The sequence below is a fragment of the Streptomyces fradiae genome (assembly GCF_041270065.1).
Taxonomy (GTDB): domain Bacteria; phylum Actinomycetota; class Actinomycetes; order Streptomycetales; family Streptomycetaceae; genus Streptomyces.
Genome location: NZ_CP065958.1, coordinates 4,328,426 through 4,439,726, shown reverse-complemented (window position 1 = coordinate 4,439,726; position 111,301 = coordinate 4,328,426). Strand labels below are relative to the sequence as shown.

Sequence of the window (111,301 nt, the reverse complement as noted above, 5' to 3'; positions counted from 1 at the left end):
GTCGATGAGCCGGTTCTCGATCAGGTCGAGGTCGGGGGCGATGTCCTCGCGCTCCGGGTGCCGCTCGAGGATCCAGCTCTTCACCGTCTGCAGGCCGTCGGCCATGATGCTTCTCCTTCTGATCACGTAATTAGCTGCTGGTTACGTAAGGGGTGGTGGCGGAGGGAGGGGTGGGGGCGATGATCGGCGCGGCGACCGCGACCGCGTAGTCCACGTCGTGGCTGATGGACACGGTGATCTCGGAGATGCCGGACTCCTGGGCCATCCCGGCCGCGGGTCCGCGCAGCTCCACCAGCGGCCAGCCGCCTTCGGAGCGGCGCACGACGATGTCCGTCCAGGGCAGGAACCTGCCCCTGACGCGTAACGTCTTGAAGGCCGCTTCCTTGGCCGCGATCCGGCCGCACAGGCTCAGGATGTCGAGCCCGCCGGCCGTGCGGCAGTCGTCGAGTTCGCCGGGGGTGAGCATCCGCTCGAAGAACTTCTCCCCGTACTGCGTGAGGAGTCTGCGGACACGGTTGACGGACACGATGTCCATGCCGAGGTTCGCCCAGCCCAGGCCGCCCGCCGGCGGGGCCACGGGACGGGCCGGCACGTCAGATCACCGGCCCGGCCGCGAGACTCGCATCGGTGCGCATGCGGGCGTCCGCGTCCGTACGCATGCGGGCGTTCGCTTCGAGGACCGCCTCGGTCGCCGCCGCCCAGCTGCCGTGCCGGCGGGTCAGCGCCGACAGCCAGCGTTCCAGGCCGAAGGCGACGCAGCTGGTGAAGGCGGGCCCGCCGGAGGACTCCAGGGTGATGTCGCAGCGGTCGCCGAAGAAGTTCCGGTGCGTGTTGACCGAGGCGATCGCCAGGTCCTCGTACAGGAACTCGTGCTTCACCGGCGTGAGCCGCTGCAGCAGTGCCTTGGAGCCGCCCTTGTCGAAGAACGGGTCGCAGGCGGCCTCCTTGCGCAGCGGCAGGTCGAGCGCCGCGGCGAACTCCTGAATCCGGGCGGTGAAGTCCGCGAGGTGCTGCTCGGCGTGCTCGCGCCCGCCGATGGCCACGATCTCCCGCATGCGGAAGCCGAGTTGGCGCCGCATCCCCTCGTAGTGGGTCTCCTTGCGGAAGCACCAGGAGCAGATCGTGACGAGGGTGTCGTCGGCGACCTGAGTGCCCTGGTGGGTCAGATAGACGGCGTAGCAGGACGCCGAGGGCAGTCCGAGCGCGGCCGGTTCGAGCGCGGCGGTCGGAAAGCAGCCGGTGTCGGTGTGGAAGGGCTCGGTCGCGCGGCGCTCCAGGTCGAGCGGGGCGGCGACGACGGCCTGGTGGGGGAAGTTGTCGTAGTAGTCGAGCCGGGCCAGGTCGGCGGCCGGCAGCAGCGGGGGCATGGTCATCGGGCGGGCGCCCGCGGCCACTCCCCAGCCCTCGAAGGTGTCGTCGAGGAGGCGCAGCAGCCGCGTCCCCTCGGGGCCGAGCACGGGAAGTCCCCGTGTCGCGCCCTTGGTCTCCCCGACGCATCGCTGCGTCCCGGGGGTCGTCACGGTCATGATCTCTTCACCTCTCGGGGCGGGTCCCGGTGTTCAGAGGACCGGCAGGGTGTCGTCGGAGAAGATCCCGATCTTCTGGAAGAAGGACAGCGGCTTGCGGATGGCCTTGCGCTCGTGGGCGCGGCGGCGTTCGTCGGCGATCAGCGAGTTGCGCAGGCCGAGCGGGTCGGCGATGCCGGCGTCGCGGTACACGTGGGGGTTGTAGAGGGAGTTGATGCTGTAGACGACGTACCGCTTGAGGTACGCCTCGACCTCGCGGACCCGGTCGGCGCTGACCGCCTGGCACATGCGGGTGTAGAGGAGGGAGACGAGCTCGCGGCCGAAGGCGATGTGGCGGGACTCGTCCTGGTGGTGGATGCGGTTGACCTCGCGGATGGTGTGGCAGAGCGAAGTGTCCTTGGCCATCCGGGAGTTGAAGTGGTCGACCAGCTCCTCGAAGAACAGGATGCGGGTGAAGACCAGGAAGTTCTCGATCTCGGGTTCCCAGGCGGAGTCGGCGCTCATGGCGGCGGAGCCGTAGATCTTGTTGCCGTAGCGCCGGCAGAACTCGGAGAAGAACCACATGTGTTCGTTCTCCTCGCCGATGAAGTGGTGGAAGAAGTCCGAGGGGACCTCGAATCCGGGCATGTGGATGCGGCCGACGACCTCGATGAGGAGTTCGCGGATGCCGTGCACATTGAGGCTGTAGAAGTTGACGGACTCCCACTTCGACAGGCGCTGAATGGTTTCCTCACCGAGCGTGTCGTAGTGCTCGGTGCCGTAGACGCTGAGCAGTTCCGGCGTCATCCACAGCGTGTTCTCCTCCAGCGTCTCGGGCCACTGGAAGGTCTGGTACGGGTTGTAGTAGTCCTCGACGGAACGCTCGCTGAGGCGGGCGAGGACTTCCATGAACCGGTCGGTGACGGGCAGGGCGGCGGTGGCCATCGTGCGATCCCTTCGAAGTGGGGTTACGGCCGGACTTCGTAGACCGCGTTGACCGGGGTCTCGGTGGCGCGGCGCCAGCGGGTGAAGCCGGCCTCCTCGGCGATGGCACGGAAGGCCTTCTCGCCGGAGTGGTTGCCGAGCGCGTGCGGGCCGCGCTGGGCGACCGCGACGGGCAGGCACATCACGGCGGACAGGGCCATGAACATGCGGGCGGCGGGGGTCTGGGTGTCGATGTCGGCGGGCGAGACGTTCGACTCGACGAGCATCCACGTCCCGTCGGCGTCCAGCGACTTGTGCACGTGCTGGGCGGCGGCGACCGGGTCGCCCATGTCGTGCAGGGCGTTGAAGAAGCAGACGAGGTCGTAGCCGGAGCCCGGGTAGTCGTCGGCGGAGGCGACGTCGAAGACGACCCGGTCGGACAGGCCGGCCTCCTCGGCGAGCTGCCGCGCGATGGAGATGGCCTCCTCGGAGTAGTCGAAGCCGTGGACGGTGGCGTTCGGGAAGGCCTTCGCGATGAGCAGGGTGGTGTGGCCGACGCCGCAGCCGACGTCGGCGACGGTGCCGCCGGCGCCGAGCTTGTCGGTGACCTCGTGCAGCGCGGGCAGCCAGTCCGGGACGAGCTTGTGCTCGTACGTCGGCTGGAAGAAGGAGCCCATGCCGGTGTCGAGCGCCGCGTCGTGCTCGGCCCAGCCGACGCCGTCGCCGGTCCTGTACGCCTCGACGAGCAGGTCCTCGGTGGCGTACAGCGCCTTCAGGGCGGTGAAGAAGCCGGCGGCGTACGTGACGGCGGTCGGGTCGGCGAGCACCTCGACGTGGTCGGCGGGCAGGGTGTACGTGAGCGAGCTCGGGTGCCGCTCCACGTACCCGGCGGAGAGCTGGGCGTGCAGCCACTCCTCGATGTAGCGCGGATTGGTGCCGGTGCGCTCGGCGAGCTGCTCGGCGGTGAGGGGGCCTTCGGTGGCCAGGGCCTTGTAGAGGCCGAGGCGCTCGCCGAGGGCGACGGTCAGTCCGCGTACGGCCGCGCCGGCGTCGGTGATGACCTTCTGGTGGAAGTCGTGGGCGCTCATGCGGCCGCCTCCTGCGTGCTGCTCGAAGGGAGGTCACAGGTGAAGAGGAAGGAACGGGGGACGCGCGGGACGGAGCGGGCCGGCACCGGGTAGGGCCAGCGGTCGAAGTCGGCGCCGGGCTCGCCCGGCTGCTTGACCTCGCGCACCGCCCAGCCGCAGGCGTCGAGCAGCGCCTCGGGCTCCTCGGTGCCGAAGAGCCACGGGTTGCCGTCCTCCGCCAGGGCGTTCATGAAGGAGCGGGCGAGCGGGTTCTCCAGGGCGGCCTTGGAGATGACGTCGCCGAGCAGCACGGAGCCGGGGGCGGCGTGCGCGGCGAGCAGCGAGATGAGGGTGCGGACGGCCTGCTCGGGCAGGAAGAACAGCAGTCCCTCGACGACCCAGAGGACGGGCTCCTCGCTCTTCCAGCCGGCCTCCTTCAGCGGTCCCGTCCAGTCCTGGGTGAGGTCGACCGGGACGGTGATCCGGGTACGGCCGGCCGGCGCGGGCTCCTCGGCCAGCATCTCGGCCTTGGCCTCGAGCAGCGCCGGGCGGTCGAGCTCGTAGACGGTGACGCCGTCGGGCCAGGGCAGCCGGAAGAAGCGGGTGTCCATGCCGGCGGCGAGGAAGACGACCTGCTTGATGCCGCGCTCCTCGACCGTCCTGACGATCTGGCGGTCCAGGTAGGTGGTGCGGATGGCGAGGAACGGCACGGTGCCGCCGCCGGCGTAGCGCTCGAGCAGTTCGAAGCCGATCTGGTCGGCGACGGTGCGCGCGTAGGGATCGGCGAACAGCCGGTCCTCGCGCTCGGTCTCCAGGGCGCGCGCGGCGGCGGTCCACTGGGCGGTGCGGGATACGGCCTCCACGGGAGGTCTCCCTTCACTGGTGGATTCAGGGGTGTTTCAGAGTGGTTCAGGGTGGTTCAGGGTCGTTTCGCAGGTGGGGGGTGTTCGGACGGCCGTGTTCGGGGCCGGCTCCGACGGAGGACGGTCCGTCGGCGCCTCAGGCGCTCATGGCCGCTGCGGGCGCGCTCTTCCTCGTACCGCCGCAGCACCCGGCGGGGTCCGCGGCCGCGGGCATCGACGACAGATGACCGGCCTCGGACCCGGCGGGACGGCGCCGGAAGATGCTGTGCAGGATCATGCTGAACACGGCCGTCCCGTCGGCGGCCACCAGCGTGCAGCGCGGCTTGACGGTGCCGCTGGTGGGGTTGAACGGCGACGGGGTCGCGCCGAGGATCTCGACGCGCGCCGTGAGGACGTCGCCGGGGCGTACGGGACGCAGATAGCGGACCTCGTCGATGCCGGGCGAGCCCATGCAGGCGCTGTAGGCGAGCAGCCCGTCGACGTAGCGGCGCATGAACATCGCCTGCGTGTGGAAGCCGCTGGCGATCAGCCCGCCGAACTGCGATTCCTCGGCGAGCTCGGGGTCCGTGTGGAAGGGCTGCGGGTCGAAGCGCTTGCCGAACTCCAGCACCTCCTCCGCCGTGACGGTGACGGTGCCCAGCTCGTGGACGTCGCCGGGCCGGAAGTCCTCGAAGTAGCGCATCTCGCGCCCTCCTTGACCTAGGAGTGGTCGTTTCCTGGCATCACCCAATCTACGAATCGCTCATTTATTTTGTCAACCCAAAAGAAGCTTCGATCCTCGGGGAATCACCCCCAGTCGAGGGCCTGTTGGATGTCCGCCCACAGGTCCTCGACGTCCTCGATGCCGACCGACATCCGCACGAGCCCCGGCGCGATCCCGGCGGCCGCCAGCGCCTCGGCGTCCAGCTCGCGGTGGGAGGTGGACGCGGGGTGGGTGACCAGCGATTCCACGCCGCCGAGGGAGAGCGCGAGCTTCGCGACCCGTACGCCCTCGATGAAGGCCCGGCCGGCCTCCCGCCCGCCCGCGAGCTCGAAGGACAGCAGACCGCCGCCCCCGCCCGCGAGGACCTTGCGGGCGGTGGCGTACGAGGGATGGCCGGCCAGCCACGGGTAGTGCACGGCCGTGACGTCGGGGCGGGCGGCGAGCCGTTCGGCGAGCGCGGCGGCGCCCGCGCAGTGCGCGCGCATCCGCAGCGGGAGGGTCGGTATCCCGCGCAGGGTCAGCCAGGCGGCGAACGGGTCCGCGCACGCGCCGAGTTCGACCGTGCGCGGCCAGACGGCGCGGCGCAGCGCGTCGTCGGCGAAGACGGCGGCGCCACCGAGGACGTCGGAGTGGCCGGAGAGGTACTTGGTGGTGGAGTGCACGACCACGTCCGCGCCCAGCTCCAGCGGCCGGCACAGGACGGGCGAGGCGAGGGAGTTGTCGACGACGCTCGTCACCCCGGTCCGGCGGGCGGCGGCGAGCAGCCCGGGCAGCTCGGGCACCTGCCCGGTGGGGTTGGCGATCGTCTCCAGGACGAGCAGCCGGGTCGCCGGGTGCTGCGCCGCCGCCTCGAATTCGGCGACGTCATCACCGGAGATGTACGTGACGTGGATGCCGTAGCGGGCGGCCAGGTCGGACAGGACGGCGTACGTCCCCCCGTACAGGCAGCGCTGCGCCACCACCCGGTCCCCGGGCTTGAGCAGCGCGAGCAGCACCCCGCTGATGGCGCCCATCCCGGACGCGAAGGCGATGGCCCCGGCGCCCCCTTCGAGCCCGGCGAGGGTCTGCTCCAGGGCCCGTACGGTCGGATTGCCGCGCCGGCTGTAGACGTACCGCCCGTCGGGTCCGGCCATGGCCTCGGCGAGCTCGTCGGCGGAGGAGAAGGCGAAGGCGGAGGACTGGACGAGGGGCACGGAGAGCGGCCAACTGCCCTCCTGGAACGCTTCGTTGAAGACGTGCACGGCACGGGTGTCGAGTTCCACGGGGAATCCTCTCCGGATACGGGAAAGGGGCCGCCCGACCTCCGGCGTGTACCGGACATCGGGGCGGCCCCTCGGGGCACGTGCTGCTTAGGCGGAGACCTTGTCGCCCTGCGGGGCGGCGGCCGGGGCGGCGGCGGCCTCGGCGGCGACCGCCTTGTCGGACTTCATCACCAGGAGGGTGATGATGCCGCCGACCGCGGCGATGATCGCGGCGCCGACGAAGGCGGCGGAGAAGCCCTCGGTGAGCTTGGGCAGGTTGCCGAGCTGGGCGGCGCCCTGGGACATGGCGACGGCGGTGAGCGCGGCGAGGCCGAGCGCGGAGCCGACGTTGTAGGTGGTGTTGACGATGCCGGAGGCGAGTCCGGCCTGCTCCTGCGGGGCGCCGGACATGGCGGTCATCATCGTGGGGATGTAGGCGAGGGACATGCCGAGCGCGGCGACGAGCGAGGCCGGCAGGACGTCGACCAGGAAGGTGCCGGTGGGCTCGACGGCGGCCAGCCAGACCAGGCCGGCGGCGAGGACGAGGAGGCCGATGCCGATGAGCGGCTTGGCGCCGAACTTGCCCATGAGGCGGGCGGTGATGGCCGTCATGAAGATCATGAGGAGCACGGTCATCGGGAGCAGCGCGGCGCCGGAGGCGAAGGCCCCGTAACCGAGGACCTGCTGGAGGTAGAGGTTGAGGAAGTACCACATCGGGATCCAGGCGGCACCGAGCAGCGTCATCGCCAGGTTGGCGGAGCCGAGGCGCGGGACCCGCCAGACGCTGAGCGGCATGAGCGGCTCGCGGATGGACTTCTGGATCACGAAGAAGAGGCCGATGAGGACGACGGCGCCGATGAGTTCGAGCACGGTGGCGGTGGCGCCCCAGCCGACCTCGGGGGCACGGACGACGGCGAAGACACCGAGGGCGAGACCGGCGGTGACGGCGACGGCGCCGATCACGTCGACGGAGCCGCGGCGGGACTCGACCTTCGGGAGGAGCTTGGTCGCGGCGAGGGTCGCGAGGCCGATCGGGACGTAGATGACGAAGCACAGCTGCCACCAGGCCCACTCGGTGAACACGCCGCCGAGGAAGACGCCGGCGGTGCCGCCGGCCGGGGCCGCGGCGCCGTAGAGGGCCATCGCCTTGCCGAGCTCACGCGGGTCGTGCATGAAGAGCATCATCAGCAGGGTCATGGCGGAGGGCGCGATGAGCGCGCCGCCGACACCCTGGACGGCGCGGCCGACGATCTCGACCCAGGCGGTCTGGGCGGCCGCCGCGACGATCGAGCCGGCGATCATGATCGCCCAGCCGGAGACGAAGATCTTGCGGGCGCCGACGAGGTCGGAGAGGCGGCCGCCGAGGAGCAGCAGTCCGCCGAAGACGATCACGTAGGCGTTGAAGACCCACTGCAGCTCGCCCTGGGAGAAGCCCAGTTCCTCCTGCATCTTCGGCAGCGCGACGCCGATGATCGAGGTGTCCATGATCACCATGAACTGCGCGGCGGCAAGCACGGCAAGTGCCCACCAGCGCCGGGGATTGACGGTTGCGGTTGACATTGCCCTGACCCTTCGCTTGCGATGACATACCCCTGGGCATACCCCTGGGGGGTACCTGCACGGAGGACCGTAGCATACCCATGGGGGGTATGTAAGAGCGAGATGAGGGCGGCGTCGGGGCGAGATGAGCGCGCGCCGGTACAAGACGGAGGCCCGGCGGGGAGGGGTGCCGCGGGGTGCGGGCGGCAGAATGCCCTCCATGACCGCCCCGATGAAGGCAGACCAGGCAGACCGGGAGCAGGAACTGCTCCACCGCTGGACCACGACGCTGCTCGCGGCGCGGGCCGGCCGCGGGGGCCCCGACCCCCTGCCGTACGGCCGCAACCTGCTCGACCGCTGGTCCGAGCCGCAGCGCCACTACCACACCGTCGACCACCTGCGGGCGGTCCTGCGGCGCATCGACGAACTGGCCGACCAGGGCGGCGAGGGCGGGGAGCTGGAACTCGTACGCCTCGGGGCCTGGTTCCACGACGCCGTCTACCGCCCCGACCGCAGCGAGAACGAGGAACGCTCGGCCACCCTCGCCGAACTCGCCCTCACCGAACTCGGCCTGACCCACCACGAGGTCGCCGAGGTCGCCCGCCTCGTCCGCCTCACGGTCACCCACGACCCGTCCCCCGGCGACCTGAACGGCGAGACCCTCTGCGACGCGGACCTCGCGATCCTGGCCGCCGACCCCGATACCTACCAGGGGTATACGGCCGCGGTCCGCGAGGAGTACGCCTTCGTCCCGGACGCCGCCTTCCGCGAAGGCCGCGCCACCATCCTCCGCCAACTCCTCGCCCTCCCCCGCCTCTTCCGAACCCCGTACGGCGCGGCGGCCTGGGAGGAGCGGGCCCGGGAGAACCTGGAGCGGGAGCTGGGGGAGCTGACGGGGGCGGCGGGCTGACGGGCGGACGGGGCGGGGTGCGGGGTGGTGCGGGTGGTGCGTATCTTCTCGCCGACCGCCCCTGTCGAGGGGTACACGTCAACGAGAGGGCAAAACCCCGTGCGCTTCAGAACGATCCGTGCAGCCGTCGCGACCGCCGGAGCACTCGTGCTCACCCTCGCGGGCGCGGCCCTCGGGACCGCGCCCGCGAACGCCGCCTCGACCGGCTTCGAGTACGAGGTGACCCGCAACGCCGGCGCGTACCTCGACGTGCCCGGCACCGAGATCGCCTTCGACGCCGCGGCCGGGGAGCGCTCGTACCTGTGGTCGCGCTACTTCGTCACCGAGCCGGTCGACGCGCTCTCCGCCGGCGACAACATCGGCAACACCTTCGCCATCCGCTGCCGCAACGCCGACGGCACCGCCCTGCCCACCGCCACCGAGGCCGGCTCCTACTGGGCCGCCAACCTGGTGCCCGCGATCGAGAACAAGCTGACCTCCGCCCTGCGCTGGGTGTTCGTCGCCCCCGCGGCCGGCAGCTACACCTGCCGCCTGTCGATCGTGTCGTACTCCTCGATCATCGTGAACGGCCGCACCGTCACCATGCGCGTCCCCGCCGGCGCCGAACTCGCCCGCCAGACCTACCCCGTCTACACCGACATCACCCGCTGGACCCTCCTCGCGGGCAGCGGCACAACGGTCGCCCGGGGCACCACCGCCACCACCCTCGGGTACACGGTCACCCCGACCGCCGGCAACCGCCTCTCCCTCTACCAGGACGCGGCCCTGTCGACCTGCGCCGCCGGCTCCTCGATCTGCTCCGGCGGCACGACCGCGTACGACGGCACCGTCGTCGAGACCTGGGTCGAGGCCCAGCCTCGCAACGCCGACGGCTCCCTGTGCGGCGGCCCGATCGCGGGCCCGGTCTCCCGCTGGGACATCACGAACGCCAAGCACCACCAGAGCGCGGCGAACACCCTCACCCTGACCACCGCCCAGCTCGGCGGCTGCACCCAGGTGCGTACGACGCTGAAGGTGCGCAACGTCGACGGCAACCCCGTCAAGATCCACGACGGTTACGCCTCCGGCACCATCGCCGCCACCCACGGCTCGGCGATCACCTACACCGTCTGACCCGGCGGTACTCGACCATCCCGTCTCGGAGTCCGAGCCGCGCGAAACCCGACTTCGTCAGGACGCGGCCGGACACCGGATTGTCGGGGTGGTGCTTGGCGCCGAGGGAGGTGAGGCCGGCGGTGGTGAAGGCAAAGGCGACCAGCTGCCGGACGGCCGCCGTGGCGTGGCCACGGCGCCAGGTGTCCTCGCGCAGGACGTAGCTGACCCGCCCATGCGCGTTCGGTCGGCGGCCTAGTTTCACCACGCCGATGAGATCTCCGCCATGGTCCACGCCGAGGATGTACTGGACCACGGGGTCCGCGGCGGCCCACTCCCGCACACGCGCGACATACTCCACGGCTTCCCCGGCCGTCATCTCTGATCGGCCGAGGAAGTTCACGGCGGCACCGCTGTAGATGCGATGGATGGCCGGAGCGTCGTCCGCCGTCAACGCCCGGAGCGCGATCACCGCGTGAGCCGGTCGACCACGGCGGCGGCCGTGGGCCGCTGCCCCGGAGCGGGCGCTAGGCACGCGCTGATCACGTCCTCGAACTGCGGAAACGGCCAAGGCCGGACATCCGACAGCGGGTACGTGCTGCCCTTGGCGATGGCCGCGAGCTTCTCCCTGCGCACGGCACCGTCCTCGTAGGCGACGGGGCGTCGCCCCGTCCAGCACCAGAACAGCGAAGCCCCGAGCCCCCAGACGTCGGCGGGCGGCTCGGCCTGTACGTGCGTGTCGGCAGCGGTGGTCAGGACGGCGTCCGCGATCTCGGGGGCGGTGGTGTGGGTGAGCGCACCGCGATACGGCAGACGCGGCCCGTCGCCCGGGCCGCAGGCAAGGGCGTAATCGATGAGTACGGCGCGGCCGCCGGGCGTGACCAGTGTGTTGGTGGGCTGGACATCCGCGTGCGCCCACCCGACGGCATGCATACGGGCCAGCCCGTCGGCCCACGTCCGGGCGACGCCGAGCAACCACGCACGCGTGTCACGGGTGTTGCCGTCCCACGCGCGGGCTCGGGCGAACGCCTCCCACACCGGCGCCCCCTCGACCCAGCGCGCCGCGAGCCAGCGACCGCCCGTCCAAGCTCCTGCGTCGACCCGGTAGCCAGGGTCCACCGCGCCCGCGTCGATGAGGCGTACAAGATGCACGCCCTCCTGCGCTGTCTCGGCAGCCTTGTCTCCCGCGCTGTCGCCCTCGGGATCGTTCGCCTTCAGGACCACGGCCCCGCGAGGCCCGTCGATCTTCCAGACCCGCGAGCCGCGCCGATCGCTCAGGAGCCGGACCGCGAGCGGTTCGCCGACCCTGCCTTTGAGCCGGTCGACGGCTTCGCCAGGGGGAGGAAGCCCTTCGCCCATCTGCGGATCTCCTGCCAATCGTCGGGAAGGTGCGCGCAGACGTCACGACCGTCGTCGTCGGCCACGGCGAGCGCCGAGGCCAGGCCGGGAGTCGCATGGAGAAATCGAGGGTCGCGCCGACGGATGGCGGCTCTCACCGGGAGGAACGAGACCGGAGCGGCCGGGGTGCGGCCGCCGGCCTGGGTGGTCTCCCGCTCCCCGGCGTAGAACTTGCCGAACATGATCCCGACCTGGGCGTACAGGTTCTTGAGAGCCCAGTGCGGCCACGCCAGCAGATCGCGGTGCCGGACGCCGGGCACCTCACCCAGGACGACGACGTTCTCGCACCGCAGGAAGCCATGGGGCCGGCGGACCAGGGGCCGCAACCACTCGGCGGCCCGCGCCCCGGCGTAGAACAGTTCGGCCTCCACCGCGAGCGCGTCCACACCGCCGACGGGGCGGTAGACGGTCCACGTGGTCAGCCCTCGCTCGACCGAGGGTCTGAGGTAGGGGCAGTGAGCGGTCATCCGCTCCACGTATCCGGCGATGTCCACGGACCGTGGCCTGGCGGTACGCGCCTCGACGAGCCGGAGTGCCCCAGCCGACGGCCGGGGCACTCCAGCCGCGCGCGTCAAGGTCACCGGGTCTCCGGTACGACATCGTCGCCGTCTCCGGTGGTCGGGCCGCAGTCCCACTCGGCCACGACCTCTCCGGTCTCCCGGTAGCGGGCGAGCGCGGCCTCGTCCAGGACGCCCTTCCCGTCGGTGAACCAGACCTCGGGCAGCGGCCCGTACGCCGCCTCGTACGCGGTCACCCAGCCGATGGGTCCGAAACCGCTCATGTCACGATGCCCGATGAGCCTCCCGGCGCACTCGCCGCTGAGGGCGTCGTACTCCGGAGTTCCGAGCATCCGGTGCCATTCCGCGTCCACAGCCCGGGAGAACATCTCGGCGGGGGCGTGGCCGTCGGCGAACCGCTGTCCGGCGATGGCGAGGAAGCGACCGAGCTCTCGGCGCTCGATGGTGAGGGGACTCATGGTGGTTCTCCTTGTCGACGGTGTTCTTGGGTGCGCTCACGAAACGAGCTGGATGTTGCCCGCGGCCGTGGTCCACTCCACGCCGGACGCGCCACGAATGTGTGCGACCCTGACGGTCCGGCCGCCGGTCTTCTCCTGGACGATCGCGGCCAGTTCACCTTCGCCCCGGCTGGCGATGTCCCGCACGGTCCTGTGCAGCCAGGGGTGACCGTCCTCATGGAAGAAGGACCCGACACCGACGCCGCTCACCGAGCGGACTCCGAGTAGGGCCTGTCGTCTTGCCGACAAGGGAGGGGCACGGTCATCGGCGTCTCCTCGGTGGAGTAGGCGCAGCGGGCCGCGGTGCGGCGGCGAGACGCGGGGCGGCCCGCTGCTTGGGGGGGGCCGCCCGGAGGGTCCTTCTGTCTCTGAGCGGCACTCAACACGCTAGAGAGACAGGGGATTTACCCTCAACGAAATTGCACCGACTTGCAGAGGCTCACCCGAGGGAGTCAATCGCTGCATTGATCCGCGCCTTCGCTTCGTCGCCGTAGACAGCCATCTTTGCCAGGTCGGCGAACGCACGGGCATAGTCGGCGATTTCGCGCGGCTGGGTCACATTGATCTCGGCTGTCAGGGTCTCCACGACGGCGCGTCGGTCGTCATACAGGTAAAAGGCTTCCATCGGCCAAAGGGTGCGGGAGGCCGTTGAAGGGATGACGCCAAGGGAGACAGAGGCAAGAGGCAACACGGCGAGGAGGTGTCGGAGCTGGCCGGCCATCGTCTCCACGTCCCCGATCCGAGAGCGAAGAACCCACTCCTCCATGACAACGGCGAAGCGGTGGCGTCCCTCGTACAGGAAGCGGCTGCGTGCGACGCGGGAAGCGACCGCCTCGACGACGTCATCGGGGGTGGCCCAGAACCGCGTGACAGCCTGAAGCACGGCTGTTGCGTAGGGCGCGGTCTGAAAGAAGCCCGGCATCACGTTGGATACGTAGACACGACAGAGGGCCGACTGCTCGTGCAGCGCGTAAAAGTCCTCCTGCACCTTGCGCAAGCCATTGCGCTGGAGTCTACGCCACTCAACGTACATGAAGTCGACCGCGCGGGCGCTGGCGACGAGGTCGGCGACTTGATCATCCGCCCCGCACGCGGCGCACCAGGCGCGGATGTCAGCGTCCGACGGCTGCGTCTTTGCGTTGATGATGCGGGAGGTCTTTGCGGCGTTCCATCCGCACCGAGCGGCCAGCTCATGCCCTCTGAGTCCCGCCTCCATCATCAGTTCCCGCAGGCGCGCGGCAACAGCCTCGCGTGCGGCCTGGGCGCTGGAAGACGGAGAGGAGGGCATGAGCAGTTGGCCGGATTTTGTCAGACGGTGTACTGCTCGTGTGGAATACCGCGCTCCCACACCGACTCGAAAGCGGACGCGCAGAGCTTCACCACGGCAGGGTCCTCGGTGAAGTCGGTGTGCATCCACCGGCTGTCTCCACCGAACACGTTGAACTGCACCAAGCGGTCATCGAACAGCCAGAAGTCGTTTCCGGGCAGTGCAATGTCCGACGCGCGCCGGCGCGGAAGCCAACGAACCTGTTCGCCTGCGCCGATAACCACCGTGGTACCTGCGTGCTCGAACCGGATGTAGTCCGTCACCGGTTCCGAGACGATCCGGGCCCGGCGCATCACCACCCCTCGGCCGACGGCCTCCGACACAAGGCCGACCCACAGCGCCCAGTAGGGAGAACCGGGGTCGGTGTTGGCGAAGCCTGCGCGCTTCCACTCCTCGAAGTCGTCCGCCTCTCCGGAGACGGCGTAGGAGTCCCGCATCTCAAGGTGAACCGCAGAGTGACGTGTCTCCTTCAGCAGTTCACCGAAGCTCTCGACGCTCTGCGTCATCACATGCCTCCCTGATAGCCCGCACCATCCTGGCTGGGATCCGGACCACTGTCTCGTGGTCCGGGATCGGACCGAAGGCAAGACATTCCGCCTCTGTCGCCTCGTCGATCTTCCAGCCCTGAAAGACCAGATCCGAGGTCTCCTCGTCCACGAACACCGTGGGAGAGCCGTTCACCCCGGACTTGTCGTCCTTCGCGATAAACCGTAGGGCCATGATTCCCTCCCGTACCAAGACTCTTGCGCGGTCTTGCGCGTCACGTTCCCGAATACCGATCGGAGCCGTCAAGACCGCACGGAGTGTCTGGCCGGGAAACGACGAAGCCACCCCTGGTCCATGGCGGGTTCGGAGCCGGACGGTCCGATCAGCCTGCGGACTCGCCGCCCTTCGGGCCGGTCGTGGACGGCAGAGGGTCGGAGACGAAGGTCCCCAGGCCGACCTCGCCCCGGGTCCAACCCTCTTCCCGTACGTGCCGCATGGCCTTCGCCGCCGTCGCGTTCACGACGCCGAACTCCTGGGCGATCTCCAGGGTGGACGGCACACGGCTTCCCGGCGGGTAGGTCCCGCTCTCGATGCGCCGGATAATCTCCGCCGCGATCTGTCGCCAGAGGGGTCGGGTGCGGTCAAGGTCCATGAAGTCAGCGTGGGTGACCGCAGGTTTCCGCGCATCCGTAGATAACCGTGGATAACTGCGGCTACAGTGTGGCCCGACACGCAAACGCCCCCGGGCGGCCGGCCAGGGCCGTTCCCAGGGGCTGACCGAAGAATGGAGCTTCGGCTGTGCGAAACCTTATCGCCGCGCTGCTCGCGCGGCTGCTGGGCCTGCTCGCGCCCGGTTCCGGGCCCCAGGGGCAGGCCGTTCGCCCCCGCTCCCCGTACGGTCTCGGGGAAACGCTCGACGGAGCGGACACCCCCCTCATCCGCCCCTACCTTGTCGCGCTCGAACGACAGGAAGAGCGCGCCCGCCGGCGATGGCGGCGTCTCAGCCTCTTTCTGGCGGCGGACTTCGGACTCGACCTGGACACCCGGGACATCCACGCCGCGGGGGTGGCATGGTGAGCGAGCCGACCCCTGACACGACGTCGCGGAAGCCGGTCCGCATGTGCGTGCGCTGTCACCACGTCACGGACGCACCCGTGATCGTCGCCGAGGTGCACCAGAACTCGGGGCCCGGGTGGAACGTGTACGCGTGCCGGGAATGCGCGCCGCACTTCCCGCCGCAGCCCGATGCCCTCGACCTCCTCCGGAACAGGCATCGCCCGCGGTCGGAAGAGGCGGGATGAGATCACCGCAGGACACGAAGTGTTCTGCGGGTCCGCGCCCCGGGCCGGGTCCGTCGACCCGGGGCGCGGCATCGTCACCGCATCGCGTCGAGAACGGCCCGCCTCGTGCGCCGCGAGCGCGATACCGTGAAGCAGATCTCACCGAGGAGGGCCCGATGACGACCTCGCCCATCAGCGACGCCGCATTGCCGATGCCGCCTCTCACCGAGGCCGCGCTCCGGGTGGCAGTGAACCGTATCGACCTCGCCGCCGCCGTCGAGTTCGAGCAGGAGTTCCGGCAGGCATGGCAGGAAGCCATCCAGACCGACAGCACGACGCCCATGCATCTCTTCATCCGCCGGTGGGGCATCTGGGTGGCGCTGCGCCGCACCCCGGAGAGAGCTGCCCGGCTGCATGAGCTGGAGACCATCTCCGGGACCGCGGAAGACAGGGCCGTGCGGCGGGCCGCGTCGGCGGAGATCGGGCGGATGATCGCCGAGGCGGAGCGCGAGGTCTCGGATTGAGCGACTGGACGTGGGAGTACGACCCGGACGCAGACCACGTCGTGGGAGACAAGGGCGACGGAGCCGGTCTCTCCCCGGAGGACAAGGCAGAGGCCGAGAAGATCGCTCGAGAGCTCGCGGATGCTGCTTCGGTCCGATACACGGGTCCGCCGATGTACGGCGAGCCTGCGGTATCCCGGCTCAAGAGCTTTGCGCGCGGACTCCTGATCGTCTGGTACCAGGAAGACCGGCGCGATGACGTCATCGTGATCGTCCGCGTGACAGCGCCTTGGTCCAAGTGAACTGACGGCTCGACAGCCCGGACCCACAGCAGTTGTCAGTAGGACTGCAGCTCGATCAGGCGGCCCTCCGGGTCGCGGAGGTGGGCGGTGCGGAGGGTCGGGCCCCATTCGGGGCGGGCGGCGGGGGTTGTCACCGGGGCTCCGCCGTGCTGCAGGCAGAGGGCGAAGCCCTGGTCCACGTCGTCGACGCGGAGGACGAGCATCGTGGTGTCCTGGGCGGGGTCGGCGGGGAGGGGCGCGGTGCCGAGGGTGGTGGACATCGCGGCGCGGTCGAAGAGGGAGAGGACGGACTGGTCGTCGCGGTCCCAGTTGGCGTACGGGCCGGCCGGGGCGCCCTTCGCGAGGCGGGCGCCCGTCAGGGGCGGGAGGACGGCGGCGTAGAAGCGGAAGCAGTCGGGGAAGCGGGTGACGAGCAGGCGGGGGTAGAGGGCGTCCATGCCGGCCTTCCTCATGGGGTCGCGGGACACGCGATGATTAGTGGGTACAGACCCACTATAGGGTTGGACCCTAGAATTCGGGCCATGGATTCCGCACAGCCCGCACCGTCCGCACGGTCCGCACCGTCCGCGCACGCGACGCCGCCGACACTGCTCGACCTGAGCACGTACCTCGTCTCCCGCGTCGGCAAGACCGCCCGCGGCCGCCTCGCCGCCCGGCTCGCCCGGCGCGAGCTGCGGCTGTGGGACATGGCGGTGCTCGCCGCGCTCGCCGACTTCGGGCCGCACGCGCAGCGGGAGCTGGTGGTACGGCTCGGGGTGGACGCCAGCGACATGACCAAGGTGATCGACCAGCTGGCCGCCGCCGGCTGGGTCGAGCGGGCCCGCGATCCGCGCGACCGGCGGCGCGTCTCGGTCTCCCTCACCCCCGAGGGCCGCACCGCCCTCGCCGAACTCGACGCCGAGGCCCGCGCCGTCCAGGACGAGGTGCTGGCCCCGCTCGACGCGGACGAGCGGCGCGCCCTCCACGCCCTGCTGCTGCGGGTGCACCAGGGCCTGTAGGCCCGGCCCCACCCGTACCGTCCCGTATCGCGAGACGATCACTCGCAGAGGAATGACAGGCACAAACCGCAGGTTGCCCATGTCATGCCGTCTTCCTCCGCCGACACCGCCGAAGCCGCCCCGCCCGTCTCCCCGCCCGCCACCACCCGCATGCCCCTGGCCGTCTACATCCTCGGCCTCTCCGTCTTCGCGCTCGGCACGAGCGAGTTCATGCTGTCCGGGCTGCTCCCGCCCATCGCGGAGGACATGAACGTCTCCATCCCGCGCGCGGGCCTGCTCATCTCGGCCTTCGCGATCGGCATGGTGGTGGGCGCGCCGCTGCTCGCCGTCGCCACCCTCCGGCTCCCCCGTAGGACCACCCTGGTCGCCCTGATCACCCTCTTCGGCCTCGGCCAGGTCGCCGGCGCGCTCGCGCCGAACTACGCGGTGCTCTTCGTCTCGCGCGTCGTGAGCGCGCTCGCCTGCGCCGGGTTCTGGGCGGTCGGCGCCGCCGTGGCCATCGCGATGGTGCCGATGGGCGCCCGCGCCCGCGCCATGGCCGTGATGATCGGCGGCCTGTCGATCGCCAACGTCCTCGGCGTCCCGGCCGGCGCCTTCCTCGGCGAGCACCTCGGCTGGCGCTCCGCCTTCTGGGCCGTCGCCGTCGCCTCCGCGATCGCCCTCGTCGGCGTCGTCACCCGCATCCCGCACATCCCGCTCCCCGAGACCAGGCCCCGGCTCAAGGGCGAGCTGGTCATCTACCGCGACCGGCAGGTGCTGCTCTCCGTCCTGATCACCGCCCTCGCCGCCGGCGGCGTCTTCTGCGCCTTCTCCTACCTGGCCCCGCTGCTCACCGACGTCTCCGGCCTCGACAAGGGCTGGGTCTCCGGCGTCCTCGCCCTCTTCGGCATCGGCGCCCTCCTCGGTACGTACATCGGCGGCCGGGTCGCCGACGCCCACCTCTTCGGCGTCCTCCTCAGCGGCATCACCGCCTCCACCGTCTTCCTGGTCGCCCTGGCCCTGTTCGCCTCCAGCCCGGTCGCGACGATCCTGCTGACCTTCCTCCTCGGCGTCTCCGCCTTCTACACGGCCCCCGCCCTCAACGCCCGCATGTTCAACGTCGCGGGCGCCGCCCCCACCCTCGCCGGCGCCACCACCACCGCCGCCTTCAACCTCGGCAACACCGGCGGCCCCTGGCTCGGCGGCACCGTCATCGACGCCGGCCTCGGCTTCGCCTCCCCGGCCTGGGCGGGCGCCGCGATGACCCTCCTCGGCCTGGCCGCGGTCACGCTCTCGCTGCGCCTGAGCCGTACACCGGCCGGCAGGGTCGTCGCCCGCAGCAGCTCCCCGGCCCCGGCCCCGGCCACCGCAGCGACCGAGAACGCCGTCGACTGCACCGTCTGAGGCAACTGAGGCGCCTGAGACCCACGCCTCCTACGCGGAGATCGCGTCCTGGACCAGACGGGTCATCAGGGGAGACGGCTCCACCGCCAACTCCCGGCGCAGCAGCCGCCGGTACTCCTGGTAGCGCTTCACCGCGCACGCCCGGTTGCCCTCGGCGAGGAGGATCTCGACCAGGATCCGCTGGGCCGTCTCCCTGATCGGATCGATCTGGCTCGCGGTCAACGCCGTCTGGAACGCGTCCAGATACTCGCCCTCGCGGCGCAGCCGCTCCGCGAGGGCCTCCAGGGCGTGCAGTCTCAGCTGGTCCCAGCGCTCGCGCTCCAGGACCAGCCACTCGTCCGGCCAGCGCGGCAGCAGCTCGTCCCGGAGCCGGGCGACCAGGTCCTCGTGCTCCGCGGGCGGGGCGCCGTCCGTCACCGACCGCTGGGCTGCCACCCGTACGCAGTGCAGGTCGACGGCCACGACCGGGGCGAGCCGCAGCCGCCGGTCCACGCACTCGACCGCCGTCACGGGCCCGGCGCGCCGGCCGTGGCACAGCGCGGTCCTGAGGTTCGCGGACGCCCTGCTCGGGACGCAGTCGGGCCAGAGCAGCTCGGCTGCCGCACCCCGGTACACACCGGCCGTGTGCACGGCAAGCAGCGCCAACAGGCGCTGTGCCCCTGAGGGGAGGGGGATGCGGCATCCGGCGTATGAGAGCTCGAAGGCGCCGAGCAGTTCGAGGTATACGCCGTTCGATGACACACCCCTCACTGTGCAACCGGCCGGTGGATCACGCATCCGCTCCCCGCCCGGACAGCGCCCCCGCGGCACCCCTGTTTTCAGGCTTTCCGGCGCCGGCCCGCCCGGGGCCCGCACCTTTTCCGCACGATTTCCCGCGCTTTCCCGGACCCGCCGGACCAACGCTCTGACCGGCTGCCAAACGCCGTGGAAATGCTCCCGGCCACGCCCCGGAAACGCTCCGCCCACGCGGCTTGGACATTCCGGGTGACGGGCCGGGAACGCGGCGCTCCGACGCTCGTACCGACATGCACCGGCACGGAACGCAGGTCGGGAGGTCGGAATGAAGCCTCGGGCGATCCTCGGCGAGGGCGCACTTCACGCACAGCCCGGTCAGCCGCTCGGCGACCCGCGGGTGTGCGTGGCGCTGCTCGACGGCCCCGTCGACCTCACCCACCCCTGCTTCGCGGGCGCGGATCTCACGCGCCTCACCACTGTGGTGCAGGAACCCGCCGGTCAGGGACCCATGTCCCGGCACGGCACACACGTGGCGAGCCTCCTCTTCGGCATGCCGGACAGTCCCCTGACCGGGCTCGTCCCGCGCTGCCGCGGCCTGCTCCTGCCGGTCTTCCGCGACGGCGGCAACGGCGCCCACGGCGGTGACGGCGGCCGGGTGCCCCAGCTGGACCTGGCCCGCGCCATCGAGCGGGCGGTCGAGGAGGGCGCGCACGTCATCAACCTCAGCGGCGGCGAACGGACCGCCGACGGCCAGGCCGACCCCCTGCTCGCCCGGGCCCTGCGGCTCTGCGAGGACCGCGGCGTCCTGGTCGTCTCGGCCGTCGGGAACGACGGCGCCGACACCCTCCAGGTGCCCGCCGCCCACCCCTCCGTCCTGGCCGTCGGCGCCGCCGCGGCCGACGGCCGGCCGCTCGACATCAGCAACTGGGGTGCCGCCTACCGCACCCACGGAATCCTCGCCCCCGGCCAGGACATCGAGGGCGCCGCACCCGGCGGCGGCCTCGCCTCCCTCACCGGGAGCAGTTTCGCCACCCCCCTCGTGGCCGGTACGGCGGCGCTGCTCGTCGCCGCCCAGCTGGCCGGCGGCGGCGCGGCGGACCCCAGGGCCGCGGGGCAGACCCTGCTCACGACGGCCACCGCCCCCGACTGCGCCGACCCGGACGCCCCGGACTGCCGCCGCAGGCTCGGCGGCAGCCTGGACGCCGTCCGGGCGCTCGCCCACGTCACCAGGACCAGGAAAGAGGAGACAGCCGTGACCACTCCCGCAGCCGCTTCCGCGCCCGTGCCGCAAGAGGCCACCGCACCGCAGCAGGCCGTCGCCCCCGCGGCCGCCCCGCCGCCGCCCGCACCCGCACCCGCACCCGCGCCCACGCCCGTGGCCGTGGCCGTACCGCAGGCCCCCGCACCCCAGACCCCGGCACCGGTGCCGGCCGGCGTCACCGCCGACGGCGGAGCACCCGCCCCGCCCCCGGTGGCCCAAGCCCCGGCACCGGCACCGGTCCAAGCCCAGGTCCAACCCCAGGTCCAGGCAGCCCCCGTACCGGCTCCGCCCCCGGCCCAGGCCCCGGAACCAGCGCCCGCGCCCACCGCGTACGCCCCCACGTACGCCCCCTCACACTCCGGCGTACGCCCCGCGTGCGGATGCGGCGGCAGCGACCCGGCCGCCTGCACCTGCGGGGGCGGAGACGTTGGTACGACAGGAGGACGCCGGCTGGTCTACGCGATCGGCACCATCGGCTTCGACTACCCGACCGAGGCCCGCCGTGACGGCTTCCGGCAGCAGATGCCGTACGTCACCACCACGGTCGGCGAAGAAGAGGTCGAGCAGGAGCCCGACCCGTACAACGTGACCCAGCTCCACGACTACCTCCTGGGCGCGCCCTGGGCCTGCGACAAGCTCACCTGGACCCTCGTCATGGACGGTGCCACGGTGTACGCCCTCGAGCCCGAGGCCCCCGTGGCCATGGACTGGGGTCAGCCACTGGTGCTCCCCGAGGAGGCCCAGGAGAAGCGCAAGTCGGTCGCGGAGCTCGCCGCCGCGAAGGACAAGGGTCTCGACGAGATCATCGCGATGCTGTCCAGTCCTCCGGTGTCGACCGTGTACCGCGTGTTCCGCGACGCCATCGTGGGCCAGGCCATCAACGTCGAGCGCCAGGAGGACAAGCGCGCCGACTACATCTCCCGCGTGTCCATCCCCGGTGTGCTCACCGACCGCACCACCCGCCTCTACTCCGGCCAGATCGTGCCCGTGGTGGAGGTGAAGAGCCGGGGCGTGTACACGTGGCACGAGTCCCTGCTCGTCGACGCCGTCATCCACCAGATCACGGAAGAGGCCAAGAAGGAGAACACCGAGGTCCGCAACATGGACGAGCTGCGGCTCACGATCCGCGCGTTCCTCGACAAGATCTACTACCAGTTCCGCAACCTGGGACAGACCTCCGCCGACCGCGCGCTCAACTTCATGGGCACCAACACCTATTCGTTCAGCAACCTGCTGGCGCAGGGCCTGCTGTCCGCGAGCAAGGTGCCCGGCTCCAGCAAGAACCTGTACGCGCTCGACACCATCACCGTCACGAAGAGCCCGTACTGCCGCATCGGTTCGGACTGCCAGGACGTGACGGCGACCTTCTACGACCCCGAGGACGAACGCAGGTCCCGGCTCTCGTACCAGTTCACCATCGACGTGAGCGACGACCTGCCGGTCAGCCTCGCCCCGTACCACACCTTCCTCGGCTCCTACTGACCCACAAGGTCACACCCGCGAGAGGAGAACCCCATGAACACCCGGCGCACTCCCCACCCCACCCACGCGGGAGCACCACCCCTCCAGGTCCGGCCCGTCCGCCGCGACGAGCACGAGGCCGGCACCGGCCCCCGTACCGGCGTCGGGGCCGCCAAGTCCCCCTGCGCCACCCTGACCGGCCCGGCCAGGCAGATGTGCTACGGCAGTTACGGCGTGGCCACCTGACCGAGCCGTAGAGAACAAGCTGTAGAGAAAGGACACCGTGATGTTCGACGAGACCCACACCACCCACGACGCCGGCAGCGGCACGCCCCGCCGGTCCCCCGCCGGACAGCTCCGGCTCCAGCTCCCCCAGCAGTCGGCACCTGTCCAGCGCGGCAAGCACCCCGAGGGCTGGGGCACCTCCGACGGCGCGGCAGCCAGCGGCCTGCTCGGCAAGCTGGGCGGCCTGCTCGACAACGTCCTGCCGTTCTGAGGACGCCCCAGGCGGGTGACCACGGGGGCGACCAGGGGGGCGACCAGGGGGGCGAGAGGAAAGGAGAGCACGATGTTCGAAGCAATCCACGACGAGGACGGCGGCGCCGGCACGCCCCGCCGGTCCGCTCCCGGACAGCTCCGTCTTCAGCTGCCCCAGCAGTCCGCACCCGTACGGCGAGGACGCCGGCCCGAAGGCCACGACGCCTCCGACGGCGCCGCGGCGAGCGGTCTGTTCAACGTTCTGGGCCAGACCATCGACGACCTGTTCCCGTTCTGAGTCCCGCATCATCGGCGGGGCCGGCGCCGGGGCACGTACCCGGTCCGGTCCCGCCCGATCCGAGGAAGCACCATGCGACTCGATCTGCCGAAACAGGCACCGTCGGTGGACCGGCGGGAGCACTACCTGCCGTTCCGCATCGTCGTCATAGCCCATCCCCCGGGCTTTCCTGAGTTCCTGGTGCACCAGCCGCCGCAGGGCCCCTTCGGGTATCTGCCCGCCGACCCCGCGCCTCTCGTGCACGGGTACGGGCGCGGCTGGACGTGCGCACCGACAGGAGGGTGCCGGTGGACCGGCGTCCTGTGAGTCCTCTGAACCCTGTGAGGGAAAGGGAAGGGGCCGGGCCGAGCATCCGGCGGCCCGGCCCCGCCGGATGGAACCAGAAGGAACCGTAAGGGATCGGAAGGAACGGAGCCGAGACCATGGCCAGCCTCCGAACGGCCGTCTCCTGGCCGAACGACAAGACGTATCTGTTCTACGACGACGACACCTACGCCCGCTACGACTCGGTGAGCGGCCTCCTCGTGGCCTCCGGGCAGCCGCTCTCCAAGTGGCCCGGGCTGCCCCGCTCGCCGGACGGCTTCGTGTGGTGGGGCGCGGACAAGGCGTACGCCTTCACCGGCGCCACGTACCTGCGCTACGACGAGCCCTCCGACCGGGTGGATCCGGACTACCTGCCGCCCCACACGCCCTTCACGCTCGCGGCCGGCTGGCCCGGGCTCCCCGACGGCTCGGACGGCGGCCCCGACTGGCGCACCGGCATCGACGCGGCCGTGAACTGGGGAAACGGCAAGCTGTACCTCTTCAAGGGTGCCCATTACGCGCGGTACGACATCACCGCCGACCGGGTCGACCCCGATTACCCGCGCCCGATCGCCGGCAACTGGACCGGGGTGTTCCCCTCGGGCGTCGACGCCGTGGCCTACCCGGGCGGGCGGTACGCGTACTTCTTCCGCGGCGGGCAGTACCAGCGCTTCGACGTGGACGCCGACGCGGTCGACGCGAGCGGCCCGCTCGACGCCTCCTTCCGGCTCGCGCCGACGCCCTCGGGCGGGGTGACCGCGGCCCGGCTGCTCACCAAGGAGCAGGCCAACGGGCTGATGGCCGACCTGCTGCGGCGCGGCAAGCTGACCCTCAAGAGCCCCCCGTTCGTCGACGGCACGGGCGGGAGCGGGATCGTGTCGCCCACGCCCGGCCAGCGCGTGGTGGTGAGCCCGCCGTCCTTCGACGGCATCCGCTACACCAACCAGATCGCCCCGGCGTCCAACGTCATCGACAACCTCGACCAGCGCATGCTGATCGCGCTGTACCGCCTCACCCGCTGGATCAACGCCTCGAAGCCGGACGTCGCCGAACTCCTCCACCTGGGCATCGGCCACGGCAACCCCGCCCACCCCAACGACTGCCACAACCAGGGCCGGGCGATCGACCTCTCGGGGATCAAGGGCGAGGTGGACGGGACCGCGTTCACCCGGTCGATCCAGAAGCACTGGGGCGACCTGCCACCCGGGTTCCAGCAGCCGGGCGTCGTCCGCATCACGCCGGCGCTCGACCCGCTCGCGTACGGACTGTTCACGACGGCCTTCCGATTCGGTACGTACGAGTGCGAGGGCAGGGCCATCGGCGCGAACAACAAGTGGCCCATGCCGGAACTGGCCGAGGGCGGCTTCGTGGTCTACCCGGACCACAAGGACCACGGGCTCGCGCAGCAGCACCAGAACCACATCCACATGCAGATCGGCGTCACGAACCTGCCGTGACGCCGACCCGGTGGTCCCGGGGGTCCCGGTGGTGTCGGTGGTCCCGGTGGTGTCGGTGGTCCCGGGGGTGTCCTCGTCAGTAGGGCTTGACCAGGACGTGGGCGGCGCCCGGGACGCCGATCTTGAGGAGGTCGTCCTCCTCCGGGGTGGTCGGGGTGCCCGTCTCCTGCTTGAGGACGGCGCGGGAGAGCGCCTGGACCCAGAGGGCGCGGGGGCGGCGCCGCGCCTCCCAGGCGGTGAGGGCCGCGGGGACGGACTCCTCGTCGCGGAGGGAGTCGGCGAGGACGAGGGCGTCCTCGACGGCCATCGCCGCGCCCTGGGCGAGGTGCGGGGTGGAGGCGTGGGCGGCGTCGCCGGCGAGGACCACGCGGCCGACGTGCCAGGGGTCCTCGACGGTCACCTGGGAGATCCGGGTGTAGACGACGGACGCCGGGTCGGTGACGGCGGCGAGGGCCTCGGCGATCGGGCCGGTGAACGCGGCGAGCCGCTTCGCGAGCTCCTCGTGGGCGGTGTCCGGGCCGGGACGGAAGTCCTCCCCCTCGGCCAACACCGCACCCAGGTACATGAGTTCGTCCGTGATCGGGGTGAGCAGGGCCTTCGACTCCTGGCCCGCCATGCACATCACCACGCCCCGGACCTGCGGCAGCCGCGGCACGGTGACCCGCCAGTTGGCGAAGCCGGTGTACTCGGGGGTGTAGCGGTCGCCGTACAGGCGGGTACGAAGCGGGGAGCCGATGCCGTCGAAGCCGACGACGAGGTCCCAGCGCCCGGCGGAGCCGTCGGTGAGCGTCACGTCGACGCCCGCGCCGTCGTCGTCCAGCGTCGCGATGGTCGCGCCGAAGCGGATCACGGCACCGGCCGCGCGGGCGGCGTCGGCGAGGAGGGCGGCGAGCGCGGGGCGCGGGATGCCGTTGGCGGGCGGGGCGTCGTCCATCCGGGGCTGCGGGATCTCGGCGCGCGGGGTGCCGGCCGGGTCCGCGATGGTCAGGATCTCCCACTCGAAGCCGGCGTCGAGGCAGGCGTCGAGCAGCCCGGCCTCGCGCATGACGTGCAGGGCGTTGGAGGGCTGGATGATGCCCACGCCGAGCGCGTCCAGCTCGTCGCGGACCTCGACGACCTCCACGGTGTGGCCGCGCCCGGCGAGGAGCACGGCGAGGGTGAGGCCGCCTATGCCGCCGCCGTGGACGAGGACGCGAAGCGGGGACGCGGACGACGCGGGGGATGCCATCTCGGATGCCTCCAGGGGCAGTTGTCGTACGGGTGATGGGGAGGTGAAAGGGATCAGACCGGGGTCGGGAGGCTCATCAGGTGGTCGACGAGGGCCAGCAGCGTCTCCTTGCCGAAGGCGCGCTGCCGTACGTCGCCGATGAGGAGCGGGACCTGCGGGTCGAGGTCGAGCGCAGCCCGGATCTCCTCCGGCGTACGGGTGTTGATGCCGTGGAAGCAGTTGATGGCGACGACGAACGGGATCCCGCGGCTCTCGAAGAAGTCGATCGAGGCGAAACTCGTGTCGAGGCGGCGGGTGTCGGCGATGACCACACCGCCGAGCGCGCCGTTGACCAGGTCGTTCCACATGAACCAGAAGCGTTCCTGGCCGGGGGTGCCGAAGAGGTAGACCACGACCTCGTCGCTGATCGTGATCCGGCCGAAGTCCAGGGCGACGGTGGTCGTCTCCTTGGCGCCGACGCCCGCCAGGTCGTCGACGCCGACGCTGGCGGAGGTGAGGTACTCCTCGGTGCGCAGCGGGGTGACCTCGCTGACCGTACCGACCAGGGTGGTCTTGCCGACGCCGAAGCCGCCCGCCACGAGGATCTTGACGGCGGCGGGGGCAGCGGGGGCCGCAGTGGGGTTGATCATGGGTGTCAGAGTCTCCGGATTCCGTCGCGGACGGCGGCCAGCAGGCTGTGCGGGTATCCACCGCCGGCCGCCCGGGCCACCGACAGCGGTGCGCGGGCGGTGATCAGGCCGAGGCCGACCAGGTCGCCGAGCAGGATCTTGGTCACCGACACGGGGAGGCCGAGGGCGGCGGCCACCTCCGCGAGCGCCAGGGAGCGCCGGCAGTGGTCGAGGATCAGCCGGTGTTCGGGCTGGAGCCGCTGGGGGCGGAGCGGCCGGCCGAACTCGTCGACCGGCTCCTCGACGGTGGTGACCACCGTGATGAGGGTGAAGTCGTCCCGTTCGGGCGCGGTCCGGCCACGGGTCACGGTGTACGGGCGGACCATCGTGCCCGAGTCGTCCTCGTACCCGTCCTCCCTGTAGGTGTCCTCGGGGCCCTGCTCCCAGCCGGTGCTCATCCGAGGGGCCCGGCCTGGGTGCCCGTACCGAAGGCGTCGAACGCGGACCGGGCCGGGGTGCCCAGCTTCTGGCCGACCTGCTGGACGAGGTTGTGCATCGAGAGGGACATGACCTCCGCGTCCACCTCCTGGGAGGCGACGACGGCGAGGTGGCTGCCCTGCCCCGCCGAGATGATGAAGAGCCAGAGCTCGGAGAGCTCCACGATGACCTGGTGGACCGCGCCGCCGTCGAAGAGCTGGCCGACCCCGCGCGCCAGGCTCTGCTGCCCGGTGCAGATAGCGGCAAGCCGTTCGGCGGAGGCCCGGTCGAGGGACTGGGAGTGGCTGATGACCAGCCCGTCGTCGGAGAGCAGCACGGCGCTGCGGGTCTCGGCGACGGACTCCACCAGTCCGTCGAGCAGCCAGTCCAGCTCCTGGTGGGTGGCGGTGGTGCGGGTCATGACCAGTCTTCTCTCGTGGAGGGGGACGGGGACGGGGTGTTCGGCGTCTGGGCGGCGCGGGCCTCGCGCGAACGGCGCTGGAAGGCCCCGATCGTGGCCCCGGCGCGGCGGGGCGCGGGCCGCAGCATCGGGTCGGACCGCCAGTCCGGCGGGGCCGCCGTCCGGGTCCGCGCCGCCTCGCCCGGGTCGACCCGCAGCTCGTCGACGAGGCTGGCCTGCCGGACCCGGCGCGGCAACGGCGTCTCGGACACGGGGCCGGGGCCGGGGGCTTGCTCGTACGCGTACGGGCTCGGGCTCGGGCTCGGGCTTGGGCTCCCGTACGGGCCGGGGCTCTGGCTCCCGTACGGGCTCGGGCTCTGGCTCTCGTACGCGTACGGGTCCACCGGCATCGCGTGCTGCCCGGTCTGCCCGGTCACCTCGGCCATGGCCCGCCCGCGCCCGCGCGTCGGCAGGGCCCCCTCGTCGGGGCCGCCGGGCCGGGACAGCGGGGTGACGACAGGCACGACGGGCGCAACGGGCACGGCCGGGACCTCAGGCGCCACCCCCGCCTCCCCCGCCTCGGCCAGGAGTTCGTTGGGCACGAGGACGACCGCGCGCGTACCCCCGTACACCGACGAGCGGAACTCGACCCGCAGCCCGTGCTGCGCGGCCAGCCGGGACACCACGTGCAGGCCGAGCCGGATGTCGTCGGTGTGGGCGAGGAGGTCCATCCGGGGCGGGCGGGCCATCAGCTCGTTGAGCTCGGCGAGTTGGGTGTCCTCCATGCCGAGGCCCCGGTCCTCGACCTCGATCGCCAGGCCGCGGCCGACGCGGGTGGCGCGGACCTCGACGGGGTTGGGCGGCCGGGAGAACGTCAGGGCGTTCTCGATGAGTTCGGCGAGGACGTGGGTGACCGGCCCGACCGCGCGCGGCGCGATCCAGGGGCTGCCGTCGAGGTCGAGCATCACGCGCCGGTAGTCCTGCACCTCGCCCTGGGCGGACCGCATGATGTCGAGCAGCGCCACCGGCCGGCGCCAGCGCCGGTGCGGGGAGCCGCCCGCGAGGATGACGAGGTTCTCCTCGTAACGGCGCAGGCGGGCGGTGAGGTGGTCGAGGCTGAAGAGGTCCTCCAGGATCTCGGGGTCCTCGTGCCGGTGCTCGAGGTCGTTCAGCTTCTTGAGCTGCTGGCCGATGAGCTGCTGGGTGCGGCGGGCGATGCGCTGGAGCAGCCGCTCGAAGCCGCGGTGCTGGTCGGACTGGCGGACGGCGGCTTCGAGCGCGCTGGTGCGGGCGAGGTTGAGGGCCTCGCCGAGGCGGGTGAGCTCGTCGTCGGCGCGGTCGTGCTCGGCCTGGCGGACGCGCAGCGCCTCGGCCTCGGCCTCGACGTCGATGCGTTCGCCCCGGCCGAGCCGTTCGACGATGTCGGGCAGGCTGTGCTCCAGGGCCTCGGCCTGTTCGCGGAGGCGTTCGATGCGGGCGCGCAGGGTGCGGGTGAGGCGCCAGGTGACGGTGATGACGACGCCGATGGCGAGCAGACCGATGAGGGTGGTGAGCACCATGCGCCGGAGCAGGGCCATGACGCTGCCCTTGCCCTCGTCCACGACCTTCTGGGTACGGTACTCGAGGAGCGCCGCGATGCGGTCGTCGACGCTGTCGACGGCGGTGCGCCAGGCGCCCTCGTCGGCGGTGAGGGTCACCGTCCCGCCGGCGCCGACTCGGCCCGGGGCCAGGACGGCGTTCTCGATGGCCGTCTTGCTCTTCCACTCCGGGCTGTCGACGATCGCGTCCCACTGGGCCTTCTCGTCCGGCGGGAGGTACGGCACGACGACGGTGTCGTACACGAGCGGCTGGGCGGACACGAGCTGCCGGAACTCGGCGAACTCGCGGACGCTCAGCTCGCGGTCGCCCCAGCCGCGCGAGAGCAGCGCGTCCGAGCGGGAGATCATCTCCTTGACGCGGAAGAGGTCGACGAGGGGCTGCGAGAGCGTGGTGATCCGCCCGTTGTCGACGTGGCTGAGGGCGGCGAAGAGGTCGAGATCGACCGCGATCAGCTCGGTGTAGTAGTCGTACACCGCCTGCTGCTGGTCCTCGTCGCCGCTGTCCACGAGGGAGCGCTGGGCGTCGAGCCGGGCGATGGCGGAACGCGCGCCGGCCACCGCGTCCAGGACCTCCTGGGGCGCGCCGTCCTCGGAGACGTCGGAGAGCGTCTGGAACTGCCGGACGGCCTCGTCGGTACGGGCCCGCTGCGCCTTCAGCTCCGCGACGGCCCCGCGGTGCCCGTGGAGGACCTCGGCGCTGAGCCGCCGCTCCTCCTGGAGGTTGTAGTAGACGAGGTTGGAGGGCTGGCCCGCCTTCTCGGCGAGCAGGCCCTGTCCGGCCTGGCGCTGGAAGTCGAGGAAGACCTGCCCGCTCGTGACGGCCCAGAGGGCGACCAGGGCGACGGCGGGGACGAAGGCGACGACCAGCAGGGTTCGTCCCAGGGACAGGGAGGACGGTCTGCGGGTTGGCTGAGGCGTGCGCTTGCGCAGGGCATGCTCCTCGACAGCGAACGGAGGGAACCGTTCGAACACCACATGTGCATCGACGCCTGCATAGTATTCACAGACCGATCACAGACGATCGCGAGGTGTGCGGAATTACCCATTCCGCACCAAGAGTTGAAGACGCCGGGTAGGCGGAACGTACGGAACGGGCCGGCCTGACCTGTGGGGTGAGGCGGGGTCAGACGACTGGCGGGGCCGCATGAGGCGGGGTCAGACGACCGGCAGGGCCGCGGGGTCAGACGACTGGCGGGGCCGCATGAGGCGGGGTCAGACGACTGGCGGGCGCCCCTTCGGTCGCCGCAGCCCCGCCGCCGTGAGCCTGCGCAGCAGCTCCTTCGAACCGACCTCGACCGCGCCGGCCTCGACCGCCGCCGCGTAGTAGTCGGAGGGCACGTCGTAGTGGTCGCGCTCGAAGGCGCGGGGCGGGCAGCCGATCGACGCGGCGAAGACATGGAGCTCGTCGAAGGAGACGTCGCTGACGAGGTGGGACCACATGCGGCCGTGGCCGGGCCAGGTGGGCGGGTCGATGTAGAGGGTCACGTCAGGCCGCCGACCGGCGCGACCACCACTCCCTGCTTGCCGCAGACCCAGTGCGGGTCCGGGCCCATCTCGGGTTCGACGTCGAGCGCGTGCGGGTCGCCGGAGGAGCAGACGGGGCACAGCGGCCAGCGCCCGTACCGTTCGAGGAGCGCGTCCTGGACGTCCTGGGCGACGAGCCCCGCCACGTACGCCCGGCCCTCCGGCCACTGCTCTACCCACCAGCGCCGCTGCGCGACGGCGTCCTCGACCATCGACACGACCTCGGCCATGGCGACCTCGCGGGCCGCCAGGTCGGCAAGGACCAGGGCGCGGGCGGCATGGAGGCACTGTTCCACGGGGTCGATGTCGTCCATGTTCACATTGTCACCCTTGTTCGGGCCCTTGACGGCCTTCACGCCCGAAAATATCTTTCAGATGTGACCAATGACGTGAAGGAAAGTTTCACCGGCGCACCCGGCCGGCCGTCGACCGGGCAACCGCCGACCGGGCAACCGGCGACCGGTCCCGCCCAGGCCCCCGCCCACGGCACCCAGGCCCAGGCCCCGGCCCAGGCACCCGCCCCCGCCGCCCTCGCGGCGAAGGTGCGCACCCTGGCCCCCTCCATGACCCGCTCCATGCAGCGGGTCGCCGAGGCCGTCGCCGGGGACCCGGCCGGCTGCGCCGCCCTCACGGTCACCGGCCTCGCCGAGCTCACCGGCACCAGCGAGGCGACCGTCGTCCGCACCGCCCGCCTGCTCGGCTATCCGGGCTACCGCGATCTGCGGCTCGCCCTCGCCGGCCTCGCCGCGCAGCAGCAGTCCGGCCGCGCGCCCTCCGTCACCGCCGACATCGCCGTCGACGACCCGGTCGCCGACGTGGTCGCCAAGCTGGCGTACGACGAGCAGCAGACCCTCGCCGACACCGCGGCCGGGCTCGACACCGTCCAGCTCGGCGCCGCCGTCGCCGCGCTCGCCGCCGCCCGCCGCATCGACATCTACGGCATCGGCGCGTCCGGCCTGGTCGCCCAGGACCTCGGCCAGAAGCTGCTCCGCATCGGCCTGATCGCGCACGCCCACAGCGACCCGCACCTCGCCGTCACCAACGCCGTGCAGCTGCGCTCCGGCGACGTCGCCATCGCCATCACCCACTCCGGCTCGACCGGCGACGTCATAGAACCCCTCCGCGTCGCCTTCGACCACGGCGCCACCACGGTCGCCATCACCGGCCGCCCGGACGGCCCGGTGGCGCAGTACGCCGACCACGTACTGACCACCTCCACCGCCCGCGAGAGCGAGCTGAGACCCGCGGCCATGTCATCCCGCACCAGCCAACTCCTGGTCGTGGACTGCCTGTTCACCTGTGTCACGCAGCGTACGTACGAGACGGCCGCCCCTGCCCTCGCGGCCTCGTACGAAGCCCTGGCGCACCGCCACACCCCCCGCAGCCGCTGAACACCGAACGCCGAACGCCGAAACGTCCGAGAGAGCCGCCCGTGCCCACGCCCTCCACGTCGCCCGCATCACCCTCGCCGTCCACGTCGCCCGAGTCGCCCGCCTCGCCCGCCTCACCCGCCTCGCCCACGTACGCCGAACTGCGCGCCCAGCTCGCCACCCTCACCACCGAGGCCTTCCGCCCCGAGCTCGCCGAGATCGACCAGTTGCCGACCGCCGAGCTCGCCGCGCTGATGAACCGCGAGGACCAGACCGTCCCCGCCGCCGTCGCCAAGCAGCTCCCGGCCATCGCCGCGGCGATCGACGCCACCGCCGAGCGGATGGCGCGCGGCGGCCGGCTGATCTACCTGGGCGCCGGGACCGCGGGCCGGCTGGGAGTGCTCGACGCCAGCGAGTGCCCGCCCACCTTCAACACCGACCCCTCCGAGGTCGTGGGCCTGATCGCGGGCGGCCCGACCGCCATGGTCAAGGCGGTCGAGGGCGCGGAGGACTCGAAGGAGCTGGCCGTCGAGGACCTGACCGCGCTCGGGCTCACGGCCGACGACACGGTGGTCGGCATCTCCGCCTCCGGCCGTACCCCGTACGCCATCGGCGCCGTCGAGCACGCCCGCGCCCTCGGCGCGCTCACCATCGGCCTGTCCTGCAACGCGGACAGCGCCCTCGCCGCGGCGGCCGAGCACGGCATCGAGGTCGTGCCGGGGCCCGAACTCCTCACCGGTTCCACCCGGTTGAAGGCGGGCACGGCGCAGAAGCTCGTGCTCAACATGATCTCGACGATCACCATGATCCGGCTCGGCAAGACCTACGGAAACCTGATGGTCGACGTCCGCGCCTCCAACGACAAGCTCCAGGCCCGCTCGCGCCGCATCGTCGCGCTGGCCACCGGCGCGCCGGACGAGCAGATCGAGACCGCGCTCGCCGACGCCGACGGAGAGGTGAAGACGGCGATCCTGATGATCCTCGCCGACATCGATGCCAAGGCCGCCGACCAGCGGCTTCGTGACTCCCACGGCCACCTGCGCGCAGCGCTGCACGCGTAACGGCACGTCCTTCTCACAGCAAGGCACCACCGCACATGAGCACAGGTACATCAGCCTCAGACGACAAGAACCGCGCCATCGCCGCCGCGATCCTCCCCCTCGTCGGCGGCGCGGAGAACATCGACTCCGTGGCCCACTGCATGACCCGGCTCCGCCTCGGTCTGCGGGACCGCTCGCTCGTCCAGGACGAGGCCCTGAAGGCCCTGCCGTCCGTCCTCGGCGTGGTGGAGGACGACACGTACCAGATCGTCCTCGGCCCGGGAACGGTCGCGAGGGTGACCCCGGAGTTCGAGGCTCTCATCGCCGAAGCCCCGCACCCCGCCCACACCGCCGAGCAACTCGCCGACCGGGGCGCGGCCCTCAGGGCGGCGCGGAAGGCGAAGAACGCCACCCCGTTCAAGCTGCTCCTCCGCCGGATCGCGAACATCTTCGTCCCGCTGATCCCCGCCCTCATCGGCTGCGGCATCATCGCCGGCCTCAACGGCCTGCTGATCAACCTCGGCTGGCTGCCCGGCGTCACCCCGGCGCTCGCGGCCATCGCGAGCGGCTTCATGGCGCTCATCGCGGTCTTCGTCGGCTACAACACGGCCAAGGAGTTCGGCGGCACTCCGATCCTCGGCGGCGCGGTGGCGTCGATCATCGTCTTCGCGGGCGTCGCGAAGATCGAGGTCTTCGGCCAGACCCTCTCCCCCGGCCAGGGCGGCGTGCTCGGCGCACTGGGCGCGGCGGTCCTCGCCGTGTACGTGGAGAAGTGGTGCCGCCGCTGGGTCCCGGAGGCCCTCGACGTCCTCGTCACGCCGACCCTGACCGTGCTGATCTCGGGCCTGGTCACGGTCTTCGGCCTGATGTACGCGGCCGGTGAGGTCTCCCAGGCCATCGGCGACTTCGCCAACTGGCTCCTGGCCAACGCGGGCGCGGGCGCCGGCTTCGTCCTCGGCGGCCTGTTCCTGCCGCTGGTGATGCTCGGCCTGCACCAGGCCCTCATCCCCATCCACACCACCCTGATCGAGCAGCAGGGCTACACCGTCCTGCTGCCGATCCTGGCGATGGCGGGCGCGGGCCAGGTCGGCGCGGCCATGGCCGTCTACCTCCGCCTCCCCCGCAACGGCTCCATCCGCCGCACCATCAAGTCCGCCCTCCCGGCCGGCTTCCTCGGCGTCGGCGAGCCCCTCATCTACGGCGTCTCCCTCCCCCTCGGCCGCCCCTTCGTCACCGCCTGCGTCGGCGGCGCCTTCGGCGGCGGCTTCGTCGGCCTCTTCAACATGCTGGGCGACAAGGTCGGCTCCACCGCCATCGGCCCCTCCGGCTGGGCCCTCTTCCCCCTCCTCGACGGCAACAAGCCCCTCGGCGAGACCGTCGCGATCTACGCCGGCGGCCTCCTCGTCGGCTACCTGACGGGCTTCGTCGCCACGTACTTCTTCGGCTTCAGCAAGGAACTCCTGGCGGAGTTCAACGTGGACACGGAGAAGGAGCCGACCCGCACGGCGGCCCCGGCCACCGGGCCGGAGCCCGAGCCGGTGGCCGCCAAGGTCTGAGGCCCTGGACGCCCTGGACGCCCTATCGGCAGGTCACATCGGCGGCCGGACGCTCACCCGTCAGCAGGAAGCGGGTGACCGTCCGGTCGCCGCAGGCGTTGCCGTTGGACAGGTACATGCCGTGGCCGCCGCGGTCGACGGAGACCATGCGGGCGCGGGCGCCGAGGGCCTCGCGCATCTTGAGGGCGGAGGAGTGCGGGGTGGAGGGGTCGCGGAGGCCCTGGATCATGAGGATGTTGGAGGGGCCGTCGGAGGTGAGGCGGGTGGGCCGCTCGACCGGGGAGTCCTTCCAGAAAGAACAGGGCGTGATGTTCACCGGCATGCCCGCCGTCAGCGGGTGCGCGGCGCGGTCGGCGGCGACGCTGCGGCGGAAGGTCGGGACCGAGCCGCGCCAGCGCACGTCGTTGCAGACCACACCGACGGTCACGGCCGCGTCCTCGTCGGGCATCGGACCGGCGAGCATCGGCGGCAGGACCGGGACCGCGTCCGGGTCGGCGGCCTGCTTGACCAGGCGGGCGAAGTCGGCGAAGGCGGCGTCCGAGTAGAGGGCGCTCTGCATCGCCTGGCGCAGCAGGTTGCCGGTCAGCGGCACCCCGGGCGTGGTCGAGGGCTTCGGCGCGCGGTCCAGGCGGGCGGCGAGGTCGAGGACCAGCGGGCGTACGTCCTCGGGGCGGTCGGCGAGGCGCGATGCCGCCCGGTCCGGGTGCGCGGCCCACGCCGCGAAGTCCGGGAAGCGGTCGTCGGCGCCCCGCGCCATGTCACGCAGCCACCCCTGGGCGACCGTCGCCGGGTTCGGGTCGGCGCTGCTGTCGAGGACGATCCGGTCGGTGCGGCGCGGGAACTTCTGCGCGTACTGCGCGGTGACGTACGTGCCGTACGAGTTCGCCCACGCCGAGATCCGCCGCTCGCCGAGCGCCTGCCGCAGCCGGTCCATGTCCCGCACTTCATTCGACGTGGTCAGGCTGCGCAGCACCGCGCCGCCGTTGCGCGCGCAGGCCTCGGCCACCCGCCGCGACCGCTCGACGTTCTCGTCGATCGAGCCGTCGGCGGCGGGCCAGCTGCGCAAGGTCACCAGGTGCCGGTCCGCCCCGTCGAGCCCGCAGTGCGCCTTCACGCTGCCGCCGACCCCGCGCGGATCGAAGGACACCAGGTCGTACGCCCCGCCCAGCTGCTCCTTCAGCGCCGCGCCCTTCGCGCTCAGCCGCTGCACCCCCGAGCTGCCCGGCCCGCCGGCGACCACGAGGAGGGTGCCGCGCCGGGCCCCCGGCCCGGTGGCCTTGATACGGGACACGGCGAGGTCCACCTGGGCGCCGCCCGGCTCCGCGTAATCGAGCGGCACCCGCAGCGTGGCGCACTCCTGCCCGAGGCCGACGGGCCCGCAAGAGCTCCAGCCGAGGGCGGGAGCGGCGGGGCAGGGGCAGCGGCGGGGGCGGGCGCGCCAGGAGCAAGCCCAAGTGCCAGAGTCAGAGCGGCGGTTCCTGCGATTCCTGCGTAAGTCTTCATGCGACAAGACTCATTGACGGAGCATCAACTCCCCATCCGGCAGGCACGCCGATACGGGGTGGGGACAGCCCCCTAAGATCCCCGCATGACCGACGCCCCGTACGACGCCCGAACCGCCGCCCTCGCCACCGACCTCGCCCCCACCGGAACGCTGCGCGCCTCCATCAACCTCGGCAACCCGGTCCTCGCCCAGGGCACCCCGGCCGCCCCCGCCGGCATCACCGTCGACCTCGCCCGCGAGATCGGCGCCCGGCTCGGCCTGCCCGTGGAGCTGCTCTGCTTCGACGCCGCCCGCAAGTCGTACGAGGCGATGGCCACCGGCCGCGCCGACCTCTGCTTCCTCGCCGTGGACCCGGCCCGGGAGGCGGAGGTCGCATTCACCGCCCCGTACGTCCTCATCGAGGGCGTGTACGTCGTCCCGCGCGACTCCGCGCTGCGCACCCCCGCCGACGTGGACGCGCCGGGCGTACGCGTCGGCGTGAAGGCGGGCTCCGCCTACGACCTCCACCTCGGCCGCACGCTGGCGCACGCCACCGTCGTACGCGGCGAGGAGGGCGTCGACACCTTCGCCGAGCAGGGCCTGGAGGCGGGCGCGGGCATCCGCCAGCCGATGACGGCGTACGCCGCCGCGCACCCGGCGGAGGTCCGGCTGATCGACGAACGCTTCATGGAGATCCGCCAGGCCGTCGGCACCACCCTCGACCGCTCCCCGGAGACCGTCGCCTTCCTCCGCACCACGGTGGAGGAGCTGAAGGCGAACGGCTTCGTCTCCGACGCCCTGGCCCGCGCCGGCCAGGACCCGGAACTCCTCGCCCCGCCCGCCTAGCGTCATGCGCCGGTCGTCACCGCCACGCTGTAGATCAGGTAGCGGTGGTCGGACAGGTTCGTCCCGCCCGTGGGCGCCTTGGGCTCCACGATGCACCAGCGACCCGGCAGAGTGCTGCCACTGGCGAAGATGTAGTCGATCTTGACGCCACTGTCGTGGGTCGCGCTTCCGGTGCGGGTGCCGGGGTGATTCTGCTGGTCGCACTCCGCGTATCCCGGGGTGTCGGACCCCGGTCCCGCGTACAGCTCGGCGGGCTTCCACACCTTGGCGTAGCTCGGGCCGTTGTCCGGCGGCCGGGTGTTGAAGTCCCCGCCGAAGACGACCTGGGGGTAGTCCTCGACGATGTCCCTGAGCACCATCTGGTAGTCGTCGCGGTAGTCCGCCAGCGGGAAGTCCAGGTCGGACGCCTGGCGCGGGGAGTGCACGGCGCAGAGCCGGACCTCGAAGTAGGTGGCCGTCGCGCACTGGAGCGGCGGGACGAGCTCCGTACTCGCCCGCAGCGTGGGGTACTCGACCGGATCCGAAAGGCCCGCCTTGACCACGATGGCCGTGCCGACGTCGTCGTTCGGGTCGAGGGGTTCGCTGGTGCCCGGCTTGGTCTCGCAGGGGCTCACCGTCAGCGCGCCCTTCTGCGACCAGTGGTACGGGCTGAAGTGGGCGCTCCACGCGGGGCCGAGCTGCGTGAGCAGGGCGCTCAGCGTGCTCTGGCAGACCTCCTGGAGGAGCATGGCCTGGACGTAGTTCTCCTGGACCTTCTGCTTCAGCAGCGCGACCTTCTGGTCGGTCCGGCGTTCCGCGCAGCCGCCCCAGCGGACGACGTCGCACATGTTCCAGCTCAGCACCTGCAGGTTCGTCCCCGGCGGCGGGGCCGCCGCGACGGTCCCGCTCGGGCCCACGCCGATCAGCGTCAGCGCGGCAACGGCCGCCATCCCCCAGAATCTCCAGAACCTGCGCATGCCTCTCCCCCGTGATCTTGCCGATGACCGGCCGAACGGTACTACCACCCGGCCGCCACCTGAACAGCGGCAACGCTCACGGCACGCGCGGCTCCCGGTTGAGCGCCCGTACGCGAGCCCGCAGCACCTCGCCCGGCGGCGCGGGCGCCAGCGCCTCGGGCGGACAGTCCCACTCCCGCCCGCCGCCGGGCGGCCGCAGCTGCAGACAGGGCCCTTCGTGCCCCATGACCTGCCCGATCCGCCCGTCGCGGGTGTCGATGACGTACGAGCCGGGCGCCGTCACCGCTCACCCTCCCGCGTGACCGCGAGCGCGACGACGAGCCGCTGCGCGGTGTCGAGGTTGCAGCGCCCGAGCTCGACGAGGGGATGGGTGAAGGTGCCGCCGGACGCGGCGAGGGTGACGGGGTCGACGCCGAGGGAGGGGAGCGTGATGCCGTGGGAGGCGAGTCCGGCCTTGAGCCGGCTGACGACGTCCTGGACCTGAACCGTGCCGGGGGAGATGGGCATTGTAGCGACCTTTCCACTCTGTGTATCGATTTCACTTACGGAGAGTGTCGGCCGGGTGCATGCTGGGGAACAGTGAGTTCGCCCCAACAACCCCAGATGCCCAAGCGGGAGTTGATATGGCTGAAGCCAGGAAGAAGAAGGACCCGCCACTGTCCCCCAGGGCGATAATCGGCGCCGAACTGCGCCACGCACGCGAGAACAAGGGCATGAGCCAGGAGGCCCTCGGCGAGCTGGTCTTCGTCAGCGGCTCGTACATCGGCCAGATGGAGGCGGGCACGCGCCGCATCCGCCCGGAGATGGCGGTCCAACTGGACGAGGCGTTGGGTACGAACGGCTTCTTCGAGCGCAACTGCAAGGCGGCGAACAAGTCCAAGTACCCGGACTACTTCGCGGAGGCGGCGGAGGCGGAAGCCTTGGCGACGGGAATCAAGGAGTTCGCCCCACTGCTGATCCCGGGCCTGCTCCAGACCCCGGCGTACGCGAGGGAGGTCTTCCGCGCGTACCAACCGACGGCGACGGAGGACGAGATCGACGAGCTGATGTCCGGACGCCTGGAACGCGGCCGGCTGCTCGACGATCCAACAAAGCCATGGTTGTGGGTCGTACTGGGCGAGGCGGTCCTACGACAGGCGGTCGGCGGCCCGGCGGTGATGGCGGAAGCGCTCCGGCACATCGTGGAGCTGGCGAGGCGGCACAGGGTGATCGTGCAGGTGCTGCCGTTCTCGGCGGGCGCGTACGGTTCGATGGGCGGCTCGATCAAGTTGATGTCCTTCGACGACGCCCCACCCCTGGTGTACTTCCAGGGCTCGGGCACAGGTCAGTTGGAGGACGATCCGGCCACGGTGGCCCAGCACACCCTCACCTACGATCTGCTCGGGGCCCTCGCGCTGTCCCCGCGAGATTCCCTGGCCCTGATCGAGTCTGTGGCAGAGGATTACGCCCATGAAGATCAAGATCTCTGAGTACGACCTGAGCACGGCCGTGTGGTTCAAGTCCAGCTTCAGCGACGGCAGCGGCGGCGACTGCGTGGAGGTCGCCACCTGGCGCAAGTCCTCGTACAGCGCGGGCGACGGCAGCGACTGCCTCGAAGTCGCGGACGGCCACCCGGGCATCGTCCCCGTCCGTGACTCCAAGGTCCCGGAGGGAGCGAAGCTCGTGTTCCGCACCGGCGCCTGGTCCGTCTTCGTGAACGCCCTGAAATAGGGCACCGTACGGCCGCCCTCTTTCCGAGAGTCGCACCCTCCACCGCCGCGTCAAGGGCGCCTTCGGCGTCGCTTCGCGATGGGCTTCGCCCACCCTTGACCCGGCGGCTCCGGGCGCGTGAAAACTCTCGGAGGGCGGCCCGGGGGAGCGGGCCGCGCGGACAGGTCCGGGTATCGGCCGGCCGCCGTAGGCGGATGGCGGGTGCGTGGTGGGTGGGCCCGGGTATCGCTCCGGAGCGGGGATCCCTCGCGGGCCGGTGGGTGGGGGGTCGGTTCCCGGCCGGGGCCGGTGGGACTTCTTCCGCCGGTCAGGGGTGCGCGGACGTGGAATGGGGCGCCCATTCCCGACCGGGCGACCGACCGCCGTCATCGGGCCGGGGCGCATGCCCCACTGATCACGACCGGCGTGTGGCACAAACCCTCCCCCCCGGGATCGGGGATTACGGACTTTGCACCGCCCGGCAGGACTCCGGCGGGCCCCCGAGCGTGCAAACCCCGCTGCCGCGCTCCCTGGCCCGCCACAGACCACCACCGAAGTCACAGGAGTCCCACGCATCCCGCCCACCGGCGGGGATTCTCGACTGTGCACCGCCCTGCAGGAGTCAATGGCGGTGACGAGCGGGCAAAGTCCGCTCACGCTCGGCCTTGGGCGCTGCAGGCCATCCCTGGCGTCACAGGAATCCCACCCACCCCATCGCTGGCGCGGATTACGGACTTTGCACCGCCTGGGCAGGGCTATGGCCGGCCGTCGGGAGTACAAACCCCGCTGCCGCGCACCCTTGCCTGCCACAGACCACCACTGAAGTCACAGACGTCCCACATGCCCCGCCCACGGCCGGGGATTGCCGACTTTGCCCGGTCGGGCAGGACTCCGGCGTGCCTCGCCCGGGGGCGGGGATTGCGGACTTGGCACCGCCCGGCAGGGTCAGACGGCGTGCCTCTGCGTTGTGCCGATGAGTTCTCCGTCCTCGAACGGTCTACCCAACGACACAACCGTTCTCGGCAGGAGTGCCATGTCCACCATCCAGCCAGTGATCTTGACTGCCGACCACGACGCCCTGCTCGGCTTCTATACGAAGCTGTTCGGCGCCGAGGAGATCTTTCGGGTACCGGCCGAAGGCCCAGCCTTCTACCTCGGCCTGCGCATCGGCGACACCGACCTCGGGCTGGTGTCCAAGCCCGACCCGGGGACTGGGGCGGCACCGCGGATCCTGCTCAGCATCGATGTCGACGACGTCGACGAAACGCTCGGCCGGGTGGAGGCGCTGGGCGGCTCGATCAGCAGCGGCCCCAACGACATGCCGTGGGGCCAACGCGTCGCCCACATCCAAGATCCCGACGGCAACCCGCTGAACCTCACCCAACCGATCCCTCCCCGCTGACGCCGTCCGGTCCAGCCGACCGACATCCACCGCCCGCCCCCGCACGCCGGCGAACCGCCAGCCTGCGAACCCCACAGCACCCCCGGAGTCACGGAAGTTCACCCCACCCCCTTCCGCCTACGGATCCCCGCACCCGCTCCACCCCCCAACAGCTCTCCGACAGGGTCCGGACCGTGCAATCCCCGCTGCCGCGAGCCCATGACCGCCGCAGATCACCTCCGGAGTCACACGAGTTCACATCCGACTCATCTCGCCTGCGGATTTCCGACTTCGCTCCGCCGGACGCGCACTGTCTCTTGGATCCGTCCGTGAGATCGTCGTGCTCGTGATCGAAACCTGGGTGATCAATGACGACAGCCCTGTCCCTGTGTCGGCCGAGGTCGTGCTGGAGGCTCTTCGGTCGAGGATCGACAGCGGGCAGCTTGAGACGTGGCTGACCAGTTCGTCTGGACGGTTGCTGGCCTTCGTGACGAATGCCGAGCGAGCGATGGTGGTGCTGCTCAAAGGCGAGGGTGATCCCGGCGAGCACGCCGTGGACCCCGGAACTGCGGGGTCGAGCGACGGGTTCGTCCTCTCCAACGGGCAGGGCGACGAGTATCCGGATGAGGACACCGTCCCCATGCGTGAGGCATTCAGGCTCGTGGAGCACATCGTTGGCACGGGCTCTTGGCCTGCGGACGCACGTTGGGTGGTCGATCGTTGAGCGGTCTCTCGCCGTGCCCAGATGAGGATCGCGGCGAGGTGGAGTGCGGCCTGGTTGGCGATGACGAGCTTGTCCGGCGGGTGGGCGGCCGCCGGCGCGACCTCGCCGCAGACGGTGGCCGATCTGGTCGGAGGGCTGGGGGATGGCAGCGCGGATCCCACGTCGCCGGAGGTGACTTCGGTCGCGCGGGATGAGTACGCGCGGTCCGCCAGGACGGTGTCCGGCCGGGTCCTTGGCCGTCCGGGCCGGCCTCGCGGAACACAGGTGGCAGCCATGACGGCCTCGAAGACCGGGGCATCTCCCGCCTGGCCTGCAGTGACGCGGAGAGCCAGCGGCCGTGCATCCGTCGCTGGCGAGGTGACCGTCGTGCTCAGGCCGCCTCGGGACCGTCCGAGCGCGTGATCATCATGCTCGGCCGGCCTGGAGCCCCTTTCCCCTGGCTCCGACAGGCCGTCGGCGTGCAAAATCGGCAATCCCCGCCCCGGGGCGAGACGCGTGGGACTTGTGTGACTTCAGAGGCGGCCGCCGTGGCCCAAGGCCTCGCGGGAGCGGGGTTTGTGCCACCCGCCGGTCGTGACCAGCGGGGCATGCGCCCCGGCCCGCCGACGGGCGTCGGCCGCAGCCGGGAATGGGCACCCATTCCACTCCCGCGCACCCCCACCCAGGGATCGGCACCGCCCGGCCCCGGCCGCGAACCGAGCCCCCACCCACCGGGCAGCAGAACGCCCCCGGCGCGAAGCGATACCCGGCCCCACCCACCACCGGCCCGCCACCCGCCTACGGCGGGACGGGCTACCCGAACCTGTCCGCGCGGCCCGCTCCCCCGGCCGCCCTCCGAGTGTGAAAAGGCCCCCGGAGGCACCGGGTCAAGGGTGGGCGAAGCCCATCGCTTGCGACGCCGAAGGCGCCCTTGACGCGGTGGTGGAGGGGGCCACACTCGGAGAGAGGGCGGCCGCACCAGAAGCTCGCCGGGGCCTCGGCCCGGAGGGCCCAAGCCTCGCCCCGTACCCGCCGAAGAAACCATCCCGGGCGCCGCCCGGAAACCCCTCCAGGCGGCCCTGGGCGCCCCGTTCACGCCCCCGCCACCCCCTCCGCTTACCCCCGGGGGTGCACCCCTCTCCGTACGCCCGCCAAAACCCCACACCAAGCCTCGCCGCACTACCCCTGACCTGGGCTTTTACGCCCTCCTCCCCTACCGTTTCCCTTACACGGAAGGGGACCCGCATGGACCGCTCGACCCGCACCACCGACGACGTACTCCGCCTCCTCGACACGCTGTTCGCCGAGGACGCCGACAAGTGGCAGGGCTTCTATGACGACCGGACGCGACCGGTGCCGTTCTTCGTGGACAAGCCGGACGAGAGTCTGGTCGCACTCGTCGACGCCGGGCTGCTCCCCGCCGGCGGGCGCGTCCTCGACCTCGGCTGCGGGCCGGGGCGGAACGCGCGTTATCTCGCGGAGCGCGGCTTCGCGGTCGACGCGGTGGATCTGTCGGCGGGCGCGCTGGCGTGGGCGCGGGAGCGGGCGACCGCGTCCGGCCTGGAGATCCGGTTCCTGCACGGCGACGCGTTCACGACGCCCGGTCTCGTGGACGGCGGTCCGTACGACCTGATCCACGACTCGGGCTGCTTCCACCACATCGCGCCGCACCGCCGCGTCACGTACCTCGACTTCCTCGCCCGCCACCTCGCCCCCGGCGGTCACTTCTCCCTCACCTGCTTCGCCGCCGGCCCCGACGGCATGGGCTCCGAACTCCCCGATCCGGCCTTCTACCGCGACGCCTCCCTCCACGGCGGCCTGGCGTACACCGCCGACGCCCTGCGTACGGTCTTCTCCTCCTACGAGGAACGCGAACTCCGCCGCATGCGCGACGAACCCGCCGACTCCCCCTACTTCGGCGAGCCTTTCCTCTGGACGGCACTCTTCCGGGGGCTCAGGCAGAACGGGTGACCGGCCGGGTCCGTGAGCACGACGAACCGCTCCGGATCCGGCTGGTACTCCGGCCGACGCGCGCCCAAGGCCAGGAGGCGGGCCTCCGCCTCCGCGAGGTCGTCCACGTCGAAGTCCAGGTGCAGCTGCTGGGGTTGCTCCTGGCCGGGCCAGCGGGGCGGGCGGTAGTCGTCGACCCGCTGGAACCCGAGCATCAGCCCGCCGGCGCGCTGCACGGCGGCGAACTCCCCGTGGTTCCGGGGGTGCAGCGGCAGCCCGGTGGCCCGGTGGTAGAAGTCGGCGAGGGCGAGCGGATCGGCGCAGTCGAGGGTGATCGCGGAGAGCTCCATGAGCCCCACCCTAGGCAGCAATTCCGTGGCCGCACGGGCGCCCGGCTCCTACCCTGTCCGCATGGGCCACGCGAAGACCTCGTACGTCTGCCTGCCGTGCCGCGCGTCGTACAAGCAGCCGTACGACGCCTGGCGCGAGCGGCACTGCCCGCGCTGCGCGCGGGTGATGATCCATGCCGGCTCGGCCTTCCAGCCGCCGCGCCGCCGGGACCGCAACGCCTGGCGTGCCCTGTCCGTCGTCCTGAACTCCGGCATCGGATTCCACAAATCCTGCTGCGGCGGACCGGGTTGGCGCCCCCGCACCCTCCGCGAGGTCAAGGAACGCACCGCCTACGCCCACCGCAACGGCGAGCCCGTGGCCCGCGCGTTGCTGCGCTACGACCTGCCCTGAACCGGGCCAGCCGCCCGAAGCTCGAGTATCGAGATCCGGGCCGTATTTCTACGGATGGGGTTCGGGCCTGGGATTGATAACCCACCCACCCACCCTGCGAGTTGACGTAATGCGACCGACTTGCCACACAGCGTCATATGCCTCTAGCGTGTCCGGTAACCGAACTAAACGACCCCCAGCAGGTGCGCCAACACCTGAAGGGGGTCTGACCACTACGATCGAAAGCCGTCGATCCATGGCTGACGCCGAGTTTAGTTTCCCGCCCCACCCCCTCGCCAACCCGGGCTACGGCAAGCGCTCCACCGGGTACGAACTCCCCCGCGCCGCGACCGACTTCGCGCACCTGCCGCCCCGCGAGGCCGCCATCGCCGCGTACATCGACCGGGTGCCCGAGGGCAGCGACATCTCCGTGAAGACGCTGGCCAAGCAGCTGCCGTACGGACAGTGCGCACTCCGCACCGCACTCAACCGGATCCAGCGGGCCGGGCATCTGCGGCGCGGGCGGGAGTGCCTGGGCGGGCGGTGGATCACCCGAACGTGGTTCACCCGGACGCCCCGTGACGTCACCTGGTGGGCGGCGTTCCGGCGCGGGGACGTGCCTCGGGAGCCGAGGCGGCCGACCCGGTCACGGGCGTACGTGCTGCTGGCCGCGCTCGGGCGGACGAACTCCGTCATGTCGCTCTCGCACGCCGAGTGCCACTCCCTCGCGCCGCTCGTCGAGGAGTGGTTCGCCCGCGACGCCGAGGAGTCGGACGTCCTGCGCGCCCTGACCGCCGGCCTGCCGCCCACCGTCCACCACCCGGCCGCCCTGGCCCGCCGCCGCCTCACCGACAAGCTCCCGCCGGAACCCATCCGGAGCGACCGGATCTCCCGCCGCATGCTGGAGTGCGCCGAGTGCGGCGCCCCCGACTACACAGACTCCCTCGTCGACGGCCAGTGCGCCCCCTGCCGCGGCGTCCCGCCCGCTCGCCGTCACCTCCCGGCAGCCGAGATCCGCTCCCGGGCCGCCGCCATCCGCCAGGAAATGCAAGGGACCCGCACATGACGGTTCAGCTCGTCCGGCCCGACTACGGGGCAGGATGGGGGGAAGGAGGCGACGCCATGACCCCCAACCCCGCCGATGCACCCGCCGACGTACCCACCGATGCACCCGTCGATGCGCCCACCGGTGGCCGCCCGGACCTGTCCGTCGAGGACTTCGAAGAACTCGCCCGCGTCGCGCCCGAGGGCGTGACGCTCGAACTCATCAACGGAAGGCTGAAGGTCAAGCCCGTGCCCGACGGTGATCACTCGGTGATCTTCATGTGGCTCCTCCGCCAGTGCATGCAGCACCGCCCCGAACTCGATCTGTTCCCCGAACAGGGGCTGATCGTCGAGAAATACCGCCAGGGGCATGCCAGGCCCGACGGCGCCCTCGCGCCCGAGGGCCACATGGCGGGCAAGCCCGAGTGGGCCGACCCTTCCGGCGTCCTCATGGTTGTCGAAATCACGTCCCACGACTCCGACACGCACCGGCGCGACCGCGTCGAGAAGGTCGACGGCTATGCCGCTGCGGCCATCCCCGTCTACCTGCTCGTCGACCGCGACGCGACCACCCTGTACGTCCTCAGCGAACCCGAGAACGGTGTCTATCGCCGTCAGGAGTCGTACCCCTTCGGCGCCGTCGTCCCCCTCCCCGCCCCCGTCGGCATCCCCCTCGACACCGACAAGCTCAAGGACTACGTGTCCTGACCTGCCCGCTGCCCCTTGACCCGTCACATGGTCCGCAGATACCCCGCCAGCCGGTCGTACTGCTCCCGCACCCCCGACTCCATGCCCGCCGCCAGCGCCTGGTCGCGGATCTCGGTGGTCGGCCAGAAGGACGTGCTGGTCAGGGCCGTGCCGCCGTCCGGGGTGGCGTCGAAGGAGAGGATCACGCGGACCGGGTCGGCGTCCGGCATCTGCTCGAAGAGCTCCGTGTAGACGAGGCGCTCGGACGGGACGATCTCCTCGTAGGTGCCGGAGAAGACGATCTCCTGGCCGTCGGGGCCGCGCTGGCCCCAGCGCCACGCGCCGCCCGGGCGCAGGTCGATGTCGCAGACGGACATGGTCAGGGCGGCGGCGCCGTACCACTGCCGGACGTGCTCGGGGCGCGTCCACGCCTCCCAGACGCGGGTCACCGGCGCGTCGAAGGTGCGGGTGATGACCAGCTCGCGGTCCGCCGGTGTCGTCAGCAAGGTGATCATGGTCGATCGCTCCCGTCTGTCTGGGGCGTCTGCCTGGGGTCGCTCCGCCAGAACCGACCGGATCCTCTCTCCTCAGGATGAACCCGACACACTCGCGCACGCGAGCGCGAAATCCGGTGAACGTGTTCAACCCACAGGCGCTATCGTGCTCCCACGCGGTACGCGATCTACTACGCGACCGCCTTTCCGACCTGTGGGGGGTCTCTCAGATGCGCTCAACGCGCACACTGCCGCATGCCCTCGTGCGCGCGGCAACCGTTTTCGCACTCTCGGCAGGTGTCGCCCTGCCCGCCGTGATCGCGGCCCCTGCCGCGTACGCGGCCACCGTGACCGCCACCACCACCCTGGACGACGGCCGGCTGACCCTCGGGGGGCTGCCGAGCAACGCGCTCTGGGTGAAGGTGAGCGTGCTCGCCTCCGCCGCCGAAGGGGCGGCCGTGCTCGCCGAGACCGACGAGCTCACCTCGACCGGCACCTACGCATGGACCACCGACGCGCCGATCAAGCTGCCCGAGGGCACCGCCCTCGGCGACTACCCGCTCCGGGTCGACTACCGCCTGCCCGGCGGCCTGCTCACCCAGTGGACCGGCGGGACCTTCGGCTACAAGCTGCACACCGGTGTCTCCTCGGTCGTCTTCGACCGCAAGACCACCAGTTACGACCAGCGGGACGTCGTCCTCTCCGGCAAGGCCTCCACCTGGAACCCGGCCACCGGCGAGCGCACCACCGCCGCCGAGGGCACCTCGGTGAAGGTCACGCTCAACCTGAAGGACGCCTACGGGCTGCCGCGCACCAAGGTCGCCACCGCGACCACGGCCGCCGACGGCGCCTTCGCCCTGCCCGTCACCCCGGACGCCGAGATCACCGGCGGCTCCGCCGAGGTGCAGGCCGCGACCGATGTCGACCCGGACAACGCGCGCCCGCTGCCCACCGTGGGCGTCGAGAAGCTGACGTACCGGATCACCTCGGACACCAGCAAGTACCGCGTCAACGCGGGCACCGACGTCACCGTCTCCGGCAAGGTCGAGCGCCTGACCACGGACGGCTGGCAGGGCTTCGGCGGCGCGCCCGTGGTCTCCACGGGCACGCAGCCGCTGTCGTACGACAAGGTCCTGAAGGACGAGATCGGCTCCGGCACCTCGCTCCAGGACGGCACCTTCTCGTACCTGTCGCGCGTGCAGTACACGACGACCGGCGCGTACACCGGCCTGCGTCCCTCCGTGTACTGGGGCTCGGGCAACGACCGTCCGACGGACGTGGCCAAGCTCGCGGTGCCGCAGCAGTTCTCGTACACCGGGCTCTCGCAGACCCTCGACCAGTTCGGTCAGGTCACCATGCGCGGCACCCTCGGCACCAACGGCAGCTGCTACCCGAAGCCCGACTGGGTCGCCCTCCAGGTCTCCCGGGACGGCGGACGCACCTGGGGTCAGATGACGTCCAGGGCCGTCAGCGACTGGTGCTCGTACGAGTTCAAGGTCTGGGGCTACGACAACGCCCTCTACCGGATCTACCACCCGGAGACGGATCGTTTCGTCACCAAGTACAGCACCGCCGTCCGGCTCTCCCGGATCCCGACCCGGATCGTCAACGTCACCATCAGCCCCTCGCGTCCGCGCACCAGCGGCAGCATGACCGTCAAGGGCCTGGTGCAGCAGAAGGTCAACGGGGTCTGGAAGGCCATGCCGGGCGCGCGCCTGACGCTGTACTACAAGCCCAAGGGCGACCCGTCGTGGTACTGGGCCAAGAAGGACATCCCGACCAACACGTACGGGAACTTCAGCTTCAGCACCACCAACTACGGCGACGGCACCTGGGCCCTCGGCTGGCAGGAAAAGAACGGCTACTTCTACAGCGAGTCGAGGACGATCTATGTCGATGCGCTCTGATCTCCGACGGCTCTCGGCCGTCTCCCTCGTCACGGCGCTCACGGCGCTCACCCTGGGCGCGGCGGTCGGCCCGGCCTCCGCCGAGGACGTTCCGGCGACCCCCACCAGCCCGGTGGGCATCGGCCGTGCGCTGACCAACGACGCCCAGCGCGGCAGCTTCAAGGTGACCGCCTGGACCGACGCGCCGGAGGCGACCGTCACGGCCGTCTCGGCGAAGGTCCGGCAGGGCGACACCGTCCTCGCCGAGATCCCGGCCCTGGAGGAGAACGCGGCGAGCAAGGGCACCTTCGCGCTGCCCGCGGTCTCGACGCTGAAGCTCACCGAGGACGGCGGCACCATCCCGTCGCTCGGCAAGTACGCGATCGACGTCACCGCCACGGACTCCCTTGGCAACACGGTGACCCGCGCCAATGCGGGCACGCTGGACTTCACCCTGAAGCCGCGGCTGAACGCCTTCGGCATCGGCAACCCGAGCTGGGCCGATCCGTTCCTGCACCCGAAGGGCGCGCTGATCGGCGTCCAGCCCGGCTCGGGCGACGAGGTGCCGCTGTCCGGCCGCACCGTGTCGTACGACTACACCGGTACGGACACGACGTTCGGCTCCGCGGTCACCGGGGAGACCGGCGAGTTCACCGGCGAGCCGGTCGCGGCGGAGACGCGGTACGCGTCGACCCAGGCCAGGTTCACCGAGGACAGCGCCGAGGTGCACGGCACCGCGACCTACTACGCGTACACCAGCGGCCAGGAGAAGCGGGCCACGGTCACCGCCTCCGCCGACAAGGTCCGCGCGGCCTCCGGCGAACTGGTCACCGTCAGCGGCCGGGTCACCGACCCGAACGCCGCCGACGCCCCGATGGCGGACGTCCCGGTGTCGGCGCGGCTGGGCAACGGTCTGTCGAAGACCGTGCGCACCGACGCCGAGGGCCGGTTCAGCGTGCAGCTCGTCGCCGCGGGCGGCGGGGGCGCGGGCGGCTGGTCGGTCCAGTCGGAGAGCCGGTTCCTCAGCTTCTACGCGTACGGGCCGCTGGCGCTGCCCGCCGACTCCATCACCACGGTGGCGGGCTACAAGCTGGCGACGGACGCGCGGCTGACGGTGTACGGCGAGCTGCGCGCCCCGTACGAGACCTGGCTGTCCACCTCGTCCATGCAGACGGTGGTCCTGGAGCAGTCCCCGGACGGCCAGACCGGGTGGAAGCAGATCGCCTCCACCAGCTTCTACAACAACAACGTGCGGACGCCGTTCACGATCGGCGCCTGGAACAAGGGCGGCTGGTTCCGGGTCCGGCACCTGGCCAACGACTACTTCGGCGAGTCGGCCGGCAAGCCCTTCTACATCGTCCGCACCGACTCGCGGGTGACCGGCCTCAAGGCCTCTCCGGACCCGGTCGCCAAGGGTTCGGCGATCACGGTGACGGGTTCGCTGCAGCACTACACCAGTGGCGCGTGGCGGGGTCTCGGCTACCAGCCGGTGAGCGTGTGGTTCAAGCCCTGGGGCAAGACGGGCACCTGGAAGCAGGTCGCGACCGGCAAGTCCTCGTCGACCGGCGCGGTGTCGGTGAAGACGACGGCGGGCGTCGACGGCTGGTACCAGATCCGCTACTACGGTGACGGCACCCACTTCCAGACCTTCAGCGGTCAGGACTGGGTCGACGTGCGGTAAATGCCTCGCGCATGACTGAAGGGCGGCACCCTCTCGGGTGCCGCCCTTCGGCGTTCAGCTTCGGCTCATCGAGCCGGGAACCTCCGATCCGTCAGGATCAGAGGGAACCTCCGATCCGTCAGGATCAGAAGTCCATGTCACCGCCCGGCATGCCGCCGCCGGCCGGCGCGGCGGCCTTCTCCGGCTTGTCGGCGATGACGGCCTCGGTGGTGAGGAACAGGGCCGCGATGGAGGCGGCGTTCTGCAGCGCGGAGCGCGTCACCTTGGCCGGGTCGATGATGCCCTCGGCGATCATGTCGACGTACTCGCCGGAGGCGGCGTTCAGGCCGTGACCGACGGGCAGGTTGCGGACCTTCTCCACCACGACGCCGCCCTCGAGGCCGGCGTTCACGGAGATCTGGGTCAGCGGGGCGGCCAGCGCCTTGCGGACGATCTCGGCACCGGTGGCCTCGTCGCCGTCCAGCTCCAGCTTCTCGAAGACCGAACCGGCCTGCAGCAGGGCCACGCCACCACCGGCGACGATGCCCTCCTCGACGGCCGCCTTCGCGTTGCGAACGGCGTCCTCGATGCGGTGCTTGCGCTCCTTGAGCTCGACCTCGGTCGCGGCACCGGCCTTGATGACGGCGACGCCACCGGCGAGCTTCGCCAGGCGCTCCTGGAGCTTCTCGCGGTCGTAGTCCGAGTCGCTGTTCTCGATCTCGGCGCGGATCTGGTTCACGCGACCGGCGACCTGCTCGCTCTCGCCGGCACCGTCGACGATGGTGGTCTCGTCCTTGGTGATGACGACCTTGCGGGCGCGGCCCAGGAGGTCGAGACCGGCGTTCTCCAGCTTGAGGCCGACCTCCTCGGAGATGACCGTGCCGCCGGTGAGGATGGCGATGTCGTTCAGCATGGCCTTGCGACGGTCGCCGAAGCCCGGGGCCTTGACCGCGACGGACTTGAAGGTGCCGCGGATCTTGTTGACGACCAGGGTCGACAGGGCCTCGCCCTCGACGTCCTCGGCGATGATCAGCAGCGGCTTGCCCGACTGCATGACCTTCTCCAGGAGCGGGAGCAGGTCCTTCACGGAGGAGATCTTGGAGTTGACGATGAGGATGTACGGGTCCTCGAGCGCGGCCTCCATGCGCTCCATGTCGGTCGCGAAGTACGCCGAGATGTAGCCCTTGTCGAAGCGCATGCCCTCGGTGAGCTCGAGCTCCAGACCGAAGGTCTGGGACTCCTCGACCGTGATGACGCCTTCCTTGCCGACCTTGTCCATGGCCTCGGCGATGAGCTCGCCGATCTGGGTGTCGGCGGCGGAGATGGAGGCGGTGGAGGCGATCTGCTCCTTGGTCTCGACCTCCTTGGCCTGGTCGAGCAGCGCACCGGAGACGGCCTCGACGGCCTTCTCGATGCCGCGCTTGAGGGCCATCGGGTTGGCGCCGGCGGCGACGTTGCGCAGGCCCTCGCGGACCAGCGCCTGGGCGAGCACGGTGGCGGTGGTCGTACCGTCGCCGGCGACGTCGTCCGTCTTCTTGGCGACTTCCTTGACCAGCTCGGCGCCGATCTTCTCGTACGGGTCCTCGAGCTCGATCTCCTTGGCGATGGAGACACCATCGTTGGTGATCGTGGGGGCGCCCCACTTCTTCTCGAGGACGACGTTGCGGCCCTTCGGGCCGAGGGTGACCTTGACGGCGTCAGCGAGCTGGTTCATGCCGCGCTCGAGACCGCGCCGGGCCTCCTCGTCGAACGCGATGATCTTGGCCATGTGAAGTGGTCCTCCCGGACATGGGGTGGATAACGCTCCAGGACCGCGCCGACGCCCGCGACGGACGGCCCGCGCTCCTCGTGGGTTCCTTCCCCACTCGGTCCGCGACCTCGTCTGCCCGATCCTCGTAAGCACTCTCAGCGTGAGAGTGCTAACGCCAATGATTAGCACTCGCCCTAGGCGAGTGCAAGCGACTCTCGAAGATCGGGCGACCCGGGGAAGGCGGCGGGAGGACCCCGGGAACGCGCGAGGGGCCCGCATCCCGGACCGGGATGCGGGCCCCTCGACGGAAGTGCGTCGGTGGCCGATCGCGCCGCGCTCAGGCAGAGGCGGCGAGCTTGACCATGTCCGCCTGCGGGCCCTTCTGGCCCTGCGAGATCTCGAACTCGACACGCTGCCCTTCTTCAAGGGTGCGGTAGCCGTCCATCTGGATCGCGCTGTAGTGGACGAAAACATCCGCACCACCGTCGACCGCGATGAAGCCGTAGCCCTTCTCCGCGTTGAACCACTTGACGGTGCCCTGAGCCATGCCTAACTCCCCTATTACTGGCCCTTGCGCGGATCCGCACTTCGCGGACCCGGGTCAGACCCTGCGCCGGAACGCGTCGACCGCGGCTGAATGTATCTGCCCAACTGCCCTCTGCAACAGGTCAATCGGACGAGAATTCTGGGCACGCCGGAAAGGGGAATTGGGGAGAATTTCCTTGATTACGGGGCAAGTCGGGCCCGGCAAACGGCGCAGATGGGGCACAAGGCGCGGGTACTTTGGCTGCTTCTTGTCAGGTCGGGGCGCATTCTCATATGCGTCTGGCATGAGCAGCGGAGGGGGCTTCCCCAACTCTATCGCGCTCAACCATGCAGAATTGCCCCTTCCGCTTCTTCTCGCGGAAGGGGCAATTCTGCACTCATCTGTACTGAACGGTAGTACCGCCAGTAAGTCGGCCGAGGTGACTCGGCTCAGCGCCTCGGCTCAGCAGCCGCCGGCGACCGCCGGAATGATCGAGATGCCGGCGCCGTCCGGCGTCGCCGTCTCCAGGCCCTGCTCGAAGCGCACGTCGTCGTCGTTCACGTACACGTTGACGAAGCGGCGCAGCTTGCCCTGGTCGTCCAGGACGCGGGCGGCGATGCCCGTGTGGTTCTTCTCCAGGTCGGCGATGACCTCGGCGAGGGTGCCGCCCTCGGCGGGGACCTCGGCCTGGCCGCCGGTGTAGGTGCGGAGGATGGTGGGGATGCGGACGTTCACGGCCATGTCTTCGTAACCTCTCAGCGATCGGGCGGGTCTCAGTGGGCCAGGCCCGCGTCGCGGAACGCGTCCAGGCTCGGGCGGATGGTGGCGGTCGCCTGAGAAGTCTCGGCCACGGCGTCCAGGGTCTTGAGTCCGTCGCCCGTGTTGAGGACGACGGTGGTGAGGGCCGGGTCGATGAGACCGGCCTCGACGAGCTTCTTCGTCACGCCGACGGTCACGCCGCCCGCGGTCTCGGCGAAGATGCCCTCGGTGCGGGCGAGGATCTTGATGGCCTCGACGACCTGCTCGTCGTTGACGTCCTCCACGGCGCCGCCGGTGCGGCGGGCGATGTCGAGGACGTACGGGCCGTCGGCCGGGTTGCCGATGGCCAGCGACTTGGCGATGGTGTTCGGCTTCTGCGGCCGTACGACGTCGTGGCCGGCCTTGAAGGCGACGGAGACCGGGGAGCAGCCCTCGGCCTGGGCGCCGAAGATCTTGTACGGCTTGTCCTCGACCAGGCCCAGCTTGATGAGCTCCTGCAGACCCTTGTCGATCTTGGTGAGCTGGGAGCCGGAGGCGATCGGGATGACCAGCTGGTCCGGGATGACCCAGCCGAGCTGCTCGCAGATCTCGTACGCGAGCGTCTTGGAGCCCTCGCCGTAGTACGGGCGGAGGTTGACGTTCACGAAGCCCCAGCCCTCGCCGAGCGGGTCGCCGATGAGCTCCGAGCAGAAGCGGTTGACGTCGTCGTAGTTGCCCTCGATGCCGACGAGGTCACCGCCGTAGACGGCGGCCATGACGACCTTGCCCTGCTCCAGGTCGTGCGGGATGAACACGCAGGAGCGGAAGCCGGCGCGGGCGGCGGCGGCGCCGACGGCGCCGGCCAGGTTGCCGGTGGAGGAGCAGGAGAGGGTGGTGAAGCCGAAGGCGCGGGCGGCCTCGATGGCCTGGGCGACGACCCGGTCCTTGAAGGAGTGGGTCGGGTTGCCGGAGTCGTCCTTGACGAACAGCTTGCCGGGCTCGACGCCGAGCTCACGGGCCAGGTTGTCGGCCTGCACGAGCTTGGTCCAGCCGGGGTTCAGGTTCGGCTTCTCGGCGACGTCGGCCGGGACGGGGAGCAGCGGGGCGTAGCGCCAGATGTTCGCCGGGCCGGCCTCGATGCGCTTGCGCAGCGCCTCGGGGTCGCCGGTCGGCAGGTCGTAGGCGACTTCGAGCGGACCGAAACAGAGTTCGCAGGCGAAGATCGGGCCGAGCGGGAAGATCTCGCCGCACTCGCGGCAGGAAAGTCCGGACGCGGGACCGAGGTCGACAGAGGCGGTGGCGGTGGCGGAGGTGGTCGCGGATGCGACGGTCTGAACAGCCATGGAGGCGAGGCCCTTTCTCCTCATCTTCCTCGCGACGCACTTCGTCACGAGACGGATTTGGCACCTTCCCTAGTCGGGGGACCTCGCTGGAGGACGAGTGACCGACTGGAGGGTTGCCGGGGCTTCAACGGGCCGTATCCCTCTGCCCCTCTGGATGAGCGGTATTCGATTGTGAGACGCGGTCGGCACCCCGACATGCATCGGGCATCCGCGTTGTTCAAGACTGTAACCGAAGCCTTCGACGGTGGAACCGGTCGTCCGATCCGCGAGATGGAGATCACGTTGCTGGAAGAAGTGGAGCGCTGGCTGTCCCGGCGGTCCTGGTCCGTGGCCGACCGCCCGCTGGAGGGGATCCTCGCCGCCAAACGGAGTACGCGGGGTACGACGATCAGCGTCGTGCTGCCCGCGCTGAACGAGGAGGCGACGGTCGGGGACATCGTCCGGGTGATCCGCCGCGAACTGATGAGCGAGTCCGTGCCGCTCGTGGACGAGCTCGTCGTCGTCGACTCGGGCTCCACGGACCGTACGGCGGAGGTCGCGGCGGCGGCCGGCGCGCGGGTGGTCGCGCGGGACGCGATCCTGCCGCGGATCCCGGCGGTGCCCGGCAAGGGCGAGGTGCTGTGGCGGTCACTGATGGTGACGAGCGGCGACATCGTCTGCTTCGTGGACGCGGATCTCAAGGACTTCTCGGCGGACTTCGTCACGGGCATCGTGGGGCCGCTGCTCACCGATCCGGACGTGGCGTTCGTGAAGGCGATGTACGACCGCCCGCTCGGTACTGAATTCGATGGGCTCGCCTCCGGCAAGACCCCTGGTCAGGGCGGTCGGGTAACGGAGCTGGTGGCGCGGCCGCTGCTCAATCTGCACTGGCCGCAGCTGGCCGGTTTCGTCCAGCCGCTGGGCGGCGAGTACGCGGCGCGGCGCTCGCTGCTCGAACGGCTGCCGTTCCCGGTCGGTTACGGAGTGGAGCTGGGGCTCCTCGTCGACGCGCTGCACACGGTGGGCCTGGACGCGCTCGCGCAGGTGGACGTGGGGGTGCGCAAGCACCGGCACCAGGACGGGCGGGCGCTCGGCCGGATGGCGGCGGCGATCTACCGGACGGCCCAGCTGCGGCTCTCGCGGGGGCACCTGGTGCGGCCGCGGCTGACGCAGTTCGAGCGGAGCGAGGACGGGGACGGGGAGTCGCGCTTCACCCCCCGTACGTACGAGGTGGACACGGAGGAGCGGCCGCCGATGGTGGAGATCGCGGAGTACGCGGAGCGGCGCCGCGTGGCGTAACACCCGATAATGGGCATTTCTGCCTAAATTTCCGTCCCATGCGGTTCACAAGGGAAACGGGAATCCTGCTGGCGACCGGGGTCATCCTGCTGGCCGGTACGAGCGCGGGCACGGCCGCGGCCGAGGTGATCGAGCCCTTCGGCAAGCGTTACGAGGCGACGCTGTACGGCGACTTCACCACGGCTGGGCCCGATTCCAGGCGCGTGGTGATCCCGCAGGGCGCGACCGTGGCGTACGCCCGGCTGTTCTGGGGCGGCAACGACGGCACGTACACGGGCCCGGGCGGGATCCGGTCCGCCCGCTGCGACAGCTCGGGCGCCGAGGCAACGGCCCCGCCCGGCGACCCCGCCACCACGGCCCCGCGGCTCGCGGTCGGCGCGACCGGCACGCCGGCGCCGGTGCCGATCGACAGCACGGTCACCGACCCGGCCGGCGTCGAGGGCCCGCACCACTACACGGGCGAGTCGGACGTGACGGACGCCTTCGCCGGGGCCGCGGGGGACATCCCGGTGGCGGTCGACGGCATCTGGACGCCCGCCGGCAAGGGCTGCGCGGCGGGCTGGTCCCTGACCGTCGTCTACTCCTTCCCGGCCCCCGGCGCCGGCGTCGAGCGGCGCCATGTGGCGGTGTACGGCGGCCACGTGATCCAGCGCCCCGGCGCACCGGCCACCACGGTCACCGTGGACGGCTTCCGCCGCGCCGAAGGCACGGCCCGGGCGGCCCGCGGCGCCGAGCCCGTCGACCTGCCGGCCGCCGCGATCCCGCCCGGCGCGACCTCCGCCGAGCTCACCTTCGCCCCCGGGACCGCCACCTACGTCCCGTCCGCGCTGACCCTGTCGGTCCCGGTCCCGGTGCAGGACCGGACCCGAGAGGACCCGAAGCCGAGGCGCAAGCCGACCCCGACCCCGACCCCAAGCGCAACCGCACCCACAACCTCACCGAGCCCCCCTCCGGCGGGACCGCACGCGATGGCGGAGACCGGCGGCGCCGGGGAGCGCCTGTGGCTGCTGGGCGCGCTGGGTGTGGCCCTGGCGGCGACCGGTGCGGTGGCGATGGCGGCGGTGCGGGGCGGGAGGGACCACTGAGCAGGGAGATGACGGAGGGCCTCCCCCGACGGGGAAGCCCTCTGTGCTTCCGGCAGAGGTTCTGTCAGTCGGTGTAGTAGCCGGCCATGTCGGCGATGAGGTCGACGGACCCGCTGTGGTTGTAGAAGGTGATCTTCCCGTCCTTCACCGGCACGACGACCATGTTCGGCACGGTCTGCCCGGCGACGAAGTTGAGGTTCGACGCCGAGGTGCGGGTCGTGCCGTACGGGTATACCGACACGAAGCTGGTCGCGGTCGCGTTCGTCGCCGTGACATTGAGGACCACGGCCTTGTACTGGGCACCGACGGTGAGGCTCACCGTCTGGCCCGCGCCGACCTTGACCTGGTCCACGCCGAGGCCCGCACCCGTGCGGGTGTCCATCACCCGCTTCGGTTTCATGCCGGTGAAGACCGAGCCGGTGCTCTGCTTGAAGTAGCCGGCGACATCGGCGAGGACGTCGACCGAACCGGCTCGGTTGTAGAAGGTGATCTTCCCGTCCCTGACCGGCACGACGACCATGTTCGGCACGGTCCGTCCGGCCGGGAAGTTGACGTTCGAGACGTTCGGTCGGGCGGTGCCGTACGGGTAGACCGACACGAAGCTCGGTGATGTCCCGTTCGTCGCTGTCACGTTCAGGGCCACCGCGGTGGCTCCCGGCTCGGTCACGGGCAGCGTCACCGTGCCGCCGCCCGGGATCTGCGCCTTCGGCACTCCGGTGCCGTCACGGGTGTCCATCAGCCGCGTCGGTGTCACCGAGTGGTACGCCGAGGCCGCGGTGCCGGCGGCGTAGTAGCCGGCGACGTCGGCGATCAGGTCGACGGACCCGTTCTTGTTGTAGAAGTTCACGAAGCCGTTGACGACCGGCACGGTCACCAGGTTGGAGACCGTCTGGCCGGCCGCGAAGTTGAGGCTGGAGGCGGACGGCCGGTAGGTGCTCGACGGGTAGGCGGAGACGAAGCCGCCGGCCGTCGGGTTCGTCGCGGTGACGTTGAGGACCACCGCCGTCAGCCCGCTCTGCGGCACACCGCCAACACCCGCCACCTGGAGGGGACGAATCTCCCCCGGGCCCACCTTCGACTTGGCAGTGCCGAGGCCGCTGCGAGTGTCCATGAGCCGGGCGGGGGTCAATGGCGTGTACGTGCCTGGCAGGGTACTGAGCCCGACGTCGAACGACTCGATGCTTCCGGTGGACCGGAGGGCGGGGCCCGTGCCGTCGGCAGGCTGCGCCGTCATGACGTACGTGTAGATGGCGTCCTCCAGACCCCGGCCGAGCTGGTCCCTGCTGTCCCAGTCGATCGCGACGCCCGCGCCGTTGCCACTCGCTCCCTGGTAGGTGCGGACGACCCGGCCCGAGGGCTCCTGGATCTCGACCTTCCAGGCGCCCACGGAGCGGGAGGTCCGCCAGCGCAGCTGGGTCGTGCCGCCGCTGATCATCCGATCGAACGTGTCGAGCATGACGAACGGCTGCGGGGCCACCGGCACCCGCTTGACGTGGATGTCCTTCTGGGCATCGACGAAGGCGACGTTCGCGCCGAACTTGTCCACGGTCCACTGGCCGCCCCGGCTGTCCGTGTCCGCCCAGGCGGGCACGGTGGCGAGGTCGGTGGTCTGCCCGGTGGCCGCGTTCGTCAGCAGCAGCTTGTGCGCGGTCCGGTCGTGCCGTACGACGAAGCCGTCGCCGAGCAGCGATTCTCCCGCGGTCACGGGCACGTTCTTCTTCAGGGTCCGGTCGTAGACGCCCGCCTTGTCGGCCCCGCAGGTCCAGTACAGCCAGCGGCCGACGGCCTGGAGTTCGGTGGGTCGGCAGCCGGAGCCGAGCTCGACGGACGCCGAGGTGGAGCCGGTCCTGAGGTCGTAGGCGTTGACCTGGCCGGTGGACGTGGCCGTGGTGGACTTCCAGACCTGACTGCCCCACAGTGCGGCGGCCGACTTGGTCAGGGTGAGCCGGACTTCGTTCTCGTTCAGGTTGTCGATGTCCAGGTCGACCGCGTAGGTCTGGTCGTCGCTCCTGGCCAGGGCGTAGCGGCCGGCGGCGTCGAAGACAGCGCTCTCGGTGGGCAGCTCGGTGGAGCGGTAGGAGTTGTCCGTGGGTGCCGTGACGGTCGTCCCGCTCCCGAACGCCTCATTGCCGTCGCCGAGCGACCGCAGACCGTTCGGCGTGTCCGTCAGCCGGTAGCGCAGCCTGGGCGCCGTCGCGGCCGGGGTACCGGCCATGGTGGTGTCGACGTCGAACAGGGCGGGCGTCGCAGGCCTCATGCTCCAACTGGAGTCGGAGAGGTAGCTCAGCCGGCCGCCGCCCAGTGCCAGTCCGCTGTACGTTGCGGGCGCCTGGGGCACCTTCTGCACGGCGCGGACGGCCGGTGCGCCGTCGGCCCCGGGGGTGATGTGGTGGACCGCCCAGTCGGTGGCACTGCTGCCGCCCGCGAGGAAGACACTGCCGTCCCGTGCTGTGACGAAGCCCTTGGCCCCGGCGGGCAGCAGGTCCCTGGCGGTGCCGCCGCCGAGCGGGACCTCCTGGACCTTCTGGCGCAGCTTGCCCTCCGGGTCGTAGTACGCGGCGGCGTAGACGTAGACGACGTGGCCGCCGACCACGGCGAACTCCGGGTACTCGGACGTGGGGTACGGCTTGGTGACGACCGTCCGTACCGGCGTGGCCGCGGCGTCCGAGCGGGGCACGGTGTACAGGGTGCCGCCGCTCGACCAGCCCAGGATGTGCTCGGCGCCGAGCCGGAGGTTCCCCGTCGTCTCGAAGACAGCGGGGAGCCGGCTGAGCGTGGCGGCCGTGTAGTCAAGGTAGTAGCGCGCGGTGCTGTTGGAGAAGCGGATGATCGCGCCATGGGTGTCTTGAAGGACGTGCATGGCCTGGCCCACGCCCGCGGGAACGCCGGTGACCGGGGTCTCGGAGACGCCGCCGTCCGCCAGGCGCACCAGGGCGAGCGCCGAGGTCAGGCCGTCCTGAGAGGTGCTGGTGGCCACGGTGTCGGTGGAGTACGCGAACGCTCTCTGGCCCTCGGGGACGGGGATCCGGGTCTCGGTCCCGGTGGCGATGTCGACGATCCGGAAGGTGCCGGCCTCGGAACGGGCGCTCAGCCCGGAGTGCCCGTACTCGGCGCTGTCGGGCAGCACCTTCGTCTCGCCGGAGACCGCGTCCGTCCACAACAGGTCGCTGTTGCCCTCCTGCCGGTGGATGTAGCCGCTGGCTCCGGCGCCGATGAGCGTCTCCCCACGGGGCTGATAGCGGCCGGGGTCCGGGAGGACCACCTCGTCGGACGGCGGTGTGTCGGCGGCGAACGCCGGGGCGGTGAGTGCGGTGCACAGGCCGGCGGTGATGCCGACGGCCGTCGCGAGCGCCAGCGCGGTGCGGGTGCGTGCGTACAAAGAAGTCCCCTCCATGAGCCTGTTCCTCAGGCATCGGGCGGGTGGCCAGTGCTCGCGCGTCCCGCGCGGCCCCCTCCGGCGCTTCCCCGCCCGAGGCGGTGATCGTAACAATGCGATCCGGCCACCGGGGAGATGGTTTCGAACCGGTTCAGAGCATCGGCCTGTCCGATGACCTGCGGCCCGGGCGCCGAACGGATCCGTGTACCCCGAATCCGTACGTCTGGAATACGCACGTTTGAGCGTTTACCGGACGGGCTAGGTTCGCCGTATGGCTTCTGTCCTCGTGGCATCGAACCGCGGACCGGTCTCGTACAGCGTGCGCGACGACGGTTCGCTGAGCGCACGGCGGGGCGGCGGCGGCCTGGTCTCGGGCCTGAGCGCGGTGTCGTCCGAGGACAGCCTGTGGGTGTGCGCGGCGCTCGGCGAGGGCGACCGGGAGGCGGTGCGGCGCGGGGTCGCGGAGCCCGGGGTGCGGATGCTGGACATCGACCCGGAGGTGTACGCCGACGCGTACAACGGCATCGCGAACTCGGTGCTGTGGTTCCTCCACCACCACCTGTACGACATCCCCCGCGAGCCCGTCTTCGACGCGGCCTTCCGCCGCCGCTGGGCCTCGTACCGCGCCTACAACCGCGCCTTCGCCGAGGCGCTGGCCGCGGCCGCCGACGAGGGCGCGGCGGTGCTGGTGCAGGACTACCACCTGGCCCTGGTCCCCGGGATGCTGCGCGAGCTGCGCCCGGATCTGCGGATCGGGCACTTCACGCACACGCCGTGGGCGGAGCCGGGCTATCTGCGGATGCTGCCGGAGGACATCCTCCAGGAGCTGCTGTGGGGCATGCTCGGCGCGGACGAGCTGGGCTTCCACACGGCGATGTGGAGCGGTGCGTTCATGCAGGGCGCGTCCTTCGACAACGAGTCGGGGACCGCGGTGCCGTACTTCCCGGCGGGGACGGCCTGGCGGGGCGTGGAGCACCGGCGCGGCAGCGGGCCCGGCGCCCAGAAGCGCGTCACCAACGTCTCCGTCCACCCCCTCGGCGTCGACGGCGACGACCTGCGGGCCCTGGCCCACCGCCCCGAGGTGGACGCCCGCCTGGCCCGGCTCCGCGCGGAGGTCGGGGACCGGAAGACCATCGTCCGGGTCGACCGCACCGAGCTGTCGAAGAACATCCTGCGCGGCCTCATGGCCTACCGGGAGCTCCTCACCACCCACCCCGAATGGCGCGACCGGGTCGTCCACCTGGCCTCCGCCTACCCGTCCCGCCAGGACCTGGAGTCCTACCGCGCGTACACGGCCTCCGTCGTCGCCCTCGCCGAGGAGATCAACGCCGAGTTCGGCACGGCGGACTGGCAGCCGGTCCTGCTCTCCGTCGAGGACGACTTCACCCGCTCCCTCGCCGCCTACCGCCTCGCGGACGTGGCCCTGGTCAACCCGGTCCGCGACGGCATGAACCTGGTCGCCAAGGAGATCCCGGTGGTCTCCGAGGCCGGCTGCGCGCTCGTCCTGTCCCGCGGCGCCGGCGCGTACGAGGAGCTCCACACGGACGCCCTCCCGGTGAACCCCTTCGACATCACCGAGACCGCCGAGGCCCTCCACCGCGCCCTCTCGATGCCTCCGGCGGAACGCGCCGACCGCACCAAACGCCTCGCCACCGCGTCCACCGCCCTCCCACCCCAACGCTGGTTCCTGAACCAGCTGGAGGCCCTGCGGGGTTCCTGAGCGGATACCGGACCCTGCCCCTCCCCTACTGCACCCCTATGTACGGGGAGGAAATTCTTCGGGGTCTCCCCCCTCCTCGTGCGGGTCCTTCCGTGCCAGACTCGCCGCGATCGTTCCCCCAGGCGATCCGTAAGTCTCCTACGGAACCACGCGAACCATGCGGCACCCCGCATGTGAGCGAAGGGATCGCGCAGCCTTGAGAAACAAGATTGTTGTGGGCATGACCCTCGGGTCGGCGCTCACCGCACTCCTCGCCGCGGGACTCACCCCCGCCGCGGCGCAGGAGGCCAGGGACAGCAGCCCCGGCGCCACCGCCGCGCCCAGGGCGGACGACCGGCCCGGGCCGCTCAGCAAGCAGCGCAGCGAACTGCGCAAGAAGGCGATCGACCTGGTGGCCAAGGGCAAGGCGAAGGCGAACGCCCGTGGCGTCGTCGAGGTCGCGCCCGGCAAGTTCGCCGAGACCGAGACCACCACCGAGACGCGGCAGGAGAAGATCTTCACGATCCTCTCCGAGTTCGGCGACCAGAGCTCCGGGAAGCTCGGCTCGGTGCCCGGGCCGCTGCACAACCAGATACCGCAGCCGGACCGCAGCACGGACAACTCCAACGCCTGGACCGCGGACTTCTCGAAGTCGCACTACGAGGAGCTGTTCAACGGCTCCGGCGAGTCGATGAAGACCTTCTACGAGAAGCTGTCCAACGGCCGCTACTCCGTCTCCAACACCGTCGAGGACTGGGTCAAGGTCCCCGGCAACGCCTCCACCTACGGCGACAACTCCGTCGAGGACACCGGCGGCTCCTGGGCCTTCATCCAGGACACCGGCGACGCCTGGTGGAACGCGCAGCTCGCGGCCGGCAAGACGCCCGCCGAGATCGACGCGTACCTCGCGCAGTTCGACGTCTGGGACCGCAACGACTGGGACCACGACGGCAACTTCGACGAGCCCGACGGCTACATCGACCACTTCCAGGCCGTGCACGCCGGCATGGGCGAGGACGCGGGCGGCGGCGCGCAGGGCGAGGACGCCATCTGGTCGCACCGCTGGTACGTCAACGGCGACGACTTCGGGCTCACCGGCCCCGACGTCTCCGGCGCCCAGAACAAGGCGGGCGGCGCCCGCATCGGCCAGTCCAAGTACTGGCTCGGCGACTACACCACCGAGGGCGAGAACGGCGGACTCGGCGTCTTCTGCCACGAGTTCGGGCACGACCTCGGCCTGCCGGACTTCTACGACACCAACGGCGGCGAGAACTCCACCGCCTTCTGGACCCTGATGAGCTCCGGCTCCTGGCTCGGCCACGGCGCCGCCGCCAACGAGGGCATCGGCACCCACCCGGGTCTGATGGGCGCCGAGGAGAAGCTGTTCCTCGGCTGGCTGGACTACGCCGACGCGCCGCTCGGCGCCACCGGCTCGTACACCCTGAGCCCCGCCGCCCTCCAGGTCGCCGGCAAGGCGCAGGCCGTCCGCGTCGCGCTCCCCGACAAGGCGAGCAGCACCCCGTACGCCACGCCCACCTCCGGCACGCACGCCTGGTGGACCGGCTCCGCCGACGGCCTCAACCAGTCCCTCACCCGCTCCGTCCCCGCCACCTCGCGGGTCACGGTCAAGGCGAGCGCCTGGTACGAGATCGAGGCCGACTTCGACTACCTCTTCGCCGAGTACTCCCTCGACGGCGGCGCCAACTGGCAGCGCGCGGGCTCGGCCGTCTCCGGCTCCTCGGCCGGCAAGTGGACGACGCTGCGCTTCTCGTACGACGCCGCGGGCCAGCCCTCGCTGTTCCGCTTCCGCTACCAGACCGACGGCGGCGTGCACTTCGCCGGCGCCTTCCTCGACGACATCAGCTTCGCCACCGGCGGCACCACGCTCGCCTCCGACGACGTCGAGCAGGGCACCAACGGCTGGACCGCGCAGGACCGCTGGAAGATCTCCACCGGCACCGAGACGGCCACCTACCCGCGCTACTACCTGGTGGAGAACCGCGAGTACGTCGGCGCCGACGCGCTCCTCGCCGAGGGCCCGTACCAGTTCAGCAAGGGCATCACCGCCCCCGACTGGGTCGAGTTCTTCAAGTTCCAGAACGGCATGCTGGTCTGGTACGTGGACCGCTCGTACGACGACAACAACGTCAGCTCCCACCCCGGCGGCGGCTCGGCGATGGCGGTCGACGCCCGTCCGACCCCGTTCCGCTGGGACGACGGCACCGCGCCCAGCAACCGCCGTCAGCCCTTCGACGCCACCTTCGGCCTGGAGCCGACGGACGCGACCTGCCTCCACAAGGAGGTCCTGGTCGGCAAGGGCAAGCAGCAGACCGTCGCGACGAAGGCCGCCTGCGCGCCCTCCGTCCCCGGCATGCCGGTCTTCGACGACACCGACCCGAACGCCTACTACGACCCGACGGCCCCCCAGGCCAGCGTGAAGGTCGCGGGCCACGGCACGAAGGTCACCGTCACCGGCGACGCGGGCGACGACCTGACGATCACGGTGGCGAACCCGTAGGTTCCGCCGCACTGATCCTGTTCAAAAAAGGGGCGCCCCGCCTGCCGGGGCGCCCCTTCCCGCTGTTACGCTCTCGTCCACCTGCGGTGGGGGGCACGGCAGGCTTGTGAGTTCCGGGGAGGAACCGGGTGCTTCGACACACCCTGACGCGGGGCGCGTTCGCCGCCGCGACGGCGATCGCGCTGACGGTGGGCGGCGGCCTGACGCCACTGGCGGGGACGGCGACGGCGGAGGAGCCGGCGCCGGGCGAGGTCGTCGTACCGGCGGCCCCCAAGTCGTCCACGATCAGCGCATGGCCCTATCTGACCGCCCAGTCGCGGTACTATCGGGCGGACGCCGCAGGAGCCGAGGGCGTCTTCCACTACCAGGGACCGGACCGGCAGGTCCTCTGGACCCGATACGCGGACGGCCGCAGTACCCCGGTCCCCCTGTCGTACGAAGCCGGGACGACCATCCTCGGCACGGGCGCCGACACCCTGGCGTTCCTCCGTGGGGGCGAGGTCGAATGGCGCGCCGCGGACGGCACCTCGCGCCGCCTGATGCTCCCCGAGGGGCTGAAGGCACACGCCGTCTACGACTCCACGGTGGTCGCCTACGAGGCGATCCTCCAGCCGGACGGAACGTACACGACCGCCACATGGCACCTGCTGTCCCTCCGCCCCGACGGAACGGTCCGGGACCTGCCCGTGACCGGCCCGGACGACACCTTCGTGGGCGGGGCCCTCGCCGGCGACTGGTCCGGCATCCTCACGACGACACGGGTCCAGAACGAGACGCGGCGCGTCGGCATCGCCTCGACGGCGACGGGACGCGTCGAGACGCTCACCGCGCCCGTCCCCCAGACATTCAGCAGGGCGAAGCTCTCTCCTGACCACATTGCCCTGTACAGCGCCGACAGCACGAACCACAAGGTTCTGGTGGCCTCGCGAAGCGACCTCTCGGCTCCGCTCACCGAGGTCACTGTCGACAATTACCAGGCGAACGGCACCTCGAACCACCAGTTCGCCATCGTCGGCGACTGGCTCGTCTACGTGTCGTCCCGCAGTTCCCTCGATGCCGTACCGATCGCCGGCGGTCCGGCCATCACCCTGCTCGCCAAGGTGTCCAACGGGGTGTCCACCGGGCCGGACGGCACCGCCGCGCTCGTCGGCGGCTCCGACGCCGTCGACTGGGGCGTCCGCCGCGTCACCGCCGACGCCTCGGGCAAGCCCGTGGTGACGATGGTGAAGCCGCTGCCCAACCCCGCGAAGATCCGGGGCATCGCCCTGGCCCAGGGCCGCCTCTCCGTCCTCGACGACAGCGACCACTCGGCCTTCGAGTACGTCCGGGATATCAGCCTCTCCGGCACCCCGACGTACGGAAGCCGGTCGAAGCTCACCGGCATCGCGATGGACCCGTGCGCGGACAACGACCCCGCCTGCGCCTCGTACCTGGCGCTCGGGGACGGACGGTTCGTCCGCCGCGTGGACGGGGACGACACGAACTGGCGCTACTACGTCAACGGTTCCGGGGACTACGACTTCTCCGAGCTGTACCTGCCCGCCGGCGGCAGGATCGACGCCCTCTCCTCCCGCTATCTGGTCCACACCGTCCACGGCACATCGGCCACGCCCGGCACGCAGACGATCCGGTCGATCAGCGGCGGAGTCCTCGAAACGCGCGCACCCGTCGCCGCCGCCCTGTGGAACACCTTGCTGTGGAGCGCGACCGGAGAGAACGGGGCCCTGGCCGCCAAGGACCTGAAGACCGGCAAGGCCGTCGAGACCGTGAACACCGGTGCCCCCTGCGTCCCCGCGGAACTCCAGGCCACTGACCGCTGGCTGTACTGGTCCTGCGGCGCGAACGGACCGGCCGGGGTCTACGACCGTACGGCGAAGTCCTCGCGGTCCGTGCCGTCCGGCGAGGCCCTGCTCGGCGACGGCTACGTCGTCACCCACGACAAGGCAGCCGGAAAGCTCGTGCTCACCGGCGCCGCCGCCGACGGCCCGGCGAGCCGAGTCGTCGGCACTCTGCCCGACACGGGCGTCTCCCAGCGCCATGTCCGCTGGAGCGTCGACAAGTTCGGCGGCCACCTCGCCTACGTCGACGCCGAGCAGCAGGTGCACGTCGTCGCGACGGGCATCCCCGCGCAGCCACTGGCGGTGCTGGACGGAACGGCGGGGACGTACGTCGACGCCGCCTCCACCGGCAAGTGGCAGCTCCTCACCCGTCAGTACAGCAAGCCGGTGGGCTCCTGGACCCTGACGGCCCGCCACAACCGGACAGGGCAGATCAGCGAGCTGGCCACCGGAACAGAGATACGCGGGAAGCTGGAGATCTTCTGGAAGGGGCGTGACAAGGCCGGCACCCTGCTGGCCAACGGCGCGTACACATGGACGCTCACCGCCCCGCCCGCCGACGGCATCGGCCCTGCCGTCCAGGAGTCCGGCACCGTGACCCTGGTCGGCGGTGCCTCGCTCGCCTCCAGCCGGTTCGTGGGCGTGTCGGGGACCACGAATCATCCGGTCCGGATCCTCGACACACGCAGCGGCCTCGGCGCGCGCAAGGGCAAGGTCGGCCCCGGCGGCTCGATCACGCTCCAGGTCACCGGGCAGGGGCAGGTACCGGCGACCGACGTCACGTCCGTCGCGCTGAACGTGACCGCGGTCAACCCGAGCGCCTCGACGTACGTCACGGTCCACCCGTACGGCACCACCCGCCCCAACGCCTCCAACCTCAACGTGCCCGCGGGCCGGATCGTGGCCGGGATGGTCGTCGTCCCGGTCAAGGACGGCAAGGTCACTCTCTACAACCACGCCGGCAGCGTCGACCTCGTCGCCGATGTGACCGGCTACTACACGACCGGCCAAGGGTCGCTCTTCGAACCGCTCAAGCCGGCCCGGATCGTGGACTCCCGGATCGGGCTCGGCGTCGCGAAGGGCCGGCTGGAGGCAGGCATGCTCGGGTGGGCTCCGGTCCTCGGGCGCGGTGGCGTGCCGAATACGGGCGTCACCGCCGTGGTGCTCCAGCTGACCGCGACGAACCCTTCGGCGGCCACGTTCGTCTCGGCGTACGGCACCCCCTACGCCGACACCTATGTTCACTCGCACGTCCAGGTGGCGGCCGGGCAGACCGCCTCCAACCTGGTGGTCGTCCCGCTGTACGACGACTCCCTGGCCCTCCTCAACCGGTTCGGCGCGGCCGACGTGATCGCCGATGTCGTCGGCTACTACCGCAACGACAACCTCGGCTCGCTCTTCCAGCCCCTCGCCCCCTCCCGCTCCCTCGACACCCGCGCCGCCATCGGCGCCCCCAAGGCCAAGCTCGGCGGCGGCAAGACGCTCACGCTGACCGTCGCCGGGCGGAACGGGGTGCCGGCCACCGGGGCGACGGCGGTCGTCATGAACGTGACGGCGACCAACGTGAGCAGCGGTACGTACGTGAGCGTGTACCCGTACGGGGCGACGCGGCCGAACACGTCGAACCTCAACGTGGCGGCCGGGCAGACGGTGTCCAACCTCGTCGTCGTGCCCGTCGTCGACGGCAAGGTCACGCTCTACAACAACGCCGGCACGGTCGACCTCGTCGCCGACGTGCAGGGGTTCTACGCCCCCTGACCGTCCGCCGGCTCTTCCGCCATCGCCTCCGCGAGCCCCGCGAGGAGGCCCACCACCGCCGCCGGCCCCGGGACCGTGAGGTCGGCGCGGGCGGCGAGGTCGGGGACCGCGGAGGATTCGGCGGCGGAGCAGACGAGGAGGCCGGGGGTGCCGTCGGAGCGGAGTTTCTCGACGGCCGCGTAGGCGGGGAGGTCGCCGAGGTCGTCGCCCGCGTAGAGGACGGAGCGGGCGCCGGTCTCGCGGAGGTAGTCGGCGAGGGCGACGCCCTTGTCCATGCCCGGCGGGCGGAGCTCCAGGACCATCCGGCCCGGTTCCAGGACCAGGCCGTGGTGGGTGGCGAGGTCGCCGAGGGGGCCCTTCAGGGCCTCGAAGGCGCCCTGCGGGTCCTCGGCGCGGCGGGTGTGGACGGCGACCGCGCGGCCCTTCTCCTCGATCCAGACGCCGGGCCAGGCGCCGATCCGGTCGAGGAAGCCGGGGAGCTCGGCGCGGACCGAGGCGACCCCGGGGTGCGGGGCGGCGGCCTGGACGGTGCCGGTGACGGCGTCCCAGCGCTCCGCGCCGTAATGGCCGAGGACGACCAGGTGGTCCAGGCCGGGGACGCCGGCGAAGCCCCCGTACCGTACGGCCACTCCGGCGGGGCGGCCGGTGACCACCACGACGGCGGCCACCCGCGGGGCGAGGGCGGCGAGCGCGGGCACGGCGCCCGGGTGGGCGCGGGCCCGTTCCGGGTCGGGGACGATCTCGGCGAGCGTCCCGTCGAAGTCGAGGGCGACGACGGCCTTCTCGGGCCGCGCGAGGAGCGCGGCGAGGCCGTCGCGGCCGGCGGCTGTGGTCGGGTGCGGAAGGCTGCTGACCATGCCCACGACCCTACCCAGGGTCGCCGGTCCCGTCAGCGGGACGGTCAGCGGCGCGCGCTCTTCTCGTCGCGCACCCGGCGCAGGCGGTTGACCGTGACCGGGTCGTGCGCCAGCGCGCGCGGGTCGTCCAGGAGCGCGTTGAGCAGCTGGTAGTAACGGGTGGCGGACAGGCCGAGCTGTTCGCGCACCGCGCGCTCCTTGGCGCCGGGGCCGGGCCAGGAGCGCCGTTCCACGGCGAGGACGGCCCGCTCGCGCTCGCCGAGCTCGTCGTGTCCCGGGTCCCCGTTTTCGCTCGTCATACAGACCAATTTATTCGGCGTTCTCGGCCGCCGTCGCCTGCCGGGCCAGCCGGGCCAGCACCTCCGCCGGCTTCACGCCCGGCTGCACCGCCCGGCCGATGTCCTTCTTCACGCTGCTGCTGACCTGCGCCCACGACGTCTTGCCGACCGGCGGCAGCTGGGAGTCCGGCAGGGCCTCCAGGAACTCGCGCAGGTCGGCCGACTTCGGGTCGGCCTGCATGGTCGCGGAGGCGGTGACGGTGGCCGGCAGCAGGTCGTTGTCGCCCGCGAACTTCAGGACGTTCTCGTCGCTGAAGACGAAGTCGAGGAAGGCGCCGATCTCCTTGCGGTGCCCGTTCTGCTTGAAGCCCATGATCCAGTCGGCGACGCCCATGGTGGCCTTGGCCTTGCCGTCGGTGCCGGGCAGCGGCACCTTGCCGACCTTGACGCCCTTCTTGGCGGCCTCCTGCATGAGGGAGGGGTGCCCGTTGAGCATGCCGACCTCGCCGCGCGCGAAGGCGGCGAAGGCCTCCTTGCGGTTCAGCTTGCCGGGGGCGGTGGGGCCGGTGAGGCCGGGGGTGACAAGGTTGTCGCGCAGCCAGTCGAAGGTGCGGGTGTTGGCGTCGGAGTCCAGGTTGTAGTGGCCGGTGGCGTCGATGTAGCCGCCCCCTCCGCTGAGCAGCCACATCATGGTCTCGGCCTGGGCCTCCTCGGGGCCGAGGGGCAGCGCGAAGGGGTAGGTGACGCCCTTCTTGTTCAGCTTCTCGGCGGCGGCGGCCAGCTCGGCCCAGGTGGTCGGGGCCGCGTCGACGCCCGCCTTGTCGAACAGCTCCTCGTTGTAGAAGAGCAGGCGCGTGGAGGCGACGAAGGGCAGCCCGTACTGGGTGCGCTTGTACTCGCCGGCGTCGACGAGCGGGGCCAGGAAGTTGGCCTGGACGGGGATGGACAGCAGCTCGTCGGCGGAGTAGAGCTGCTCGGCGGCGGCGTAGTCGGCGTAGGCGCCGATCTGGGCGACGTCGGGCGCCTGGCCGGCCTTGACCATGTCGGCGACCTTGCGGTCGACGTCGTTCCAGGACTCGATCTGGACCTGGACCTTCACGCCGGGGTTCTTCGCCTCGAAGGCGGCGACCAGGCCGTTCCAGTACTTCTTGGTGGAGTCGCCGCCGGTCAGGTCGTAGTCGGCGGCCACGAGCCTCAGCGTGACGTCGCCGCCGGAGTCGCCGCCGAGGGCGCCGCAGCCGGAGAGGCCGGCGGTCAGCCCGAGTGTGGTGGCCGCTGCGGCCAGTCCAAGGAATCGTCGCCGCTGCACAGCCGTAACCCACCTTTTGCTCGTCGTCGAGACAATGTTCGACCGCAAGTTTCCCGCATTTTCACCGGAGGTCTACACCACTCGCATATCGCTTCGGCAACGCATCCCACCGCCTGCGCCGCGCCGCCGAGGCCGGAGCCGGCTTCGGCGGGCCGCCGGAGCCGGGGCCGAATTTGTATCCGAGCGCAACAATCCTCCGCAGTGGACTAGACCTTTCGACCCCTGACACGCGACACTGTCCCCGTGAGACACGTCATCGCCCTCGATGTGGGCGGCACCGGCATGAAGGCCGCCCTCGTCGGGGCGGACGGCACCCTGCTCCACGAGGCCCGTCGCGCCACCGCCCGCGAGCGCGGGCCCGAGGCCGTCGTCGAGACGATCCTCGGGTTCGCCCAGGAGCTGCGCGCGCTCGGCCAGGAGCGGTACGGCCAGCCCGCCGCGGCCGCCGGCGTCGCCGTCCCCGGCATCGTCGACGCCGCGAACGGCATCGCCGTCTACGCCGCCAACCTCGGCTGGCGTGACGTCCCCATGCGCGCCCTGCTCAGCGAACGCCTCGGCGGCATCCCCGTGGCCCTCGGCCACGACGTGCGCACCGGCGGCCTCGCCGAGGGCCGGATCGGCGCGGGCAACGGCGCCGACCGCTTCCTCTTCGTCCCGCTCGGCACCGGCATCGCCGGCGCCATCGGCATCGGCGGCGAGATCGAGGCCGGAGCGCACGGTTACGCGGGCGAGATCGGCCATATCGTCGTGCGCCCGGGCGGTACGGAGTGCGGCTGCGGCCAGCACGGCTGCCTGGAGCGCTACGCCTCCGCCTCCGCCGTCTCCCTCGCCTGGGCCGAGGCCTCCGGCGACCCCGAGGCCGACGCCGCCGACTGCGCCAAGGCCGTCGAGTCCGGCGACCCCGCCGCCGTACGGGTCTGGCAGGACGCGGTCGCCGCGCTCGCCGACGGTCTGGTCACGGCCCTCACCCTGCTGGACCCCCGCACGCTCATCATCGGTGGCGGTCTCGCCGAAGCAGGGGAAACGTTGTTCACACCCCTTCGGGCCGCCGTGGAGGAGCGCGTCACGTTCCAGAAGCTGCCCGCCATCGTCCCGGCGGCCCTCGGGGACACCGCCGGATGCCTGGGCGCGGGCCTCCTCGCCTGGGACCTGCTCGCTCAGGGCTCAACCGAATCCGACTCGGAGGTATCCGCCTGATGGCCGTTTCCACAGTTCTCACCGGGGCCCGCGTGGTGCTGCCGACCGGGACCGTCGAGAACGGACGAGTGATCGTCGAGAACGGCCGCATCGCGGGCGCCGCCCACGCGGAGGCCCGAACCCTCGATCTGTCCGGCCACTGGCTCGTGCCCGGCTTCGTCGACATGCACAACCACGGCGGCGGCGGCGCGTCCTTCACCTCCGGCACCGTCGACGAGATCCTCACCGGCGTCCGCACCCACCAGCAGCACGGCACGACCACCGTCGTCGCCTCCTTCGTCACCGGCGACATGGACTTCCTCACCCAGCGGGCCGGGCTGCTCTCCGAGCTCGCCGAGCAGGGCGACCTCGCCGGCATCCACTTCGAGGGCCCCTTCATCTCGCCCTGCCGCAAGGGCGCCCACGACGAGACCCTGCTGCGCGACCCCGACCCCGCCGAGGTGCGCAAGCTGATCGACGCCGCGCGCGGCCAGGCCCGCATGGTGACCCTCGCGACCGAGCTGCCCGGCGGCCTCGACTCCGTACGGCTGCTCGCCGAGCACGGCGTGATCGCCGCGATCGGCCACACCGACGCCACGTACGAGCAGACCCAGGCGGCCATCGACGCGGGCGCCACCGTCGCCACCCACCTCTACAACGCGATGCCCGCCCTCGGCCACCGCGCGCCCGGCCCCATCGCCGCGCTCCTGGAGGACGAGCGGATCACCGTCGAGCTCATCAACGACGGCACCCACCTGCACCCCGCCGCCCTGGAACTCGCCTTCCACCACGCCGGCCCCGAGCGGGTCGCCTTCATCACCGACGCCATGGACGCGGCCGGCTTCGGCGACGGGCGCTACATGCTCGGCCCGCTGGAGGTCGAGGTGAAGGACAGCGTCGCCCGGCTCGTCGAGGGCGGCTCCATCGCGGGCTCCACCCTGACCCTCGACCGCGCGTTCAAGCGCGCCGCGACGATCGACGGGCTGCCCGTCGAGTCTGTCGTCCAGGCCATCTCCGCCAACCCCGCGAAGCTGCTCGGCGTGTACGACCGGGTCGGCTCCCTGGAGCCCGGCAAGGACGCCGACCTCGTCGTCCTCGACGCGGACTTCGAGCTCAAGGGCGTGATGCGCAAGGGCGCGTGGGTGGTTGAGCCCGAGCTGGGCTGATTTCGCCCGCGCCTTCTCCAGGCGTGGTCCAGGCGGTTGGTCCGGGGGTCTGGGCCAACCGCCTTCTGTTTGGCATGATCAGGGCGCCCGGCGACAGCACAAAACCAGGGACAGGGGGAGGTGGGCCGGTGATCCTGACGGTCACCCTCAACACCGCGCTCGACCTCACCTATCGCGTCCCCGCGCTCCTCCCGCACGCCTCGCACCGCGTCACCCAGGTCATCGAACGCCCCGGCGGCAAAGGCCTCAACGTGGCCCGCGTGCTCGGCGCCCTCGGCCACGAGACCGTCGTCACCGGCTTCACCGGCGGCGCCACCGGCGAGACCGTACGCGGCCTGCTCGCCGCCACCACCGCCGGCCTCCCCGGCCGGGTCCACGACGCACTGGTCCCGATCGCCGGCGCCACCCGCCGCACCGTCGCCGTCGTCGACGCCGCCAGCGGCGACACCACGCAGCTCAACGAACCCGGCCCGGCCATCTCCCCTGCGGAATGGGCCGCGTTCACCGCACGCTTCACCCGACTCCTCGACGGGGCCCGGGCCGTGGCCCTGTGCGGCAGCCTCCCGCCGGGCATCCACGTCGGCGCGTACGCCGAACTCGTCCGGCTCGCCCGCGCCGCCGGCGTCCCCGCGCTGCTCGACACCAGCGGCGAACCGCTGCGCCGCGGCATCGCCGCCCGCCCCGAACTCATCAAGCCCAACGCGGCCGAGCTCGCCCAGCTCACCGGCTCCCGCGAGCCCTACCGGGCCACCCGCGACGCCCGCCGCCGCGGCGCCCACGCCGTCGTCACCTCGCTCGGCCCCGACGGCCTGCTCGCCGCCACCCCCGACGGCCTGTGGCAGGCCGCCCCACCGGCCCCCGTGAAGGGCAACCCGACGGGCGCCGGCGACTCCGCCGTCGCCGCGCTCCTCGCCGGCCTCGTCGACGGCACCGACTGGCCCACCCGCCTCAGCCACGCCGTGGCGCTCTCCGCCGCGACCGTCCTCTCCCCGGTGGCCGGCGAGTTCGACGAGTCGGCGTACGAGTCCCTGCTCCCCCGCATCACGGTCCACGACCGAGCGGCGGCGTGAGCGTACGGGCTTTCCTGGCGAAGGACCCGGCTACGCGTTCGGCCGGATCTCCAGCCAGTCGAAGATCACGTCGCACTGATTGCCCTGCTCGCAGGACATCTTGATCGTGTTCTGCCCCTGCTTGAGATCGACCGGCGCCCAGGTGGTCTGCCAGTTCTTCTCGAGGTTCGGGTCCGAGGAGTTGATGAAGTTCTTCAGGCCTATCGGGTTGCTGTTGGCCTTGTCGTTGACCGTCAGCGTGGCGTTGGCGTCCTTCGCCGGGATCGCGTAGCGCACGTACAGCCGGTAGGTGCCGGCCTTCTCGACGTCCGCCTGCCAGGTCACCGAGGACCCGAGCGCGTTGAACCCGGTGACGTACGCGCCGTCCGCGCCCTCCGCACCCTTGATGTCCTTGGCGAGCGCCGCCGAGCCGCCCAGCTTCAGGGTCGCCGCGTCCTGCTGCGGCAGCGCCTGCGGGGGCTTCGAGGACTGGCTGGGGTCGACCGAGGGGGACTCCGAGACCTGGGTCGGCGCGCCCGTCGGTGAGCCGCCCGTGCCGCCCGCGTCGTTCGTCTTGTCGCCGCTGTTGGCGATCACGGCGGCGGTGATGCCGGCCACGACCACCGCGACGACCGCGACGGCGCCGATCAGCAGGCCCTTGGTGTTGGGGCCCCGGCCGCCGCCACCGCCGCCACGGCCGGCGGGCTGCGCCGGGCCGGGCCGGTGGGCGCCGCCGCCGGGGTACGTCTCGGGGGCCGCGTACTGCGGGTTCGGCTGACCGTACCCCGGCTGCTGCTGCCCGTACCCCTGCTGCTGCGGGAACGGCGCCTGCGCCTGCTGCTGGTGGCCGCCGTACTGGCGCTCGCCGACCGTGCGGACCTGGTTGTACGAGGTGCGGGGCACGCCCGGCTGGGCGGCCGGACCCGGGTAGCCGTAGCCGCCGCCGGAGGGCGGCTGTGCACCCGCCGCCTGACCGTCGGCGTACAGATAGCCGAACGGATCGTCGTCCTCGGGCTTGTTCGTGCCGTCGTTACCGGCAGCCATCCGGGTCACTCCTTTTCCCTGCTCGCCAGCCGTCGCCGACCGGCCGAGCCTACCTCGTACGGCCGTGCCACCGGTTCGGCGCTTCGTGTACGTCCGGTGAATGACGGCCGTGCGGGGCCTCGTACGGACGGCTGTGCGGGGCCTCGTACGGCCTATCCGGCCCGGCGGTGGACCTTCGACCGGGACCGCTTCTCGATGTACATCCGCTGGTCGGCGCTGTTCAGGACCTCTTCGACGGTCATGCCGCACTCGGCCCAGCCGATCCCGAAGCTCGCCCCGACCCGTACCGCCCGCCCGTCCACCCGGATCGGCGGGATGATCGCGTTCCGCAGCCGGACCGCGAGGTCGGCCGCGTCGGCCGAGCCGAGGCCGTCGGCGAGGACGACGAACTCGTCGCCGCCGAGCCGCGCCACCGTGTCCCCGTCCCGTACGCCCGTGGTGAGCCGGCGGGCCACCTCGATGAGCACGGCGTCGCCGGTGTGGTGCCCGAAGCGGTCGTTGATCGACTTGAAGCCGTCGAGGTCGCAGAAGAGGACGGCGAGGCCCTTCGTGCCGTCGTCGACGTCGCCGCCGGTGGGGGCGACGGAGTGCACATGCCCGTCGTACGCCCCGGGGGTGCCGGCCGCCGGGGAGAAGCCGAAGCCGTGCTCGTGCTCGTAGTCGTACTCGTCGTAGCCGTACGGCGGCTCGAAGCCGGGCGTGCCCTCGGGGGCGGAGGCGGCGAAGGGGCGCTCGCAGAGCCGGGCGGAGAGCCGGGAGCGCAGCTCGGCGCTGTTGGGGAGGCCGGTGAGGGCGTCGTGCGAGGCGCGGTGGGCGAGCTGGAGCTCATGCCGCTTGCGCTCCTCTATGTCCTCGACGTGGGTGAGGAGGAAGCGGGGGCCGTCGGCGGTGTCGGCGACGACGGAGTTGCGGAGCGAGACCCAGACGTACGTGCCGTCCCGGCGGCCCAGGCGCAGCTCGGCGCGCCCGCCCTCGGCGGAGGTGCGCAGCAGGGTGCCTATGTCCTCGGGGTGGACGAGGTCGGCGAAGCTGTAGCGGCGCATCACGGAGGCGGGGCGGCCGAGCAGCCGGCACAGGGCGTCGTTGGTGCGCAGCAGGCGTCCGTGCTGGTCGCCGCCCATCTCGGCGATGGCCATGCCGGACGGCGCGTACTCGAAGGCCTGCCGGAACGACTCCTCGCTGGCCCGCAGGGCCTGCTGCTCGCGCTCCAGGCGTATCAGGGCGCGCTGCATGTTGGAGCGGAGCCGGGCGTTGCTGATGGCGATGGCGGCCTGCGAGGCGTACATCTGGAGCGCCTCGCGGCCCCAGGGGCCGGGGTGCCGCCCGTTGCGCGGGCGGTCGACGGAGATCACGCCGAGCAGCTCGCGGCCGGAGCCGGAGGCATACATGGGGGCGTAGAGGCGGTCGTGCGGGTGCCACTCGTCCTCGAAGCGGGGGGCGGGGCCCTCGGTGTGCCACTGCGGGACGTCGTCCTCGATGAGCACCCAGCCCTCGGTGTGCGGGATGAACCGCAGGTCGCCCCAGGCCTCGCCCATGGCGAGCCGCCGGTCCCAGGAGGTCCGGGAGCCGACCCGGCCGGTGATCAGGGCCTCGGCGGCGGGGCTGCCGGCGAAGGCGGAGACGATCAGATCGCCGTCGGGGCGCACGAGGTTGACGCAGGCCAGCTCATAGTTGAGGCCCGCGACGATGCCGTCGGCGACTGCCTGCACGGTGTCCGCAAGGCTTCGGGCGGTGTTGAGGTCCGCCACGACCTGATGCAGCTGACGCAGGGTCGCAAGACGGACGTACGGCTCCGACTCGGTCTCCATCGCTCGCTCTCCCCGAGACCTCGACAGCTGACTCCAGGGTTCTCATCGGCTTCATCGGCTTCGTGGTGCACTGTCTCCGCCACTGAATCACAGCGAGCTGTGCACCCGGTACACAGGGTCAACAAATACTGCTCTCTGTGACTCAAGTCACAGGTTGTCGCGGGGGTTTGCGAACGGTGGGTGAACGGTGCGGGGCGTGGTCGTAAAGGCCCTCCATGTGCGGAACGTACGGGTCCGGGGGCGGTGGCCGTGACGGGACCGGTCCGGCGGTCCTGGGAGCACCGGTCCTAGGTCCGGTGGGGCAGCCCGGTTGGTACCGGGGCCCGATGCCCGCGGGGCCGGGCCCGGATTAGCGTGCGAGGGTGCTGCAGAAGACGCCCGTGACGGCTACCACCGCCCTCGATCTGGTCATCCCTCATGCTGAGGGGGTGAGCAACGACGAGTTCAAGGCCGCCATGTCCCGCCTGGCGGCGGGCGTGGTCCTGGTCACGGCGCACGACCCGGACGACGGGCCGCACGGCGAGGACGTCGGCATGACCGCCACCGCCTTCCTCTCCGTCTCCCTGGACCCGCCCCTGGTCCTGGTCAGCCTGCGCAACGACTCCCGCATGGACGACCTGCTCGCGGACGTGCCCGTCTGGGCGGTCTCCCTGCTCTCCGAGAGCCAGCGGCACGTCGCCGGGCGCTTCGCCATGAAGGGCCGGGTCAGCGACCGCCTCCTCTTCGCCGACCTGCCGTACACCCGCGGCGAACACAGCTCCGCCCCGCTGATCGGCGGCGCGCTCGCCACTCTGGAGTGCCGCACGGAGAGCCGCGTGGTCGCCGGCGACCACACCCTCGTCATCGGCCGCGTGCTCGACACGAAGCTCCCCTCGGCGGAGAGCGGCCCGCTCACCTACTTCCGCGGGAAGTACCGGACGCTGGGCTGAGCGGGGGGAGCCCCTGCCGGGGCTCGTCAGCTCCAGTCGCGGGCCTGGCGGCCGCGCTTCGTCTCCGCGCGCTGCTTCTTCTCGCGCAGGCGGCGCTCGTTGATGCCGCGGGGGATCTTCGTCGCGCGGCGCGGCTTCGGGGGCGGGGCGGTGGCCTCCGCGAGGAGGGCGGTGAGGCGGACGGCGGCCGTCTCGCGGTTGCGCCACTGCGAGCGGTGCTCCGAGGCCCGTACGGTCACGACGCCGTTGACCAGGCGGCTCGCGAGTCGCTCCAGGGCGCGCGCCTTCCACACCTCGGGCAGCGCCTCGGTCGCCGCCAGGTCGAAGCGCAGCTCCACCTGCGAGTCGCTGGTGTTGACGTGCTGCCCGCCCGGCCCGGACGACCGCGAGAAACGCCACATGAGCTCGGCCTCGGGCAGCGAGACGGAGCCGCGGATGACATACGGACCGGACATGTGTCCCATCGTCCCGGAGCGCCGCACGCCCGTCACCTTCTTTTGGAACCGTGACGGCTCCCTGTGCGTTAATGCGAGCGACGAGTTCGACACCCGCAGGACCTCAGAAAGGGACATCCCATGGCTGTAAGCCTCTCCAAGGGCGGCAACGTCTCCCTGACCAAGGAGGCCCCGGGCCTCACCGCCGTCACCGTGGGCCTCGGCTGGGACGTCCGTACGACCACGGGCACCGACTTCGACCTGGACGCCTCCGCCATCGGCGTGGACGCCGCGGGCAAGGTCGTCTCCGACGGCCACTTCGTCTTCTTCAACAACAAGTCCACCCCGGACCAGACCATCGTCCACACCGGTGACAACCGCACCGGCGAGGGCGGCGGCGACGACGAGCAGATCAACGTCAACCTGGCGGGCCTGCCGGCCGGCGTCGACAAGATCGTCTTCCCGGTCTCCATCTACGACGCGGTGAACCGCTCGCAGAACTTCGGCCAGGTGCGCAACGCCTACATCCGCATCGTCAACCAGGCCGGCGGCGCCGAGATCGCCCGCTACGACCTGTCGGAGGACGCCGCCGTCGAGACCGCCATGGTCTTCGGCGAGCTCTACCGCAACGGTGCCGAGTGGAAGTTCCGCGCGGTCGGCCAGGGCTACGCCTCCGGCCTGGAGGGCATCGCCCGCGACTTCGGCGTCAACCTCTGACGTACGCGCGTAAGCGCATGAGCCGCGCATGAGCACGAGCCCCGAACCCCGGCACCCCCGGGGTCCGGGGCTCTACGCTTTCTTGATGATCGTCGAACCCCTGACCGCCAAGGACCCGTCCGACCTCCCCGGCCCGCTGCTCACCGAACTCACCGCCCTGTACGCGTCGAACGAGGAGTTCCAGCAGCTCAGCGGCGACTTCCCGGACCCGGACCGGATCCTGCCGGAACAGGTCGCCGCCGCCCTCGCCGACGAACTCGCGCACCCGGACGCCGAGGTGCTGCTCGCCCGCTCCGAGGGCCGGCTCGTCGCGATCGCCATCACCCTCGCCCACCACCCCGACCCGGCCGACCCCGACCCGTGGCTGGGCCTGCTGATGGTCCACGCCGGCGCGCACCGCGCGGGCTTCGGCCGCCGCCTCGCCGCGTACGTCGAGGACTCCTTCCGCTCCCGCGGCCGCGCCGGGCTGCGCCTCGCGGTCCTGGAGAACAACCCGCGGGCGCTGGCCTTCTGGAGCTCGCTCGGTTACGAGGAGACCGCGCGCAGGCCCGACCTGGCGCACGACCGCCCGTGCGTCGTGATGCGCAAAAGCCTCGGGGCCGTAGCGCCCTAGCCCGGCTCAGTCGGTGATGTGCGCGGGCTTCCCGTCCCCGTACAACCACACGTCCCACACGTCAGACAGGTCCTCCTCCGTCATCGAGTCCACGTACTCCGTGAAGTCCTCGGTGGTGGCGGTGGCGTGCCGGTACTTCGCGGGCCAGCCGGCCAGGATCTCGTAGAAGGTGTCGTCGCCGACCACCTGCCGGATCCGGTGCAGGACCATCGCGCCCCGCTCGTACACGGGCGTGCCGAACAGGTCCTCGGCGGTGGGCGGATGGGCCGGCGAGTAGGCCCAGGCGTCCTCGTTCGCGTACTGCTTCTCGAAGTTCTTCTGCGCCGGGGTGTGCCCGAAGTCCTCCGCGTACAGCCACTCCGCGTAGGTCGCGAAGCCCTCGTTGAGCCACAGGTCCGACCAGGTCGCGGGGGTGACGGAGTCGCCGTACCACTGGTGGGCGAGCTCGTGCACCAGCGTGCTCGGGTCGAAGGAGGAGGCGGGGAAGACCGGCCGGGTCTGGGTCTCCAGGGCGTAGCCGATGTCGTCGTCGCGCTCGACGACCACCCCGGCGGCGGCGAAGGGGTACGGCCCGAAGTTCTCCGTCTGCCAGTCGAGGATCTCTGGGACGCGGGCGCGCAGCGCGGCCGTCTTCGCGGCGACCTCCGGGTCGGCGGCGGAGAGCACCGGAATCCCGGCCCCTGCCCCCGCCCCGGTCCCGGCCGTGCCTGGTGCGAGGGTGCCCGTGCTCGTGTCGTATCGCCCGATCGCGAGCATCGCGAGGTAGCTGGCCATCGGCTCGGCGGCGTGCCAGACGGAGGTGGTGCGCCCGTCGGCCTCCTTGCGCTCGGCGGTGCGGACGCCGTTGGAGAGCGCCGTGAGCCCGGCCGGGACGGTGACGGTGATGTCGTACGCCGCCTTGTCGGAGGGGTGGTGGTTGCCGGGGAACCAGGCCATGGAGCCGGTCGGTTCGCCGAGCGCGAGGGCGCCGTCGGCGGTCTTGAGCCAACCCTCCTTGGAACCGTCCGAGTCGGTGATGGTCTCCGGGACCCCGGAGTAGCGGACGACGGCGCGGAATTCCGTCCCCTTGTCGATGTCCTCGCGGGGGCGCAGGGTCAGCTCGTTCCCGGCCCGGTTCACGGCGGCGGGCGCGCCGCCGACGGTGGCGTCGCGCACGGTGAGCCCGGCGAGGTCGAGGTTGAAGGCGCTGAGGTCCTGGGTGGCCTCGGCGGTGATCTCGGCGCGCCCGTCGAGCCGGCCGGAGGCGGGGTCGTACGACAGGGTGAGCGCGTAGTGGCGTACGTCGTAGCCGCCGTTGCCCTGCTTGGGGAAGTACGGGTCGCGCAGCCCGGCCGCGCCGGGCGTGCCCTTCACCCCGCCGCTGCCGCCGCTCGTGCAGGCCGCGGCGAGCAGGGCGAGGGCGACGGCCAGGGCACCGGTCCGGACGCGGATGCGGCTACGAGTGTTCACGAACCGATCCTAAGCAGACATAAGAAGTCAGACGCGCAGGTGAGAACGCGTGTACGAGCGGAGGTGCGTGTTCCTGTACGGGCAAGCCGACGGCGCCCGGCGGGGGTCCGGGCGCCGTCGGAGTTCAGGCGGGATCAGGCAGCGATCAGGCAGCGATCAGGAGATTCAGCCGTTCAGCGAGGCCACACCGGCCTGGGCGAACTTCTCGTCCAGGTCGCCGGAGGGCGCGCCCGCGACGCCGATGCCCGCGATCGGGCCGCCGTTCGCGGTGACGGGGGCGCCGCCGGCGAGGAAGAGGGTGCCGGGGATGTCCTTCAGGGTCGGCGCGTTGGTGAGGCGCTTGACCAGCTCGGAGGTCGGCGCGTTCCAGGAGACCGCGGTGTACGCCTTCTTCACGGCCGACTCGTAGGACTGCGGGCCCGCGCCGTCGCCGCGCAGGGTCACGATGGTGTTGCCGTCGCGGTCCACGACCGCCACCGACACCCGCTGGTTCTCCTTCTCGGCGGCCTTCAGGGTGGCCTGCGCGGCCTTCGTCGCGGCCTCGATCGTCAGGTGGGTCGTCTGGCGCGTGTTGTCGCCCTCGGCGTCCGCCTTGGCGACGGCCGCGGCCGGGGCGGCGGCGGGGCCCGTGGCGTTCGCGGAGACGGCGCCGAAGGTGCCGGCGGCGAGGACGACGGCGGCGGTGGTGCCGAGGAGGAACTTCTTCTTCATGGCGGTCTCCTGAGGGGATCGTGAGGCGTTCGCTCTGCATCGATCCTCCGGCCGGAACCGGTGCCCGCCGGTCCGCGTTCCGGCTGCCGTCGGCGCGCATAGTGGACGACAGGGAGGTCAGCCGATCGGTTGATGCCCCCCTGGCCCTGCCGGGCCAGGATGGATACGTATCCCCAGGTCAAGTGCTACACGGAACAGGTGGACGATGGAACGGGACCCGGACGCCCGCTGGCTGGCCCGGGTCATGCACGTGGCCTTCTTCCTGCTCCTCGGCGCCTCGCTCGCCCGCTTCCTGCTGCGCCACCCCTGGGAGGAGCGCAGCCCGTGGATCGTGGCGCTGTCCGGCGCGCTCGCCGCGCTCTATCTCCTCGGGCCGGTGCTCGGCACCCGCGCCACCCCGCGCCGGATCGCGTGGCTGGGCACGGTCGTCGCCGTGTGGGTGGTCCTCGTCGTCCTCGCGCCCAGCTTCGCGTGGTGCGCGGTCCCGCTCTTCTACACCGGCCTGCGGACCCTGCCGCACAAGGCGGCGTTCGGCCTGGTCGCCCTCCTCACCGCCTTCGTCGTCTTCGCGCAGGTGCAGCTCTCGCACGGCGGCTGGGACCCCAATCTGATCGTGGCCCCGCCCGCCGTCGCCGCCATCGCCACCGGCGTCTTCGTGCACGCCGACCGGCAGGCGGCCCGCCAGCGCAAGCTCATCGACGACCTGATCCGCACCCGCCGCGAGCTGGCCGCGACCGAGCGCCGCGAGGGCACCCTCGCCGAGCGCCAGCGGCTCTCCATGGAGATCCACGACACCCTCGCGCAGGGCCTGTCCAGCCAGCAGATGCTGCTGCAGGCCGCCGACCGCACCTGGGACAGCGACCCCGGGACCGCCCGCCGCCATGTCCGTACGGCCGAGTCGATCGCCGAACGCAACCTCGCCGAGGCCCGCCGCTTCGTGCACGACCTCGCGCCCGCCGACCTCGCCGAGGGCGGCGGCCTGGAGGAGGCGCTGCGCGGGCTCGCGAGCCGGGAGTCGGCCGCGTTCCGGGTCGACGGCCTGCCCGTACCGCTGCCCGACCGGGTGCAGTCGGCGCTCCTGCGCATCGCGCAGGGCGCCCTCGCCAACATCCGCGAGCACGCCGAGGCCGCCTCGGCCGCGATCACCCTGACCTATCTGGACGACCAGGTCGTCCTCGACGTCGCCGACGACGGGCGCGGCTTCGACCCGGCCGTCTCGCGCGCGGACCCGGGGGTGCGCGGCCACGGACTGCCGGCGATGCGGGTGCGCGCGCAGCAGCTGGGCGGCACCCTGACCATCGAGTCCACCCCGGGCGAGGGCACCGTGCTCTCGGCCGCGATCCCGCTGGAGGTACGCCCGTGAACGCGCCGGCAAGCGACCCCGCCCGCGAGCCCATCCGTGAGCCCGCCCGCGATGCCGTCCGCATCCTGCTCTGCGACGACCACGCGGTGGTCCGCGCCGGGCTGCTGGCCCTGCTCGGCAGCGCGCCCGGCATCGAGGTGGTCGGGGAGGCCGGCAGCGGCGAGGAGGCGGTCGCGATGGCCGCCCATCTGCGCCCGGACGTAGTCCTGATGGACCTCCAGCTGGGCGCGGGCATCGACGGCGTCGAGGCCACCCGCCGGATCGCCCCGACCGGTGTGCACGTCCTCGTCCTCACCACGTACGACACGGACGCGGACATCACCCGCGCCATCGAGGCGGGCGCCACCGGCTACCTCCTGAAGGCCGAGCGCCCGGAGGAGCTGTTCGCCGCGATCCACTCGGCCGCCCAGGGCCGTACGACGCTGTCGCCGCCGGTCGCCAGCCGGGTCATGGACCGGATGCGCGGCGCGGCCGGCCCGTCGCTCACCGACCGCGAGCGGGACATCCTCGGGCAGCTGGCGCACGGCCTCGGCAACCGGGAGATCGCCCGCGCGCTGTTCATCAGCGAGGCCACGGTGAAGACCCACCTGGGCCGGATCTACGCGAAGCTCGGCGTCGACACGCGGGCGGGCGCCGTGGCGGTGGCGAAGGAGCAGCGGCTGCTGCCCTAGGTCTGCGGCAGGGCGGCGGCAGCGGCTGAGGTTGCTGCCGTGGGGCCGCCGGGACTGCTACTGTGCGTTGCCACTCAGGCGCACTGTGTCATGTCCTCGTGGGAGCGCACGTGAAGATCACCATCGTCGGCGGCGGGCCCGGCGGCCTGTACTTCTCGATCCTGATGAAGCGCCAGGACCCCTCCCACGAGATCACCGTGTACGAGCGGAACCCGGAGGGGGCGACGTACGGCTGGGGCGTCACCTACTGGGCCGGGCTCCTCGACAAGCTCCGCGCGGGCGATCCGGAGTCGGCGGAGGCCATCGCCGCCGCGTCGGTGACCTGGACCGACGGCGTGGCGATCGTCCGCGACGAGCGGACCGTGCACCGCGGCGACGCCGGCTTCGGCATCGGCCGGCGCCGGATGCTGGGGCTGCTCGCCGACCGGGCCCGCGAGCTCGGCGTCCGCGTCGCGCACGAGCACCCGGTGACCGGCCCGGACGCCCCCGAGCTCGCCGGCGCCGATCTGGTCGTGGCCGCCGACGGCGTGAACAGCCTGCTGCGCGAGGCGCGCCCCGAGCGCTTCGGCGCCGAGGTCACCGGCGGCCGCAACCACTATGTGTGGCTGGGCACGACAAAGGTCTTCGACTCCTTCAGCTTCGCCTTCAAGGAGACCGAGCACGGCTGGATCTGGTGTTACGCGTACGGGTTCAGCGGCGAGCAGTCGACGTGCGTGGTGGAGTGCGGCCCGGAGACGTGGCGGGGCCTCGGTCTGGACCGGACGCAGGAGGACGAGACCCTCCGCCTGCTTGAGAAGATCTTCGCCGACCTCCTCGACGGCGAGCCGCTGATCGGCCGCGAGCAGCACGGCGACGGCGCCCCGGCCCAGTGGCTGAACTTCCGCACCCTGACCACCCGGACCTGGCACGACGGCAACACCGTCCTCCTCGGCGACGCCGCCCACACCACGCACTACTCGATCGGCGCGGGCACCACCCTGGCCCTGGAGGACGCCCTCGGCCTCGCCGCCGCCCTGCGCTCCCACGGCGCCGACCTGCCCACCGCCCTCGCCGTCTACGGCCGGCGCCGCCGCGCCGAACTCGTCTCCGCCCAGAGCGCGGCCCACTACAGCGCCCAGTGGTACGAGAACCTCCCCCGCTACATGCACCTCCCCCCGTCGCAGATGTTCGCCCTCCTCGGGCAGCGCCACTCCCCCCTGCTCCCCCACATCCCCCCGCAGCTCTACTACCGCCTCGACCGCGCCGCCGGCCGGCTCGAACCCCTCCGCCGCCTCAAGCGCTGGCTCGGCCCGAAGGTCGCCAAGGCGGCCCACCGGGGCTGAGCCCCGGGCCCGGCCCCGGGCCCGCCGGGGCGGGTTCCGGGACCCGCGCGGGGTCCGGGGCGCGGGCGGCGTGGGACCATCGACGGGTGCTCGACATCGGCTACTCGCTCTCCCGCCGCTTCCCGGACCCCCCGCAGACGAACTACCGCGCGGCGGACGTCCGCTCCCTGCGGCACGACCTGTTCTGCGGCGACGTGTATCTCGCGGACACCGTGAAGGACCAGGAGGTGTCCACAGCCTGGGGATGGGTGCCGGTGCTCGACTTCGCGTGGGCGCTGTGCGACATCGTCGAGCAGCTGGACCGCGACCCGCAGGGCAGCCGCGCCTCCCGCCCCCAGTACGCGGAGCTGGACTTCACCGAGTCCTCCGACCGCATGCTGTTCGAGCGGCGCTTCGGCTGGGTGGACGTCGAGGCCGACTGGATGCCGGGCGACGAACCGGCCCTCACCTTCAACCACGGCGAACTGCGCCGCGAGGCCCGCGACTTCCTGCACGACCTGATCGCCGACCTCACCGACATGCACGAGGGCCTCGCGGACAACCCGGCGATCTGGGACCTCCAGGCCCGCTTCCCCCGCCTCCCCTGACCGGCAGGGCTACGCGTCCTCCACCCGCACCCCCAACTGCGCCGCGAACACCGGCGCCAGGTCGAGCAGCTGCGCCGTGGAGATCACCGCCCCCGCCAGCGCGTCCACCCCGCGCGCGATCTGAAGCCGCTGCACCGTCCGCAGATCCACGTCCTTCAGCCGCACCCCGCTGAAGTCCGCCCCCGTCAGCACGCAGTCCCGGAACTCCACCCGCTCAAGCACCGCGCCCGCGAAGTCCGGCTCGTCGAGCACGCACCCGTCGAAGACGACGTCCTTCAGCCTCGCCTTCCGCAGATTCAGATAGTCGATCTTCCCCCCTCTCACCCTCACCCGCTCGAACACCGCCCCGTGCAGCTGCGCCCCGCCGAGCCGCGCGTCCACCAGCTCCACGTCCCGCAGCTGCGCCCCCGCGAGATCGGTGCCCACCCCCCGTACCCCCGTGAGCACCGAATCGAGGAGCCGCGCCGCCGTCAGCCGGGCCCCGTCCAGCCCGCAGTCACGCAGCGCGCAGTCTAGGAAGCGCGCCCCCGCCCCGTCCTGGCCGGTCAGATCCAGACCGGTGAGCTCCAGGCCGTCGTAGTCCCCGTCCGGCTCCAGACCGCCCTCGTACGGCTCCAGCGGGGGCAGCCGGACCTCGGGCTCGCGGGGCCTCACGACGCTCTTCCTCTTCATGGCATCCATCGTGACGCACGCCACTGACAATGCCCCGCCGCCGATGTCACAACCCGGCCCCCGCCACCCGTCCCGTCTTCGTAACCCCACACGAGGGAGCCGAGGGAGACGAGAGATGCGGAAGATCACGATCATCGGCGGCGGCTTCGCCGGACTCACCGCGGCCGTCACCGCCGCCGAGGCGGGCGCCCGGGTCACCCTGTACGAGGCCCACCACACGCTCGGCGGCCGCGCCCGCACCGCCGAGGGCCCGTACCTGACCAACGAGGGCCCGCACGCGATCTACAACGGCGGCCCCCACTGGACCTGGCTGCACCAGCGCGGCCTGCTCGGCGAGCTCGCCCCGCTGCCGCTGCGCGAGGCCGCCAAGCTGCGCTTCCACCACCGCGGCGCGCTGCGCCGGGTCCCGCCGCTCGGGATGCTGCGCCAGACGCTCCGTACGGGCGAACAGGCGCCGGTCGACGTCGACTTCCGCACCTGGGCGACCCGGCTCGCCGGCCCGGAGGCGGCCCGCGCCGCCGCCGCGTACAGCGGAGTGGCGCTCTACCACCACGACCCGGGCGCCCTGTCCGCCCGCTTCGTCCAGGAGCGGCTGCACCGGGCCGCCGCGCTCCCGCCCGAGGCGCACTTCGTCAAGGGCGGCTGGGGCCGGCTGATCGGACGGATGGCGGACCGCGCCCGGCAGACGGGCGTACGGATCGAGACCTCGGCCCGGATCGCCGCGCTCGGCGACCTGCCCCGCGACGCCGGCCCGGTGGTCGTCGCGACCGCGCTGCCGGCCGCCGCCCGGCTGCTCGGCGACCCGTCGCTGACCTGGGAGTCGGGCCGCACGGTGCTGATGGACCTGGCGCTGCGCAGCCGTAAGGGCGACCCGTTCGCGATCTCGGACCTGGACGCGCCGGGCTGGGTGGAACGGTTCACCACCCAGGACCCGGGCCTCGCCCCGGCCGGCCAGGAGCTGATCCAGGCGCAGCTGCCGATCGCCGCCAGCGAGTCGAAGGCGGACGGCGTCGCGCACGCGGAGCGGCTGCTCGACCTGGGCTTCGCGGGCTGGCGCGAGCGCGCGGTGTGGCGGCGCGAGGCCGTGAGCAACGGGCGTACGGGGGCGGTCGACCGCCCCGGCACGACCTGGCGGGACCGGCCGGCGGTGGACCGGGGCGACGGCGTGTACCTGGCCGGCGACCAGGTGGCGGCGCCGGGCGTGCTGGCGGAGGTGTCGTTCACGAGCGCGGTGGAGGCGGTGTCGCTGGCGATGCGGGCGGAGCACCGTATCGAACCCCTTGACCTCAAGTCAGCTTGAGGTCGGAGGCTGTCCCTGTTCGGAAGACATCCGTACGGGAAGACACCGTCGACCACCGGGGAGCCACCATGCACGCCATCCGCCTCCACGCCTTCGGCCCGGCCGAGAACCTGACGTACGAGGAGGTCCCGGACCCGGTCCCCGGCCCCGGCCAGGTCCGCGTCAAGGTGACGGCGGCCGGCGTGCACCTCCTCGACACGGCCCTGCGCGAGGGCGCGACCGGCCCCTTCCCGGCGCCCGCCGCCCTGCCCACCGTCCCCGGCCGCGAGGTCGCCGGCACGGTCGACGCCCTCGGCGAGGGCACCGACCCGGCGTGGCTCGGGCGCCGGGTGGTCGCCCACCTCGGCATGGCACCCGGGGGTTACGCGGAGCTCGCCGTCACCGACGCGGCCCGCCTGCACGCGCTGCCCGAGCAGCTCGGGGACGCGGAGGCGGTCGCGATGATCGGCACGGGCCGTACGACGCTCGGGATCCTGCAGTTCACCGAGCTCGGCCCGGACTCGGTGGCCGTCGTCCCGGCCGCGGCGGGCGGCATCGGCACGCTGCTCGTGCAGTACGCGAAGAACGCGGGCGCCGTCGTCATCGGCCTGGCCGGCGGCCCCGAGAAGGTGGCCCGGGTCCGCGCGAACGGCGCGGACCTCGCCGTCGACTACACGGCGCCGGACTGGCCGGCCGAGGTCCGCGCGTACCTCGACGCCCTCGGGAACCGCACCGCGACCGTCGTCTTCGACTCGGTGGGCGGCGACACCGGACGGGCCGCCGTCGACCTGCTCGGCAAGGGCGGGCAGCACCTCGTCTTCGGCTGGTCCGGCGCGGGCCTCCACGACGGCGAGCCGCTCACCTTCACCCACGACGAACTCGCCGCCCGCGGCATCACCTCGGAGTCCGTCCTCGGCCCCGTCATGCTCCAGAAGGCCGGCGGCGACATCCGCAACCTCGAACTCGCCGCCCTCGCCGCCGCGACCGACGGCACCCTGCGCCCGGCGGTCCACCGCTTCCCCCTCGCGGAGGCGGCACGGGCCCACCGGGCGCTGGAGACGCGGGGCACGATCGGCAAGGTGGTCCTGATCCCGTAGTCAGTTCTCCGGGGTGCTAGATCCCGAGGACGTCCCAGGAGTGCCCCGTCAACTGCCCAGGGCTGGCGGCCCGGGCTTGCTGCTCGGGTCATCACTGGCCGTGATGGTCCCGGCTGCGTCCAGCGCTCACGCGACGAGGGTGAGCGCAGGGGCCTGTGACTCGGCCCCGCAGACCCACATCCACCAACCGCGTAGGGAGATGTTGTGGGACGAGTTCAGGTCGGCGTGCTCAACGAAGCCGCAGGACCTGCATGCGAACCGGGCCTGTGCGGGCCGGTTACGTCTGTCGATGTGGTGGCACAGCGAGCATTCCTGGCTGGTGTATGCCGGATTCACGTACACCAGTGGAACCCCGGCGCGCTTGGCCTTGTAGGCGATGAAGGCGCCGAGTTGACGAAAGGACCAGGAGTGCAGCGTGACGCGTTGGGGCTTTCGTAGCCGTGCCCGCTCTCGGATGCCCGTGAGGTCCTCCAGGGCAATCCCGCGACCGGTGCGTTGAGCCTCCGCCACGATGCTCTTACTGATCTTATGGTTGATGTTTCTCGCCCGGCGCTTGGCGGACTTCGTGCCCTTCTTCTGCAACTTGGCCCGCAGCTTCCGGTCCGCCCCCCGTCGTCGATTCAGCACGCGTCCACAGTGGCGTGTACCAGTGGAGGTCGTGGCGATGTTCACGATCCCCAAGTCCACCCCGACAAACCCCACCGGGCGCATATTCAATCCGGCGTCTGGGACATCGCAGGTGGCGATGAGGTACCACTGGCCGGCCTGGCACACCAGATCCGACTCGCCCCTCCGGTGCTCTTCAATGAGCTCAAGCTGATCGGCATGTCCCGTGAAGGCAAGGTTCTTCATCCGACCGTTCACGGTCCAAATGGACACCGTCCGCTCGGACATCTGCCAGGACAAGCAGCGATCGTCGTAGGGCTGCGCCGCATCCCGACGGAATGCGATCGGCTTGCAGCTGACCCTGTGGTGACGCTCCGAACCGGGCTTGCCCAGGTTTCCGGCTTTCAGGTTCGCCTTGAGCGCGGTGTAGGCGTCGGCGACCTTACGCAGCACGTGCAGAGCAGGCTGCGCGGACAAGCCCCGCGCCTTCAGGTCGGCATACGCGAGCGTCTGCAAGCGGGCTCGGGATGCCACCCCACGTTCGAACGCCCGACGGGAGAGCCAGTTCGCAGCCCGGTTGCAGGCGTCGAGGGTCTGGGCAAGTGCCAGCGCCTGCTCGGGCGTTGGCAGCAGCTTCACCCGCACCACCTGCTTCATGACTCGAACAGTAGGGTGCACTTCTCACAAACGGCGCCACTCACCCTCACTTCACCAGAACTAGTGAATTGCGCACTAATGTTCGCATGCCCCGCTAAGGCATCTAAGGGCTGTCCCGTAAACGATCTCCGCGTCAAGGGCGTCGGGGGTACTCAGGGTGATCGGCGTAGGGTGATGCGAGGTCGAGCAGGTCATCGCATGGCCAGGTCTCGCCGTCGTACTGGCAGTCATCGCGGTTGTCCCACGGCAGTTCGGGGTCGCCCGTGGCAGGACTGAGGACATGGCGGGAGAGCACGCGTCGCTTGGCCTCGACCTCCCGCAGGACGCGAGCCGGGTCGTGTAGCGCGACGTGCAGGGCGATCGTGGGATGGAAGCCGGAGAGTTCTCCTTGGCAGAAGTCGACTGTGTGCCCGTGAGAGGTCCACTCTCCGCAGCCGTCACCCTCGCAGCGTCGGGCCAGGTCGGCCTCCTCGTCCAGCCGTGCGCGGAGGAACGTCACAAGGTCTTGGCTCATAGGGTCATCCTGGATGATGCGCCAGGCCCGGTCGCCTGATTTCCGTGCTGCGGGCAGAGCCCGGGCGGCAGCCCGACAGCGGAATGATCTTGCCGTGGCTGGTGTGATCACGGCGTCGGAGCCGTCCTGGATACCACCGTTCTCCGGGCTGAGCCCGCGCGCCTTCGGGAAGCTGGTGACGGTGCTGCGTCGCGCAGGTGCGGACGCGGTCCGCAAGGGCCGGCCGTGGAGCCTTCCGCTGGAGGACCGGGCCCTGCTGGTCGCAGCGTACTGGCGCACGAACCTGACCATGCGGCAGCTCGCGCCGCTGTTCGGGATCTCGAAGTCGGCAGCGGACCGCATCATCGACCACCTCGGGCCGATGTTCTCGCTCCAGCCCCGCAAACGGTTCGCCAAGGACACCGTGCTCATCGTGGACGGCACCCTGGTTCCCACCCGGGACCACAGCATCGCCGAGCGGTCGAAGAACTATCGGTACTCCACCAACCACCAGGTCGTCATCGACGCCGACACCCGGCTCGTCGTCGTGGTCGGCCGGCCCCTGCCCGGCAACCGCAACGACTGCAAGGCATGGGCGCTGTCCGGCGCGAAGGACGCCGTCGGGAACACGACGGTAATCGCTGACGGCGGCTACCGAGGCACCGGATTGATCATCCCGCACCGCCGCGACCCCAGGCAGAGCGAACTGCCCGCTTGGAAAGAGGAACACAACGCGTCTCACCGCAAGGTCCGTGCCCGCGTCGAGCACGTCTTCGCCCGGATGAAGGGCTGGAAGATCCTGCGCGACTGCCGCCTGAAGGGTGACGGCGTGCATCACGCCATGCTTGGCATCGCCCGCCTGCACAACCTCGCCCTTGCCGGCTGAGCGAGCAGGCCGCACATCGCACAGCCTTACCCATGCCGATCAAAGATCATTTACGGGACAGCCCTTAGCACCCCAAATTCGAGCACACAGCCGCGGGGTGCAGCATCGGGCAGCCTCTCAACGATTCGCGAATATTCGAGAATCACGGCGGACAGAACACCATCGGCGGTTCCATCCTGGACGCGGCCTGATCGGGCCATCCGGGCGAGAGGGGAAACGACGTTGGCAAGGCGACTTCGCTTCATCGGCACCAACTCCGGCAACGACGGCTGTCCGACGCTGTACGAAGACCTGGACACGGGTGAGGTCCTGGTACAAGGAGACGCTGTGACCGACCCCGACGACGTGGCCCAACTCCGCAACGTCAAGCCCGGTGAGGGGTTCGTGGTGGTGCCTCGCGTGCTCCTGGCCGACTTCGCGCCAAGGGATGCGGACCGGGTGCCGATGGTGATCAGCTTTGAGGAGTTCGGCGGGATGTTCGAGACCTTCGAGCACACCGCCTGGCGGCTGGAGACCCGCCGCCGGTACGCGTCGGACGAGGAGACGGAGACGTACGCCAGGTTCGCCCGGGGCGAGGATGCCGGATGGGACCTGGACGACCCGTGGTGTGTGTCCCGGCGCGAACAGTCCGCACTCGGCAAACGGTTCGAGCGGGTACGCATCGTGGACAACCCGCCGAGCCTCGGCCAGCGCTACCTCCTGGACAACGCCCGCCGAAACAGTGCCGTAGGGGAGGACATCCGGAACCTGAGGCGGAGCGACGCCGACCAACTGAAGCTCCCCGAAGAGGACTTCTGGCTGTTTGATTCGCGCGTCATCGCACGACTTCGCTTCGATGGTGACGACCACATGACCGGCGTCGAACTGATCACGAACCCGGTGGAGGTCCTGCGCGCCTGCCAGGTCCGCGACGCCGCTTGGCACCACGCGATCCCATACGACCAGTTCGAGTCCCAGGTACCTTCCACCGAGTGAGTACCGACTTCCAACAGGCCCGGGTGGCCCTCGGCGCGCGGCTCCGTGAGCTGCGCGCCGCTCGGGGTTTCACGGGCCGGGAACTGTCGGCGGTGCTGCACTGGCCCCAGTCGAAGGTCAGCAAACTGGAGACCGGACGCCAGACCGCCACGTCCGGCGACCTCCACGCATGGGCACAGGCGACAGGGCACCCTGAAGCCGCCGATGAGCTGATCACCCGGCTACGGACTCTGGAGTCCCGATCTCGCTCTTGGCAGCGTCAGCTCGCCGCCGGGCACAAGCCGGTCCAAGACACTCTGACCGCCGAGTACGAGCGGTCAAGGACGCTTCGAGCCTGGCAGGGCTCCATAGTCGTCGGGATGCTCCAGACCCCCGACTACGCCCGCCACGTGTTCAACCAGCACGTCGACCTCCACCAGTCCGTCCGAGACGTGGAGGAGGCCGTGCGGGCCCGCGTGCGGCGCCAGGAGATGCTGTACGCCCCGGGAAAGAGCTTCCACATCGTCATGTGGGAGGCGGCCCTCCACGCCCTCGTCTGCCCGCCGCTGGTGCTGGCAGCCCAACTGGACCGGCTCATGGGCGTTCTCGGGCTCGATACCGTAACCCTGGGAATCGTCCCCCTTGGCGCACCTCTCAGGCTCCCGCCGGCCAACGCGTTCTGGCTGTACGACGACCGCCTGGCCATCGTCGAGGACTGGCACGCGGAACTCTGGCTGAACGATGCGCCGACCGTCGGCGTGTACCAGCGGGTCTGGCAGACACTCGCCGATTCCGCCGTCTACGGCCCCGATGCCCACCGCGTGATCACACGCGCCCGCCGGTCCCTGGACCTCACCTGAGAATCACCGCGAACAAGACTCGGCACCGCTCGAATCAAGGCGAATCAGCGCCGCCACGCAGCGCTCTGGACTCCTAACGTGCTTTGAGCTCAAGGCATTCGGAGCGCTGGAGGTGACGGTGAGACATGGCCGAGGAATGGCATCCAAGCGCCAGTCGGTACGCGGTGGACTCGAACGGAACGCTGGGCCGGGTGGACCGCAGTTGCGCGGGGAGCGAGTATCTCCGTCCACCGGGCGGGGGCCGGGAGTGGGCGGTCCCGCCGGACGAGCTGCGGGCGCCGACGTCGGAGGAGCTGGGCCGGGTCCGCGTCTTCACCACCCCGGTGCCGGCGGTCGAGCAGTGACCGCCCGGACGGTTCTCCGGTTCGTTGCGCACCGGATCAAACGGCATCCCAATTCGGAAGCCACAGCGTCGGCCCGATGCCTGCATGGCGAGTGCGAGTGGGAAGCCAGGCCCAGCACGGACGTGGGCCACGTGGATGACCAGTGCATGGAGCACACGGGCCGCAACAAGGACCACGCGACGTTCGCCAGGAGGTTTGAGGACGTGGCCCTGGTGGAGCGGCTGGAGGGCTCCACGTGAGACTCCCGGCCCTGGCGGTCACCCGCCCAGGGCGGGCACATCCCGAGCTGACACGGCTCGACCTGACAGTCCACAACCAAGAGGAGCACGGAATGGGATGGGGAACGGGTAAGGGCGGAAGCGGAGGCAACGGGCAGCACTCCGGCGGGAAGGACCCGGGCACGTCCAAGCCATCGTCGGACACGGCCAAGCCGAAGGACCCGCCGAAGCACAAGAAGGACTAGCGCAGGCGATGACACCCGAACTGTCGGCGTCCGAGCAGATCGCCATGCGCGATCTGCTCGGCGCGGTCAACAACGACCTGGAGAAGCCGTTGACTCCCGAATGGGAGCGCGCTGCCTGGGCGGTGCCCCGCCACCGCTTCCTCCCGGAACGCATCTACCTGGGCGAGGAGCTGACCCCCTGCGCCCGTGCCGGGGCACCCGAGACATGGCTGCGGGCCGCGTACACCGCCGACTCCGTGGTGACCCAGGTCAACGACGGCCACGACCCCGGCAACCAGGAGCGGTGGGCCTCGTCGTCCGCGTCGGACCCTTCCATCGTGTTCCGGATGCTTGACATGCTGGACGTGGCCGACGGACACCACGTCCTGGAGATCGGTACGGGGACCGGGTGGAACGCGGGTCTCCTGGCCCACCGTGTGGGGTCGAAGAACGTCACGACGGTGGAGGTGGACCCGGTCCTGGCTACGGACGCGGACGTACGTCTGCGCAAGCTAGGCCTGGCACCGACGGTCATCTGCGGGGACGGCGCCCGGGGTCACTCGTCCTCCGGGCCGTACGACCGGGTGGAGGCCACCTGTTCCGTGCGATCCGTCCCTCGGGCCTGGGTGCAGCAGACCCGACCCGGCGGGGTCGTCCTCACCCCCTGGGAGAGCCCGTGGATCTGCTACGGCTTGCTGCGCTTGGAGGTGTCCGACCGGGGCGACGCGTGGGGGCGGTTCTCTCCCCACTCCGCGTTCATGCTCATGCGGGGCCAGCGCACGGACCTGAGGATCTTCCGGGATGTGGTCCGCGACGACCACCGGCCGGACGAGTCATGGACCACGCTGTCCCCGTGGGCGGTCACAGGCGACGACTGGGCGGCCCAGTTCGCCGTCGGCCTCCAGCTCCGCGATGTCTGGCGGACATGGCACGACAACCCCGACGTGGAAGGGGTCGCCTCCAGGTTGTGGGTCGCGACGACCGACGCCACGTCCTGGGCGGCCGTGGACTGGGATGGCCAGTCGGACGACCGGTTCACCGTCTGGCAGTACGGCCCTCGTCGGCTCTGGAACGAAGTGGAGGCCGCGTACGTCTGGTGGGAGCACGTCGGCCGGCCCGGCCCGGAGCGGTTCGGACTGACCACCACCCCGGACACGGCGGAGTGGGCCTGGCTGGACAGCCCCGACCGGCCCGTGCCCACGTCCGGCTGACCTCTCCTGGCCTGCTGCTACGCCGAACCCAGCGTCTTCAGCGCCCCGTCCGTGAGCCGGTAGACCGTCCACTCGTCCTGCGGGCGGGCGCCCAGGGACTCGTAGAAGTCGATGGAGGGCTTGTTCCAGTTCAGGACGGACCACTCCAGGCGCTCGTAGCCGCGCTCCACGCAGATGCGGGCCAGTTCGGTGAGGAGGGCCTTGCCGTGGCCGCCGCCGCGGAGGTCGGGGCGGACGTAGAGGTCTTCGAGGTAGATGCCGTGGACGCCGCGCCAGGTGGAGAAGTTGAGGAACCAGAGCGCGAAGCCGGCGATCTCGCCGGTGTCGGTCTCCGCGATGTGGGCGAAGGCGGCCGGGCGGTCGCCGAACAGGGCCTCGTGGAGCTGGTCGGGGGTGGCGCGGGCCTCGTCGAGGGCCTTCTCGTACTCCGCGAGGTCGCGGACCATGCGGTGGATGTGGGGGACGTCGGCGGGCGTGGCGGTACGGATCATGAGGTCAGGGTGCACCCCGTCAGGGGTGCCTGGCCAGCAGGTTCCGCGCAATGGACACCTGGTCGGGGTCGAGGGCCGGTGCGCCGTCCGCCACCTCCCACAGCCCGTTCTGCAGCACCCGCCCCAGCGTCCACGCCCGGGCCCGCGCCCGGTCGAGGCCGAGCCGCTCCGTGAGCAGGTCGAAGCGCCACCGGATCTCCGCCGGATCCGGGTCCCACCGGTTCGTCAGCGCCGGGAGCAGCTCGAAGCCGGGGTCGCCGGACAGCGGCTTGGGGTCGATGGCCAGCCACGGCTCGCGCTCGGCGGCGAGGACGTTGTCGTAGTGCAGGTCCCAGTGCAGCAGCCGGTCGCCGGGCTCGCCCATGACCTCCCGTACCGCCGCCGCGCAGTCCCGCAGCAGCGCCGCCTCGTCCGGGTCCGCGAGCCGGGCCGCCGCGGCGGGCGTACGGGCCACCATCCGCGCCGCGATGTCGCCGAGCCGCCGCAGGCCGGGCGGCGCGGGCACCGCCACGAGCCGCGCCAGCAGATCCGCAAGGATCCCGACCGCCTCGCGCGCGTCCGCCACCCTCGACAGATGCCGCCCGGCTCCCCCAGAGCCTCCGGCCTGGGTGGGGGTGCCACCGGCGAAGCCAGGGGGAGTGCCCCCAGCCCGTTCGAGCAGCATCGTGCCCGTCCCCGGGTCGTGCGCCAGGAGCCGTACGGCCCCGTCCCCCGCCCACGCCCGCAGCGCGACCGGCTCGCCCGCCGTCTCCTCGTCGAGCAGCTGGAGCTTCAGAGCCCCCGGGACACCGTCCCGGGCCGCCACCACCGGCAGGACGAGCGACGCCACCCCGTGCATCGACGGGCCGGTCACCCGCAGCCCCCACCGGTCCAGGAACTCCTCCGCCCGCGACGGCAAGGCGGCGATGAAGGCGCGCCCCGCCTCCCCGTTGTACTTCGCCTGCGACGCCGCCAGTTCCGCCGGGATCTCGATCACCCGACCGAGCCTAGGCCTCTGGATCGCCGCCGCGCCCCCGGGTAACCTCCGCGCACGAACCCGGAAGAGGGATAGACATGAGCACGACCAGCCCGGCCGGCCCGAGCAGCACCGTCAACGGCGGAATTTCCTTCTGGTACGCGCAGGAGGGCGCCCCCGCCCCCCGCGAACCGCTGCCCGGCGACACGACCGCCGACGTCTGCATCGTCGGCGGCGGCTACACCGGCCTGTGGACCGCCTACTACCTCAAGAAGGCCGTCCCCTTCCTCAACATCACCGTCCTGGAGGCCGCGTTCTGCGGCTACGGCGCCTCCGGCCGCAACGGCGGCTGGCTCTACAACGGCATCGCCGGCCGCGACCGCTACGCCAAGGAGCACGGCCACGAGGCCGCCGTACGCCTCCAGCACGCCATGAACGACACCGTCACCGAGGTCGTCGACGTCTGCGCCGCCGAGGACATCGACGCCGACATCCACCGCGGCGGCGTCCTGGAGGTCGCCACCTCCCCCGCCCAGCTCGCCCGCCTCAAGGACTTCCACGCCGTCGAGATCGCCTTCGGGGAGAAGGACCGCGAGCTGTACGGCGCCCGCGAGACCGCCGACCGCATCCGCGTCACCGGCGCCGTCGGCTCCACCTGGACCCCGCACGGCGCCCGCCTCCACCCGGTCAAGCTGGTCAAGGGCCTGGCCGCCGCCGTCGAGGCGCTCGGCGTCACCATCCACGAGTCCACCCCGGTCACCGAGATCCGCCCCAAGCACGCCGTCACCCCCTACGGCACGGTCCGCGCCCCGTACGTCCTGCGCTGCACCGAGGGCTTCACCGCCTCCCTCGCCGGCCAGCGCCGCACCTGGCTCCCCATGAACTCCTCCATGATCGCCACCGAGCCGCTCACCGACGCCCAGTGGGAGTCGGTCGGCTGGACCGGCCTGGAGACCCTCGGCGACATGGCGCACGCCTACATGTACGCCCAGCGCACCGCCGACGGCCGCATCGCGCTCGGCGGCCGGGGCGTCCCGTACCGCTACGGCTCCAAGACCGACAACGACGGCCGCACCCAGCCGCAGACCGTCGAGGCCCTGCGCGAGATCCTGATCCGCTTCTTCCCGCAGCTCGCGGGCGTACGGGTCGCCCACGCCTGGTCCGGCGTCCTCGGTGTGCCCCGCGACTGGTGCGCCACCGTCACCCTCGACCGCTCCACCGGCCTCGGCTGGGCGGGCGGCTACGTCGGCTCCGGCGTCGCCACCACCAACCTCGCCGCCCGCACCCTGCGCGACCTCATCCAGCAGGACTCCGGCCAGGCCGGCCCCACCGACCTCACCGCACTGCCCTGGGTCAACCACCGGGTGCGCAAGTGGGAACCGGAACCCCTGCGCTGGCTCGGCGTGCAGACCATGTACGCCGCCTTCCGCGCCGCCGACCGCCGCGAAACCGCCGCCCGCAGCGCCGCCACCGACCGCGTCGCGGTCATCGCGAACCGCCTCAGCGGCCGGTAGCGCCTACGAGCGGGGGCGGCGCCGGGTTCACTCCCCCGCCCCCGAGAGGCCCCAACAGACCCCCACCCGAGGCGCTCACTCCACCTCGATGCCGAAGTCCCCCACCAGTTCCGCGAGCCCGCCCCCGTACCCCTTGCCGCCCAGCACGAAGTCCCAGTCACCGCCCGCCCGCCGCCGGAACGACCCCAGAACGAGCGCCGTCTCGCCCGGCCGGCCGTCCGACACCACCAAACGGTCCAACTCCGCGCCCGCGTCGTCCCGCAGCACGATCCCCGCGTCCACGAACCCCGCCAGATCCGCGTCCGGGTTCACCTCCGGATCCACCGCGGCCACCAGGACCAACCGGTCGGCACCCGCCGGCAGCGCGTCGAAACCCACCCGTACCGCCGCCTTGTCCCCTGCGGGCGGTGTCACCATCGCCACCGAACCGTCCGCCGTGGCCGGGTTGTTGAAGAAGACGAACCAGTCGTCGCCGAGCACCCGGCTCCCGGCGCACACCAGCGCGCAGACATCGAGCGCCACCGACCCCGACCACACCATGCCGAGCAGGTTGAAGTCCTCGTCCGCCTCCACCGGAGCCCGCACCGGCTCCACCAACGTCGGCGTCGGCACCGGCGCCGCCACGGACTCCCCCGACCCGAGCCGCCCCCGCAGCCCGTGCTGCCGCAGCAGCTCCACCAGCTCCGACCCCGATATCAGCGTCAGCGGCTTGCCATTGGCGAAGGCGTACGAGCCGGGGCCGAACTTCGACGTCGTGACCAGGACCCCCTTGTTCGCCCCGGCGCTCTGCACCGTCCCGAACAGATCCCGCACCGCGCTCGGCGGCACCGTGTTCCGGTACCGCTTCACCTGCACGATGATCGAACCGCCACTGATCGGATCCGGGTCCAGCGCCTCCACGTCCACCCCGCCGTCGTTCGACCGCTGCGTCGTCACCGCCTGAAGGCCCCGGGCCCGGAACAACTCCGCCACCAGGCCCTCGAAGGCGATCGGATCCATCGCCAGCAGATCCGGCTCCTCGCCGTCCCCCTGCGACACCACCCCCGAGCCTCCCGAGCCCGAGCCCACCTGCTCCGGCAGCAGCAGCGGCTGCACCGCCACCCGCTCGTCGGGCTTCGCCGAGAGCCGCCCCGACAGCGCCCCGGTCAGGCACTCCAGCGGGCTGACCAGCTCCAGGTTCAGCTCCTCGAAGGTCCGCCGCTCGACCGCCACCGACGCCACACAGACCCGGCCCGCCACCCCCGTGGCCGGATCGACGCCCTCCACGAAGCCGTTCAGCGTCACCCGCTCCAGGGCCCCGGAGCGATCCGCGGCGAACAGCTCCCGCAGCGCGAGCAGCACGCTCTGCGCCAGCACCCCCCGGTACAGCGCCCGCCGCTGCGACACCGGCCGCGGGACCTCCTTCTCCTGATCCGTACTGGGCAGGTACTTGATCCCCTTCGCGGCCGGCACCACCTCGTAGCCCGGCAGGTCCCACTCCAGGGCGAGGCCGCGGGCCGCCCGGTCGAACGCGGCCGAGACCTGCCGCGGAAACCCCTCGGGCCACGCCGTCGACGCGTACAGCACCGCCGAGAAGTACTCGACCACCGTGTCCGGATCGCCGTCCCGCAGCGCCGTCCCGGTCCCCGCCATCCCGGCGTTGTGCGCCCGGATCTCGGCCAGCCGCGCCGCCGCCCACTCCTCGTACTGCCGCCGGTACGCCGCCAGCTGCTCGACCCGCCGGGCCTCCGCCGCCTGAGCCGCGTACCAGTCCCGCTCGAACCCGGCCCGGTCCCGGTAGTGGCGCTGGTCCGGCATCGCCACCGGCTCGCCCAGCGGGCCCGGCGCGAACGGCGCCACCTCCTCCGGCTGCCGCAGCCCCTCCACCGAGAACGGCCGGCTCCGGCAGCCCGCGACCAGCAGCCCCTCCAGGGCCGCCACCCGCTCGTCCAGCTCCCGGGTCCGCCGCAGCGCGTCCGCGTCCCGGTGCCGCCGGTACTCCGCCCGCTGCTCCCGGTGCATCCGCGCCACATCGCGCTCCTGCGCCCGCAGCGCCCGCTCGGCATCCCGCTGCTGACGGAGCACCGCCTGCTGCCGCCCCTCACGCTCCCGCTGCGCCTGCCGCTGCGCCTCCGCCCAGACCCCGATCAGCCCACTGGAACGCCGACCCATCCGCCGCACCCCTCCCCGGTGACACCCTGCGCACGTCCACCCCCGTAACGCACAAGTGTCCCGGACCCTGAGGGGTCCGGGACACGAGACGGGCAGAGCCCCCTGTCGGGTTCGAACCGACGACCCCCGCTTTACAAGAGCGGTGCTCTGGCCAGCTGAGCTAAGGAGGCAGCGAGTGCAGTGTAACGAACCCCCGCCCGCCGACGGTCGGAAATCTCACGTCCCCCGGACTGCTGACAGATCGGGCGTCGCCAGGTAGCGTCACCCGGAGTTCACCCTGGTGGACTAGACCTCAATCCTTCCTTTACTCGGATCGTCCGGCACGTTCCTGCCGGTGAAGGGACACATCACCATGGCTTCTGTCACCTACGACAAGGCGACGCTGGTCTACCCCGGCGCCGAAAAGCCCTCCGTCAACGAGCTGGAGATCGAGATCGCCGACGGCGAGTTCCTCGTTCTCGTCGGCCCCTCCGGCTGTGGCAAGTCGACCTCGCTGCGCATGCTGGCCGGTCTGGAGGACGTCACCGCCGGCGCCATCCGGATCGGTGACCGGGACGTCACGCACCTGCCGCCGAAGGACCGGGACATCGCCATGGTGTTCCAGAACTACGCGCTGTACCCGCACATGACCGTCGCCGACAACATGGGCTTCGCGCTCAAGATCGCCGGCGTGAACAAGAGCGAGATCCGTACGAAGGTCGAGGAGGCGGCGAAGATCCTCGACCTGACCGAGTACCTGGACCGCAAGCCGAAGGCGCTCTCCGGCGGTCAGCGGCAGCGTGTCGCGATGGGGCGCGCCATCGTGCGTGAGCCGCAGGTGTTCCTCATGGACGAGCCGCTGTCGAACCTCGACGCCAAGCTCCGCGTCTCGACCCGTACGCAGATCGCGAGCCTGCAGCGCCGCCTCGGGATCACGACCGTGTACGTGACGCACGACCAGACCGAGGCGCTCACCATGGGCGACCGGGTCGCGGTCCTCAAGGACGGTCTGCTGCAGCAGGTCGACACCCCGCGCAACATGTACGACAAGCCCGCCAACCTCTTCGTCGCCGGCTTCATCGGCTCCCCGGCCATGAACCTGATCGAGGTCCCGATCACCGACGGCGGCGTGAAGTTCGGCGAGAGCGTCGTCCCGGTGTCCCGCGAGGCCATCGCCGCCGCGGCCGCCAAGGGCGACACGACGGTCACCGTCGGCGTGCGCCCCGAGCACTTCGACGTGCAGAGCGCCACCAGCAAGGACGGCCTGGCCGTGACCGTGAACGTGGTCGAGGAGCTCGGCTCCGACGGCTTCGTCTACGGCTCCACCCGCGTCGGCGGCGAGGACAAGGACGTCGTGGTCCGCGTCGGCGGCCGCGAGGTGCCGGCCAAGGGCTCCACGCTCCAGGTCGTGCCGCGCCCGGCCGAGCTGCACGTGTTCTCGACCTCCACCGGCGAGCGCCTCTCCGACTGACGCCCCGCCCCGCCCCCACGCGCCCTCTCCAGGCCGCTCCTGACGGCCCCGTTCCCGCTTGCGGGTGCGGGGCCGTTGGCGTACAGGAGGCATGAAACCCGAAGTCGGCGAAAACCCCGGCAGAACTGGGCAATCAGGCACCCGACACCACCTCAGCGTCAACACGGGATTCGAAAAGGCGCCTCGAACCGTCCCTCGCGAGAGTGACTAAATGTCGCCAATTCACTACTGGCCGCTACGCTCACCTGCGTGACGCACACTGCCCGCCGTATCGGCCGAACTCTCGCCCTCGTCCTGCCCGTCGTCCTGGTGCTCTCCGGAACGCTCGCGGTGTCCGCCGTTCCGTGGGTCGGCCATGGCTCCGGGACCCAGATGCTGACCGCGTCGTCCACGGACGTCTCCACCCGGGCCAAGTCCCGTGCCCCGCAGGACGTTCTCCGCGACAAGCTCCTCGCGGAGCTCCAGGAGAAGGACCCCGCGGTCGCCCTGACCCACCTGCAGCGCGAGGTGGAGAACCGCCCGTCGCTCGCCAAGCACTGCATGTCGATCGCCCGCTCGCTCGGCACCGCCGCCGTCCAGCGCTACGGCCCGACCAAGGCCCAGACGTTCTCCCGCCCGGTCTGCGACACGTCCTTCGCCTACGGCGTCATGCACGCGAGCTGAGCGGGGCCCGGTCCGCATATCGTTCCGGGTATGAACTCCTCCCCGACCCAGGCCGTGGTCCTGGCGGGCGGCCAGGGCTCGCGGCTCCGCCCGTACACCGATGACCGCCCCAAGCCGATGGTCGAGATCCCGGGCACCGGGACCCCGATCATCGGCCATCAGCTGTCCTGGCTCGCCGCCGAGGGAGTCACCGACGCCGTCGTGTCCTGCGGCCATCTCGCCGAGGTGCTCCAGGAGTGGCTGGAGACCGCCGAGCTGCCGCTGAAGGTGACCACGGTCGTCGAGTCCGAGCCGCTGGGGCGTGGCGGCGGCCTCAAGTACGCCGCCGCGCACCTGCCCGACCCCGACCGGCCCTGGTACGCCACCAACGGCGACATCTGGACCCGCTTCTCGCTGCGCGAGATGGCCGAGTTCCACGCCGAGCGCGACGCCACCGCGACCCTCGCCCTGGCCCGGCCGCGCATCCCCTGGGGCGCCGTCGAGACCGACGCCTTCGGTCACATCACCGACTTCATCGAGGCGCCGCCGTCGCCGTACCTCATCAACGCCGGCGTGTACGTCTTCTCCCCCGCCTTCACCGGCCTCCTGCCGGACCGCGGCGACCATGAGCGCACCACCTTCCCCCGGCTGGCCCGTGAGCGGCGCCTGGCCGGTTTTCCGCTGCCCCAGGGGGCGTACTGGCGGGCCATCGACACCGCGAAGGACCTCACGGAGGCGGCCAAGGAGCTCGCCGCGCAGGCCTGAGCCCACAGCCTGAGCCCACGGCCTGAATCCTGAGGGCATACGAGAGGGGCTGCACCACGCGTTCGTGGTGCAGCCCCTCTCGCTCGGCCGGATCCGTCAGCCCAGCAGGCCGCCGATCGGGTTCCGCGCCCCGCCCGAGGTCGAGCCGCCGTCCGACGAGCCGCCGGTACTGCTGCCGCTCGTCGGGGTGCCGCTGGTGCCGCCGGAGGTGGAGTCCGAGGACGACGAGCTCGGCGAGGTCGTACGCGTCTGGCTCGGGCTCCGCGTGGTGGTCGAGGCGCTCGGGCTGCGCTGCTGCGTGCGGGTCGTCTCGCGCGCCGACTCCGACGGGGTGGCCTCCTTCGTCGGCTCCTTGGTGCCGGCCGCCCCGCTGGTCGCCGTGGGGCGCGGGCTCTTGGTGGCCGTACGGGACGGGGTGGTCGTGCCCGGCTCGGCCGGCAGCGGCTCGCCCGGCAGGTGGTTGACCGGGTCCTCGTTCGGCCCGGGCACCGTGACCATGGTGGTGGAGCGCACCGCGCCGCCCAGCATCGAACCGATGAGCAGGGTGAGGCCGACGACCACGGCGGCGACGACGGTGCCGCGGCGCAGCACGCGGCGGCGCAGCTCCCACAGTTCGGAGCGCGGGCCGAGGGTCCGCCAGGCCTCGCCGGCGAGGCGGCCGTCGACCGAGTAGACGGGGGCGCCGGCGATGATCAGCGGCGACCAGGCGGCCAGGTAGATGATGTCGGCCGAGTCGTAGACCGGGACGGTCTTCCAGCTGACGGTCAGCAGGAGGGCCGCGGAGAGCAGACCGCCGACGACGGCGGCGACGCGCTGCCACAGGCCGAGGACCGTGAGGACGCCGACGACGACCTGGAGGAAGGCGACGGTGAGGCCGGCGCCGACCGGGTGCTGGAGGGCGAAGTCGCGCAGCGGTTCGGCAAGCGCCCAGGGATGCAGGGAGTTCAGCCACTTGACCATGGAGCCGCGCTCGCCGCCGTCGAAGTAGACGGGGTCGCAGAGCTTGCCCATGCCCGCGTAGATGGAGATGAAGCCGAGGAAGACCCGGAGCGGGAGGAGCACGACCCCGAGGTTCATCCGGCGGCCGGGGTAGTACGCGTGCCGGACCGCGTCGGCGCCGTGCCGGTGGGCGCCGCGGGCGTCCGGGTCGGCGCCCTGGTCCGCGTACCCGTCGGGCCCGAGCTCGTACACCTCGTCGTACGCCCCCTCCGCGCGCCGCATCGGCGGCAGCAGCGGGGCGGCGGAGCCGGACGGCACGACCGGGGTGGGCATCGTGTCGGTGATGCGCGGGATGGTCTGGGTGGTCGGCTCCAGGGTGGAGACGCCGCCCGGCCGGTCGGGGTCGGCGGAGGCGCGGACGGCCTGCAGCAGTCCGGTCGCGCCGGGGGCCGACTTGCCGGTCCAGACGACGGGCCGACGGCGACCCGCGGCGCCGCCGGCGGCGACACCGGTCATCCCGGCGGCTCCGGCGAGCGCCGCGAGACGGGGGTTCGCGGCGAACTTCGGCTGACCGGCCGCCGCGAGCCGCACACGGAAGCTGGCGTGGTTCACGATCACCTGGGCGGGATCGGAATCCACCTTGACCATGCTCAGCGCGGGCTGATCGTCGAACCCCGGCCGGGGCGTTCTGGTGTCCACACTCATCTAACCGAGTGACGCGCGGTTAGGACACTGCCTTGACGGCCCCGAAATGTCCGAGGCCCGTCAAGATCACGGCCGGGGGGATTAACTCGTTCGGGTCAGCCCGTATGTCGCGGCTGCGGACGTACGAGTACGGGTACGGCTCAGCCCATGCGGCGGCGCGCCGCCTCGTACAGCACCACGCCCGCGGCCACACCGGCGTTCAGCGACTCGGCGCCGCCGGGCATCGGGATGCGGACGAGGAAGTCGCAGGTCTCGCCGACGAGGCGGGACAGGCCCTTGCCCTCGGAGCCGACCACGATGACGACCGGGCCGGAGAGCGCCTCCAGCTCGTGCACCTCGGTGTCGCCGTCCGCGGACAGACCGACGACGGTGAGCCCGGCCTTCTGGTACTGCTCCAGGCAGCGGGTCAGGTTGGTGGCGCGGGCCACCGGGGTGCGGGCGGCGGTGCCGGCCGAGGTCTTCCAGGCGCCCGCGGTCATGCCGGCCGCGCGCCGCTCGGGCACGACCACGCCGTGACCGCCGAACGCGGAGACGGAACGGACGACGGCGCCGAGGTTGCGCGGGTCGGTGACGCCGTCGAGGGCCACGATCAGCGGGTCCTCGTGGTCGTCGTAGGCCGCCTCGGCGAGGTCCTCGGGGTGCGCGTACTCGTACGGCGGGACCTGGAGGACGAGGCCCTGGTGGTTCAGGCCGTTGGTCATCCGGTCGAGCTCGGGGCGCGGCGCCTCCATGATGTTGATGTTGCCGCGGCCGGTGGCGAGGTTCAGGGCCTCGCGCACGCGCTCGTCGTTGTCGATGAACTGCTGCACGTACAGCGTGGTGGCGGGCACGCCGTCGCGCAGCGCCTCGAAGACCGGGTTGCGGCCGACGACCATCTCCGACTGGCCCTTGCCGCCGCGGCGGGCGACGGGCTTGCGCTTGGCCGCGTTCCGGGCCATCGCGTTGGAGACCCGGTACGCCTTGTGGCCCTTGCGGTTCTCGGCCTTGGGCGTGGGGCCCTTGCCCTCGAGGCCCTTGCGCCGCTGGCCACCGCTGCCGACCGTCGCGCCCTTCTTGTTGGACGTCCGACGTCCCCTGCGCTGGCTGTTCCCGGCCATGACTACTACCTGTTTCCTCTGCCTGCGTGCGTACGCGGTCCGTACGAAGTCCGTAAGTGAAGTGTGCCGCCAAGTGAAGTGTGCCGCCCGGAGCCCCGGACGGCACACTCTCTCGGTTCTAGCGGCCGGTGACCGACCAGCGCGGGCCGTCCGGGCTGTCCTCGATGACCAGGCCGGACCGGTTCAGCTGGTCGCGGATGGCGTCCGCGGTCGCCCAGTCCTTGCGCGCCCGCGCCGCCTCGCGCTGGTCGAGCACGAGCCGTACGAGGGTGTCGACGACGCCGTGCAGCTCCTCGCCGCGGTCGGACTCGTCGGCCCAGTGCGGGTCGAGCGGGTCCAGGCCGAGGACGCCGAGCATGGCGCGCACCTCGGCGAGCCGGGCGATGGCCTCGTCCTTGTCGTCGGCGGCCAGGGCGCTGTTGCCCTGGCGGACGGTGGTGTGGATGATCGCGAGCGCGTGCGGCACGCCCAGGTCGTCGTCCATGGCCTCGGCGAAGGCCGGCGGCACCTCGGCGGCGGGGGCGACGGGCGCCCCGGCCTTCTCGGTGGCGCGCTGCACGAAGCCCTCGATGCGGCCGAAGGCGGCCTCGGCCTCGCGCAGGGACTCCTCGCTGTACTCGATCATCGAGCGGTAGTGCGGGGTGCCCAGGTAGTAGCGCAGGACGATCGGGCGCCAGTTCTTCACCATCTCGGAGACGAGGACGCTGTTGCCCAGCGACTTCGACATCTTCTCGCCGCTCATGGTGACCCAGGCGTTGTGCACCCAGTAGTGCGCGAACTCGTCGCCGAAGGCCTTGGCCTGGGCGATCTCGTTCTCGTGGTGCGGGAAGATCAGGTCGAGGCCGCCGCCGTGGATGTCGAAGGCGGAGCCCAGGTACTTGTGGGCCATCGCCGAGCACTCCAGGTGCCAGCCGGGCCGGCCACGGCCCCACGGGGTCTCCCAGTCGGGCTCGCCCGGCTTGGTGGCCTTCCACATGGCGAAGTCGCGCGGGTCGCGCTTGCCGGTGATGCCCTCCTCGGCGGGCTGGCGCAGGTCGTCGATGTCCTGGTTCGACAGCTGCAGGTAGCCGGGGAAGGAGCGCACGTCGAAGTAGACGCTGCCGTCGGCCTCGTAGGCGTGGCCGCGCTCGATGAGGCCGCGCATCATCTCGACCATCTCGGTGACGTGGCCGGTGGCGCGCGGCTCGTAGGTGGGCGGCAGGCAGCCGAGGGCCTTGTAGCCGTCGTTGAACGCGCGCTCGTTCTCGTAGCCGATGGACCACCAGGGGCGGCCCTGCTCGGCGCCCTTGGTGATGATCTTGTCGTCGATGTCGGTGACGTTGCGGATGAACGTGACGTCGTAGCCGCGGTAGTCGAACCAGCGGCGCATGATGTCGAAGTTCAGGCCCGAGCGGATGTGCCCGATGTGCGGGGCGGCCTGCACGGTCGCGCCACACAGGTAGATCGAGACGCAGCCCGGCTTGATCGGGGTGAAGTCACGGATCTGCCGGGCGCTGGTGTCGTACAGGCGAATAGTCACCACACCAGGGTAGTGGGCGGGGGGCAGTGCCCCGCGACCCCTTCGGGATCGCGGGTGACGTTTTTCATCGGGCGGGTACCGCGGAGGGCGTACGGGTCGGCTCAGCGCACCGGGTACACGAGCGCGGTCGCCAGCGCGGCCAGGCCCTCGGCGCGGCCGGTGAGGCCGAGGCCGTCGGTGGTGGTGCCGGAGACGGAGACCGGCGCGCCGGCCGCCTCGCTGAGCGCCTTCTGGGCCTCGTCGCGACGCTTGCCGATCTTGGGGCGGACGCCGACGACCTGGACGGCGATGTTGCCGATCTCGTAGCCCTCGGCGCGGACGATCCGGGCGGCCTCGGCGAGCAGGGTGACGCCGGAGGCGCCGGACCACTCGGGGCGCGAGGTGCCGAAGTGGGCGCCGAGGTCGCCGATGCCGGCGGCGGAGAAGAGGGCGTCGCAGGCGGCGTGGGCGGCGACGTCACCGTCGGAGTGCCCGGCGAGCCCGTACTCCTCGCCCTCCCAGAGGAGGCCCGCGCACCACAGTTCCCGGCCCTTCTCGAAGGCGTGGACGTCGGTGCCGATGCCGGTGCGGGGAAGGACCGGGGTCTGCGGGGTGGGCTCAGAAGCCATCGTTGGCCCTCCTGCGGGCGAGTACGGCCTCGGCGAGGACGAGGTCGAGGGGGCGGGTCACCTTGAAGGCCTCTTCGTGGCCGGGCACGACGACCACGGGCGCGCCGAGCTTCTCGACCATGCCGGCGTCGTCGGTGGCGCCGTCGCCGATGAGGGCGACGGTGGCGTGGGCGTTGACCAGGGTCTCCCGGTCGAAGCCCTGCGGAGTCTGTACGGCGCGGAGGCGGGCGCGCACCGGGGTGGCGACGACCTGCTCGGGGCCGCCCGGGCGCTCGGCCGGCTCGACCTCCTTGACGGTGTCGGCGACGGGCAGCGCGGGGACGACGGCGACGGCCCCGTCCCGTACCGCCTCGATGACCGCGTCCACGGTGTCGACCGGCACCAGCGGGCGGGCGGCGTCGTGGACGAGGACGGTGGTGATGTCGTCCGGGACGGCCTTCAGGCCGAGGTGGACGGACTCCTGGCGGGTCTCGCCGCCGGGGACGACCACGTAGTCGGTGCGGTCGGGCAGGGCGTGGGCGTCGAGGAGGTTCTTCACCTCGGCGGCGCCGTCGGACGGCGCGACCACGACGACGAGGGAGACGGCGCGGGAGGCGGCCATCGCCCGGACGGCGTGGATGAGCATGGGGGTGCCGTTCAGCGCGCGCAGCGCCTTGGGGGCGCCCGGGCCGAGGCGCACGCCCCGGCCGGCCGCGGGAATCACCACGGCGGTGCGAGGAGGACGCGCTTGGTCTGTCATCGGTTCCACTCCGGCAGGTTTGTTTCCGAGGGCGTCGTGGGTATGGCGTCAACAAGCTGGTGGCGACGCCTCGACCGGGCCCTTCCGTGACGACGGTCGAGGCGTCGCCATGCGAGAGCCGCTGGGGATGGGAGAGAAGGAAAAAAGAGGAGACGAACATGCCGCAGTGCCCGGCGACGGCACTGTGGAATCGATGGAATCGATGGGATTCATCGATCGGATTCACAGCGCGCCGACGGGCACCGCGGCATTGATGCTGGGCTTGCTGGGCATGGCGGGTGGTGCGCCAGGCGTCAGACAGCTTCAGGCGACACAGGAGCCGGCGTCAGGACGCGAGCACCTCGTCGAGGAGCGCCTCGGCCTTGTCCTCGTTGGTGTTCTCCGCGAGCGCCAGCTCGCTCACCAGGATCTGCCGAGCCTTGGCGAGCATGCGCTTCTCACCTGCGGAGAGACCGCGCTCGCGCTCTCGGCGCCACAGGTCGCGCACTACTTCGGCGACCTTGATGACATCGCCGGAGGCGAGCTTCTCCAGGTTTGCCTTGTAGCGACGGGACCAGTTCGTCGGCTCTTCTGCGTACGGTGCGCGCAGCACCTCGAAGACCCGGTCCAGCCCGTCCTGACCGACCACGTCGCGAACACCGACGAACTCCGCATTGTCCGCCGGCACACGAACCGTCAGGTCGCCCTGCGCGACCTTGAGCACCAAGTAGGTCTTGTCCACGCCTTTGATCTGGCGAGTTTCGATGGCCTCGATCAGCGCGGCCCCGTGATGGGGATAGACCACGGTGTCGCCAACCTTGAACGTCATGTGACAGGTACCCCTTCCGTGGCTATCCAGGGTAACACGGATACGGCTTCTTCTGAATGGCGTTTTCGCAGGTCAGGGCATATCTCGGGGCTTGACAAGTGCGTCGCCCGCGTGCTGCGGCGGGCTTCCGGAAGGCGGTATTCGCAGGTCGGAGCGGCTGCGTCGACGCAGCGAAACGTCGACGTCACAGGCTTCGGAGGGGGCCGAGAGGAGGGGTGATGCCCCGGTTTGCCGGGTTCGATGTGGCCTGCTTCACGTACTCCGTTCGAGGATCGATCACCCGTACGGCCGGATTCCCGAATTGATCAACATTGCTCGGCAGGGGTTTCTCGAATGGCGCCGGCGCCCCGCCCATGGCGTAATGCGCGGCCGGCGGTCGAATTGATCACGACACTTATGTGAACGCCACGTCAATACGTCATGTTCCGGCCATGACGGCAAGTTCTCGCCGCGGGGTGCGCGACCGGCCGGGTGACGGGCTCCATGACCGGCTGGATGACCGGCGGGGTGACCGGCTGGATGACCGGCTGGATGACCGGCCGGAGAGGTGCCGGGCGGACGCGCCTGCACGCAGGGGGCGGGTCGGGTGCGGGACGGAGAGTGCGGCTCGGTAACCTAAGCGCGCTGACACACCTTTAGTCCGTCCTTAGCCCGTCCGTACGTCCTAGGAGTTGCCGCCGCCGTGAGCCGCAGCCTTCGACGCGGCGCCCTCGCCGCCACCGCCGTCGTGATCTCGATCGCCGCCCTGTCCGCCTGTGGTGCGGGCAACGACGCACAGACGCTCGGCGTCCGGCCGGACAACGCCGCCGTCACCGTGGACGACGTCAAGGTCCAGAACGCCCTCGTGATCACCCAGCCCGACCCGGGCGCGGTCGGCCCGGCGGTCGTCTCCGCCACCGTCTTCAACAACGGCCAGGTCCGCCAGACCATCGACTCGATCACCCTGCCGGGCGCCGTCGGCACCGTGAAGCTCAAGGCGGCCGAGGGCAACGGCCCGATCGTCGTCCCCGCCGGCGGCTCCGTCGTCATCGGCGGCCAGGGCAACGCGTCCGCCGTGATCGAGGGCGGCCTGCGCGAGGCCAAGAACGGCGACTCGCAGAAGGTCGTCTTCAAGCTGAGCCAGACCGGCGACGTGGCGATCGGCGCCTTCGTCGTCCCCGCGCAGGGCTACTTCAAGGACTTCGGCCCGTCCGAGCTCCCGAAGGCCCCGGTCGCCACCCCGACCGCCACCGCCACCACCACGGCCACCCCGACCGGCACGGCCACCCCCACGGGCACCGCCACCCCGACGGGCGAGGCGAGCCACGAGGCCGCCGGCCACTGAGCCGTACCCGTACATACGTAAGGGGCGCCCCCTCCGAGGAGGGGGCGCCCCTTACGTATGCCGACCTACGAGTCCGGCTTACGGCTCGAACTTGTACCCGAGGCCCCGCACCGTCACCAGATACCGCGGCGCACCGGGGTCCGGCTCGAGCCCCTGCCCGCACTGCGCCCCTCGCACTGCTCGGCCCCAGGGGGCCTCCCAGGCTTCGGGACGCTGCGCCGGACTCCGTCCGCCGATCGTGGGCTGCGGGCAGGAGGCCCCGCTCTACGGCTCGAACTTGTAGCCGAGGCCTCGCACCGTCACCAGATACCGCGGCGCGCCCGGGTCGGGCTCGATCTTGGCGCGGAGGCGCTTCACGTGGACGTCGAGGGTCTTCGTGTCGCCGACGTAGTCCGCGCCCCAGACACGGTCGATGAGCTGCATGCGGGTGAGGACGCGGCCCGCGTTGCGGAGCAGCATCTCCAGGAGGTCGAACTCCTTCAGGGGCAGGTCGACCTTGCCGCCGCCGACGGTGACGACGTGGCGGTCGACGTCCATACGGACCGGGCCGGCCTCCAGGGCGGCGGGGGTGACCTCCTCCGGCTCGCCGCGGCGGCGCAGCACCGCGCGGATGCGGGCGACCAGCTCCCGCGAGGAGAAGGGCTTCGTCACGTAGTCGTCGGCTCCTATTTCCAGGCCGACGACCTTGTCGATCTCGCTGTCCTTGGCGGTCACCATGATGACCGGGACGTTCGAGCGGCTGCGCAGCTGGCGGCACACCTCCGTACCGGGCAGACCCGGCAGCATGAGGTCGAGGAGGACGAGATCCGCCCCGTTGCGCTCGAACTCGTCGAGGCCGTCGGGCCCGGTCGCCGCGACGGCGACCTCGAAGCC

At 71.5% G+C, this 111,301-nt stretch carries 113 protein-coding genes, 1 tRNA gene, 1 pseudogene and 1 riboswitch (2 of these 116 cut by a window edge); of the genes and pseudogenes, 54 read left to right on the top strand and 61 right to left on the bottom strand.

Annotated elements, in window-relative coordinates:
* The 9 genes from JAO84_RS20285 to JAO84_RS20245 form a co-directional block, all read right to left on the bottom strand.
* Positions 1-105: the 5' end (the start) of a phosphopantetheine-binding protein gene (locus JAO84_RS20285; protein WP_370414139.1), read on the bottom strand. 141 nt of this gene lie to the left of the window's left edge; the window shows 105 of its 246 coding nt (coding positions 1-105); the start codon lies at positions 103-105; its stop codon lies beyond the left edge, outside the window.
* A 25-nt stretch (positions 106-130) separates the two neighbouring features.
* Positions 131-592, bottom strand: coding sequence for a holo-ACP synthase (gene acpS, locus JAO84_RS20280; protein WP_370414138.1), 462 nt, complete (start codon positions 590-592; stop codon positions 131-133).
* Position 593: 1 nt separating this feature from the next.
* Complete coding sequence (locus JAO84_RS20275) at positions 594-1,526, bottom strand: hypothetical protein (protein ID WP_370414137.1); 933 nt, start codon at positions 1,524-1,526, stop codon at positions 594-596.
* A 33-nt stretch (positions 1,527-1,559) separates the two neighbouring features.
* Positions 1,560-2,450 carry a diiron oxygenase gene (locus JAO84_RS20270; protein WP_265868951.1) on the bottom strand — a complete coding sequence of 297 codons (891 nt, stop codon included), beginning with the start codon at positions 2,448-2,450 and terminating at the stop codon, positions 1,560-1,562.
* A gap of 23 nt (positions 2,451-2,473) precedes the next feature.
* Positions 2,474-3,517 carry a class I SAM-dependent methyltransferase gene (locus JAO84_RS20265; RefSeq protein ID WP_370414136.1) on the bottom strand — a complete coding sequence of 348 codons (1,044 nt, stop codon included), beginning with the start codon at positions 3,515-3,517 and terminating at the stop codon, positions 2,474-2,476.
* Complete coding sequence (locus JAO84_RS20260) at positions 3,514-4,359, bottom strand: class I SAM-dependent methyltransferase (protein WP_370414135.1); 846 nt, start codon at positions 4,357-4,359, stop codon at positions 3,514-3,516. The genes JAO84_RS20265 and JAO84_RS20260 overlap by 4 nt, the downstream gene beginning before the upstream one ends.
* Before the next feature lie 136 nt (positions 4,360-4,495).
* Positions 4,496-5,041: a MaoC family dehydratase gene (locus JAO84_RS20255; protein WP_265868948.1), complete on the bottom strand. Its 546-nt coding sequence runs from the start codon at positions 5,039-5,041 to the stop codon at positions 4,496-4,498.
* Between the two features lie 104 nt (positions 5,042-5,145).
* Positions 5,146-6,324 (bottom strand): PLP-dependent aspartate aminotransferase family protein, encoded by a 1,179-nt coding sequence (locus JAO84_RS20250; RefSeq protein ID WP_370414134.1) that lies wholly within the window; start codon positions 6,322-6,324, stop codon positions 5,146-5,148.
* Between the two features lie 87 nt (positions 6,325-6,411).
* Positions 6,412-7,863, bottom strand: coding sequence for an MFS transporter (locus JAO84_RS20245; protein WP_370414133.1), 1,452 nt, complete (start codon positions 7,861-7,863; stop codon positions 6,412-6,414).
* Between the two features lie 199 nt (positions 7,864-8,062).
* On the opposite strand from JAO84_RS20245, the gene JAO84_RS20240 reads away from it, so the two are divergent.
* Together JAO84_RS20240 and JAO84_RS20235 are read left to right on the top strand one after the other, a co-directional pair.
* Positions 8,063-8,752, top strand: a complete 690-nt coding sequence (locus JAO84_RS20240; protein ID WP_370414132.1) for a hypothetical protein — start codon at positions 8,063-8,065, stop codon at positions 8,750-8,752.
* Between the two features lie 99 nt (positions 8,753-8,851).
* Positions 8,852-9,865: a hypothetical protein gene (locus JAO84_RS20235; protein ID WP_370414131.1), complete on the top strand. Its 1,014-nt coding sequence runs from the start codon at positions 8,852-8,854 to the stop codon at positions 9,863-9,865.
* Here the strand turns inward: JAO84_RS20235 and JAO84_RS20230 are convergent.
* The 9 genes from JAO84_RS20230 to JAO84_RS20190 all read right to left on the bottom strand — a co-directional run bounded on the left by JAO84_RS20230 (position 9,849) and on the right by JAO84_RS20190 (position 14,722).
* Positions 9,849-10,316 (bottom strand): GNAT family N-acetyltransferase, encoded by a 468-nt coding sequence (locus JAO84_RS20230; RefSeq protein ID WP_370414130.1) that lies wholly within the window; start codon positions 10,314-10,316, stop codon positions 9,849-9,851. The two genes, JAO84_RS20235 and JAO84_RS20230, sit on opposite strands and share 17 nt — an antisense overlap.
* Positions 10,313-11,203 carry a hypothetical protein gene (locus JAO84_RS20225; protein WP_370414129.1) on the bottom strand — a complete coding sequence of 297 codons (891 nt, stop codon included), beginning with the start codon at positions 11,201-11,203 and terminating at the stop codon, positions 10,313-10,315. Before JAO84_RS20225 ends, JAO84_RS20230 begins: the two co-directional genes overlap by 4 nt.
* On the bottom strand, positions 11,119-11,736 hold the full coding sequence (locus JAO84_RS20220; RefSeq protein WP_370414128.1) for a hypothetical protein: 618 nt from the start codon (positions 11,734-11,736) through the stop codon (positions 11,119-11,121). The genes JAO84_RS20225 and JAO84_RS20220 overlap by 85 nt, the downstream gene beginning before the upstream one ends.
* A gap of 83 nt (positions 11,737-11,819) precedes the next feature.
* On the bottom strand, positions 11,820-12,218 hold the full coding sequence (locus JAO84_RS20215) for a hypothetical protein (RefSeq protein WP_370414127.1): 399 nt from the start codon (positions 12,216-12,218) through the stop codon (positions 11,820-11,822).
* Positions 12,219-12,254: 36 nt separating this feature from the next.
* On the bottom strand, positions 12,255-12,467 hold the full coding sequence (locus tag JAO84_RS20210) for a hypothetical protein (protein ID WP_370414126.1): 213 nt from the start codon (positions 12,465-12,467) through the stop codon (positions 12,255-12,257).
* 229 nt (positions 12,468-12,696) lie between these two features.
* The gene (locus tag JAO84_RS20205) at positions 12,697-13,545 is read right to left on the bottom strand and encodes a helix-turn-helix domain-containing protein (RefSeq protein WP_370414125.1); all 849 of its coding nucleotides are present in this window, start codon (positions 13,543-13,545) and stop codon (positions 12,697-12,699) included.
* A gap of 20 nt (positions 13,546-13,565) precedes the next feature.
* Positions 13,566-14,090, bottom strand: a complete 525-nt coding sequence (locus JAO84_RS20200) for a DUF6879 family protein (RefSeq protein ID WP_370414124.1) — start codon at positions 14,088-14,090, stop codon at positions 13,566-13,568.
* Positions 14,062-14,304, bottom strand: coding sequence for a hypothetical protein (locus tag JAO84_RS20195; RefSeq protein WP_370414123.1), 243 nt, complete (start codon positions 14,302-14,304; stop codon positions 14,062-14,064). The genes JAO84_RS20200 and JAO84_RS20195 overlap by 29 nt, the downstream gene beginning before the upstream one ends.
* A 148-nt stretch (positions 14,305-14,452) precedes the next feature.
* Positions 14,453-14,722: a GntR family transcriptional regulator gene (locus JAO84_RS20190; RefSeq protein ID WP_370414122.1), complete on the bottom strand. Its 270-nt coding sequence runs from the start codon at positions 14,720-14,722 to the stop codon at positions 14,453-14,455.
* A 146-nt stretch (positions 14,723-14,868) separates the two neighbouring features.
* On the opposite strand from JAO84_RS20190, the gene JAO84_RS20185 reads away from it, so the two are divergent.
* From JAO84_RS20185 to JAO84_RS20175, 3 genes are all read left to right on the top strand, one after another.
* On the top strand, positions 14,869-15,147 hold the full coding sequence (locus tag JAO84_RS20185; RefSeq protein WP_370414121.1) for a hypothetical protein: 279 nt from the start codon (positions 14,869-14,871) through the stop codon (positions 15,145-15,147).
* A 379-nt stretch (positions 15,148-15,526) separates the two neighbouring features.
* Positions 15,527-15,874, top strand: coding sequence for a hypothetical protein (locus tag JAO84_RS20180; protein WP_370414120.1), 348 nt, complete (start codon positions 15,527-15,529; stop codon positions 15,872-15,874).
* Entirely contained in the window at positions 15,871-16,155 is a 285-nt protein-coding gene (locus JAO84_RS20175; RefSeq protein ID WP_370414119.1) for a hypothetical protein, read from the top strand. The genes JAO84_RS20180 and JAO84_RS20175 overlap by 4 nt, the downstream gene beginning before the upstream one ends.
* A 35-nt stretch (positions 16,156-16,190) precedes the next feature.
* Here the strand turns inward: JAO84_RS20175 and JAO84_RS20170 are convergent, their stop codons facing one another.
* Positions 16,191-16,592, bottom strand: a complete 402-nt coding sequence (locus tag JAO84_RS20170) for a glyoxalase/bleomycin resistance/extradiol dioxygenase family protein (RefSeq protein WP_370414118.1) — start codon at positions 16,590-16,592, stop codon at positions 16,191-16,193.
* 84 nt (positions 16,593-16,676) lie between these two features.
* On the opposite strand from JAO84_RS20170, the gene JAO84_RS20165 reads away from it, so the two are divergent.
* Both JAO84_RS20165 and JAO84_RS20160 read left to right on the top strand, forming a co-directional pair.
* Positions 16,677-17,153 (top strand): MarR family winged helix-turn-helix transcriptional regulator, encoded by a 477-nt coding sequence (locus JAO84_RS20165; protein ID WP_370414117.1) that lies wholly within the window; start codon positions 16,677-16,679, stop codon positions 17,151-17,153.
* A gap of 150 nt (positions 17,154-17,303) precedes the next feature.
* Complete coding sequence (locus tag JAO84_RS20160; RefSeq protein WP_370416817.1) at positions 17,304-18,536, top strand: Cmx/CmrA family chloramphenicol efflux MFS transporter; 1,233 nt, start codon at positions 17,304-17,306, stop codon at positions 18,534-18,536.
* Between the two features lie 30 nt (positions 18,537-18,566).
* On the opposite strand, the gene JAO84_RS20155 is transcribed toward JAO84_RS20160, so the two are convergent.
* Positions 18,567-19,277: a BTAD domain-containing putative transcriptional regulator gene (locus JAO84_RS20155; protein ID WP_370414116.1), complete on the bottom strand. Its 711-nt coding sequence runs from the start codon at positions 19,275-19,277 to the stop codon at positions 18,567-18,569.
* Positions 19,278-19,596: 319 nt separating this feature from the next.
* Here JAO84_RS20155 and JAO84_RS20150 point away from each other — a divergent pair, with 319 nt between their 5' ends.
* The 6 genes from JAO84_RS20150 (at position 19,597) to JAO84_RS20125 (ending at position 24,528) form a co-directional block, all read left to right on the top strand.
* Positions 19,597-22,014 carry a S8 family serine peptidase gene (locus tag JAO84_RS20150; protein ID WP_370414115.1) on the top strand — a complete coding sequence of 806 codons (2,418 nt, stop codon included), beginning with the start codon at positions 19,597-19,599 and terminating at the stop codon, positions 22,012-22,014.
* Positions 22,015-22,047: 33 nt separating this feature from the next.
* Entirely contained in the window at positions 22,048-22,239 is a 192-nt protein-coding gene (locus JAO84_RS20145) for a hypothetical protein (RefSeq protein ID WP_370414114.1), read from the top strand.
* Between the two features lie 40 nt (positions 22,240-22,279).
* Positions 22,280-22,489, top strand: a complete 210-nt coding sequence (locus tag JAO84_RS20140; RefSeq protein ID WP_370414113.1) for a hypothetical protein — start codon at positions 22,280-22,282, stop codon at positions 22,487-22,489.
* A gap of 72 nt (positions 22,490-22,561) precedes the next feature.
* Positions 22,562-22,768 (top strand): hypothetical protein, encoded by a 207-nt coding sequence (locus tag JAO84_RS20135; RefSeq protein WP_370414112.1) that lies wholly within the window; start codon positions 22,562-22,564, stop codon positions 22,766-22,768.
* 72 nt (positions 22,769-22,840) lie between these two features.
* On the top strand, positions 22,841-23,074 hold the full coding sequence (locus JAO84_RS20130) for a hypothetical protein (RefSeq protein ID WP_370414111.1): 234 nt from the start codon (positions 22,841-22,843) through the stop codon (positions 23,072-23,074).
* A 116-nt stretch (positions 23,075-23,190) separates the two neighbouring features.
* Positions 23,191-24,528, top strand: coding sequence for a hemopexin repeat-containing protein (locus tag JAO84_RS20125; protein WP_370414110.1), 1,338 nt, complete (start codon positions 23,191-23,193; stop codon positions 24,526-24,528).
* Between the two features lie 76 nt (positions 24,529-24,604).
* Here JAO84_RS20125 and JAO84_RS20120 read toward each other — a convergent pair whose 3' ends face one another.
* The 7 genes from JAO84_RS20120 to JAO84_RS20090 all read right to left on the bottom strand — a co-directional run bounded on the left by JAO84_RS20120 (position 24,605) and on the right by JAO84_RS20090 (position 30,677).
* Positions 24,605-25,756 (bottom strand): FAD-dependent monooxygenase, encoded by a 1,152-nt coding sequence (locus JAO84_RS20120; protein ID WP_370414109.1) that lies wholly within the window; start codon positions 25,754-25,756, stop codon positions 24,605-24,607.
* A gap of 53 nt (positions 25,757-25,809) precedes the next feature.
* The gene (locus JAO84_RS20115) at positions 25,810-26,385 is read right to left on the bottom strand and encodes an ATP/GTP-binding protein (protein ID WP_370414108.1); all 576 of its coding nucleotides are present in this window, start codon (positions 26,383-26,385) and stop codon (positions 25,810-25,812) included.
* Between the two features lie 5 nt (positions 26,386-26,390).
* Positions 26,391-26,822, bottom strand: coding sequence for a DUF742 domain-containing protein (locus JAO84_RS20110; protein WP_370414107.1), 432 nt, complete (start codon positions 26,820-26,822; stop codon positions 26,391-26,393).
* Entirely contained in the window at positions 26,819-27,262 is a 444-nt protein-coding gene (locus JAO84_RS20105; protein ID WP_370414106.1) for a roadblock/LC7 domain-containing protein, read from the bottom strand. Before JAO84_RS20105 ends, JAO84_RS20110 begins: the two co-directional genes overlap by 4 nt.
* Positions 27,259-29,811: a sensor histidine kinase gene (locus JAO84_RS20100; RefSeq protein ID WP_370414105.1), complete on the bottom strand. Its 2,553-nt coding sequence runs from the start codon at positions 29,809-29,811 to the stop codon at positions 27,259-27,261. The genes JAO84_RS20105 and JAO84_RS20100 overlap by 4 nt, the downstream gene beginning before the upstream one ends.
* 240 nt (positions 29,812-30,051) lie before the next feature.
* The gene (locus JAO84_RS20095; RefSeq protein WP_370414104.1) at positions 30,052-30,324 is read right to left on the bottom strand and encodes a DUF4031 domain-containing protein; all 273 of its coding nucleotides are present in this window, start codon (positions 30,322-30,324) and stop codon (positions 30,052-30,054) included.
* Positions 30,321-30,677: a hypothetical protein gene (locus JAO84_RS20090; RefSeq protein WP_370414103.1), complete on the bottom strand. Its 357-nt coding sequence runs from the start codon at positions 30,675-30,677 to the stop codon at positions 30,321-30,323. Before JAO84_RS20090 ends, JAO84_RS20095 begins: the two co-directional genes overlap by 4 nt.
* A 63-nt stretch (positions 30,678-30,740) precedes the next feature.
* On the opposite strand from JAO84_RS20090, the gene JAO84_RS20085 reads away from it, so the two are divergent.
* The 3 genes from JAO84_RS20085 to JAO84_RS20075 all read left to right on the top strand — a co-directional run bounded on the left by JAO84_RS20085 (position 30,741) and on the right by JAO84_RS20075 (position 34,329).
* A complete protein-coding gene (locus JAO84_RS20085) occupies positions 30,741-31,754 on the top strand; it encodes a MurR/RpiR family transcriptional regulator (protein ID WP_370414102.1) in 1,014 nt (337 codons plus the stop codon).
* 140 nt (positions 31,755-31,894) lie between these two features.
* Entirely contained in the window at positions 31,895-32,794 is a 900-nt protein-coding gene (gene murQ, locus JAO84_RS20080; RefSeq protein ID WP_370416816.1) for an N-acetylmuramic acid 6-phosphate etherase, read from the top strand.
* A 35-nt stretch (positions 32,795-32,829) separates the two neighbouring features.
* Positions 32,830-34,329: a PTS transporter subunit EIIC gene (locus tag JAO84_RS20075; RefSeq protein ID WP_370414101.1), complete on the top strand. Its 1,500-nt coding sequence runs from the start codon at positions 32,830-32,832 to the stop codon at positions 34,327-34,329.
* A 22-nt stretch (positions 34,330-34,351) separates the two neighbouring features.
* Here the strand turns inward: JAO84_RS20075 and JAO84_RS20070 are convergent, their stop codons facing one another.
* A complete protein-coding gene (locus JAO84_RS20070) occupies positions 34,352-35,668 on the bottom strand; it encodes an alpha/beta hydrolase (RefSeq protein WP_370414100.1) in 1,317 nt (438 codons plus the stop codon).
* Between the two features lie 249 nt (positions 35,669-35,917).
* Here JAO84_RS20070 and JAO84_RS20065 point away from each other — a divergent pair, with 249 nt between their 5' ends.
* Positions 35,918-36,658 carry a transporter substrate-binding domain-containing protein gene (locus JAO84_RS20065; RefSeq protein ID WP_370414099.1) on the top strand — a complete coding sequence of 247 codons (741 nt, stop codon included), beginning with the start codon at positions 35,918-35,920 and terminating at the stop codon, positions 36,656-36,658.
* Positions 36,659-36,660: 2 nt separating this feature from the next.
* Here JAO84_RS20065 and JAO84_RS20060 read toward each other — a convergent pair whose 3' ends face one another.
* The 3 genes from JAO84_RS20060 to JAO84_RS20050 form a co-directional block, all read right to left on the bottom strand.
* The gene (locus JAO84_RS20060) at positions 36,661-37,587 is read right to left on the bottom strand and encodes an endonuclease/exonuclease/phosphatase family protein (RefSeq protein ID WP_370414098.1); all 927 of its coding nucleotides are present in this window, start codon (positions 37,585-37,587) and stop codon (positions 36,661-36,663) included.
* A 103-nt stretch (positions 37,588-37,690) separates the two neighbouring features.
* On the bottom strand, positions 37,691-37,897 hold the full coding sequence (locus tag JAO84_RS20055) for a hypothetical protein (protein ID WP_370416963.1): 207 nt from the start codon (positions 37,895-37,897) through the stop codon (positions 37,691-37,693).
* Positions 37,894-38,121, bottom strand: a complete 228-nt coding sequence (locus JAO84_RS20050) for a hypothetical protein (protein ID WP_370414097.1) — start codon at positions 38,119-38,121, stop codon at positions 37,894-37,896. The genes JAO84_RS20055 and JAO84_RS20050 overlap by 4 nt, the downstream gene beginning before the upstream one ends.
* A 116-nt stretch (positions 38,122-38,237) precedes the next feature.
* Here JAO84_RS20050 and JAO84_RS20045 point away from each other — a divergent pair, with 116 nt between their 5' ends.
* The 4 genes from JAO84_RS20045 to JAO84_RS20030 all read left to right on the top strand — a co-directional run bounded on the left by JAO84_RS20045 (position 38,238) and on the right by JAO84_RS20030 (position 41,408).
* Positions 38,238-39,083, top strand: a complete 846-nt coding sequence (locus JAO84_RS20045) for a helix-turn-helix domain-containing protein (RefSeq protein WP_370414096.1) — start codon at positions 38,238-38,240, stop codon at positions 39,081-39,083.
* On the top strand, positions 39,064-39,324 hold the full coding sequence (locus JAO84_RS20040; RefSeq protein WP_370414095.1) for a DUF397 domain-containing protein: 261 nt from the start codon (positions 39,064-39,066) through the stop codon (positions 39,322-39,324). The genes JAO84_RS20045 and JAO84_RS20040 overlap by 20 nt, the downstream gene beginning before the upstream one ends.
* Positions 39,325-40,336: 1,012 nt before the next feature.
* Positions 40,337-40,705: a VOC family protein gene (locus JAO84_RS20035; protein ID WP_370414094.1), complete on the top strand. Its 369-nt coding sequence runs from the start codon at positions 40,337-40,339 to the stop codon at positions 40,703-40,705.
* Between the two features lie 325 nt (positions 40,706-41,030).
* The gene (locus tag JAO84_RS20030; RefSeq protein ID WP_370414093.1) at positions 41,031-41,408 is read left to right on the top strand and encodes a hypothetical protein; all 378 of its coding nucleotides are present in this window, start codon (positions 41,031-41,033) and stop codon (positions 41,406-41,408) included.
* Here JAO84_RS20030 and JAO84_RS20025 read toward each other — a convergent pair.
* Positions 41,405-41,869: pseudogene (locus JAO84_RS20025) on the bottom strand (transposase); the annotation flags it as partial. The gene JAO84_RS20030 and the pseudogene JAO84_RS20025 sit on opposite strands and share 4 nt — an antisense overlap.
* Before the next feature lie 763 nt (positions 41,870-42,632).
* Here JAO84_RS20025 and JAO84_RS20020 point away from each other — a divergent pair.
* A complete protein-coding gene (locus tag JAO84_RS20020; protein ID WP_370414092.1) occupies positions 42,633-43,358 on the top strand; it encodes a class I SAM-dependent methyltransferase in 726 nt (241 codons plus the stop codon).
* Here the strand turns inward: JAO84_RS20020 and JAO84_RS20015 are convergent.
* Positions 43,298-43,687 (bottom strand): VOC family protein, encoded by a 390-nt coding sequence (locus JAO84_RS20015; RefSeq protein WP_370414091.1) that lies wholly within the window; start codon positions 43,685-43,687, stop codon positions 43,298-43,300. The genes JAO84_RS20020 and JAO84_RS20015 overlap by 61 nt on opposite strands.
* 61 nt (positions 43,688-43,748) lie before the next feature.
* Here JAO84_RS20015 and JAO84_RS20010 point away from each other — a divergent pair, with 61 nt between their 5' ends.
* The 3 genes from JAO84_RS20010 to JAO84_RS20000 all read left to right on the top strand — a co-directional run bounded on the left by JAO84_RS20010 (position 43,749) and on the right by JAO84_RS20000 (position 45,809).
* Positions 43,749-44,078: a deoxyxylulose-5-phosphate synthase gene (locus JAO84_RS20010; RefSeq protein WP_370414090.1), complete on the top strand. Its 330-nt coding sequence runs from the start codon at positions 43,749-43,751 to the stop codon at positions 44,076-44,078.
* 235 nt (positions 44,079-44,313) lie between these two features.
* Positions 44,314-45,123 carry a hypothetical protein gene (locus JAO84_RS20005; protein WP_370414089.1) on the top strand — a complete coding sequence of 270 codons (810 nt, stop codon included), beginning with the start codon at positions 44,314-44,316 and terminating at the stop codon, positions 45,121-45,123.
* A 56-nt stretch (positions 45,124-45,179) separates the two neighbouring features.
* Positions 45,180-45,809: a Uma2 family endonuclease gene (locus JAO84_RS20000; RefSeq protein ID WP_370414088.1), complete on the top strand. Its 630-nt coding sequence runs from the start codon at positions 45,180-45,182 to the stop codon at positions 45,807-45,809.
* Positions 45,810-45,832: 23 nt separating this feature from the next.
* Here JAO84_RS20000 and JAO84_RS19995 read toward each other — a convergent pair whose 3' ends face one another.
* Positions 45,833-46,303, bottom strand: coding sequence for an SRPBCC family protein (locus tag JAO84_RS19995; RefSeq protein ID WP_370414087.1), 471 nt, complete (start codon positions 46,301-46,303; stop codon positions 45,833-45,835).
* A gap of 293 nt (positions 46,304-46,596) precedes the next feature.
* Between JAO84_RS19995 and JAO84_RS19990 the strand changes: the two genes are divergently transcribed.
* On the top strand, positions 46,597-48,189 hold the full coding sequence (locus JAO84_RS19990; protein WP_370414086.1) for a hypothetical protein: 1,593 nt from the start codon (positions 46,597-46,599) through the stop codon (positions 48,187-48,189).
* Positions 48,179-49,849: a carboxypeptidase-like regulatory domain-containing protein gene (locus JAO84_RS19985; RefSeq protein WP_370414085.1), complete on the top strand. Its 1,671-nt coding sequence runs from the start codon at positions 48,179-48,181 to the stop codon at positions 49,847-49,849. Before JAO84_RS19990 ends, JAO84_RS19985 begins: the two co-directional genes overlap by 11 nt.
* Positions 49,850-49,973: 124 nt before the next feature.
* Here JAO84_RS19985 and groL read toward each other — a convergent pair whose 3' ends face one another.
* The 4 genes from groL to thrC form a co-directional block, all read right to left on the bottom strand.
* Positions 49,974-51,596, bottom strand: coding sequence for a chaperonin GroEL (gene groL, locus JAO84_RS19980; protein WP_265867324.1), 1,623 nt, complete (start codon positions 51,594-51,596; stop codon positions 49,974-49,976).
* A 319-nt stretch (positions 51,597-51,915) separates the two neighbouring features.
* Complete coding sequence (locus tag JAO84_RS19975) at positions 51,916-52,125, bottom strand: cold-shock protein (protein WP_265867325.1); 210 nt, start codon at positions 52,123-52,125, stop codon at positions 51,916-51,918.
* Positions 52,126-52,566: 441 nt separating this feature from the next.
* On the bottom strand, positions 52,567-52,845 hold the full coding sequence (locus JAO84_RS19970) for a MoaD/ThiS family protein (protein WP_265867326.1): 279 nt from the start codon (positions 52,843-52,845) through the stop codon (positions 52,567-52,569).
* A 32-nt stretch (positions 52,846-52,877) separates the two neighbouring features.
* Complete coding sequence (gene thrC / locus JAO84_RS19965; protein ID WP_370414084.1) at positions 52,878-54,185, bottom strand: threonine synthase; 1,308 nt, start codon at positions 54,183-54,185, stop codon at positions 52,878-52,880.
* A gap of 17 nt (positions 54,186-54,202) precedes the next feature.
* A riboswitch (SAM riboswitch) is annotated at positions 54,203-54,346 on the bottom strand.
* A gap of 121 nt (positions 54,347-54,467) precedes the next feature.
* On the opposite strand from thrC, the gene JAO84_RS19960 reads away from it, so the two are divergent.
* Positions 54,468-55,463 carry a glucosyl-3-phosphoglycerate synthase gene (locus tag JAO84_RS19960; RefSeq protein ID WP_370416815.1) on the top strand — a complete coding sequence of 332 codons (996 nt, stop codon included), beginning with the start codon at positions 54,468-54,470 and terminating at the stop codon, positions 55,461-55,463.
* 38 nt (positions 55,464-55,501) lie between these two features.
* Positions 55,502-56,548, top strand: coding sequence for a hypothetical protein (locus tag JAO84_RS19955; protein ID WP_370414083.1), 1,047 nt, complete (start codon positions 55,502-55,504; stop codon positions 56,546-56,548).
* 64 nt (positions 56,549-56,612) lie between these two features.
* Here the strand turns inward: JAO84_RS19955 and JAO84_RS19950 are convergent, their stop codons facing one another.
* Complete coding sequence (locus JAO84_RS19950; RefSeq protein ID WP_370414082.1) at positions 56,613-59,927, bottom strand: hypothetical protein; 3,315 nt, start codon at positions 59,925-59,927, stop codon at positions 56,613-56,615.
* 268 nt (positions 59,928-60,195) lie between these two features.
* Here JAO84_RS19950 and JAO84_RS19945 point away from each other — a divergent pair, with 268 nt between their 5' ends.
* The 3 genes from JAO84_RS19945 to JAO84_RS19935 all read left to right on the top strand — a co-directional run bounded on the left by JAO84_RS19945 (position 60,196) and on the right by JAO84_RS19935 (position 67,737).
* Entirely contained in the window at positions 60,196-61,644 is a 1,449-nt protein-coding gene (locus tag JAO84_RS19945; protein ID WP_370414081.1) for a trehalose-6-phosphate synthase, read from the top strand.
* 220 nt (positions 61,645-61,864) lie between these two features.
* Positions 61,865-64,141, top strand: a complete 2,277-nt coding sequence (locus JAO84_RS19940) for an immune inhibitor A domain-containing protein (protein WP_370414080.1) — start codon at positions 61,865-61,867, stop codon at positions 64,139-64,141.
* Positions 64,142-64,269: 128 nt separating this feature from the next.
* Positions 64,270-67,737: a hypothetical protein gene (locus tag JAO84_RS19935; RefSeq protein ID WP_370414079.1), complete on the top strand. Its 3,468-nt coding sequence runs from the start codon at positions 64,270-64,272 to the stop codon at positions 67,735-67,737.
* On the opposite strand, the gene otsB is transcribed toward JAO84_RS19935, so the two are convergent.
* Genes otsB through JAO84_RS19920 form a run of 3 tightly spaced genes read right to left on the bottom strand, consistent with a single transcriptional unit; the run spans position 67,725 to position 70,181 of the window.
* Positions 67,725-68,594, bottom strand: coding sequence for a trehalose-phosphatase (otsB, locus tag JAO84_RS19930; protein ID WP_370414078.1), 870 nt, complete (start codon positions 68,592-68,594; stop codon positions 67,725-67,727). The genes JAO84_RS19935 and otsB overlap by 13 nt on opposite strands.
* 44 nt (positions 68,595-68,638) lie before the next feature.
* Positions 68,639-68,893 (bottom strand): DUF3263 domain-containing protein, encoded by a 255-nt coding sequence (locus tag JAO84_RS19925; RefSeq protein WP_265867333.1) that lies wholly within the window; start codon positions 68,891-68,893, stop codon positions 68,639-68,641.
* A 10-nt stretch (positions 68,894-68,903) separates the two neighbouring features.
* Positions 68,904-70,181: an ABC transporter substrate-binding protein gene (locus tag JAO84_RS19920; RefSeq protein WP_370414077.1), complete on the bottom strand. Its 1,278-nt coding sequence runs from the start codon at positions 70,179-70,181 to the stop codon at positions 68,904-68,906.
* 243 nt (positions 70,182-70,424) lie between these two features.
* Here JAO84_RS19920 and JAO84_RS19915 point away from each other — a divergent pair, with 243 nt between their 5' ends.
* From JAO84_RS19915 to JAO84_RS19905, 3 genes are all read left to right on the top strand, one after another.
* A complete protein-coding gene (locus JAO84_RS19915) occupies positions 70,425-71,378 on the top strand; it encodes an ROK family protein (RefSeq protein WP_370414076.1) in 954 nt (317 codons plus the stop codon).
* Positions 71,378-72,523 (top strand): N-acetylglucosamine-6-phosphate deacetylase, encoded by a 1,146-nt coding sequence (nagA, locus tag JAO84_RS19910; RefSeq protein WP_370414075.1) that lies wholly within the window; start codon positions 71,378-71,380, stop codon positions 72,521-72,523. Before JAO84_RS19915 ends, nagA begins: the two co-directional genes overlap by 1 nt.
* A gap of 128 nt (positions 72,524-72,651) precedes the next feature.
* On the top strand, positions 72,652-73,593 hold the full coding sequence (locus JAO84_RS19905; RefSeq protein WP_370414074.1) for a 1-phosphofructokinase family hexose kinase: 942 nt from the start codon (positions 72,652-72,654) through the stop codon (positions 73,591-73,593).
* Between the two features lie 30 nt (positions 73,594-73,623).
* Here JAO84_RS19905 and JAO84_RS19900 read toward each other — a convergent pair whose 3' ends face one another.
* Positions 73,624-74,616, bottom strand: a complete 993-nt coding sequence (locus tag JAO84_RS19900; RefSeq protein WP_370414073.1) for a CBM35 domain-containing protein — start codon at positions 74,614-74,616, stop codon at positions 73,624-73,626.
* A gap of 152 nt (positions 74,617-74,768) precedes the next feature.
* Positions 74,769-76,424: a diguanylate cyclase CdgB gene (gene cdgB / locus JAO84_RS19895; protein WP_370414072.1), complete on the bottom strand. Its 1,656-nt coding sequence runs from the start codon at positions 76,422-76,424 to the stop codon at positions 74,769-74,771.
* Between the two features lie 362 nt (positions 76,425-76,786).
* Between cdgB and JAO84_RS19890 the strand changes: the two genes are divergently transcribed.
* Positions 76,787-77,353 (top strand): flavin reductase family protein, encoded by a 567-nt coding sequence (locus tag JAO84_RS19890; RefSeq protein ID WP_370414071.1) that lies wholly within the window; start codon positions 76,787-76,789, stop codon positions 77,351-77,353.
* A gap of 26 nt (positions 77,354-77,379) precedes the next feature.
* On the opposite strand, the gene arfB is transcribed toward JAO84_RS19890, so the two are convergent.
* Complete coding sequence (arfB, locus tag JAO84_RS19885; RefSeq protein ID WP_370416814.1) at positions 77,380-77,817, bottom strand: alternative ribosome rescue aminoacyl-tRNA hydrolase ArfB; 438 nt, start codon at positions 77,815-77,817, stop codon at positions 77,380-77,382.
* Positions 77,818-77,928: 111 nt separating this feature from the next.
* Here arfB and JAO84_RS19880 point away from each other — a divergent pair, with 111 nt between their 5' ends.
* Together JAO84_RS19880 and JAO84_RS19875 are read left to right on the top strand one after the other, a co-directional pair.
* Positions 77,929-78,504, top strand: a complete 576-nt coding sequence (locus JAO84_RS19880) for a TerD family protein (protein ID WP_265867343.1) — start codon at positions 77,929-77,931, stop codon at positions 78,502-78,504.
* A gap of 85 nt (positions 78,505-78,589) precedes the next feature.
* Positions 78,590-79,117, top strand: coding sequence for a GNAT family N-acetyltransferase (locus JAO84_RS19875; RefSeq protein WP_370414070.1), 528 nt, complete (start codon positions 78,590-78,592; stop codon positions 79,115-79,117).
* A 6-nt stretch (positions 79,118-79,123) separates the two neighbouring features.
* Here JAO84_RS19875 and JAO84_RS19870 read toward each other — a convergent pair whose 3' ends face one another.
* On the bottom strand, positions 79,124-80,566 hold the full coding sequence (locus JAO84_RS19870) for a M1 family metallopeptidase (RefSeq protein ID WP_370414069.1): 1,443 nt from the start codon (positions 80,564-80,566) through the stop codon (positions 79,124-79,126).
* A gap of 165 nt (positions 80,567-80,731) precedes the next feature.
* Positions 80,732-81,277: a heme-binding protein gene (locus tag JAO84_RS19865; protein WP_370414068.1), complete on the bottom strand. Its 546-nt coding sequence runs from the start codon at positions 81,275-81,277 to the stop codon at positions 80,732-80,734.
* A gap of 205 nt (positions 81,278-81,482) precedes the next feature.
* On the opposite strand from JAO84_RS19865, the gene JAO84_RS19860 reads away from it, so the two are divergent.
* The 4 genes from JAO84_RS19860 (at position 81,483) to JAO84_RS19845 (ending at position 85,220) form a co-directional block, all read left to right on the top strand.
* Positions 81,483-82,640, top strand: coding sequence for a sensor histidine kinase (locus tag JAO84_RS19860; protein WP_370414067.1), 1,158 nt, complete (start codon positions 81,483-81,485; stop codon positions 82,638-82,640).
* Positions 82,637-83,311 (top strand): response regulator, encoded by a 675-nt coding sequence (locus JAO84_RS19855; RefSeq protein ID WP_370414066.1) that lies wholly within the window; start codon positions 82,637-82,639, stop codon positions 83,309-83,311. Before JAO84_RS19860 ends, JAO84_RS19855 begins: the two co-directional genes overlap by 4 nt.
* 110 nt (positions 83,312-83,421) lie before the next feature.
* Entirely contained in the window at positions 83,422-84,633 is a 1,212-nt protein-coding gene (locus tag JAO84_RS19850) for an FAD-dependent monooxygenase (protein ID WP_370414065.1), read from the top strand.
* Between the two features lie 86 nt (positions 84,634-84,719).
* Positions 84,720-85,220, top strand: coding sequence for a hypothetical protein (locus tag JAO84_RS19845; RefSeq protein ID WP_370414064.1), 501 nt, complete (start codon positions 84,720-84,722; stop codon positions 85,218-85,220).
* A 9-nt stretch (positions 85,221-85,229) separates the two neighbouring features.
* Here JAO84_RS19845 and JAO84_RS19840 read toward each other — a convergent pair whose 3' ends face one another.
* The gene (locus tag JAO84_RS19840) at positions 85,230-85,901 is read right to left on the bottom strand and encodes a pentapeptide repeat-containing protein (protein WP_370414063.1); all 672 of its coding nucleotides are present in this window, start codon (positions 85,899-85,901) and stop codon (positions 85,230-85,232) included.
* A gap of 106 nt (positions 85,902-86,007) precedes the next feature.
* On the opposite strand from JAO84_RS19840, the gene JAO84_RS19835 reads away from it, so the two are divergent.
* Complete coding sequence (locus JAO84_RS19835) at positions 86,008-87,192, top strand: NAD(P)-binding protein (protein ID WP_370414062.1); 1,185 nt, start codon at positions 86,008-86,010, stop codon at positions 87,190-87,192.
* A 68-nt stretch (positions 87,193-87,260) separates the two neighbouring features.
* A complete protein-coding gene (locus JAO84_RS19830; RefSeq protein ID WP_370414061.1) occupies positions 87,261-88,268 on the top strand; it encodes a zinc-binding dehydrogenase in 1,008 nt (335 codons plus the stop codon).
* A gap of 126 nt (positions 88,269-88,394) precedes the next feature.
* Here JAO84_RS19830 and JAO84_RS19825 read toward each other — a convergent pair whose 3' ends face one another.
* A complete protein-coding gene (locus JAO84_RS19825; RefSeq protein WP_370414060.1) occupies positions 88,395-89,531 on the bottom strand; it encodes an RNA-guided endonuclease InsQ/TnpB family protein in 1,137 nt (378 codons plus the stop codon).
* Positions 89,532-89,664: 133 nt separating this feature from the next.
* Positions 89,665-90,045: a DUF6221 family protein gene (locus tag JAO84_RS19820; protein WP_370414059.1), complete on the bottom strand. Its 381-nt coding sequence runs from the start codon at positions 90,043-90,045 to the stop codon at positions 89,665-89,667.
* A 94-nt stretch (positions 90,046-90,139) separates the two neighbouring features.
* On the opposite strand from JAO84_RS19820, the gene JAO84_RS19815 reads away from it, so the two are divergent.
* The 5 genes from JAO84_RS19815 (at position 90,140) to JAO84_RS19795 (ending at position 94,721) form a co-directional block, all read left to right on the top strand.
* Positions 90,140-90,910, top strand: coding sequence for a transposase (locus tag JAO84_RS19815; RefSeq protein WP_370416813.1), 771 nt, complete (start codon positions 90,140-90,142; stop codon positions 90,908-90,910).
* Positions 90,911-91,132: 222 nt separating this feature from the next.
* Entirely contained in the window at positions 91,133-91,885 is a 753-nt protein-coding gene (locus JAO84_RS19810) for a DUF6879 family protein (protein ID WP_370414058.1), read from the top strand.
* A complete protein-coding gene (locus tag JAO84_RS19805; protein ID WP_370414057.1) occupies positions 91,882-92,724 on the top strand; it encodes a helix-turn-helix domain-containing protein in 843 nt (280 codons plus the stop codon). Before JAO84_RS19810 ends, JAO84_RS19805 begins: the two co-directional genes overlap by 4 nt.
* A 125-nt stretch (positions 92,725-92,849) precedes the next feature.
* Positions 92,850-93,068: a hypothetical protein gene (locus JAO84_RS19800; protein ID WP_370414056.1), complete on the top strand. Its 219-nt coding sequence runs from the start codon at positions 92,850-92,852 to the stop codon at positions 93,066-93,068.
* A gap of 471 nt (positions 93,069-93,539) precedes the next feature.
* Entirely contained in the window at positions 93,540-94,721 is a 1,182-nt protein-coding gene (locus tag JAO84_RS19795; RefSeq protein ID WP_370414055.1) for a methyltransferase domain-containing protein, read from the top strand.
* 17 nt (positions 94,722-94,738) lie between these two features.
* On the opposite strand, the gene JAO84_RS19790 is transcribed toward JAO84_RS19795, so the two are convergent.
* Together JAO84_RS19790 and JAO84_RS19785 are read right to left on the bottom strand one after the other, a co-directional pair.
* Positions 94,739-95,212 carry an N-acetyltransferase family protein gene (locus JAO84_RS19790; RefSeq protein WP_370414054.1) on the bottom strand — a complete coding sequence of 158 codons (474 nt, stop codon included), beginning with the start codon at positions 95,210-95,212 and terminating at the stop codon, positions 94,739-94,741.
* Between the two features lie 19 nt (positions 95,213-95,231).
* Entirely contained in the window at positions 95,232-96,212 is a 981-nt protein-coding gene (locus JAO84_RS19785; protein ID WP_370416812.1) for an aminoglycoside phosphotransferase family protein, read from the bottom strand.
* A 53-nt stretch (positions 96,213-96,265) separates the two neighbouring features.
* On the opposite strand from JAO84_RS19785, the gene JAO84_RS19780 reads away from it, so the two are divergent.
* Complete coding sequence (locus JAO84_RS19780) at positions 96,266-97,681, top strand: NAD(P)/FAD-dependent oxidoreductase (protein ID WP_370414053.1); 1,416 nt, start codon at positions 96,266-96,268, stop codon at positions 97,679-97,681.
* Between the two features lie 75 nt (positions 97,682-97,756).
* Here JAO84_RS19780 and JAO84_RS19775 read toward each other — a convergent pair whose 3' ends face one another.
* A complete protein-coding gene (locus JAO84_RS19775) occupies positions 97,757-99,832 on the bottom strand; it encodes a restriction endonuclease (RefSeq protein ID WP_370414052.1) in 2,076 nt (691 codons plus the stop codon).
* Between the two features lie 96 nt (positions 99,833-99,928).
* Positions 99,929-100,002, bottom strand: a tRNA-Thr gene (locus JAO84_RS19770).
* Between the two features lie 182 nt (positions 100,003-100,184).
* Between JAO84_RS19770 and JAO84_RS19765 the strand changes: the two genes are divergently transcribed.
* From JAO84_RS19765 to JAO84_RS19755, 3 genes are all read left to right on the top strand, one after another.
* Positions 100,185-101,282, top strand: coding sequence for an ABC transporter ATP-binding protein (locus JAO84_RS19765; protein ID WP_265867362.1), 1,098 nt, complete (start codon positions 100,185-100,187; stop codon positions 101,280-101,282).
* 249 nt (positions 101,283-101,531) lie between these two features.
* Positions 101,532-101,945, top strand: a complete 414-nt coding sequence (locus JAO84_RS19760; protein ID WP_265867363.1) for a hypothetical protein — start codon at positions 101,532-101,534, stop codon at positions 101,943-101,945.
* Positions 101,946-101,975: 30 nt separating this feature from the next.
* Positions 101,976-102,689, top strand: coding sequence for a nucleotidyltransferase family protein (locus tag JAO84_RS19755; protein ID WP_265867364.1), 714 nt, complete (start codon positions 101,976-101,978; stop codon positions 102,687-102,689).
* Positions 102,690-102,785: 96 nt separating this feature from the next.
* Here JAO84_RS19755 and JAO84_RS19750 read toward each other — a convergent pair whose 3' ends face one another.
* From JAO84_RS19750 to JAO84_RS19725, 6 genes are all read right to left on the bottom strand, one after another.
* The gene (locus JAO84_RS19750) at positions 102,786-104,333 is read right to left on the bottom strand and encodes a DoxX family membrane protein (RefSeq protein WP_370414051.1); all 1,548 of its coding nucleotides are present in this window, start codon (positions 104,331-104,333) and stop codon (positions 102,786-102,788) included.
* Positions 104,334-104,473: 140 nt separating this feature from the next.
* Positions 104,474-105,430 carry a 23S rRNA (guanosine(2251)-2'-O)-methyltransferase RlmB gene (rlmB, locus tag JAO84_RS19745; protein ID WP_265867366.1) on the bottom strand — a complete coding sequence of 319 codons (957 nt, stop codon included), beginning with the start codon at positions 105,428-105,430 and terminating at the stop codon, positions 104,474-104,476.
* 118 nt (positions 105,431-105,548) lie between these two features.
* A complete protein-coding gene (gene cysS, locus JAO84_RS19740) occupies positions 105,549-106,949 on the bottom strand; it encodes a cysteine--tRNA ligase (protein WP_370414050.1) in 1,401 nt (466 codons plus the stop codon).
* A gap of 101 nt (positions 106,950-107,050) precedes the next feature.
* A complete protein-coding gene (gene ispF, locus JAO84_RS19735) occupies positions 107,051-107,557 on the bottom strand; it encodes a 2-C-methyl-D-erythritol 2,4-cyclodiphosphate synthase (RefSeq protein WP_370414049.1) in 507 nt (168 codons plus the stop codon).
* Positions 107,547-108,296, bottom strand: a complete 750-nt coding sequence (gene ispD / locus JAO84_RS19730; protein ID WP_265867369.1) for a 2-C-methyl-D-erythritol 4-phosphate cytidylyltransferase — start codon at positions 108,294-108,296, stop codon at positions 107,547-107,549. Before ispD ends, ispF begins: the two co-directional genes overlap by 11 nt.
* 325 nt (positions 108,297-108,621) lie before the next feature.
* Positions 108,622-109,104, bottom strand: a complete 483-nt coding sequence (locus JAO84_RS19725; RefSeq protein ID WP_003953493.1) for a CarD family transcriptional regulator — start codon at positions 109,102-109,104, stop codon at positions 108,622-108,624.
* Positions 109,105-109,786: 682 nt separating this feature from the next.
* Here JAO84_RS19725 and JAO84_RS19720 point away from each other — a divergent pair.
* The gene (locus JAO84_RS19720) at positions 109,787-110,428 is read left to right on the top strand and encodes a DUF461 domain-containing protein (protein ID WP_370414048.1); all 642 of its coding nucleotides are present in this window, start codon (positions 109,787-109,789) and stop codon (positions 110,426-110,428) included.
* A 264-nt stretch (positions 110,429-110,692) separates the two neighbouring features.
* Here the strand turns inward: JAO84_RS19720 and JAO84_RS19715 are convergent, their stop codons facing one another.
* Positions 110,693-111,301, bottom strand: the 3' portion of a protein-coding gene (locus JAO84_RS19715; RefSeq protein WP_116159717.1) for a response regulator transcription factor. It continues 72 nt past the right edge of the window; 609 of the gene's 681 nt are visible here — the last part of the coding sequence; the start codon falls outside the window, past its right edge; its stop codon occupies positions 110,693-110,695.

Coding starts and splice junctions, on each gene's coding strand:
- JAO84_RS20275 (WP_370414137.1), bottom strand. CDS start 1,526: ATGACCGTGACGACCCCCGGGACGCAGCGATGCGTCGGGGAGACCAAG.
- JAO84_RS20270 (WP_265868951.1), bottom strand. CDS start 2,450: ATGGCCACCGCCGCCCTGCCCGTCACCGACCGGTTCATGGAAGTCCTC.
- JAO84_RS20265 (WP_370414136.1), bottom strand. CDS start 3,517: ATGAGCGCCCACGACTTCCACCAGAAGGTCATCACCGACGCCGGCGCG.
- JAO84_RS20255 (WP_265868948.1), bottom strand. CDS start 5,041: ATGCGCTACTTCGAGGACTTCCGGCCCGGCGACGTCCACGAGCTGGGC.
- JAO84_RS20245 (WP_370414133.1), bottom strand. CDS start 7,863: ATGTCAACCGCAACCGTCAATCCCCGGCGCTGGTGGGCACTTGCCGTG.
- JAO84_RS20240 (WP_370414132.1), top strand. CDS start 8,063: ATGACCGCCCCGATGAAGGCAGACCAGGCAGACCGGGAGCAGGAACTG.
- JAO84_RS20225 (WP_370414129.1), bottom strand. CDS start 11,203: ATGGGCGAAGGGCTTCCTCCCCCTGGCGAAGCCGTCGACCGGCTCAAA.
- JAO84_RS20215 (WP_370414127.1), bottom strand. CDS start 12,218: ATGAGTCCCCTCACCATCGAGCGCCGAGAGCTCGGTCGCTTCCTCGCC.
- JAO84_RS20205 (WP_370414125.1), bottom strand. CDS start 13,545: ATGCCCTCCTCTCCGTCTTCCAGCGCCCAGGCCGCACGCGAGGCTGTT.
- JAO84_RS20200 (WP_370414124.1), bottom strand. CDS start 14,090: ATGACGCAGAGCGTCGAGAGCTTCGGTGAACTGCTGAAGGAGACACGT.
- JAO84_RS20195 (WP_370414123.1), bottom strand. CDS start 14,304: ATGGCCCTACGGTTTATCGCGAAGGACGACAAGTCCGGGGTGAACGGC.
- JAO84_RS20190 (WP_370414122.1), bottom strand. CDS start 14,722: ATGGACCTTGACCGCACCCGACCCCTCTGGCGACAGATCGCGGCGGAG.
- JAO84_RS20180 (WP_370414120.1), top strand. CDS start 15,527: ATGACGACCTCGCCCATCAGCGACGCCGCATTGCCGATGCCGCCTCTC.
- JAO84_RS20170 (WP_370414118.1), bottom strand. CDS start 16,592: ATGGACGCCCTCTACCCCCGCCTGCTCGTCACCCGCTTCCCCGACTGC.
- JAO84_RS20165 (WP_370414117.1), top strand. CDS start 16,677: ATGGATTCCGCACAGCCCGCACCGTCCGCACGGTCCGCACCGTCCGCG.
- JAO84_RS20160 (WP_370416817.1), top strand. CDS start 17,304: ATGCCCCTGGCCGTCTACATCCTCGGCCTCTCCGTCTTCGCGCTCGGC.
- JAO84_RS20150 (WP_370414115.1), top strand. CDS start 19,597: ATGAAGCCTCGGGCGATCCTCGGCGAGGGCGCACTTCACGCACAGCCC.
- JAO84_RS20145 (WP_370414114.1), top strand. CDS start 22,048: ATGAACACCCGGCGCACTCCCCACCCCACCCACGCGGGAGCACCACCC.
- JAO84_RS20140 (WP_370414113.1), top strand. CDS start 22,280: ATGTTCGACGAGACCCACACCACCCACGACGCCGGCAGCGGCACGCCC.
- JAO84_RS20135 (WP_370414112.1), top strand. CDS start 22,562: ATGTTCGAAGCAATCCACGACGAGGACGGCGGCGCCGGCACGCCCCGC.
- JAO84_RS20130 (WP_370414111.1), top strand. CDS start 22,841: ATGCGACTCGATCTGCCGAAACAGGCACCGTCGGTGGACCGGCGGGAG.
- JAO84_RS20125 (WP_370414110.1), top strand. CDS start 23,191: ATGGCCAGCCTCCGAACGGCCGTCTCCTGGCCGAACGACAAGACGTAT.
- JAO84_RS20120 (WP_370414109.1), bottom strand. CDS start 25,756: ATGGCATCCCCCGCGTCGTCCGCGTCCCCGCTTCGCGTCCTCGTCCAC.
- JAO84_RS20115 (WP_370414108.1), bottom strand. CDS start 26,385: ATGATCAACCCCACTGCGGCCCCCGCTGCCCCCGCCGCCGTCAAGATC.
- JAO84_RS20110 (WP_370414107.1), bottom strand. CDS start 26,822: ATGAGCACCGGCTGGGAGCAGGGCCCCGAGGACACCTACAGGGAGGAC.
- JAO84_RS20105 (WP_370414106.1), bottom strand. CDS start 27,262: ATGACCCGCACCACCGCCACCCACCAGGAGCTGGACTGGCTGCTCGAC.
- JAO84_RS20090 (WP_370414103.1), bottom strand. CDS start 30,677: ATGGACGACATCGACCCCGTGGAACAGTGCCTCCATGCCGCCCGCGCC.
- JAO84_RS20075 (WP_370414101.1), top strand. CDS start 32,830: ATGAGCACAGGTACATCAGCCTCAGACGACAAGAACCGCGCCATCGCC.
- JAO84_RS20065 (WP_370414099.1), top strand. CDS start 35,918: ATGACCGACGCCCCGTACGACGCCCGAACCGCCGCCCTCGCCACCGAC.
- JAO84_RS20060 (WP_370414098.1), bottom strand. CDS start 37,587: ATGGCGGCCGTTGCCGCGCTGACGCTGATCGGCGTGGGCCCGAGCGGG.
- JAO84_RS20050 (WP_370414097.1), bottom strand. CDS start 38,121: ATGCCCATCTCCCCCGGCACGGTTCAGGTCCAGGACGTCGTCAGCCGG.
- JAO84_RS20045 (WP_370414096.1), top strand. CDS start 38,238: ATGGCTGAAGCCAGGAAGAAGAAGGACCCGCCACTGTCCCCCAGGGCG.
- JAO84_RS20040 (WP_370414095.1), top strand. CDS start 39,064: ATGAAGATCAAGATCTCTGAGTACGACCTGAGCACGGCCGTGTGGTTC.
- JAO84_RS20035 (WP_370414094.1), top strand. CDS start 40,337: ATGTCCACCATCCAGCCAGTGATCTTGACTGCCGACCACGACGCCCTG.
- JAO84_RS20020 (WP_370414092.1), top strand. CDS start 42,633: ATGGACCGCTCGACCCGCACCACCGACGACGTACTCCGCCTCCTCGAC.
- JAO84_RS20015 (WP_370414091.1), bottom strand. CDS start 43,687: ATGGAGCTCTCCGCGATCACCCTCGACTGCGCCGATCCGCTCGCCCTC.
- JAO84_RS20010 (WP_370414090.1), top strand. CDS start 43,749: ATGGGCCACGCGAAGACCTCGTACGTCTGCCTGCCGTGCCGCGCGTCG.
- JAO84_RS20005 (WP_370414089.1), top strand. CDS start 44,314: ATGGCTGACGCCGAGTTTAGTTTCCCGCCCCACCCCCTCGCCAACCCG.
- JAO84_RS20000 (WP_370414088.1), top strand. CDS start 45,180: ATGACCCCCAACCCCGCCGATGCACCCGCCGACGTACCCACCGATGCA.
- JAO84_RS19995 (WP_370414087.1), bottom strand. CDS start 46,303: ATGATCACCTTGCTGACGACACCGGCGGACCGCGAGCTGGTCATCACC.
- JAO84_RS19985 (WP_370414085.1), top strand. CDS start 48,179: ATGCGCTCTGATCTCCGACGGCTCTCGGCCGTCTCCCTCGTCACGGCG.
- groL (WP_265867324.1), bottom strand. CDS start 51,596: ATGGCCAAGATCATCGCGTTCGACGAGGAGGCCCGGCGCGGTCTCGAG.
- JAO84_RS19975 (WP_265867325.1), bottom strand. CDS start 52,125: ATGGCTCAGGGCACCGTCAAGTGGTTCAACGCGGAGAAGGGCTACGGC.
- JAO84_RS19970 (WP_265867326.1), bottom strand. CDS start 52,845: ATGGCCGTGAACGTCCGCATCCCCACCATCCTCCGCACCTACACCGGC.
- thrC (WP_370414084.1), bottom strand. CDS start 54,185: ATGGCTGTTCAGACCGTCGCATCCGCGACCACCTCCGCCACCGCCACC.
- JAO84_RS19955 (WP_370414083.1), top strand. CDS start 55,502: ATGCGGTTCACAAGGGAAACGGGAATCCTGCTGGCGACCGGGGTCATC.
- JAO84_RS19945 (WP_370414081.1), top strand. CDS start 60,196: ATGGCTTCTGTCCTCGTGGCATCGAACCGCGGACCGGTCTCGTACAGC.
- JAO84_RS19940 (WP_370414080.1), top strand. CDS start 61,865: ATGACCCTCGGGTCGGCGCTCACCGCACTCCTCGCCGCGGGACTCACC.
- otsB (WP_370414078.1), bottom strand. CDS start 68,594: ATGGTCAGCAGCCTTCCGCACCCGACCACAGCCGCCGGCCGCGACGGC.
- JAO84_RS19925 (WP_265867333.1), bottom strand. CDS start 68,893: ATGACGAGCGAAAACGGGGACCCGGGACACGACGAGCTCGGCGAGCGC.
- nagA (WP_370414075.1), top strand. CDS start 71,378: ATGGCCGTTTCCACAGTTCTCACCGGGGCCCGCGTGGTGCTGCCGACC.
- JAO84_RS19900 (WP_370414073.1), bottom strand. CDS start 74,616: ATGGCTGCCGGTAACGACGGCACGAACAAGCCCGAGGACGACGATCCG.
- cdgB (WP_370414072.1), bottom strand. CDS start 76,424: ATGGAGACCGAGTCGGAGCCGTACGTCCGTCTTGCGACCCTGCGTCAG.
- arfB (WP_370416814.1), bottom strand. CDS start 77,817: ATGGGACACATGTCCGGTCCGTATGTCATCCGCGGCTCCGTCTCGCTG.
- JAO84_RS19880 (WP_265867343.1), top strand. CDS start 77,929: ATGGCTGTAAGCCTCTCCAAGGGCGGCAACGTCTCCCTGACCAAGGAG.
- JAO84_RS19875 (WP_370414070.1), top strand. CDS start 78,590: ATGATCGTCGAACCCCTGACCGCCAAGGACCCGTCCGACCTCCCCGGC.
- JAO84_RS19865 (WP_370414068.1), bottom strand. CDS start 81,277: ATGAAGAAGAAGTTCCTCCTCGGCACCACCGCCGCCGTCGTCCTCGCC.
- JAO84_RS19860 (WP_370414067.1), top strand. CDS start 81,483: ATGGAACGGGACCCGGACGCCCGCTGGCTGGCCCGGGTCATGCACGTG.
- JAO84_RS19840 (WP_370414063.1), bottom strand. CDS start 85,901: ATGGATGCCATGAAGAGGAAGAGCGTCGTGAGGCCCCGCGAGCCCGAG.
- JAO84_RS19835 (WP_370414062.1), top strand. CDS start 86,008: ATGCGGAAGATCACGATCATCGGCGGCGGCTTCGCCGGACTCACCGCG.
- JAO84_RS19830 (WP_370414061.1), top strand. CDS start 87,261: ATGCACGCCATCCGCCTCCACGCCTTCGGCCCGGCCGAGAACCTGACG.
- JAO84_RS19825 (WP_370414060.1), bottom strand. CDS start 89,531: ATGAAGCAGGTGGTGCGGGTGAAGCTGCTGCCAACGCCCGAGCAGGCG.
- JAO84_RS19820 (WP_370414059.1), bottom strand. CDS start 90,045: ATGAGCCAAGACCTTGTGACGTTCCTCCGCGCACGGCTGGACGAGGAG.
- JAO84_RS19800 (WP_370414056.1), top strand. CDS start 92,850: ATGGCCGAGGAATGGCATCCAAGCGCCAGTCGGTACGCGGTGGACTCG.
- JAO84_RS19795 (WP_370414055.1), top strand. CDS start 93,540: ATGACACCCGAACTGTCGGCGTCCGAGCAGATCGCCATGCGCGATCTG.
- JAO84_RS19790 (WP_370414054.1), bottom strand. CDS start 95,212: ATGATCCGTACCGCCACGCCCGCCGACGTCCCCCACATCCACCGCATG.
- JAO84_RS19780 (WP_370414053.1), top strand. CDS start 96,266: ATGAGCACGACCAGCCCGGCCGGCCCGAGCAGCACCGTCAACGGCGGA.
- JAO84_RS19775 (WP_370414052.1), bottom strand. CDS start 99,832: ATGGGTCGGCGTTCCAGTGGGCTGATCGGGGTCTGGGCGGAGGCGCAG.
- JAO84_RS19765 (WP_265867362.1), top strand. CDS start 100,185: ATGGCTTCTGTCACCTACGACAAGGCGACGCTGGTCTACCCCGGCGCC.
- JAO84_RS19755 (WP_265867364.1), top strand. CDS start 101,976: ATGAACTCCTCCCCGACCCAGGCCGTGGTCCTGGCGGGCGGCCAGGGC.
- JAO84_RS19750 (WP_370414051.1), bottom strand. CDS start 104,333: ATGAGTGTGGACACCAGAACGCCCCGGCCGGGGTTCGACGATCAGCCC.
- rlmB (WP_265867366.1), bottom strand. CDS start 105,430: ATGGCCGGGAACAGCCAGCGCAGGGGACGTCGGACGTCCAACAAGAAG.
- ispF (WP_370414049.1), bottom strand. CDS start 107,557: ATGGCTTCTGAGCCCACCCCGCAGACCCCGGTCCTTCCCCGCACCGGC.
- ispD (WP_265867369.1), bottom strand. CDS start 108,296: ATGACAGACCAAGCGCGTCCTCCTCGCACCGCCGTGGTGATTCCCGCG.
- JAO84_RS19725 (WP_003953493.1), bottom strand. CDS start 109,104: ATGACGTTCAAGGTTGGCGACACCGTGGTCTATCCCCATCACGGGGCC.